This window comes from Streptomyces olivochromogenes (assembly GCF_021538895.1).
In the GTDB taxonomy this organism is placed as follows: domain Bacteria; phylum Actinomycetota; class Actinomycetes; order Streptomycetales; family Streptomycetaceae; genus Streptomyces; species Streptomyces olivochromogenes_A.
In genome coordinates, this window is the sequence record NZ_JADDRL010000027.1 from 1 (window position 1) to 96,372 (window position 96,372).

Annotated in this window: 87 protein-coding genes and 1 pseudogene; 42 read left to right on the top strand and 46 right to left on the bottom strand. The window is 70.5% G+C overall.

What is annotated here, in order from left to right:
• Positions 1 to 83: 83 nt before the first annotated feature.
• A complete protein-coding gene (locus tag IPZ69_RS16020; protein ID WP_235454798.1) occupies positions 84 to 995 on the bottom strand; it encodes an ADP-ribosylglycohydrolase family protein in 912 nt (303 codons plus the stop codon).
• A 108-nt stretch (positions 996 to 1,103) separates the two neighbouring features.
• Between IPZ69_RS16020 and IPZ69_RS16025 the strand changes: the two genes are divergently transcribed.
• Positions 1,104 to 1,838 carry an HAD family hydrolase gene (locus tag IPZ69_RS16025; RefSeq protein WP_235454799.1) on the top strand — a complete coding sequence of 245 codons (735 nt, stop codon included), beginning with the start codon at positions 1,104 to 1,106 and terminating at the stop codon, positions 1,836 to 1,838.
• Positions 1,839 to 2,429: 591 nt separating this feature from the next.
• Here the strand turns inward: IPZ69_RS16025 and IPZ69_RS16030 are convergent.
• Complete coding sequence (locus IPZ69_RS16030; protein ID WP_235454800.1) at positions 2,430 to 2,843, bottom strand: hypothetical protein; 414 nt, start codon at positions 2,841 to 2,843, stop codon at positions 2,430 to 2,432.
• The gene (locus IPZ69_RS16035) at positions 2,840 to 3,985 is read right to left on the bottom strand and encodes a molybdopterin-dependent oxidoreductase (protein WP_235454801.1); all 1,146 of its coding nucleotides are present in this window, start codon (positions 3,983 to 3,985) and stop codon (positions 2,840 to 2,842) included. Before IPZ69_RS16035 ends, IPZ69_RS16030 begins: the two co-directional genes overlap by 4 nt.
• A gap of 424 nt (positions 3,986 to 4,409) precedes the next feature.
• Here IPZ69_RS16035 and IPZ69_RS47785 point away from each other — a divergent pair, with 424 nt between their 5' ends.
• Positions 4,410 to 4,655: a sigma factor-like helix-turn-helix DNA-binding protein gene (locus IPZ69_RS47785; RefSeq protein WP_374293281.1), complete on the top strand. Its 246-nt coding sequence runs from the start codon at positions 4,410 to 4,412 to the stop codon at positions 4,653 to 4,655.
• 455 nt (positions 4,656 to 5,110) lie between these two features.
• On the opposite strand, the gene IPZ69_RS16040 is transcribed toward IPZ69_RS47785, so the two are convergent.
• Positions 5,111 to 5,320, bottom strand: coding sequence for a hypothetical protein (locus IPZ69_RS16040; protein ID WP_235454802.1), 210 nt, complete (start codon positions 5,318 to 5,320; stop codon positions 5,111 to 5,113).
• A 22-nt stretch (positions 5,321 to 5,342) separates the two neighbouring features.
• Between IPZ69_RS16040 and IPZ69_RS47790 the strand changes: the two are divergent.
• The 6 genes and pseudogenes from IPZ69_RS47790 to gcvH form a co-directional block, all read left to right on the top strand.
• Positions 5,343 to 5,564: pseudogene (locus IPZ69_RS47790) on the top strand (peptidoglycan-binding domain-containing protein); the annotation flags it as partial.
• Positions 5,565 to 5,928: 364 nt separating this feature from the next.
• Positions 5,929 to 6,531 carry a hypothetical protein gene (locus IPZ69_RS16045; protein WP_235454803.1) on the top strand — a complete coding sequence of 201 codons (603 nt, stop codon included), beginning with the start codon at positions 5,929 to 5,931 and terminating at the stop codon, positions 6,529 to 6,531.
• Positions 6,532 to 7,073: 542 nt separating this feature from the next.
• Positions 7,074 to 7,643 (top strand): hypothetical protein, encoded by a 570-nt coding sequence (locus IPZ69_RS16050; RefSeq protein ID WP_235454804.1) that lies wholly within the window; start codon positions 7,074 to 7,076, stop codon positions 7,641 to 7,643.
• A gap of 220 nt (positions 7,644 to 7,863) precedes the next feature.
• Positions 7,864 to 8,322, top strand: a complete 459-nt coding sequence (locus tag IPZ69_RS16055; protein ID WP_235454805.1) for a nuclear transport factor 2 family protein — start codon at positions 7,864 to 7,866, stop codon at positions 8,320 to 8,322.
• 73 nt (positions 8,323 to 8,395) lie between these two features.
• Positions 8,396 to 8,980 carry an NADPH-dependent FMN reductase gene (locus IPZ69_RS16060; RefSeq protein WP_235454806.1) on the top strand — a complete coding sequence of 195 codons (585 nt, stop codon included), beginning with the start codon at positions 8,396 to 8,398 and terminating at the stop codon, positions 8,978 to 8,980.
• Between the two features lie 120 nt (positions 8,981 to 9,100).
• Positions 9,101 to 9,493 carry a glycine cleavage system protein GcvH gene (gene gcvH, locus IPZ69_RS16065; RefSeq protein ID WP_235454807.1) on the top strand — a complete coding sequence of 131 codons (393 nt, stop codon included), beginning with the start codon at positions 9,101 to 9,103 and terminating at the stop codon, positions 9,491 to 9,493.
• 278 nt (positions 9,494 to 9,771) lie between these two features.
• Here gcvH and IPZ69_RS16070 read toward each other — a convergent pair whose 3' ends face one another.
• A complete protein-coding gene (locus IPZ69_RS16070; RefSeq protein ID WP_235454808.1) occupies positions 9,772 to 10,767 on the bottom strand; it encodes an Acg family FMN-binding oxidoreductase in 996 nt (331 codons plus the stop codon).
• 347 nt (positions 10,768 to 11,114) lie between these two features.
• Here IPZ69_RS16070 and IPZ69_RS16075 point away from each other — a divergent pair, with 347 nt between their 5' ends.
• The 3 genes from IPZ69_RS16075 to IPZ69_RS16085 all read left to right on the top strand — a co-directional run bounded on the left by IPZ69_RS16075 (position 11,115) and on the right by IPZ69_RS16085 (position 15,708).
• On the top strand, positions 11,115 to 11,513 hold the full coding sequence (locus IPZ69_RS16075; RefSeq protein WP_235454809.1) for a hypothetical protein: 399 nt from the start codon (positions 11,115 to 11,117) through the stop codon (positions 11,511 to 11,513).
• Positions 11,514 to 11,846: 333 nt separating this feature from the next.
• Complete coding sequence (gene adhE / locus IPZ69_RS16080; protein ID WP_235454810.1) at positions 11,847 to 14,573, top strand: bifunctional acetaldehyde-CoA/alcohol dehydrogenase; 2,727 nt, start codon at positions 11,847 to 11,849, stop codon at positions 14,571 to 14,573.
• A gap of 154 nt (positions 14,574 to 14,727) precedes the next feature.
• A complete protein-coding gene (locus tag IPZ69_RS16085) occupies positions 14,728 to 15,708 on the top strand; it encodes a GerMN domain-containing protein (RefSeq protein ID WP_235454811.1) in 981 nt (326 codons plus the stop codon).
• A 30-nt stretch (positions 15,709 to 15,738) separates the two neighbouring features.
• Here IPZ69_RS16085 and IPZ69_RS16090 read toward each other — a convergent pair whose 3' ends face one another.
• Positions 15,739 to 16,641, bottom strand: a complete 903-nt coding sequence (locus IPZ69_RS16090; RefSeq protein WP_235454812.1) for a universal stress protein — start codon at positions 16,639 to 16,641, stop codon at positions 15,739 to 15,741.
• Positions 16,642 to 17,019: 378 nt separating this feature from the next.
• Here IPZ69_RS16090 and IPZ69_RS16095 point away from each other — a divergent pair, with 378 nt between their 5' ends.
• Positions 17,020 to 17,748, top strand: a complete 729-nt coding sequence (locus IPZ69_RS16095) for a CBS domain-containing protein (RefSeq protein WP_235454813.1) — start codon at positions 17,020 to 17,022, stop codon at positions 17,746 to 17,748.
• A 176-nt stretch (positions 17,749 to 17,924) separates the two neighbouring features.
• Complete coding sequence (locus IPZ69_RS16100; protein ID WP_235454814.1) at positions 17,925 to 18,506, top strand: Rv1733c family protein; 582 nt, start codon at positions 17,925 to 17,927, stop codon at positions 18,504 to 18,506.
• A 90-nt stretch (positions 18,507 to 18,596) separates the two neighbouring features.
• On the opposite strand, the gene IPZ69_RS16105 is transcribed toward IPZ69_RS16100, so the two are convergent.
• From IPZ69_RS16105 to gap, 7 genes are all read right to left on the bottom strand, one after another.
• Positions 18,597 to 18,893 (bottom strand): hypothetical protein, encoded by a 297-nt coding sequence (locus IPZ69_RS16105; protein WP_235454815.1) that lies wholly within the window; start codon positions 18,891 to 18,893, stop codon positions 18,597 to 18,599.
• A gap of 296 nt (positions 18,894 to 19,189) precedes the next feature.
• Positions 19,190 to 19,684 (bottom strand): flavodoxin domain-containing protein, encoded by a 495-nt coding sequence (locus tag IPZ69_RS16110; protein ID WP_235454816.1) that lies wholly within the window; start codon positions 19,682 to 19,684, stop codon positions 19,190 to 19,192.
• 16 nt (positions 19,685 to 19,700) lie between these two features.
• Positions 19,701 to 20,432: a CBS domain-containing protein gene (locus IPZ69_RS16115; RefSeq protein ID WP_235454817.1), complete on the bottom strand. Its 732-nt coding sequence runs from the start codon at positions 20,430 to 20,432 to the stop codon at positions 19,701 to 19,703.
• 13 nt (positions 20,433 to 20,445) lie between these two features.
• Positions 20,446 to 23,139: a bifunctional acetate--CoA ligase family protein/GNAT family N-acetyltransferase gene (locus IPZ69_RS16120; RefSeq protein WP_235454818.1), complete on the bottom strand. Its 2,694-nt coding sequence runs from the start codon at positions 23,137 to 23,139 to the stop codon at positions 20,446 to 20,448.
• A gap of 221 nt (positions 23,140 to 23,360) precedes the next feature.
• On the bottom strand, positions 23,361 to 24,383 hold the full coding sequence (locus tag IPZ69_RS16125; protein WP_235454819.1) for a zinc-dependent alcohol dehydrogenase: 1,023 nt from the start codon (positions 24,381 to 24,383) through the stop codon (positions 23,361 to 23,363).
• Positions 24,384 to 24,429: 46 nt separating this feature from the next.
• The gene (locus IPZ69_RS16130; protein WP_235454820.1) at positions 24,430 to 25,302 is read right to left on the bottom strand and encodes a universal stress protein; all 873 of its coding nucleotides are present in this window, start codon (positions 25,300 to 25,302) and stop codon (positions 24,430 to 24,432) included.
• A gap of 58 nt (positions 25,303 to 25,360) precedes the next feature.
• Positions 25,361 to 26,383: a type I glyceraldehyde-3-phosphate dehydrogenase gene (gene gap, locus IPZ69_RS16135; protein WP_235454821.1), complete on the bottom strand. Its 1,023-nt coding sequence runs from the start codon at positions 26,381 to 26,383 to the stop codon at positions 25,361 to 25,363.
• A gap of 284 nt (positions 26,384 to 26,667) precedes the next feature.
• Here gap and ppdK point away from each other — a divergent pair, with 284 nt between their 5' ends.
• On the top strand, positions 26,668 to 29,352 hold the full coding sequence (gene ppdK / locus IPZ69_RS16140) for a pyruvate, phosphate dikinase (protein WP_235454822.1): 2,685 nt from the start codon (positions 26,668 to 26,670) through the stop codon (positions 29,350 to 29,352).
• 70 nt (positions 29,353 to 29,422) lie between these two features.
• Here the strand turns inward: ppdK and pflA are convergent, their stop codons facing one another.
• From pflA to IPZ69_RS16155, 3 genes are all read right to left on the bottom strand, one after another.
• Positions 29,423 to 30,169: a pyruvate formate-lyase-activating protein gene (gene pflA, locus IPZ69_RS16145; protein ID WP_374293286.1), complete on the bottom strand. Its 747-nt coding sequence runs from the start codon at positions 30,167 to 30,169 to the stop codon at positions 29,423 to 29,425.
• Positions 30,160 to 32,418 carry a formate C-acetyltransferase gene (gene pflB / locus IPZ69_RS16150; RefSeq protein WP_235454824.1) on the bottom strand — a complete coding sequence of 753 codons (2,259 nt, stop codon included), beginning with the start codon at positions 32,416 to 32,418 and terminating at the stop codon, positions 30,160 to 30,162. Before pflB ends, pflA begins: the two co-directional genes overlap by 10 nt.
• Positions 32,419 to 32,632: 214 nt before the next feature.
• The gene (locus IPZ69_RS16155; RefSeq protein WP_235454825.1) at positions 32,633 to 33,391 is read right to left on the bottom strand and encodes a DeoR/GlpR family DNA-binding transcription regulator; all 759 of its coding nucleotides are present in this window, start codon (positions 33,389 to 33,391) and stop codon (positions 32,633 to 32,635) included.
• A gap of 49 nt (positions 33,392 to 33,440) precedes the next feature.
• Here IPZ69_RS16155 and IPZ69_RS16160 point away from each other — a divergent pair, with 49 nt between their 5' ends.
• From IPZ69_RS16160 to IPZ69_RS16175, 4 genes are all read left to right on the top strand, one after another.
• On the top strand, positions 33,441 to 33,824 hold the full coding sequence (locus IPZ69_RS16160; RefSeq protein ID WP_235454826.1) for a DUF4406 domain-containing protein: 384 nt from the start codon (positions 33,441 to 33,443) through the stop codon (positions 33,822 to 33,824).
• A complete protein-coding gene (locus tag IPZ69_RS16165; protein ID WP_235454827.1) occupies positions 33,821 to 34,519 on the top strand; it encodes an NUDIX domain-containing protein in 699 nt (232 codons plus the stop codon). Before IPZ69_RS16160 ends, IPZ69_RS16165 begins: the two co-directional genes overlap by 4 nt.
• A 99-nt stretch (positions 34,520 to 34,618) precedes the next feature.
• On the top strand, positions 34,619 to 35,383 hold the full coding sequence (locus IPZ69_RS16170) for a response regulator transcription factor (RefSeq protein WP_235454828.1): 765 nt from the start codon (positions 34,619 to 34,621) through the stop codon (positions 35,381 to 35,383).
• Positions 35,373 to 37,205: a sensor histidine kinase gene (locus IPZ69_RS16175; protein WP_235454829.1), complete on the top strand. Its 1,833-nt coding sequence runs from the start codon at positions 35,373 to 35,375 to the stop codon at positions 37,203 to 37,205. The genes IPZ69_RS16170 and IPZ69_RS16175 overlap by 11 nt, the downstream gene beginning before the upstream one ends.
• Before the next feature lie 34 nt (positions 37,206 to 37,239).
• Here IPZ69_RS16175 and IPZ69_RS16180 read toward each other — a convergent pair whose 3' ends face one another.
• A complete protein-coding gene (locus IPZ69_RS16180; protein ID WP_235454830.1) occupies positions 37,240 to 37,683 on the bottom strand; it encodes a MarR family winged helix-turn-helix transcriptional regulator in 444 nt (147 codons plus the stop codon).
• A 104-nt stretch (positions 37,684 to 37,787) separates the two neighbouring features.
• On the opposite strand from IPZ69_RS16180, the gene IPZ69_RS16185 reads away from it, so the two are divergent.
• Entirely contained in the window at positions 37,788 to 38,180 is a 393-nt protein-coding gene (locus tag IPZ69_RS16185; protein WP_235454831.1) for a nuclear transport factor 2 family protein, read from the top strand.
• A gap of 72 nt (positions 38,181 to 38,252) precedes the next feature.
• On the opposite strand, the gene IPZ69_RS16190 is transcribed toward IPZ69_RS16185, so the two are convergent.
• Genes IPZ69_RS16190 through IPZ69_RS16210 form a run of 5 tightly spaced genes read right to left on the bottom strand, consistent with a single transcriptional unit; the run spans position 38,253 to position 42,598 of the window.
• Positions 38,253 to 38,909 carry a M15 family metallopeptidase gene (locus IPZ69_RS16190; protein ID WP_235454832.1) on the bottom strand — a complete coding sequence of 219 codons (657 nt, stop codon included), beginning with the start codon at positions 38,907 to 38,909 and terminating at the stop codon, positions 38,253 to 38,255.
• A gap of 29 nt (positions 38,910 to 38,938) precedes the next feature.
• Positions 38,939 to 40,186: an ABC transporter permease gene (locus IPZ69_RS16195; protein ID WP_235454833.1), complete on the bottom strand. Its 1,248-nt coding sequence runs from the start codon at positions 40,184 to 40,186 to the stop codon at positions 38,939 to 38,941.
• Entirely contained in the window at positions 40,183 to 40,863 is a 681-nt protein-coding gene (locus IPZ69_RS16200) for an ABC transporter ATP-binding protein (protein WP_235454880.1), read from the bottom strand. The genes IPZ69_RS16195 and IPZ69_RS16200 overlap by 4 nt, the downstream gene beginning before the upstream one ends.
• A 2-nt stretch (positions 40,864 to 40,865) precedes the next feature.
• The gene (locus IPZ69_RS16205) at positions 40,866 to 41,945 is read right to left on the bottom strand and encodes a peptidoglycan-binding protein (RefSeq protein WP_235454834.1); all 1,080 of its coding nucleotides are present in this window, start codon (positions 41,943 to 41,945) and stop codon (positions 40,866 to 40,868) included.
• Entirely contained in the window at positions 41,942 to 42,598 is a 657-nt protein-coding gene (locus IPZ69_RS16210) for a hypothetical protein (protein WP_235454835.1), read from the bottom strand. Before IPZ69_RS16210 ends, IPZ69_RS16205 begins: the two co-directional genes overlap by 4 nt.
• A 133-nt stretch (positions 42,599 to 42,731) precedes the next feature.
• On the opposite strand from IPZ69_RS16210, the gene IPZ69_RS16215 reads away from it, so the two are divergent.
• Genes IPZ69_RS16215 through IPZ69_RS16225 form a run of 3 tightly spaced genes read left to right on the top strand, consistent with a single transcriptional unit; the run spans position 42,732 to position 45,398 of the window.
• Positions 42,732 to 43,421, top strand: coding sequence for a response regulator transcription factor (locus IPZ69_RS16215; RefSeq protein WP_235454836.1), 690 nt, complete (start codon positions 42,732 to 42,734; stop codon positions 43,419 to 43,421).
• A gap of 7 nt (positions 43,422 to 43,428) precedes the next feature.
• Positions 43,429 to 44,859, top strand: a complete 1,431-nt coding sequence (locus IPZ69_RS16220; RefSeq protein ID WP_235454837.1) for an ATP-binding protein — start codon at positions 43,429 to 43,431, stop codon at positions 44,857 to 44,859.
• Positions 44,856 to 45,398: a hypothetical protein gene (locus IPZ69_RS16225; RefSeq protein WP_235454838.1), complete on the top strand. Its 543-nt coding sequence runs from the start codon at positions 44,856 to 44,858 to the stop codon at positions 45,396 to 45,398. Before IPZ69_RS16220 ends, IPZ69_RS16225 begins: the two co-directional genes overlap by 4 nt.
• Before the next feature lie 83 nt (positions 45,399 to 45,481).
• Here IPZ69_RS16225 and IPZ69_RS16230 read toward each other — a convergent pair whose 3' ends face one another.
• A complete protein-coding gene (locus IPZ69_RS16230) occupies positions 45,482 to 46,480 on the bottom strand; it encodes a LacI family DNA-binding transcriptional regulator (RefSeq protein WP_235454839.1) in 999 nt (332 codons plus the stop codon).
• A gap of 249 nt (positions 46,481 to 46,729) precedes the next feature.
• Between IPZ69_RS16230 and IPZ69_RS16235 the strand changes: the two genes are divergently transcribed.
• Positions 46,730 to 48,688 carry a hypothetical protein gene (locus tag IPZ69_RS16235; RefSeq protein ID WP_235454840.1) on the top strand — a complete coding sequence of 653 codons (1,959 nt, stop codon included), beginning with the start codon at positions 46,730 to 46,732 and terminating at the stop codon, positions 48,686 to 48,688.
• Positions 48,689 to 48,779: 91 nt separating this feature from the next.
• Here the strand turns inward: IPZ69_RS16235 and IPZ69_RS16240 are convergent, their stop codons facing one another.
• The 3 genes from IPZ69_RS16240 to IPZ69_RS16250 form a co-directional block, all read right to left on the bottom strand.
• Entirely contained in the window at positions 48,780 to 49,325 is a 546-nt protein-coding gene (locus IPZ69_RS16240) for a hypothetical protein (RefSeq protein ID WP_235454841.1), read from the bottom strand.
• 61 nt (positions 49,326 to 49,386) lie between these two features.
• Positions 49,387 to 50,817 (bottom strand): fibronectin type III domain-containing protein, encoded by a 1,431-nt coding sequence (locus tag IPZ69_RS16245; protein WP_235454842.1) that lies wholly within the window; start codon positions 50,815 to 50,817, stop codon positions 49,387 to 49,389.
• Between the two features lie 833 nt (positions 50,818 to 51,650).
• Positions 51,651 to 52,994 (bottom strand): L-serine ammonia-lyase, encoded by a 1,344-nt coding sequence (locus IPZ69_RS16250; RefSeq protein ID WP_235454843.1) that lies wholly within the window; start codon positions 52,992 to 52,994, stop codon positions 51,651 to 51,653.
• 330 nt (positions 52,995 to 53,324) lie between these two features.
• Here IPZ69_RS16250 and IPZ69_RS16255 point away from each other — a divergent pair, with 330 nt between their 5' ends.
• A complete protein-coding gene (locus IPZ69_RS16255) occupies positions 53,325 to 54,311 on the top strand; it encodes a helix-turn-helix domain-containing protein (protein ID WP_235454844.1) in 987 nt (328 codons plus the stop codon).
• 15 nt (positions 54,312 to 54,326) lie between these two features.
• Here the strand turns inward: IPZ69_RS16255 and IPZ69_RS16260 are convergent, their stop codons facing one another.
• Positions 54,327 to 54,857 carry an ATP-binding protein gene (locus tag IPZ69_RS16260; protein WP_235454845.1) on the bottom strand — a complete coding sequence of 177 codons (531 nt, stop codon included), beginning with the start codon at positions 54,855 to 54,857 and terminating at the stop codon, positions 54,327 to 54,329.
• A 251-nt stretch (positions 54,858 to 55,108) separates the two neighbouring features.
• Here IPZ69_RS16260 and IPZ69_RS16265 point away from each other — a divergent pair, with 251 nt between their 5' ends.
• The 4 genes from IPZ69_RS16265 to IPZ69_RS16280 all read left to right on the top strand — a co-directional run bounded on the left by IPZ69_RS16265 (position 55,109) and on the right by IPZ69_RS16280 (position 59,651).
• Positions 55,109 to 56,317 carry a S8 family peptidase gene (locus IPZ69_RS16265; protein ID WP_235454846.1) on the top strand — a complete coding sequence of 403 codons (1,209 nt, stop codon included), beginning with the start codon at positions 55,109 to 55,111 and terminating at the stop codon, positions 56,315 to 56,317.
• 37 nt (positions 56,318 to 56,354) lie between these two features.
• A complete protein-coding gene (locus IPZ69_RS16270) occupies positions 56,355 to 57,266 on the top strand; it encodes an alkaline phosphatase family protein (protein ID WP_235454847.1) in 912 nt (303 codons plus the stop codon).
• Between the two features lie 94 nt (positions 57,267 to 57,360).
• Complete coding sequence (locus IPZ69_RS16275) at positions 57,361 to 58,635, top strand: MFS transporter (protein WP_235454848.1); 1,275 nt, start codon at positions 57,361 to 57,363, stop codon at positions 58,633 to 58,635.
• Positions 58,632 to 59,651, top strand: coding sequence for a hypothetical protein (locus IPZ69_RS16280; protein WP_235454849.1), 1,020 nt, complete (start codon positions 58,632 to 58,634; stop codon positions 59,649 to 59,651). Before IPZ69_RS16275 ends, IPZ69_RS16280 begins: the two co-directional genes overlap by 4 nt.
• A 59-nt stretch (positions 59,652 to 59,710) precedes the next feature.
• Here the strand turns inward: IPZ69_RS16280 and IPZ69_RS16285 are convergent, their stop codons facing one another.
• The 3 genes from IPZ69_RS16285 to IPZ69_RS16295 form a co-directional block, all read right to left on the bottom strand.
• Positions 59,711 to 60,856 (bottom strand): RNA polymerase sigma factor, encoded by a 1,146-nt coding sequence (locus tag IPZ69_RS16285; RefSeq protein WP_235454881.1) that lies wholly within the window; start codon positions 60,854 to 60,856, stop codon positions 59,711 to 59,713.
• Positions 60,857 to 60,873: 17 nt separating this feature from the next.
• Positions 60,874 to 61,281 (bottom strand): YciI family protein, encoded by a 408-nt coding sequence (locus IPZ69_RS16290; protein WP_235454850.1) that lies wholly within the window; start codon positions 61,279 to 61,281, stop codon positions 60,874 to 60,876.
• Positions 61,282 to 61,435: 154 nt separating this feature from the next.
• Complete coding sequence (locus IPZ69_RS16295) at positions 61,436 to 62,371, bottom strand: LysR family transcriptional regulator (RefSeq protein WP_235454851.1); 936 nt, start codon at positions 62,369 to 62,371, stop codon at positions 61,436 to 61,438.
• A 167-nt stretch (positions 62,372 to 62,538) separates the two neighbouring features.
• Between IPZ69_RS16295 and IPZ69_RS16300 the strand changes: the two genes are divergently transcribed.
• Entirely contained in the window at positions 62,539 to 63,456 is a 918-nt protein-coding gene (locus IPZ69_RS16300; RefSeq protein ID WP_235454852.1) for an EamA family transporter, read from the top strand.
• 200 nt (positions 63,457 to 63,656) lie between these two features.
• Positions 63,657 to 63,896 carry a chaplin gene (locus tag IPZ69_RS16305; protein WP_374293283.1) on the top strand — a complete coding sequence of 80 codons (240 nt, stop codon included), beginning with the start codon at positions 63,657 to 63,659 and terminating at the stop codon, positions 63,894 to 63,896.
• Between the two features lie 84 nt (positions 63,897 to 63,980).
• On the opposite strand, the gene IPZ69_RS16310 is transcribed toward IPZ69_RS16305, so the two are convergent.
• Positions 63,981 to 64,673 carry a histidine phosphatase family protein gene (locus IPZ69_RS16310; protein WP_235454854.1) on the bottom strand — a complete coding sequence of 231 codons (693 nt, stop codon included), beginning with the start codon at positions 64,671 to 64,673 and terminating at the stop codon, positions 63,981 to 63,983.
• Between the two features lie 351 nt (positions 64,674 to 65,024).
• Here IPZ69_RS16310 and IPZ69_RS16315 point away from each other — a divergent pair, with 351 nt between their 5' ends.
• The 3 genes from IPZ69_RS16315 to IPZ69_RS16325 all read left to right on the top strand — a co-directional run bounded on the left by IPZ69_RS16315 (position 65,025) and on the right by IPZ69_RS16325 (position 67,816).
• Positions 65,025 to 65,471 carry a hypothetical protein gene (locus tag IPZ69_RS16315; RefSeq protein WP_235454855.1) on the top strand — a complete coding sequence of 149 codons (447 nt, stop codon included), beginning with the start codon at positions 65,025 to 65,027 and terminating at the stop codon, positions 65,469 to 65,471.
• 102 nt (positions 65,472 to 65,573) lie between these two features.
• Positions 65,574 to 66,497, top strand: coding sequence for a FixH family protein (locus IPZ69_RS16320; RefSeq protein ID WP_235454856.1), 924 nt, complete (start codon positions 65,574 to 65,576; stop codon positions 66,495 to 66,497).
• A gap of 116 nt (positions 66,498 to 66,613) precedes the next feature.
• A complete protein-coding gene (locus IPZ69_RS16325) occupies positions 66,614 to 67,816 on the top strand; it encodes a permease (RefSeq protein WP_235454857.1) in 1,203 nt (400 codons plus the stop codon).
• A gap of 60 nt (positions 67,817 to 67,876) precedes the next feature.
• Here IPZ69_RS16325 and IPZ69_RS16330 read toward each other — a convergent pair whose 3' ends face one another.
• Entirely contained in the window at positions 67,877 to 68,989 is a 1,113-nt protein-coding gene (locus IPZ69_RS16330; RefSeq protein ID WP_235454858.1) for a sensor histidine kinase, read from the bottom strand.
• Positions 68,986 to 69,654, bottom strand: coding sequence for a response regulator (locus IPZ69_RS16335; RefSeq protein ID WP_235454859.1), 669 nt, complete (start codon positions 69,652 to 69,654; stop codon positions 68,986 to 68,988). The genes IPZ69_RS16330 and IPZ69_RS16335 overlap by 4 nt, the downstream gene beginning before the upstream one ends.
• Positions 69,655 to 69,976: 322 nt before the next feature.
• On the opposite strand from IPZ69_RS16335, the gene IPZ69_RS16340 reads away from it, so the two are divergent.
• Entirely contained in the window at positions 69,977 to 70,177 is a 201-nt protein-coding gene (locus IPZ69_RS16340; protein ID WP_235454882.1) for a hypothetical protein, read from the top strand.
• 12 nt (positions 70,178 to 70,189) lie between these two features.
• On the opposite strand, the gene IPZ69_RS16345 is transcribed toward IPZ69_RS16340, so the two are convergent.
• The 9 genes from IPZ69_RS16345 to IPZ69_RS16385 form a co-directional block, all read right to left on the bottom strand.
• Positions 70,190 to 70,720, bottom strand: a complete 531-nt coding sequence (locus tag IPZ69_RS16345; protein WP_235454860.1) for a MarR family winged helix-turn-helix transcriptional regulator — start codon at positions 70,718 to 70,720, stop codon at positions 70,190 to 70,192.
• Between the two features lie 42 nt (positions 70,721 to 70,762).
• Positions 70,763 to 71,257, bottom strand: a complete 495-nt coding sequence (locus IPZ69_RS16350) for a DoxX family protein (RefSeq protein ID WP_235454861.1) — start codon at positions 71,255 to 71,257, stop codon at positions 70,763 to 70,765.
• Between the two features lie 53 nt (positions 71,258 to 71,310).
• Positions 71,311 to 73,200, bottom strand: coding sequence for an amidohydrolase (locus IPZ69_RS16355; RefSeq protein ID WP_235454862.1), 1,890 nt, complete (start codon positions 73,198 to 73,200; stop codon positions 71,311 to 71,313).
• 157 nt (positions 73,201 to 73,357) lie between these two features.
• The gene (locus IPZ69_RS16360; RefSeq protein WP_235454863.1) at positions 73,358 to 74,044 is read right to left on the bottom strand and encodes a YoaK family protein; all 687 of its coding nucleotides are present in this window, start codon (positions 74,042 to 74,044) and stop codon (positions 73,358 to 73,360) included.
• 222 nt (positions 74,045 to 74,266) lie between these two features.
• The gene (locus IPZ69_RS16365) at positions 74,267 to 74,929 is read right to left on the bottom strand and encodes a hydrolase (RefSeq protein WP_235454864.1); all 663 of its coding nucleotides are present in this window, start codon (positions 74,927 to 74,929) and stop codon (positions 74,267 to 74,269) included.
• A gap of 298 nt (positions 74,930 to 75,227) precedes the next feature.
• A complete protein-coding gene (locus tag IPZ69_RS16370) occupies positions 75,228 to 79,043 on the bottom strand; it encodes an nSTAND1 domain-containing NTPase (RefSeq protein WP_235454865.1) in 3,816 nt (1,271 codons plus the stop codon).
• A 190-nt stretch (positions 79,044 to 79,233) separates the two neighbouring features.
• Positions 79,234 to 80,451, bottom strand: coding sequence for a multidrug effflux MFS transporter (locus tag IPZ69_RS16375; RefSeq protein WP_235454866.1), 1,218 nt, complete (start codon positions 80,449 to 80,451; stop codon positions 79,234 to 79,236).
• Between the two features lie 3 nt (positions 80,452 to 80,454).
• Positions 80,455 to 81,099 (bottom strand): NAD(P)-dependent oxidoreductase, encoded by a 645-nt coding sequence (locus IPZ69_RS16380; protein ID WP_235454867.1) that lies wholly within the window; start codon positions 81,097 to 81,099, stop codon positions 80,455 to 80,457.
• 23 nt (positions 81,100 to 81,122) lie between these two features.
• The gene (locus tag IPZ69_RS16385) at positions 81,123 to 81,875 is read right to left on the bottom strand and encodes an MBL fold metallo-hydrolase (RefSeq protein ID WP_235454868.1); all 753 of its coding nucleotides are present in this window, start codon (positions 81,873 to 81,875) and stop codon (positions 81,123 to 81,125) included.
• 80 nt (positions 81,876 to 81,955) lie between these two features.
• On the opposite strand from IPZ69_RS16385, the gene IPZ69_RS16390 reads away from it, so the two are divergent.
• Together IPZ69_RS16390 and IPZ69_RS16395 are read left to right on the top strand one after the other, a co-directional pair.
• Positions 81,956 to 82,585, top strand: a complete 630-nt coding sequence (locus tag IPZ69_RS16390; protein ID WP_235454869.1) for a winged helix-turn-helix transcriptional regulator — start codon at positions 81,956 to 81,958, stop codon at positions 82,583 to 82,585.
• Between the two features lie 198 nt (positions 82,586 to 82,783).
• Entirely contained in the window at positions 82,784 to 83,791 is a 1,008-nt protein-coding gene (locus IPZ69_RS16395) for a recombinase family protein (RefSeq protein ID WP_235454870.1), read from the top strand.
• On the opposite strand, the gene IPZ69_RS16400 is transcribed toward IPZ69_RS16395, so the two are convergent.
• The gene (locus tag IPZ69_RS16400) at positions 83,792 to 84,289 is read right to left on the bottom strand and encodes a DUF998 domain-containing protein (RefSeq protein ID WP_235454871.1); all 498 of its coding nucleotides are present in this window, start codon (positions 84,287 to 84,289) and stop codon (positions 83,792 to 83,794) included. It lies immediately after the preceding gene.
• Positions 84,290 to 84,534: 245 nt separating this feature from the next.
• On the opposite strand from IPZ69_RS16400, the gene IPZ69_RS16410 reads away from it, so the two are divergent.
• Genes IPZ69_RS16410 through IPZ69_RS16420 form a run of 3 tightly spaced genes read left to right on the top strand, consistent with a single transcriptional unit; the run spans position 84,535 to position 86,049 of the window.
• Complete coding sequence (locus tag IPZ69_RS16410) at positions 84,535 to 84,804, top strand: TetR/AcrR family transcriptional regulator C-terminal domain-containing protein (protein WP_235454872.1); 270 nt, start codon at positions 84,535 to 84,537, stop codon at positions 84,802 to 84,804.
• A gap of 47 nt (positions 84,805 to 84,851) precedes the next feature.
• Positions 84,852 to 85,694, top strand: coding sequence for an alpha/beta fold hydrolase (locus IPZ69_RS16415; RefSeq protein ID WP_235454883.1), 843 nt, complete (start codon positions 84,852 to 84,854; stop codon positions 85,692 to 85,694).
• Position 85,695: 1 nt separating this feature from the next.
• Positions 85,696 to 86,049, top strand: coding sequence for a hypothetical protein (locus IPZ69_RS16420; RefSeq protein WP_235454873.1), 354 nt, complete (start codon positions 85,696 to 85,698; stop codon positions 86,047 to 86,049).
• Positions 86,050 to 86,186: 137 nt separating this feature from the next.
• On the opposite strand, the gene IPZ69_RS16425 is transcribed toward IPZ69_RS16420, so the two are convergent.
• Entirely contained in the window at positions 86,187 to 86,798 is a 612-nt protein-coding gene (locus IPZ69_RS16425; RefSeq protein ID WP_235454874.1) for a DUF3455 domain-containing protein, read from the bottom strand.
• 699 nt (positions 86,799 to 87,497) lie between these two features.
• On the opposite strand from IPZ69_RS16425, the gene IPZ69_RS16430 reads away from it, so the two are divergent.
• Together IPZ69_RS16430 and IPZ69_RS16435 are read left to right on the top strand one after the other, a co-directional pair.
• Positions 87,498 to 89,090, top strand: coding sequence for an alpha/beta hydrolase (locus tag IPZ69_RS16430; protein ID WP_235454875.1), 1,593 nt, complete (start codon positions 87,498 to 87,500; stop codon positions 89,088 to 89,090).
• A gap of 190 nt (positions 89,091 to 89,280) precedes the next feature.
• The gene (locus IPZ69_RS16435) at positions 89,281 to 90,633 is read left to right on the top strand and encodes an FAD-dependent oxidoreductase (protein ID WP_235454876.1); all 1,353 of its coding nucleotides are present in this window, start codon (positions 89,281 to 89,283) and stop codon (positions 90,631 to 90,633) included.
• A gap of 13 nt (positions 90,634 to 90,646) precedes the next feature.
• Here IPZ69_RS16435 and IPZ69_RS16440 read toward each other — a convergent pair whose 3' ends face one another.
• Positions 90,647 to 91,921 carry a sensor histidine kinase gene (locus IPZ69_RS16440; RefSeq protein ID WP_235454877.1) on the bottom strand — a complete coding sequence of 425 codons (1,275 nt, stop codon included), beginning with the start codon at positions 91,919 to 91,921 and terminating at the stop codon, positions 90,647 to 90,649.
• A 749-nt stretch (positions 91,922 to 92,670) separates the two neighbouring features.
• On the opposite strand from IPZ69_RS16440, the gene IPZ69_RS16445 reads away from it, so the two are divergent.
• The gene (locus tag IPZ69_RS16445) at positions 92,671 to 95,379 is read left to right on the top strand and encodes an AAA family ATPase (RefSeq protein WP_374293285.1); all 2,709 of its coding nucleotides are present in this window, start codon (positions 92,671 to 92,673) and stop codon (positions 95,377 to 95,379) included.
• Between the two features lie 125 nt (positions 95,380 to 95,504).
• Here IPZ69_RS16445 and IPZ69_RS16450 read toward each other — a convergent pair.
• Positions 95,505 to 96,372 (bottom strand): AMP-binding enzyme (locus tag IPZ69_RS16450; RefSeq protein WP_235454879.1); only part of this gene is annotated, 868 nt, incomplete at its 5' end.

A 96,372-nucleotide genomic window follows, 5' to 3' on the forward strand; every position in this document is an offset into this window, starting at 1 on the left:
AGACATAAGGGATTTGAGGTTCTTACGGAACGCTGACGCCGGTGTTCCTATGGAGACGCCCGAACTCATCCCGACAGGAGTTCTTACTCCGTCACGACCGGCGGCAGCGGTTCACAGGCCGCGTGCCAGGCAGGGGGGAGCGCGGCGACGCCTTTGCGCGCGGCGATCACCCCGCCCGCGATGGCGCAGGTGGTGTCGATGTCGCCGCGCCCGGCGACCGTGACCCACAGGCCCTCGTGCAGGTCGTCGAGGTGCCCCGCCGCGCACCACAGGGCGTACGGGACGGTGTCGGGCCCTGACATCCGGTAGCCGGAGCCCAGGACCTCCGCGGCGTGCCGGACCGAGGTGCGCTCCGGCATCCGGGCCGCGATCCGCACTCCCGACCGGACGTCGCTGTCGGGGAGTCGTTCGGCGACCGCCTGAAGGAAGTCCGACCTGGCCGGGGCGAGCCCGCCCCGGCTGCGGGTGGCCAGCGCCGCGGCGAGGGCGACCGCCGCCGCTCCGGCGAGCGCCTCCGGGTGATGGTGCGAGACCGCGCCCTGGCGGGCGGCCTGCTCGGCGACCGCATCGAGGTCGGCGGAGTGCCAGGCGCCGAGCGGGGCGGCGCGCATGGCTGCGCCGTTGCCCCAGGAGCCTTGGCCGCCGAACTGTCCGGCGACCACCTCCTGCCAGGGCTCGCCCGCGCCGATCCGGCGAAGCACGTCATGCATCGAGGCTCCGTACCCGCGGTGCGTGTCGTCGGCGTAGGCGGCCGCGAAGCGTAGGGCGAGGCGGTCCTGGTCGACGGTGCCGGCACCCTCGGCGAGTTCCCGGACGAGCACGAGCGCCTGGGCGGTGTCGTCACTCCACCGCCACAGCGGTTCCGGGGGCAGCGTCCGCGTCTCAAGGCTTGCCAGACCGTCCCGGCGCAGGATGCCGAACCAACGGTCACCGAAGGCGTCGCCGAACGCGAGCCCGTACAACGAATCCAGCACAGCAGTGGGCACGGTGATCACGGGGACAGTTTCGCAGCGCGACGGCGCTTCTGCGCTCGGTTTTTGGAGCGGACAGGCCTAGCGGTCCCGCCTATACCTGCGCAGAGCACCGCCTGACATGATCCACTGGTGACTGGTGAAACCGCAGAGCCCGACCGCACGAAGTACGTCCTGTTCGATGTCGACGGCACGTTGATCGACGCGGTGAGCAACCAGCGCCGGGTCTGGGCAGCCTGGGCGGAGCGGTACGGGAGGGATGCCGACGAGGTCTACCAAGTGGCTCTGCGGACACGGCCGTTGGAGACGTTCACGCAGGTGGCTGCGGACCAGGATCCGACCGAGTGCCTGGCCACGCTGCACGAGTTGGAGGACGAGGACGTCCGGTCCGGCGTCTACGCGGCTTTCGACGGCGCCTCGGAGCTGCTGCGCGGCCTGCCATCCGGGTCCTGGGCGCTGGTGACCTCGAACTACGAGCACCGGGTGCGCGGCCGCTTCCTACGAACGGGCTTGCCGATGCCGAGCGTGATCGTGGACGCGGCCGCTGTCGAGGAGGGCAAGCCCTCTCCTGTCCCGTATCTGCAGGCCGCTGCACGGCTCGGTGCCGCGCCGGAGGACTGCCTGGTCATCGAGGACGCCCCGTCCGGCGTACAGTCCGGGTTGCGCAGCGGGATGACAGTGTGGGGCGTGAACGCCGCCGTCGCGGTGGAGGGCGTGCATCGTCACTTCGTCAGTCTGCGCGAGGCGGTTCCGCACATCCTGGCCTTCGCGTCCGGCCGTCGTGGGAACGCCGCCGCCACCGTCAGCAAGGCGAAGGCCACGGCGAAGCCCAGCATGGTGAACACGCCCCGGGGCCAGAAGATGTGACTGTCGACGAATGACCAGCAGGCGGCGAGCAGCACCAGCGCACCCGGCAGTATCCGTACCCCGTGCCGCCGCAAGAGCACCACGCACGCGGCGAGAGCGGCGACGGTCAGTCCGTACACCCCCGCCCGCCCGAGCTCGTCGCCGGTCGTGAACAGCAGCCCGGCCGCCCCGTGGACGCCGTGGCCCACCACGGTGCCCGCGGAGATCCCGGCAACCGCGTCGAGCCCGGAGTAGTAGACGGCGTAGCAGAGGCACCCGGCCCAGGCAAGGACCGTCAAGGCCCCCTCGGCGTCGCGGTGCGGTCTGCCCCACAGCGGCACCACCAGGCCCAGGGCGATGAAGGGGAACACGGCCAGCAGGGCTATGTGCAGTCCGGCCCACTGGCCCGCCGTCGCCGCCGTCAGGTGCCGGGGGTGCACCAGACCGGCGACGGCCAGCACCAGCGGAGCGGCTGTCACCATGGCTGTCGTACGAAGAACTCCGAGGTTTCGCATCCGGTCACCGTAGGAGGTCGGTCCGCTGCGCAGCGCCGCTGCCGGCAACGCGTAAGACACCCGTAAGACGGCGGATCGGGATGTGCCCCGGCCTTGCTCACGACGGTGGCCGCCGACCGCGGGCGAATCTCCGCACGGCCATCGCCAGCACCGTCACCATGGCCACAGTCACCAGTGCGATCAACCAGTTGCGCGGATAATCCAGCGGCAGCACCGACGAGTTGGCCCGCGGCCCCGGCCGCAGCAACACCGGCAGCGCCACCACGGTCAACGCACCCGCGACCACCAAGGCCCCTCGCACCGGCCCGCGCAGACCAGCGCGCACACCGCCGCGCACCAGGAGCAGCCCCACCAGCAGCACCAACGGTGCGATCAACGCGTCGTGCAGCACCACTGCCCCGCCCAACCAGACCAGCACGCCGGTCAGGTCACGGACGTCCATCAGCAGGGACACACCGACGCCCATGAGCGCCAGGCCGCCCGCACCCGCGAGGAAGCGCGTCACCTTCATGCCAGCACCTCCAGACGGCCCACCCACTTGGTCTGCAGTACACCGGGACGGTTGGGGGCGATGAGCCGTGCCGGGTAGCCGTGGTCGGGAGCCAGTTCCTCGCCGTTCAGGCGCAGGGCGAGCAGGGTCAGGGGATCTCGGGCGTGCTCGTGTCCCATCTCCGACACCCGGTATCCGCCGCGCAGTTGCAGTGACACCACCCTCACCCGCGCCTGCGCCGGCGCGTCGGCCCGCTCCAGCAGGTCCACGACCCGCACGCCGGTCCAGTGCGCGGACTTGCTCCAGCCCTCCACACAGGCGATGGGCAGATCCACCTCGTGCTGAGGCAGCGCACGCAGTTCTTCCAGCGTCAGGGTGTACGGTCGCGGCCCGGCCACCACCAGGCGGTACTCCTCGTCCGCGATCCGGCCGACCCCGGCGGCCGCGGCGGTCCGGTTGACGGGCAGGGCCTGCGGGCCGTGGTCCGGATGGCGAGGCGCCAGCAGGACCAGGTCCTTCAGAGGAGTGAAGGACTGGCCGACCGTGGTGAGGGTGACGGCACCCACGGCCGCACCCACCGCGGTGAGCAGCGAACGACGTTCCGGGCCGTCCTGCGACGGCAGAGCGAGCGTCCCGGGCGACCGCCGGCTCCAATGCGTACGAATCTCGGGCGCCTTGACCGCGATGTGCAGGAACAGCGCCCCGACCACCAGCCACGCCACCGCGTAGTGCACCGGCACGAACGAGAACGGCCACGGATACCACTGGGCCGTGTTCAGCAGACCGGTCGCCAACTCGAAGCCGGCCCCGGCGACGAGCACCGCGACCGACAACCGCTCCAGCGCGTGCCGCACCGACCGCACTGGCGGCCACTCGAACAGGCGCGGATACACGGTCCACAACTTGGCCAGCAGCAGCGGAATCGCCGCGATGCCGGAGGCGACATGCAGGCCTTGAGAGACCCGATAGCCCCATGCCGGACGGCTGGGAATGTGGTTGGCCAGCCAGTCCGGCGGATGTTGCATGAAGTGACTGATCAGACCGGTGAGGAAGCAGACGGCGAAGGCCGCCCCCAGCCACCGGCCGATCGAGGTCGCCGTGCGGGCGTCATGCAGCCTGCCCTTGAACACCGGCGGAGAGACACGCAGTTTCATGCTCTCCATCCCACTCGGCAGGAGGCCGTTCCGGAACATTTGAAGTCTTACGGAGCGGGGACGTCTGCAGACCGACGCCGTCACCTGCCCACCGCAACGGGCGAGGACGGTTACAGGACAGACCACAACCTCAAGGATTCCTTAAGCAAGCCATAAGCGTGGTCGCCTGACCATACGTTACTAAGGGTTACAGCGCGTCGCCTGAGTAGCATGCTCATGGCTTGATCCCATAAGGACCGGGCCGATACCGCTGCGATTGCCCTCTCCCTTCAAGGAGACCTAAACGTATGTGTGACAACACATTTCACCTTCCAGAGCGGCCGCTTCATCCCCTGACTTCATGCCCGAATGAAATACCGGAACGTCCTGGGACCAACCGATCGAAACGAGCGACAGCGACTGTCACCGGCCCACGACTGCAGCCCGCGGCATGATGATCCACGGCTCTGCCTACCGCAGGCAGGCGACCACGGCGATCACAGAGGCCCTGGCCGGTCTGCCTCCCACGTACCGCGAGGCCATCGTTGAGTCCTACGCGGCTGGACGCACCACCCGCCAGACGGCAGAGGCGCTGGGCCTCCCGCACGACACCGTGAAGTCGCGGATATACCACGGACTACGGCATCTCAGGCAAATACTGCAGGAGCAGGGATGGCCCGATAAGGCGCCGGGCCAGTAACGAACTTGAGAGCAGGCGCAGCCAAGGGCACGCATCGCTAAAGCTGTCGGCGAGACAGCCCGAGCGATGGACGCCTGTCCTGGGCTGTTCAGGAAAGCAATCTTTGGAATGAATCAATCAAGGCCTGCGCACGGTGTCGCTTCAGAGCCATATACACGCTTCGTCCGTCCGGTACTTCAGCACCAAGTGGCGGATGTGCCACAGGCTCGGCTCTTCGACGAGCAGAAGGCCGCGGCCGAGACCACGACCGGTTCGCCGGTCCTGGAAAGGCCGGCGGTGCACCCCCGACCCAAACACGGACACAGGCCCGGGCGCAGGCGGCATCGCCGTCGCCGCGCGGCAAAGTGGAACCGGTCGACCCTGCTGTACTCAGAGGCTCTAGGAGTCGGTCTGCTGGCGGCGGCAGCGTTGACCGCGGCGCTGAGCAGTGGCTGCACGAACGGCCCTCCGGCCACTCAGGGAAGGGCGCCGATTGCGGGTCCCACCGGCATGAGGCAGCCGTCGGCCTCGTCGGCGCCTGCGAACACTCCCTCCATGCCGCCGACCCAACCCGCACCGGTTTCTTCCACACCCAGCAGACAGCCGACGCCGGCATCCACGTCCTCCAGCCAGCCGCTCTCAACCCACTGCCACAACTCCCCTTCCCGTTGCACCCACTCGCTCACCCGAGGCGACACCGGCCCTGACGTCACATGCCTCCAGCAATTCCTGCACGGCCAAGGTTTCACGTACGTCTCCGCCACCGGCCTCTTCGACGACGCAACCCTCCGTGGAGTCACCCAGTACCAGCACGACCGCAGCATCACCGGCGATCCCCGGGGCGTGTTCGGCCCGGCAACCCGCGCATCCTCGGAGACCGCTCAACGCTCAACGGCGCAGGCGGGAGGGTTTGTTGAAGCGCGCTCGTAAGGTAGCTCGGCCACTCGGCCAGCAGCGATAGGCGGCCGCAGGCGGGGCGAGGCGTTCCCGGACAAGGGCATCCACGGCTCGATGCCGAGCATGTCGAACTGGCGGCTAGCAGGCGTGTCGTACGAGCGCTGACAAACGTCAGAGGGCGGGCCTGCCGGGGCACAGCGGTTAGCAACAAGGGCGAGTCCAACAACGGGTTCTCTCACTGGCTGGCTTCGGTGGCCACGACGTGTTGGTCAAAGGCGACCCCGACTGCCTGCGGTCCCGTCACGTGGGGAAGGTGTCGGTCTGCCCGAAGACCGACTGTGCCGTTCCACACGATCTCAATCGCCTGTCGTGCGGCGGACCTGGCAGAGTGTCCGGCATGAGTTCCCGGCCCGCGCGTCCCGAACAGGCCCGTCACCACGACCATGGCACGTGGCTTGTCCGGTTCACCAGTCGGGTGCTCGTGGTCTGCGCGAGGTGCGGTGGCCGTGCGCTCGTTGTGCCGCGGCCCGGTCTCGCATCGCCGAAGTACTTCAGTGAACTGCTCTTCCAGCCCCGCCATCTCAGCTGCGCCGGCTGCGGCGCGGTGGCGGACTGGACTGCCGAGCAGCGGGGCGCCGGCCTGGTCGGCGCCGTGGTCGGCGGCACCGAAGACCCCTTCTTCCGGCGGCCGCTCTGGCTTCAGACCCACTGTGCCGGACGGATCCTGTGGGCCTACGACGACGAGCACGTCGACGCCCTCGCCGCCTACGTGGGCGCCCGGCTGCGTGAGCGGCACGCCTCCCCCACCATGTCGATGTTCGCCCGGCTGCCCGCCTGGATGAAGTCCGCTCGCCACCGCGACCAAGTGCTGGCCGGCCTGTCAACCCTCCGGGCCCTGGCCCGACGCTCGGCCCCGACCGACCGTTCCGACGCGGCCCATGAACGCGGCGACCGCCCGCGGCACCACGGCAGCATCCTCTTCCGCGGCGGCGCCTACTAGGGACGCGTATCGGCGATCATGCGTCAAGTCGGTTGAACCTTCCGCTCTCTCGCAGGCACAGCACACCTGCACCCCCTTCATCCCGCCGGGCGGCATCTGTCTCGGCCAAGCACAGAGGAACTTCTACCGTGGATCCCGACGTCACCGGGGCTTGTTCGCCTCGGACGCTGATCGAGCAGGTCCCGGCATTCGCCGACCATGCCCGCCCTGCCACGCTGCTCCGCCCGTCCGTCGGCACCCCCGGCCCGTACGAGAGCTCCGTCGGCGGCCCGCTTCTGTGGCCGTCCGACGAGACATGGCCCGTGTGCCGGGCTCCTCATCTGGTGCAGAAGCGGGACAAGTTGTCGGAGCGCGACCAGGAGCTTTTGCAGGACATCGACAGCAGGATGAATGCGCGCCGGCAGGCGCGCGGTGGCGCGTACGAAGTCACCGCGGAGGACGCAGAAACCCAGAGGCGCATCATGGACGGCGCCGGCGCTCTCGACATGACTACCTGGGAACGGATCCGGACGGTTTCGGAGCCCCACGCCACGCCGCCACCCATGATTTCGGTGCTTCAGCTGTACTCCCGGGACGTCCCCAACCTCCCCTTTCCCACCGGCACGGACCTGCTCCAGTTGCTGTGGTGCCCCGACGACCATGCCGAGCCGCAGGGCCAGCACCGCTACTGGGGGCCGAATATCGAGGTCAGGTTCCGGTCCGCTGCCGGGGTCACCGAGATCCTGGATCCGCCCCCGCCCCTTCCGCACGAGGTGAAGAACGGCTACGTCCCCCACCCCTGCGTCCTGAACCCCGTCGACGTCATTGACTTGCCCGACCAGGACGAACTCCCCGAGGACCTCGTCGAGACGGCCGAGACCTGGGCGGAAGAACAGGGCGTCGAATACGCCCGTACCCTCGCCACCCTCCCCGGGTGGAAGGCCGGCGGCTGGCCGAGTTGGCACCTCACCGACCTCGTACCGATCGACTGCTCCTGCGGCTCGCGGATGCGCCTGCATCTCACCCTCGACAGCGGCGGCGCCCCGGGACTCAACGTGGGCCGCTTCGGTGAACTCCGCGTGTTCACTTGCCCGTCGGACGACTCCCACCCTGTCCGCCTCAACATTCAGTAGGCCGCCGGTGCCGTACTCCGTTCGTGGGTGTTGTCTGAACACGGCACCTGTGTGGTGCTGACCGCTCCCGACCTCGCGGTGCAAGCCACCAGGGTCCGACGAGACACCGGCCCGGGATGTCAGCCTGTCGCGCCGCCTCACATTCCGGCGGGTTGTCTCGTCGTACTCCTCGGAGGGTCACACGATCCAGGAATGCCCGAGCGACGTATGAAGGAGACCGATGAGCGACTTTGGGACCATCGCCGACCGCATCGAGATCGAGGCACTGCGCGGCGAATTCACCGACGCCGTGATGATGCGTGACTACGACCGCCTCACGTCACTGTTCACCGACGACTGCGTGTGGCGGATCCCCGAAGCCAAGTTGGAGTTCACCAGCCGGGAACAGATCCGCGCCGGGGTCGAGCGGCTGCAGGCGCAGTGGGAGTACTTCGTGCAGACCGCGCACCCGGGCACGATCCGGCTCGACGGGGACACCGCATCCGGCCGTGCCTACATCCAGGAGCTCGGACGCTTCCGCGACGGCACGTCGGGACTGAACTACGCCCTGTACCACGACCGCTACCAACGCACCCCGGACGGCTGGAAGTTCACGGAGCGCAGCTACGAGATCCGCTACCTCGACACCACGCCATTGGCAGGCTCGGGTTCGTCGCCGGACCCTGCGGGGGCGTCCTGACCGTGGAAGCCCCGATCCGCAAAGCGCGGCTTCAGCGCACCAGCACCGGAACAGGAACAGGAACAGGAGAACTATGATCAAGATCGGGATCATACTCGGCAGCACTCGCCCCGGCCGCAAGGGCGAACAGGTCGCCCAATGGGTCCATGAAACTACAGCGCTCCGCAGCGACGCCGAGTTCGAGGTGATCGACCTGCTCGACCACCCGTTGCCACACTTGGACGAGCCGGCACCGGCGATGATGTCATCGGGCCGGTATCAGCACGAGCACACCAGGGCCTGGGCGGACGCCATCGCGTCGTTCGACGGGTTCGTGATGGTCACTCCGGAGTACAACCACGCCCTGCCCGGAGTGCTCAAGAACGCCATCGACCACCTGTACGTGGAGTGGAACAACAAGGCGGTCGGGTTCGTCTCCTACGGCGTCGAGGGCGGCGCCCGCGCGGTCGAGCAGCTGCGGCTGATCTGTGGGGCTCTGCAGATGGCCGATGTGGCGCCGCAGGTCGCACTGTCGCTGCTGACCGACTTCGAGAACTACACCACTTTCAAGCCGGGCGACCAGCACGTCGCCGCCCTCGACACGCTGCTGGACCACGTCGTCGCCTGGAGCACCGCCCTCGCGCCACTGCGCGCCGCTTCCCCGGCCACCGTCGCTTGACTCCCGGAAGGGACTCACCCGTCCGGACGCGGATTCCGCCGCCGCCGCAAGATCTGTAGAAGGCTTTCCACCGGAGGCCGGCAGCACGGCGGTCCTCGTCAGCGACGTACGGAGGCCCTCATGTCAGACATCCCCAGCGACTTCACCTACACCAAGGAACACGAATGGGTGCAGACCACGGGAAACGGCCGGGTGCGCATCGGCATCACGGACCACGCGCAGAAGCAGCTCGGAGACCTCGTCTACGTCGAGCTCCCGAAGGTCGGCGCCAAACTCGAAGCCGGTAACCAGTTCGGCCTCGTGGAGTCCGTCAAGTCCGTATCCGACATCTTCGCTCCCCTGACCGGCACGGTCGCCGCCGTCAATGAGGAGCTGGAGGCGTCCCCGGAACTGGTCAACGAGGATCCGTACGACGAAGGCTGGCTGGTCGAGCTCACCACCACCGACACGGCCGAGTTGAAAGAACTCCTCACCGCCGCTCAGTACAAGGCCTACATCCAGGGAGAAACCTGAACAGCGTGCGGAACAACCGCCCGCTTCCTCCGCCGCTAGGGCCTGTCGTCAAATTCCCGTCTGCCCCGCGACGCCTGGCACTCCCCCAAGCTCTTCGAGCAGGGGGGACCCCCACTCGCCGCACCGGGCGAAAGCCCAAGTACGTCCAGTACGAGGACTTCCGCCCGGCACACCGAGAGCACGCTCCCCCAAGCTCTCGGCTTTCGCTCGAGCAGGGGGGACCCCCATGACGCCGCAGGGCCGCCCTTCGGGCGACGACGGGAATGTGACGACAGGCCCTAGACGATGTCCAGGACCTCACGGACCGGACGCCGAGGCGTGCTGGGCCCCTGGGGGCCGTAGCCCAGGCGCAGCACCATCTGGACGTGCCCGGTGCCCGCCACGGGGTCACGAGCCAGTAGGCGCAGATCCCGGTTCTCCAGGGCGTGGGAGGTCAGGGAGGTGGCGAGTCCGGCAGCGGTGGCCTCCAGGAGAACCCGCTCCATCGCCTGGCCCGCGCGCAGCCAGTCGGCGGGTGCGTCGCCCGGCGTGCTCAGCAGCGCCAGGTGAGGGTTCTTCTCGAAGGCGGTGGCGCCGCGATCGGCCACCGGACGGCGGCCGGCGAAGTCACGCAGTGGGGCTCTGCCGTCCCGCATCCGAGGCCCGAACGCGTACTCGGGGACGCCGTCGGTGGCGATGTCCGCCTCCGGGCCGAGCCGGGTCCAGCGGCGCAGTTCCTCCAGCCCCTCCGGATCCAGGGCGTCGCGGCTCTCCGCGTCGTGGACCAGCTCCAGCACCGTCTCCGTGTGCCAAGGCCCGGGAAACTGCAACTCGGCGCCCTCCTGGCCGGCCGCCGTTCGCAGCGCGGCCTGAACTTCCTCCGGGATGGCTTTCTCCTCGAAGGGGTACCGGCTGGTGTGCCGCTCGTGGATCGCGGCGTGCAGGGGGGCTAGGTCGTCCTCGTGCGGCACGCTCCCCGGCGCTCCGCCCAGCTCGACGCGGGCGAGCAACAGCGGTTCGGCGGGGTCCGGCAGCAGGTGGACCAGCGGGGCGAACCCGGCGTGCGCGGCGGCCACACGCAAGTTGAACAGCGCCGCCCCACAGCCGATGTGCAGCGCCCGGTTTCCGGGGTCGGAACGAGGCATGGCGCGGTCCAGATCCGCGAGCAGGAGGAGGGAGCGCTCACTCGTCACGAAACGGAACCGCCACGGCTGCGCATTGTGCATGGACGGGGCGGCCACGGCCTCCGCGACGAGGTCCCTCGCCGCTTTCTCATCCGCTTGCCGTGTGTTCATCGCGCCCTCCTCACCCACCACGCGGGCCCGGATCGTCTTCCCGGTGGTGTCCGCTCGTCGGCCTCGGGCACCCGCGCGTGCCTCGTGTACAGGCTGCGCATGATTCGGTGCTCGGGGCAAGCAGGCCCAAGGGGGTCCGGCCGCTCCGCACGCGTATGGCCGAGTCGGCCACGGCCGGCCGGGGCTGCCGGTCGCCCGCGGCAGGGCCGCCCGCGCGACGAGCCCGCCGCCGGTGAGCGTGGCGGTGAAGGCCCGATGGCACGCGGGCCATGGGCCGGACAGCCCTGGACCGTGGCCGGTGCCGGCAGAAGTCTGGATCTGCCCAACGATGAGAGGGAGTGGATCGCATGACTGCCAAGGACATCGGCACCCACGTCGGCGCCTCCGGTGGCGTACAGGTGCGGACGGAGGGAGATGTGGGCGCGGACGAACTCGCGTACGTGCAGGCCAAGCTCGACGCCGTGCTCGACCGCCCCGGGACTCGCGCCACCAACGGTGTCATGAGGATCGTCAAGTCGGCTGCGCATCACGCCGAGCGGCCCTGGTCCGCGGAAGCGGAGTTCGTGGTGGCGAACTGGCTTGTGGTCGTACACGCCCGGGAAGCCACGGCGCGCGAACTCGCGGACCGCTTGGCGGACCGGCTGCGCGGCCGGATGAATCGTGCCCAGCACCGCGAGGACGCGGCCCGCAGGTCGGCCACCCCGCCGCCGTGGCGCGGCGGTCGATCCGAGAGCGGTCCGCGATAGAGCGCTCGACGGGTTCGCCTGCGCGCGGTCGAAGTCGCCGGGGAGGCAAGGCCGTCAGGGAGCCCCGGAACAAGGGGGCTCCGGCGACGGGGCGGCGCGGTGTCCTCGGCCCGCCGCCCGGACCGGCCGTCGGCACCCCTGCCGCAACCCGTACCGCACCCCGTACCGCACGCCGTGCCGGTCAGTCCCGGGGAGGGGACCATCGGCACCTGGGAACCCGGACGCGGCCGTACGAGAGTCGGAGCACGAGCGGTAGCGGTCCGCGCGGAGCTGCTCTCGTACGTACGCCGTCGGGGCGACCCCGGCGGCTCTTGTCAACGGAGGCGCACCCCCATGACCAGTGATGACGCCAGGTCCGAGACGAGGGCCGCCGACGGGACACCGGCCGACATCGCCATCGCCGTGGACCAGTTGGTCACCAACGGACTCAAGGCGCTGACCGACTACGAGGCGCTCGATCAGGAGCGGGTCGATCACATCGTCAAGAAGGCGTCGGTCGCCGCCCTGGACCGGCACACCGCGCTCGCGCGGCTCGCGGTGGAGGAGACCGGACGCGGCGTCTTCGAGGACAAGGCCGCCAAGAACATGTTCGCCTGCGAGCACGTCACGCACAGCATGGGCCCGATGAAAACGGTCGGTGTCATCGCCCGCGACGACATCGAGGACATGATCGAGGTGGCCGAGCCGGTCGGTGTGGTCTGCGCCATCACCCCCGTCACCAATCCGACCTCCACCACGATCTTCAAGGCGCTGATGGCCCTGAAGACCCGCAATCCCGTCGTCTTCGCCTTCCACCCCTCCGCCCAGCGGTGCAGCGCGGAGGCGGCCCGCATCGTGCGCGACGCGGCCGTCGCCGCCGGCGCGCCGCAACACTGCGTCCAATGGATCGAGACCCCGTCCGTCGAGGCCACCGGCACCCTGATGCGCCACTCCGGCATCTCGCTGATCCTCGCCACCGGCGGCAACGCGATGGTCAGGGCCGCCTATTCGGCCGGCAAGCCCGCCCTGGGCGTCGGCGCCGGCAATGTTCCCGCCTACGTGCACAAGAGCGCCAAACTGCGCCGGGCCGTCAACGACCTGGTCCTCTCCAAGTCCTTCGACAACGGCATGATCTGCGCCTCCGAACAGGCCGTCATCCTGGACGACGAGATCTACGACGCGGCCCTGGACGAGTTCCGCACCCTGCACGCCCATCTGGCAACCGCCGAGGAGAAGGCCAGGCTCGAAGCCCTCCTGTTCCCGACGGGCAAGGCGGCCGGCGCGGGCTGCGAGCCGAAGGTCAACGCCGCTGCCGTCGGCCGGAGTCCCGCCTGGATCGCCGAGCAGGCCGGCTTCACCGTGCCCGCCGACACGTCGCTCATCCTGGTCGAGACCGAACACGTCGGCCCGGACGAGCCGTTGACGCGTGAGAAGCTCTGCCCGGTGCTGGCCGTGCTGCGCGCGGGCTCGGCGGAGCAGGGCTTCGATCTCGCGGCCGACATGGTCGCCTTCCACGGCCAAGGCCACAGCGCCGTCATCCACACCGAGGATTCCGCATTGGCGGAGGCGTACGGCAGGCGCATGAAGACGGTGCGGATCATCGTCAACTCCCCGTCCTCGCAAGGCGCCATCGGCGGCATCTACAACAGCCTGCTGCCCTCCCTCACCCTGGGCTGCGGATCCTGGGGCAGCACCTCGGTCTCCAACAACGTCTCCGTCGCCCAACTGCTCAACGTCAAAAGGGTCTCCGTGCGCCGCAACAACCTGCAGTGGTTCAAGGTCCCCCCGAAGATCTACTTCGAACCGCAGGCCGTCCGCTACCTCGGCTCCATGCCGGACGTCCACCGCGTCACGATCGTCACCGACGCCACCATGACCCGCCTCGGTTTCGTCGACCGCATCACCCGTATCCTGCAACGGCGTCACGAGCCGGTGACCGTCCAGATCATCGACAACGTCGAACCGGAACCCAGCATCGACTCCGTCCGCCGCGGCGCCCGGCTGATGCTCGACTTCCGCCCGGACACGATCATCGCCCTCGGCGGCGGCTCCCCGATGGACGCCGCCAAGGTGATGTGGCTGCTCTACGAGCAGCAGGCCGAGGGCAAGGACGTCGACTTCGCCGACATGCGGCACAAGTTCTCCGACATCCGCAAACGGGCCTTCCGCTTCCCCGTCCTCGGCAAACTCGCCCGCCTGGTCTGCATCCCCACCACGTCCGGCACCGGCGCCGAAGTCACCCCCTTCGCCGTCATCTCCGACCCCGCCACCGGCAAGAAGTACCCGCTGGCCGACTACGCGCTGACCCCCAGCGTCGCCATCGTCGATCCCCTGCTCACCACCGAACTCCCCCCGGTCCTTGCCGCCGACAGCGGCTTCGACGCGCTCACCCACGCCATCGAGGCATACGTGTCGGTCTACGCCAACGACTTCACCGACAGCCTCGCCCTGCACGCCGTCCGGCTCATCTTCGAGAACATCGAAGCCGCCGTGAACCACCGCGCCGAACGCCCCGACGCACAGGAGAAGATGCACAACGCCGGCACCATCGCGGGCATGGCCTTCGGCAATGCCTTCCTCGGCATCGTGCACGCCATGTCCCACACCCTCGGCGCCACGTTCCACATCGCACACGGGCGTACCAACGCCGTCCTGCTGCCGCACGTGATCCGGTACAACGGCACCACCCCCACCAAACTCACGGGCTGGCCCAAGTACGAGAACTACCGCGCCCCGGAACGCTTCCAGGACATCGCCCGCTCCCTCGCACTGCCCGCCACCACCCCGGCCGAAGGCGTCCAGTCACTCGCCACCGCCGTCGAACGCCTTCGGGACGCCCTGGGTATCGAGCCGTCGTTCCAAGCCCTCGGCATCGACGAGCGCGCCTTCCTCGACGCGCTGCCCCAACAGGCGCTGAACGCCTACGAGGACCAGTGCGCACCCGCCAACCCGCGCACGCCCATGCTCGCGGACATGCAGAACCTCATGCGCGCCGCCTACTACGGAACCGCCCAGGGCCGACCGGACGTGGACGGGAGCCGCACGCGTGACGTGGCGCCCCACACCAGCGAGCGCCGCTGACCGGCCCGGGAGGCGAGCCCTTCGCCGCCTCCACGACGAGCCGACGCCGAACCTGAGCGGCTCACCGCCGCGGTTCGGCCCCGAAACCGATGCCATGCGGCCCCTGGGACGCCGCCGCGGGACGCGCTTCACTGGACGTGTGGAGGAGGTCGTCATGAACAGCAGAAGGTCAGCCCCGTGTCCCCGTCGGCGAGGCCCGGTGATGCTCGTCGCCGCGCTGTCCGTGCCGCTCCTCGCCGCAGGCGCCTGCGGCACGGCCGCCGGTCCGCCACCGGCGGCCTCGGAACGGCCCGGCGCATCCGCGTCCGCCGGATCAGGAGCGTCGGGCGAGCCGTCGAGCGGACCGGCTTCCCCGGGTAACACCACCCCGTCGGCCACCGCACCGCGAGCCCCGGCGACCGGCTCGACGGGAGCCGCGGGGCGGCACATCACGACCGCCGTGTACCTCCTTCACGCGGGCCACATCTCCCCCGCGCCTCGTACCGTGACCGCCCCGGCCACCGCGGCCGGATCCGTCCGCGCCCTGCTGGCCGGCCCCGACCGCTACGAACGGCGGCACGACCGCACCTCGGCCATTCCGCCGGGCACGACCCTGCACTCGGTCGCGGTCCGCGACCAGGTGGCGACCGTCGACCTCTCCGGCCGGTACGACGACGGCGGCGGCACCGTCTCCCTGCGGGCGCGCCTCGCCCAGGTCGTGTTCACGGTGACCCGCTACCCCGGTATTCGCAAGGTCGGCTTCGAGCTGGACGGCAAACCTGTCTCGTCCTTCGGCGCGGCGGGCATCGTCCTCAACGGCCCTGTGGGACGGGCGGACTTCGAGGATGTCGCGCCGGCCGTCCTGGTCGAGTCCCCGCTCATCGGTGGGGGCATCAGCAGCCCCCTACGGGTCCGGGGAAGCGCCGACACCTTCGAAGCCGAGTTCCGGCTGAAGGTGACGGACGTCTCGGGGCGTACGGCCGCCGACGTGCTGGTCCGGGCCTCGTCCGGCACGGGAACGCGTGGGACGTTCGACGTCACGCTCCCGTACAAGGCGGCCCGCACGGGACCGGGTCTGCTCACCGCATACTTCATCTCGCCCGAGAACGGCAGGCCCGTCACCGTCGACACCGTACCGCTGACCGTCAACCGCTGAGCCCGGGGGCGAGGTTCTCCCGCGCCCCCGTCACCCGTGGGGCACTACGGCCACCGGGCAGTCGACGTAATGGATCGCGGCGTGCGTGACGGGCCCGGTGCGCGGCCCGATGGGCCGTTGGGTGAGACGGTGGCCGACGACCAGCAGGCTCGCCCCGCTCGCGGCCCGCACCAGCACGTTCGCGGGTTTGTCCTGCACCACGGTCTCCTTGACGTCCACGCCCGGGTACTTGTCACGCCACACCCGCAGTACGGCCTGGAGGAAGCCGAGCCACTCGTCCGCTCGCCGGGGCTCGTCCACCAGGGCGATGTCACCCTCTCCGGGGCCGAACGGGCCAGGCGCGTGCCAGGCGTGCACGGCCCGCAGCCGGGCATGCCGGAGCCGGGCCGCCTCGAAGGCGAACTCGATGACCTCGTCGCACGGCTCCCCCACGTCGATGCCGAGCACCACGTCCCGGTAGCCGGTACGGATCGAAGCGCCCCCGTCATCCGCCGGGAGACGCTCGTCCGACGCCTCCTCCCCCGCCCGCACCAGGACGACGGGCCGCGACGCCCCCGCGACCACCCCGAGGGCGACCGAACCGACGAGGAACCCGGTGAAGCCACTCAGGCCACGTGATCCCACGACCAGCAGATCGGCCTCGTCGGCCGCCTTCACCAGAGCCCCGATCGCCGGGCCCTCCAACTGGTCGTCGGACAGGTGGAGACCGGGGTACGCGGCACGCACCCGGTCTTCCGCCTCCCGCAGGACACGCGTGGCGAGGTGACGCCGGGCGGCGTTGTCGATCTCGCTTTCCTGACGGCTCGGGCGCGGGTTCCAGGCGTGCAGCAGACGGAGCGGCCGTTCGCGGCGTACGGCCTCGCGGGCCGCCCATTCCGCGGCGGCGAGGCTCTCGGCGGATCCGTCCACGCCGACGACGACAGGCGGAAGCATGATGGCACCTCCAGACGTTGGGGGTCTTCCCGCTTCCACCCTCCTCCTCCGGCCACCGAGCGGGGAGGGGCCGACAGGTCCTGCTCCGGGACCGTTCGGCGGAGCATCTCGGGCTGCACGCAAGGGACTTGACGCGCCGGAGAGGCGTCCCGCGGGCCACTCGGCCCGCTCCCGTGCCCCCTCAGCCCATACACGTTCGACAGCCGGCGCCGGACGCTGAGAACGGAGCCTCCGGAAGGGAGTTCACGATGAGCCCCGTCCAACATGTGCCGCCCCGCGCTCCGTTGGCCGACGGCAGCACCGTCCCGCTCCCGCCACCGGGCTCGTTGCCCGCGCCCGCCGCGCCGGCCGGGCACCACCGCTGAAGGAGACAGAGAAATGAAGCCCACCAGGATCAACGCGCTCATGGTCGAGGACGTCGTCACCGCGGTGCACGGCACGCCCTTCAAGGAGGTGGTGCGCCTGCTCGGCGAACACCGCGTCAGCGGCCTCCCGGTGATCGACGACGACCGCAAGGTCATCGGCGTGATCTCCGAGACCGACCTCATGCTCCACCAGACACGCCCACCCGAGGCCCACGGCTCCTTCGCCACCATGGCACGCCGGCTGAACCGCGCCGTACGGGAACGCGCCGCCAAGAGCCGGGCGCGGACGGCCGGCGGAGTGATGTCCACACCCGCCGTCACCGTGCGCGCCGACGCCACCGTCACCGAGGCCGCACGGCTGATGGCCGAGCACCGCATCGAACGGCTGCCCGTCGTCGACGAGGACCACCGGCTCGTCGGCATCGTCACACGCCACGACCTGCTTCAGGTCTTCCTGCGCGGCGACGAGGACATCCAAAGGGACGTGCAACGGGAGGTCTTCGTCAACACGCTCTGGATCGCGCCGCACACCGTCGAGGCCACCGTCGAGAACGGCGTGGTCACCCTCACCGGCCAGTTGGAACGGCGCAGCGACACAGCCGTAGCGGTCGGCATGACGCGCCGTCTCGACGGCGTCGTGGACGTCGTCGACCACCTGTCCTACCGCCTCGACGACAAGCGGCTGCGGCCCGCCGAGCAGGCCCTGCACGGCGTGGCGGACGACTGGCTGCGCGGGCTGTGAACGAGGGCTCCGGGTTCCACCGGCGGATCACCATGCCTCCCGTTCACCCGGCTCGCCGACCGCGGCCGATTCGACCCCAAGTGGCCTCGCCACGCGGCCCCGTCGGCCCATCCCGCGCGACGCGGGCTCCTGTCACCTTCGGAGTGTGACCACATCGACGAAGGAGGTGCGGACGGATGCGCGGCGGCAGGAGCCTGAGAAGTCCGCTGTGGCGATGGCGGAGCAACCCGCTGCGGCGGCACGACGACATCGTCGAGGCGTGGATCGTACTGGCCGTCTGGCTGACCATCCTGCTGGGCGGCGCCGTAGCGGGCTTCGTGACGGCCCACGCCGCCAGTGAATCCTTCGCCCGGCAGCGCGCCGAGCGACATTCCGTCCGGGCGGTGCTCGTCACCGACGTCCCACGAACCCTCACCGAGACGTGGGGAACGGGCGACCAGGTGCGGGCGACGGTGCGCTGGACGGCACCCGACGGCACATCCCGTACCGCCCGGACCTGGGTGGAGCACGGCGCGATGGCCGGGACAGCGATCGTGGTCTGGCAGGACGACAACGGCCGGCTCACGCCCAGTCCGACGGGTCCCGGCGAGGCGGCCCTTGAGTCGGCTGTGCTGGGTCTCGTGGCCGCGGGCGCCCTCGCCGGCCTCTCGGCCGGCGCCGGAGCGGTCGTCCGCGCACGGCTCGACCGGAGGCGTATGGACGAGTGGGGCCGGGAATGGGACCTGGTCGGCCCGCGGTGGGGCCACAGGACGGGCTGACTCGGCGTCACGCTGGTCAGCGGCGACCCGGTGCTCCGGCGCCCCGTACTTGGAGCCGGACGGACCGTCCACGCGTCCGGCCGCGGCTCGTCAGGTGCGTCCCCCGGACTTGTCGCCCCGCGGAACGGTGGCGCCGCCGCCGGCCCGCACGGCTTCCACCGCCGCCTGGTGCAGCTGCCTGCTGTCCTGCGCGGAGGCGCAGGAGACCGGACTTCCGGCAACGGTGAACCATGTGGAAGTGCCGCTGTACTGGACCGCCACCCGAGCGTGCCTGCCGTCCCAGGTGGTGTGCAGGGTCAGGTCACCGGTCACGGTTCCGCCCTCGTCGGTGCAGACGCCTCCCCGCCCGGCGAACACCCCTGTCGTCGTCCACGATGCTTGGGCCATGACCATCAGCCTTCTTTCCTGCTCGCGCTGCCTCCCATGGTCGCTCGCATCGCCGATCCCTGCCCGGGACGACTTCGGTGCACGGGGCCGAGCGGGGCATGTGTCCCTGCGTGCCGTCCAGCTCTCACGGACAGGCTGCCCGACGGCGCATGGGGATGTGACGGGAGGAGGCCGTCATGTCACTGAGAGTGGTCGAGGCCCCCGTGGGCCGGGGCCGACCACGTCACGGGCGGAAGGCGAAGTCCAGAACATCGTCGCAGGTCACCGGCGCATCGACGGCGACCGCGACCGCGACGTCACGGTGTCAGGGAAGCGGCGACACCGGCGGCCCATGCTGCGATCGCCGTGAAGTCCCGGAAGTCGCCGCCCTTTCCGGAGCGCAGGATCATCCCGGCCATGCGGCCCTCGGCGCCTGCTTCGAGGCATCCTCCGAAGGTGACGTGCTCGCGGGCGCCCAGCCGGGTCATGGCCCGCTCGACACCGGGCACCGGCGGAATGTTCCGCTCGGAGGCCGACGCGTCCAGGGGACCGCTGCTGAAGAACCACACCGGGCGCTCCGCGAGCTCGGCGCGGTGCCTACGGACGAACCGGCGTGCGTCCTTGTGCCAGCGTCCGGCGTACAGGGCGCCGCCGACCACCACGGCGTCGTACGACGCCACACTTCCCACGGACCGGGCCGGCAGCGCGTCGACCCGCAGCCCGTCCTCGCGCAGGACCTCGGCAACCGTTTCGGCGATCCGCGCCGTCGATCCGTTCTTGGTTCCGTAGGTGACCAGCACGCTTACGGTCATGGCGGTTCGCCTCCCTTCACCGTCCGCGCAGCCAGTGGTCGGCCGCGTCTCGCGGCGCCCGTTCCCCGGTGCGCGGGTGTGCGTCGTCCAGGCGGTGGGTGAGCCCGTCCACCACGTCGACCACGCCGTCGATCTGACGGGTCATCGAGAGGGCGATCTCCGTCTCGCTCCTGCGTTCCATGTGCCCGGTGAGCGTGACGACGCCCTCCGTCACGGAGACGTCGACGCTGCGGGGCGGCAGCCGCAGAGCACGTATCAGTACTTCTCCGATGACCTCGTTGCGGAGCTCCTTGTCGGGCCGCAGGAAGACCCGCAGGAGGTCGCGCCGGGTCACGATGCCGACGAGCCGATCCTCCTCGTCGAGGACGGGAAGCCGCTCCACGTGCCGCTGGGCCATGGTGCGGGCGGCCTGGGCAATGGTGTCGTCGGCGTGCACGGTGACGGGCGGCCCGGTCATCAGCTCACCGGCGGTGCGGGCCTTCGCCTTCGCGGCCCGGCGCCGGGCACCCGGGGTCAGTGCGACATGCCCGGCGCGGCGCCGGGCCTCGTACGGGCCGGGACCTGTGGCCTGACGGATCACCAGATCCGTTTCGGAGACGACCCCGACGACCTTGTCGTCCTCGTCGACCACCGGCACTCCGCCGATCCGGTGGTCCGCGAGCAGCTGGGCCACCACCTTGAACGGCATGCCGCGGTCGGCGCGTACGACGTCCATGGTCATCACGGAGCCGATCTTGTCGTGTTTCATGTCCATCCCCTCCTCAGCGGAGTCGGCGCAGGTACGGGTCCTGAGGGCGACGCGGCATCAGGCGCACTCGCGCGTCGAGCACGGTGACACCGCCGGGTGCCGCCAGGACCGGGTTGAAGTCGGCCTCGGCGAGCTGCGGAAGGTCCGCCGCCATCCGCGACAGCCGCAGGAGCAGCTGCTCCAGGTCCTCCAGGTCGACCACGACGTTTCCGTTCGCCCCCAGCAGCAGTGGGGCGCAGCGTGGCGACGTGATCAGTTCATGGACGTCGCGGTCGGTCAGCGGAGCCAGCCGGGCCGCGTGGTCGGCCAGCACCTCCGTGGCCGTACCGCCGAGTCCGAACAGGACGAGCGGGCCGAACACCTCGTCCTGGACCACGCCCGCGAACAGCTCGGTGCCGCGCGCGGCGAGCGGCTGTACGACCACGCCGGTCATCAGCCCCGCGAAACGGGTCTCCAGGTCACGGAACGCGGCCCGCACCTGCGACTGGCCGCGCAGGTCGAGGTGGACCGCGTGCTGCTGAGTCTTGTGCAGGAGCCCCGGCCAGTGGGCCTTCATGACCACGCGGCCGTCGAAGCCACGCAGCCGCTCGGCGGCGAGCACGGCCTCGTCCTCGGTCTCGGCCCAGGCCCACGGGATCTGCGGGATGTCGTAGCAGGCGAGGAGGTCGGCGCAGGTGCGCGGGTCGAGCCAGCCGCCGTCGGGGTGCGCGGCAAGGTGTTCCCGGACAATCGCGCCGGCCCGCTCGGTCTCGATGCCGTCGAGATCGGGGACGGTACCGGCCGGCCGGGCGAGCCAGGCGGCCCGGTCGGTCGCGCGGGCGAGCGCGCGGGCCGCCGCCAGGGGTTCGGCGTAGGAGGGGATCGTCCCTCCGTCGGCGGTGGGCAGCAGGCGTACCGGCAGGTCCTGCTCCAGGCGTACGGCGATCACGGGCCGGGCCCGCCGTCCGGGTGCCGCGGTGAGGGCACGGACCAGGTCGTCGCCGGTGGCCGCGGCGACCGCCGTGGGAACGAGCACCACGACGACGGCGTCGATGCCCGGGCACCGGGTGAGGCGGTCGACGCACTCCGTGAGCTGTTCCTCGGACACCCCGGCGGTGGCGTCGACCGGGTTGCCGACCACCGCGCCGTCCGGCAGGACGCCGAGCAGGTCATCGGCCGTCACGGGGGTGAAGGACGGGAGGGCCAGTCCCGCCTCCGCGCAGGCGTCGGCGGCGAGGACGCCCGCGCCGCCCGCGTTGGTGACGATCGCGACGCGGGACCCTTCCGGCAGCGGCTGGGAGTGGAACAGGGCCGCGGTTTCCAGGAGTTCGCCGATCGAGCGGGTCGCGGTGATGCCCGCCTGGGTGAACAGGGCCTGGCGGGTCATGGTGCGTGACGCGGCGGCCGCGGTGTGCGAGGCGGCCGCCTTGCGGCCCGCGTCCGTGCGGCCCGCGTCGACGGTCAGCACCGGGATACGGCGCGTCACGCGCCGGGCGGTGCGGGAGAAGGCCCGCGGGTTGCCGAAGGACTCCAGGTGCAGCAGCGCGAGGTCGGTACGGCTGTCGCTCTCCCACCACTGGAGCATGTCGTTGCCGCTGACGTCGTACTTGTCACCCAGGGACACGAAGGACGAGACCCCGATGCCCAGCCGGGACAGCCCGTCGAGCAGTGCGATGCCGACCCCGCCGGACTGCACCGCGACACCGGCCGTCCCAGGGCGCGGGTGGTCGGCGGCGAACGTCGCGTCGAGGCGCAGCTCCGGGTCCGTGTTGGAGATGCCGAGGCAGTTGGGGCCGACGAGGCGCATGCCGTAGGTGCGGCAGGCGGCCAGCAGTTCCCGGGCCTGGGAGGCATCGAGTCCGGCGGTTACGACGACGAGCGCGCGCACTCCGGCCCGGCCGCACTCATCGGCGACGCCCGGGACCGCGGCGGCCGGTACGGCCACGATCACGAGGTCGGGGGCCTTGGGCAGGGCGCTGACGGACGGATGGGACGGCACCCCGAGAACCGACGTCACGCTGGGGTTCACCGCGAACAGCCGGCGGGCGAAGCCTCCCGTGCGCAGGTGGTGGAGAACGGCCCGCCCCACCGACCCGGGCCTGCGTCCGGCCCCGACGACGGCGACGCTGTCGGGGCGCAGCAGTGGCTGGAGGCTGGCCACGTCGGCGGCCCGGCCACGGGCCTCGACGGCGGACAGGTAGGTGTCGTCGTCGTCGAGGCGGATGGTGCACTGCACCTCGGGTCCCTCGAAACGGCGGGAGGTGCGCAGGCCGAGGTCGGCGAAGAGACGCAGCACCTCGTTGTTCTCGCCGAGCGCTTCGGCGGTGAAGGTGGTGATGCCCTCCGCCCGCGCGGCCGAGACCAGGTGCTCGACGAGCAGAGTGCCCACGCCCCGGTGGTGCAGTCCGTCGGCGACGGCGATGGAGATCTCCGCGTCGTCCTTCTCCCCGCCGGTGTCGTACTCGGCGAGGCCGACGACCCGGCCGTTCGCCTCGGCCAGCAGGGCCCGGTGGCCGGGGCGGGCCTGGGCGCAGGCCCGGTCGGCGGCCGCCGCGGCCGACCGGCGGCTCGCCACGAAGAACCGCAGGCGGAGGTTCTCCGGCGACATCTCCTCGTAGAGCCGCCGCAGCCGATCACGGTCACCCGGCAGAACCGGACGGATGCACACGGTGCTGCCGTCCGCGAGCAGGGCGTGGACCGAAGGCCGGTGGAGCAGGTCGTCCGTCATCGCAGGTCTCCTCGCTCTTCGACACTTCGATCCTCCGGCGGACCGGAGGGTCTTCCAAGGGCTGTCCGGGGGCGGACGCGGGGCCGGTCTGCCCCGCACGGCGGTTTCGTCGGCCGCGTGGTCCACGGCCCGCAGGGCGGTCTCGTCGGCCGCCGGGTCGACGGCCCGCGGGCTCGGCTCGGTGCCGTCGACGCCGAAGATCAGTCAGTGGTCCGGCCGGCTCACTGCCCCGCGCCGAGGTCGAAGACGATCCGGGCCTTGACCTGGCCGCGCAGCACGGCGTCGATGGACTCGTTGACGGAGTCGAGCGGGCGGGTCTCGTAGACGACCCTGGTGCGGCCCGCCACGTGCAGTTGGAAGACCTCGGCCAGGTCCTGCCGGGTGCCCACGATCGAGCCGATCACGGAGGTGCCGTTGAGGACGGTGTCGAAGATCGGGACCTCGATCGTGCCGTGCGCCGGGAGGGCGACCATGACGAGCTTGCCGCCGCGCCGCAGCCCGGCGTTGACCGCGGCGAAGGCCTGCTCGTCGACCGCGAGCGCGAGGGCGGCGTGCGCGCCGCCGTACCGCTTCAGTGTCTCGCCCACGTCGTGCTTGCGCGCGTCGATGACGATGTCCGCACCGAGTTCGGCGGCGAGTTCGAGCTTCTCGTCGGTGACGTCGATCGCGGCCACCCGCGCTCCGGCGATCTTCGCGTACTGCACGGCCAGATGGCCGAGTCCGCCGACCCCGGAGACGGCGACGAGCTGGGCGGGCCGCACACCGGCGACCTTGAGTGCCTTGTACGTGGTGACGCCGGCGCAGGTCAACGGGGCGGCCTCGACGGCGCTGATGCCCTGCGGCACCGGTTGGGCGAAGTCGGCCCAGGCCAGCATCTTCTCGGCGTATCCGCCGTCGCAGGCGTACCCGGTGTTGATCTGCCGCTCGCACAGCGTCTCCCAGCCGGACAGGCAGTGCTCGCACCGCCCGCACGCCTTGCCCAGCCAGGGCACGGCCACGCGTTGTCCGACGGTCAGGTGGGTGACGCCGTCGCCGAGCCTCTCGACGAGGCCCACGCCCTCGTGGCCGGGCACGAACGGCGGGTTCGGCTTGACGGGCCAGTCGCCGTGGGCCGCGTGGATGTCGGTGTGGCACAGCCCGGAGGCCTCGACCCGGATCCGGACCTGGCCGGGGCCTGGCTCGGGATCGGGGCGGTCCTCGATGGCCAGGGGTTCGCCGAAGGCTCGTACGACCGCTGCCTTCATGATGTCAGCTCCTCGGGTGGGCGGGGCGGGACGGGACGGAGAGGGGTCAGCCGTGGGGGACTACGGCGACGGGAGCGGCGGAGTGGTGCAGGACGGCGTGCGTGACGTGGCCGATGTGGGCGCCGAGCGGGTCGCGGCGCATGCGCCGGCCCACGACCACCAGCGACGCCTCGCGTGAGGCGTCCACCAGGTGGACCGCCGGGCTGCCGTAGCGGGACTCCTCGACGACCTCCACGTCGGGGTGCTTGTGCCGCCAGGGCCGCAGCACCTCGGTCAGGGCGGAGGAGTCGCTCAGGGCCAGTGCTTCCTGCAGTACGGGATTGGCGGGTGTGGCGTAGGCGTAGTACGGCGGCGGGTTCCAGCCGTGGACGACGCGCAGGGACGTGGCTCGACGGGCGGCGGCGTCGAAGGCGTACTCGATCAGCGTGTCGTCCGGGTGCTTCGTGTCGAGCCCGAGCACCACCGGCCGCAACGACGCCGCGGCGGACGGAATCCCCACCGGATCGACCTCGTGCTCGTCATCGGACTGTTCTGGTGCGCGAACGAGGACCACGGGACGCTCCGCGTGCGCGACGACGGAGAGACCGACGGAGCCGACCATGAACCCGGCGATTCCGCTGAGTCCGCGCGAACCCAGGACCAGGAGTTCGGCGGTCTTCGCCGCCTCGGCGAGCACCTCGGCGGGGCGGCCGGCGACATGTTCGCCGGTCACCTCGACGCCGGGGTGGCGCCGGGCGATGCCCTCGGCGGCTTCGCGGGAGATCCTCCCCCGGTCCTGGGCCATGGGCTCCGGTACCGGTTCCCAGACGTGGAGGATCTTCAGCGGCAGGTCGCGCAACTGCGCCTCCCCGGCTGCCCATTCGGCGGCGGCCCGGCTCTCGGACGATCCGTCGAGGCCCACGATGACGGTGCGGAGCATGAACTCAACCTCCTGGAGCAAGGATTCGGATGACAGGGTCGTGTTCGAGGCTCGGCGGTCAGCGCAGCCGGGCCGTGACGTACTCCGTGAGGTCGAGCAGGCGGTTGGTGTAACCCCACTCGTTGTCGTACCAGCCGAAGACCTTGACGAGGTCGCCGTGCGCCTGGGTGAGCGGGGCGTCCAGGACGCAGGAGGCGGGGTCGCCGACGACGTCACGGGAGACGATCGGAGCGTCGGACACCCGCAGGATGCCCCGGAGCGGTCCCTCGGCGGCGTCCCGGAAGGCGGCGTTGACCTCGTCCGCGGTCACCGGTCGGTCCAGCACCACGCTCAGGTCTGTCAGCGAGCCGTCTTCCACGGGCACGCGTACGGCGATGCCGTCCAGGGTGCCGGCCAGCTCGGGCAGGACGAGGCCGACGGCGCGGGCGGCGCCCGTGCTGGTCGGGATGATGTTGACGGCGGCGCTGCGGCCACGGCGCGGGTCCTTGTGCGGGCCGTCGAGGACCACCTGGTCGTTGGTGTAGCCGTGGATCGTGGTCATCAACCCCTTGACGATGCCGAAGTGCTCGCCCAGCACCTTCACCATCGGCGCCACGCAGTTGGTGGTGCAGGAGGCGTTGGAGACCACGTGGTCGGTGTCCGGGTCGTACGTGCCCTCGTTGACGCCCATCACGATCGTGGTGTCGACGTCCTTGCCGGGCACGGACAGCAGCACCTTGCGGGCGCCGGCCTTCAGGTGCGCTCCGGCCTGTTCGCGGGTGCGGAAGCGGCCGGTGGACTCGATGACGACGTCCACGCCGAGGTCGCCCCAGGCGAGCGCGGCCGGGTCGCGTTCGGCGGTGACGGCGATCCGGTGGCCGTCCACGGTCAGGGACACGTCGTCGTGCTCGACGGCGCGGCCGAGGCGGCCGTATGTCGAGTCGTAGGTGAGCAGATGGGCAAGTGCTTCCGGTGAGGCGACGTCGTTGACGGCCACCACCTCGGCCGGTGTGCCGACTGCCGTCTCGGCGCGCTCCAGCACGCACCTCAGGTAGTTGCGACCGATGCGGCCGAAGCCGTTGATGCCCACGCGCACGCTCATGTCCCTTGCCCTCCTCGTCCGTTCGCACCTGGTTGCGCTGCCAGACTGCTGGCCGGCCACGGGCCGGCGCTTGGGCCGTACGGGCGCCGTGGGAGGGACGATCGACCCCGGGTCCGGTCCCGTTCGGAGTCTCGGCGCGCTTCAGGCAGGGCCAGGGCCGAGCGGCCCCGCGGCCGGGACGTCCAGTACCTGCTGTCGGGCGGCCGCTCGTTCAACGCTGGTGGCGTGGCTCGTCGAGCCCGAAATCCTCAGGCACCGGAAGCCGGAAGGAAGAACACATCGTCATGGACCGCTATGTGTACGGGTTCACCGAGGGCGGCCGCGACATGGCCGACCTGCTCGGCGGCAAGGGCGCCAACCTGGCCGAGATGACCCGGATGGGCCTGCCGGTCCCGCCCGGGTTCACCGTGACCACCGAGGCCTGCCGCGCCTACCTCGTCACCGGCACCGAGCCGGACGGGATGTCCCGCGCGGTCGCGGGTCACCTGTCGCTCCTGGAGGCCGGCGCGGGGAGGCTGCTCGGCCGGCCCGACGACCCGCTGCTGCTGTCCGTCCGTTCCGGCGCGCGCTTCTCGATGCCCGGCATGATGGAGACCATCCTGGACATCGGCCTCAACGACGCGTCCGTGAACGGTCTGGCGAAGTCCTCCGGGAACGAGCGCTTCGCGTGGGACTCCTACCGCCGCCTCGTGCAGATGTTCGGCAGCACCGTCATGGGCGTCGACGGCTCACTGTTCGAGAAGATCATGGCCGGCTTCAAGCGGGCCCGCGGCGCGGCGGACGACCTGGGCCTGGACGCGGCCGATCTGGCGGAGCTCGTCGAGGCGTACAAGGAGCTGATCCGGCGGGAGACCGGCGAGAGCTTCCCCCAGTCCGCCGCGGAACAACTGCGGCGTTCGATCCTGGCCGTCTTCGCGTCGTGGAACGGCGAGCGCGCCCGTCTGTACCGCCGCCGGGAGCACATCCCCGAAGACCTGGGCACCGCGGTCAACGTCCAGGCCATGGTCTTCGGCAACCTCGGTCCCGATTCCGGCAGCGGCGTCGCCTTCACCCGCGACCCGGCCACCGGACGGCCCGGGCTGTACGGCGACTACCTGCCGAACGCACAGGGCGAGGACGTCGTCGCCGGTATCCGCAACACCGTGCCCCTGACCGAGCTGGAGCGGCTGGATCCTCGGTCGTACGCCCAACTCCGCGACCACATGCAGACCTTGGAGCGGCACTACCGGGACCTGTGCGACATCGAGTTCACGATCGAACGCGGCCGGCTGTGGATGCTGCAGACCCGGGTCGGCAAGCGCACCGCCGAGGCCGCGTTCGCCATCGCCGCCGAGCTCGCCGACGAGCGACTGATCACCCCCGACGAGGCGTTGGCCCGGGTCAGCGGCGGCGGCCTCGCCCACCTGATGTTCCCCCGGTTCGACACGTCGGCCGTCGGCGAGGCGCTCGCGCACGGCGTCCCGGCCTCGCCCGGCGCGGCCGTGGGCGCCGCGGTGTTCGACTCCGCCGAGGCCGTCCGGCGGGCCGCCACGGGCGAGAAGGTCGTCCTCGTACGACAGGAGACCACCCCCGGCGACCTGCCCGGCATGATCGCCGCACAGGCCGTCCTGACCAGCCACGGCGGCAAGACCAGCCATGCCGCAGTCGTCGCCCGCGGCATGGGCAAGGTCTGTGTCTGCGGTGCCGAAGAGGTCGCCGTGGACACCGAGGCCCGCCGGTTCGTGGTGGGCGACACCCTTGTCGTGGAGGGCACGGTGCTCTCCGTCGACGGCTCCGCCGGCACCGTCCACCTGGGCGCCGCTCCGCTGGTCGACTCCGCCGTGATGCGGTACTTGGAGACCGGCGAGCGGTCGGCCGGGGTGGTCGAGGCCGTGGCCCGCGCCATGGAGAGGGCCGACGACGTACGGCGGATGGAAGTGCGGGCGAACGCCGACACTCCCGAAGACGCCGCCCGGGCCCGCCGGTTCGGCGCGCAGGGCATCGGGCTGTGCCGCACCGAGCACATGTTCCTCGGCGAGCGCCGCAAGTTGGTCGAGGAGATGATCCTGGCCCGGACGCAGGCCGATCGCGAGCGGGCGCTGAGGGTCCTGCTGCCCCTGCAACGGAAGGACTTCACCGGCATCCTGGAGGCGATGGACGGGCTGCCGGTCACCATCAGGCTCATCGACCCGCCGCTGCACGAGTTCCTGCCCGACCGTACGGAACTCGCCGTACGCGTCGCCGCCGCCGAGGCCCGCGGGGACGTCCCGGACGCCCGCGACACCGATCTGCTGAGCGCCGTGAACCGGATGCACGAGGAAAACCCCATGCTGGGCCTGCGCGGGGTCCGTCTGGGCCTGGTGGTACCCGGACTGGTCGCGATGCAGGTGCGTGCCATCGCCGAAGCGGTCGTGGATCGCGTGCGGGCCGGGGGCTCCCCGCGGGCGGAGATCATGGTGCCGCTGGTCGGCGCCGTGGAGGAACTGCGCATCGAGCGGGAGGAAGTGGAACGGGTACTGGCCGAGGTCTCCGAGGAGTCCGGCATTCCCGTGCGCTGCCCCGTCGGGACGATGATCGAACTGCCGCGGGCCGCCCTGACCGCGGGGCGGATCGCCGAGGAGGCGGAGTTCTTCTCCTTCGGCACGAACGATCTCACTCAGACCACCTGGGGCTTCTCCCGTGACGACGTGGAGGCGGAGTTCTTCTCCGCCTACCTCGACAAGGGCATCTTCGCCGCCTCGCCGTTCGAGACGCTGGACCGCGCGGGCGTGGGCCGGCTGATCCGAATCGCCGTCGCCGAAGGCCGCGCGGCACGACCCGGCCTGAAGATCGGCGTCTGCGGCGAACACGGCGGGGACCCGGACTCCGTCCACTTCTTCCACGCCACGGGCCTCGACTACGTCTCCTGCTCGCCCTTCCGTGTCCCGGTCGCACGGCTGGAGGCCGGACGGGCCGCACTCACCGGAACGGCGACGAGCGACAGCAGGTGAGGAGACGGCGCTGCCGTCCCCGCGTGGCTGCCGGGACCACAGGCCCCGGCAGCCACGCCCCGGGCGGGGTTCAGCAGGCGTTCACGCCGCGTGCGCGGAACTGGTCCCGGACCCGCCGGACCAGGTCGGGTGCCGGGCTCGGGGTGTCGCGCAGAGGGAAGGGCAGACCGAGGGCCTCGTACTTCGCCGCGCCGAGCTTGTGGAACGGCAGGATGTCCACGCGGTCGACGGCGGCGAGACCGGCGACGAAGCGGGCGAGACCGTCGACGGCTTCCGGGTCGTCGGTCCACCCGGGCACCAGGACGTAGCGGATCCACATGCGCTTGCCGAGCCGGTCGAGACGGGTGGCGAAGTTCAGGGTGGGTGCGAGCGTGCCGCCGGTCAGCTTGCGGTACGTGTTCGTGTCGAACGACTTGATGTCCAGCAGTACCAGGTCGGTGTCGGCCAGGAGGTCATCGGTGGCACGGGCGCCGAGGAAACCGGAGGTGTCGAGCGCGGTGTGCAGTCCGACCTCCCTGCAGCGGCGCAGGACCGCGCCGGTGAAAGCGGGCTGGAGCAGTGGCTCGCCGCCGGTGATGGTCACCCCTCCCCCGGCCGTGGTGATGAAAGGGCGGTACTTCTCGATCTCCGCCATCACCTCGTCCACGGTGGCCTCCCTGCCGTCGCGCATGTGCCAGGTGTCCGGGTTGGCGCAGTACAGGCAGCGCAGCGGGCAGCCGTTCACGAAGAGGACGAACCGGGTCCCGGGACCGTCCACGCCGGTGGACAGGTCCCAGGAATGGATCCGGCCGGTCGTCGTCGCGGCCTTCACAGCGATCCGTGGAAGGTACGGCTGATCACATCGAGTTGCTGCTCGCGGGTCAGGCGCACGAAGTTGACGGCGTATCCGGAGACCCGGATGGTCAAGTCGGGGTACTTCTCCGGGTGTTCCATGGCGTCTTCGAGGGTGGCCCGGTCGAGGACGTTGACGTTCATGTGGAATCCGCCGGAGGCCATGTAGGCGTCGAGGATGCCGACCAGGTGGCACGGGCGCTCCTCCGGACGGTGTCCCAGTCCCTCGGGCGTGATCGTCGTGGTCAGCGAGATGCCGTCGCGGGCCTGCTCGTACGGCAGTTTCGCGACCGAGAGCGCGGAGGCGGCGACCCCGTGCCGGTCGCGTCCGTTCATGGGGTTCGCGCCGGGGGCGAAGGGCTGTCCGGCTCGCCGGCCGTCGGGGGTGTTGCCGGTGTGCTTGCCGTAGACCACGTTGGAGGTGATGGTCAGCACGGACTGGGTGTGCTCGGCGTTCCGGTAGGTGGGGTGCTTGCGCACCTTGGCCATGAACGACTCGACCAGGCCGACGGCGAGGGCGTCGGCGCGGTCGTCGTTGTTGCCGTAGGCCGGGTAGTCGCCCTCGACGACATAGTCGACGGCGAGGCCGGTCGAGTCCCTGATCACCTTCACCCGCGCGTACTTCACGGCGGACAGGCTGTCGGCCGCGACCGACAGGCCGGCGATGCCGCAGGCCATGAAGCGGTGCACCGGGTGGTCGTGCAGCGCCATCTCGATGCGCTCGTAGGCGTACTTGTCGTGCATGCAGTGGATGACGTTCAGGGCGTCGACGTAGGTCCGTGCCAGCCAGTCCAGCATGCGGTCGTACGCCGTCGACAGCTCCCCGTAGTTCAGGTACTCACCCGTCAGGGCCGCCGTCTCGGGGGCCACCTGCTCGCCGGTCAACTCGTCCCGGCCGCCGTTGATCGCGTACAGCAGCGCCTTGGCGAGGTTGACCCGGGCGCCGAAGAACTGCATCTGGCGGCCCACGGCCATCGCGGAGACGCAGCATGCGATCGCCGTGTCGTCACCGGTGCGCGGCCGCGTCAGCTCGTCGGACTCGTACTGGACGGCGCTGGTGTCGATGGACACACGGGCACAGAACTCCTTGAACCCGACGGGCAATCGGGGCGACCACAGCGCGGTCAGGTTGGGCTCCGGAGCGGGCCCCAGGTTGTAGAGGGTCTGCAGGAAACGGAAAGAGGTCCGGGAGACCAGCGTGCGGCCGTCCAGACCCATGCCGCCGATGGACTCGGTCACCCAGGTGGGGTCACCGGAGAACAGGGCGTCGTACTCGGGAGTGCGCAGGAAGCGTACGATGCGCAGCTTGATGACGAAGTCGTCGATCAGCTCCTGCGCGCGCGTCTCGTCGATGGTTCCCTCGTCCAGGTCGCGCTGGAGGTAGACGTCGAGGAAGGTCGAGGTGCGGCCGAGCGACATCGCGGCGCCGTTCTGCTCCTTCACCGCGGCGAGGTAGCCGAGATAGAGCCACTGGACGGCCTCGTGCGCGGTGGCGGCGGGGCGGGAGACGTCACAGCCGTATGTCGCCGCCATCCGGCCGAGTTCGCCCAACGCCCTGATCTGTTCGGCGAGTTCCTCGCGGTCTCGGATGACGTGCTCGGTGGACGGCTCGGTGTCCAGCAGTGCTCGTTCGGCGCGCTTGGCCTCGATCAGCCGGTCGGTGCCGTACAGCGCCACCCTGCGGTAGTCGCCGATGATCCGGCCCCGGCCGTAGGCGTCGGGCAGCCCGGTGATGATGCCCGCCTTGCGGGCGGCGCGCATCTCGGGCGTGTAGGCGTCGAAGACACCGTCGTTGTGGGTCTTGCGGTAGGTCCCGAAGACCTTCGTCACGAAGGGATCGGGCGTGTAGCCGTACGCGCCGAGGCCGTTCTCGACCATCCGCAGGCCGCCGTTGGGCATGATCGCCCGCTTCAGGGGCGCGTCGGTCTGCAGGCCGACGATCAACTCCCGTTCCCGGTCGATGTATCCGGGGGCGTGCGAGGTGATCGTGGAAGGGGTGGCGACGTCGACATCGAGGATGCCCTTGCGCCGCTCCTCCGGGAACAGCGCGCTCACCCGGTGCCAGACGGCCCGGGTGCGTTCGGTGGGGCCCGCGAGGAAGGACGCGTCGCCCTCGTAGGGCGTGTAGTTGGCCTGGACGAAGTCGCGCACGTCGATCCGCTCGTGCCACCTCGTCCCGACGAATCCCCGCCACGCCTTCGCCGTGAGGCCGCCCACTGTCACCGTTGCGGTCATCGCCGGTAGTCCTCTCCCTGATGCGCCTGGTGGGTCTCTCCCTTCATGCTCGTCTCCGGCGGGCCGCGTCGGCAGTGCCGGGCAGCGCCCCTGCGCCGTGCCGGCAGTCCCCACATGATGGGCCGTTCGGCCCGGCGGGTGTCGCGCGCGTGGGCGAGGCCGGCCGAGGGGTTCGTCTTGGATCTCCGGCGATCCCATGTTCGGCCCCTGGCTGTCAGTCGGCCGCCAGCACCTCCACCCCACGCCCCGCGAGCTGTTCGAGCACCGCGTGGCCGGGGTCGGCGTCGGTGATCAGTCCCGTGATGTCCTCCCAGGGCAGGACGCGGAACCGTGAAGCCGTGCCGATCTTCTCGGACGAGGCGAGGATGTAGGTGTCCGCGGCCCGTGCGGCCAGAGCGCGCTTCATCGCGGCCTCCTCGGCGTCGCCGGTGGTGAGTCCCGCCTCCGGGTGGACGCCCGTGACACCGAGCAGACACAGGTCCGCGGAGACGTTCTGGGCGGCCTCGACCGCGGCCGCGCCGCAGGCGACGGCCGAGTGCTTGAAGATGCGGCCGCCGAGCAGGAAGACCTCGGCCTTCGGATGGTCGAGCAGCGCGGCCGCGATGGTCGGGCTGTGGGTGATCACGGTGCAGGCCAGGTCCGGCGGGAGCAGGTGGGCGACGGCGAGGGCGGTGGTGCCGCCGTCCAGGATCAGGGCGCTGCCCAGTTGTACGAGAGCGGCGGCCGCGGCGGCGACCTTCCGTTTGCCGTCGGGGGTGACGGTCTTGCGGGCGGCGTAGTCCGCCACGGCCGGGGAGACGGGCAGCGCTCCGCCGTAGACGCGGTGGCAGAGCCCCTCGGCGGCGAGGTCGCGAAGGTCGCGCCGCACGCTGTCCTCGGAAATGCCCAGGTCAGCGGCCACGTCCTTGGCCACGATCTTGCCCTCGCGGGCGAGAAGTCCCAGCAGGTGGTCGCGCCGCTCAGCAGCCAGCATTCGCACTCTCTCCTGTTCTTGCACGTTTCTGCATGTATCGTAGCGCGCCATGACCGACAAGCCGATGCTCATCCTCATCGCCGGGCCCTACCGTTCCGGGACCGACGGCGATCCGCGAGCCATGGCCGCGAACCTCGCCCGCCTCGAAGCGGCGGCGTGGCCGGTCTTCGCCGCCGGCCACCTCCCCGCGATCGGGGAGTGGCTCGCCCTGCCCGTCCTGCGCTCGGCCGGCGCGGGGCCGACGGACCCCCTCGCGGACCAGGTCCTCTACCCGACCGCCGACCGCCTGCTCGCCCACTGCGACGCCGTACTGCGACTCCCCGGTGACTCCACCGGAGCCGACCAGGACGTCGCCACCGCCCGCCGTCATGGCCTGCCCGTGTACCACCACCTGGACGAGATCCCGCGCCGCACCCCGCAGGAGACCGCGTGAACTCCCGCCCCGGCATCGACATCCCCGACCACCGCGGCCGCACCGGCCTGGACCGCGTCGGACGCGGACTGGACCGCAACCCCGACGTCGTGGTCCGCGACGTGGAGCTCACCTCCCAGGGCTGGCACGTACTGCGGCGCACCACCTTCGACTACCGGCGCCGCGACGGACGTTGGACCACCCAGCAGCGCGAGACGTACGACCGCGGCAACGGCGCGGTCGTCCTGCCGTACGACGTGGAGCGCGGGCAGGTGCTGCTCATCCGTCAGTTCCGTTACCCGGCCTACGTCAACGACCACCCGGACGGCATGCTCGTCGAGGCCGCGGCCGGGCTGCTCGACGGCGACGACCCGCTCGCCGCCGTCCGGCGGGAGGCCGCCGAGGAACTCGGTGTCACGCTCGGCCCGCTCACGCACGTCCTCGACGCCTACATGAGCCCCGGCTCGGTCACCGAGCGCCTGCACTTCTACGCGGCCCCCTACACTCCGGCCGACCGCACCGGAATCGGCGGCGGACTGGAGGAGGACGGCGAGGACATCGAAGTGCTCGAAGTGCCCTTCGCCGAGGCCCTCGCCATGGTCCGCGACGGACGCGTCACCGACGGCAAGACCATCCTGCTCCTGCAATGGGCCGCCCTGGACGGCCCCTTCGCCCCCACGGCAGTCACTGGCAGAGACCGTCCTGAAACTGACTGACACCGGTTGACCGCGCGCGACCCCACCCCGACTTATGAAGCAATTGTCAGATCGTCGTCAGCGGCTTGTCCCGCGCGAGCCCCGGCTTAGGATCCGACCATGTGCGCCTATGTCCTGGTGGCCGAGGACGACGTAAAGCAGGCGGGGATCATCGGCCGTTATCTGGAACGCGAGGGTCACTCGTCACGGCTCGTCCACGACGGGCGAGCGGCCCTGGACGAGATCCGCCGTCGACCCCCCGACCTGCTGGTCCTCGACATCATGATGCCCGTCGTCGACGGCCTGGACGTATGCCGCATCCTGCGCGGCGAGTCGACCGTCCCGGTACTGGTGCTGACGGCGCGCAACACCGAGGACGACCTGCTCCTCGCGCTCGACCTCGGTGCGGACGACTACCTGACCAAGCCCTACAGCCCGCGCGAACTGATGGCCCGCGTCCGCAGCCTCCTGCGGCGGGCGGAACGCCTGACCCTGCCGCGGGCGCCGGTCCTACGGGTGGGCGACCTCGTCGTGGACCCCGCATGCCACGAGGTGCGCCTCGGCGGCCGGGCGGTGGAGTGCACCGTCGGGGAGTTCGAGATCCTGACCGCGCTCGCCGCGGAACCGGGCCGCGTCTTCACCCGTGGGCAACTGCTCAGCCTCACCCGGGGCTCGGCCCACTTCACGACCGAACGCACGGTGGACGTCCACATCCTGAATCTGCGCAAGAAGCTGGAGCCCGACCCCAGGCGGCCGGCCCTTCTGCTGACCGTGTACGGCGTCGGATACAAGCTCGCGGGCAGCGGCAGCAGCGGCGGCGACAGTCCGTCCGCATACCCGGCCGCGCCGAGCCCCTCCGGCACCCGCGGGCACCATGAAGCCTGACCGCACCGCCGCCGTCCGGCTTCCCCCGCACCGGAGCCTGCTGTTCCGGCTCCTGGTCTCGGCGTTGCTCATCGCGGTGTGCGCGATCACGGCCACCGCCTGGCTCGCCGTCCGCAGCACCGAGGCGGCCCTGCGTCGGCAGCAGGGTCAGGTACTGACCGACGACACCGGCGTCTACCGCAGCCTGATGAAGTACGCCGCCACCCACCGGACCTGGGCAGGGGCCGGGGACCTGGTGGACGACCTCGCGCGCCGTACGCACCGGCGCATCGTGCTGACCACCCGGGACCGGGAGCACCGGCGCATCGCCGACTCCGACCGCGGCGCCGGGCATCCACCGTCACGGGTGTTCGCCGTCCTCGACCCCCTGCGCGTCGACCCGGTCCTCGATCCGGCCGCCGGCCAGGACCCGGGCCGTATCGATCCGCAGGTGCCGGGCCCGTACCGGCTGACCGCGGCGGTGCGCGGCCGGCTGGCGGGCCTGGCGGACAAGGCGGCTCGCTGCCTGGAGGACAGCGGGTACACCTTCCGCCGGGACGTGTCCGCGGCCGGCCGGCCGCGGATCACCTTCACGGATCACGCGTCGCTGCGGCGGAGGATCGAGGGGTACGGAGAACTCCAGAGCAAGGTCGCCGAGGGGTGTGGACTCGACGCACTCAACACGCCGACGAGGAGTGAGCGTGCCGCCCTCGCCGACCTCAACGACCGCTTGCGCACGTGCCTGGAGCGTCAGCGCATTCCTGGGGTCCGCCTCGGTGCCGACTTCCTCCCCGTCAAGCCGTTGCCCCGGCAGGGAGGAACCGTCACGGCGGCGCAGAACTGCGTCGACACGAGCCGACGCGAGCAACTCACCCCGTACGTCGCTCCCGTGGCGCTGCTGTACGTGGGTTCGGACACCCGCTCCCCCGTCCCCGGCTTCGACCTGTCCGCGGGCAACACCTCCCGCATCGTCGCGGTCACCGGATGCGTCCTGCTGCTCACCGCAGGGGTGACGGTCCTGGTCGGTTCCCGTCTGGTGCGGCCGCTACGGGCGCTGACGCGTGCGCTGCACCAGCCGGACGGGACGACGGCGAGGGTGCCGATCACGACCCGCGACGAGATCGGTCAACTGACCGCCGCGTTCAACCAGTTGTCCGAGCACCGCGCCCGCGCGGAGGAACAACGCACCGTCATGGCCGCGGACATCGCCCATGAACTGCGCACTCCGCTGAGCACCATACGCAGCACCCTGGAGGCCACCCAGGACGGCATCCTGGTCCCGGATCAGGACGTGACCTCCTCACTCCTGGAGGAGGCGCTGCTGCTCCAGCACATCATCGACGACCTCCAGGACCTGTCGGCCGCCGACGCCGGGACGTTGGCCCTGTACCCGGAACCCTTGTGGGTGGGCGACGTTCTGCATCAGGTGGCCGGCGCGCACCGCGCACAGGCGGAGACCTCCGGTGTGACGCTCACCGTCGAGGTCGCCGGGGAACTGGAGCTGCATGCCGACCCGGTGCGGTTGCGGCAGATGATCGGCAACCTGGTGTCCAACGCGGTACGTCACACCCGCTCCGGGGATGCCATCACCCTGCGTGCCTGTCGTGACGGGGCAGCGGTGGTGATCGAGGTCGCGGACACCGGCGCCGGGATCGCACCCGGCGACCTCCCGTACCTCTTCGACAGGTTCTGGCGTGCCGACAAGTCACGCAGCAGGCAGACCGGCGGCAGCGGCCTGGGGCTGTCGATCGTACGCAAGCTCGCCGAGGCACACGGGGGCAGCGCGACGGCGGAAAGCGCCCTGGAGGTCGGAACCGTGATGACCCTGCGACTTCCCGCATGACGGCGCCAACGGTTGGCACGTGTCCCGCGGCCCCTCAGGTGAACGGGCCCTCCAGCGTGAAGCGGCGCAGGTTCCGGGCGAACGCCTCGGCCTCGCCCGGCGCCCACGAGGACACGCTCGTCATGATGTGGGCCGCCAGCCGTGTGCGCAGCTCTTCCACCGCGCGTTCACCCTGCTCGGTGAGGACCAGCAGGTGTGCGCGCCGGTCGGTGGGGTCCGGTTCGCGGCGGACGAGACCGGCCGCTTCCAGGCGGGAGGCCCGACGGGTGACGCCCGAGCGGTCGAGGCCGACGTCGGGGGCCAGTTCGGCGGCGCTGCGGGGTCCGATGCGGGCGAGTGCGCTGAGGACGGGGTACGTCAGCTCGTCCACGGCCTCGCCCATGCCCTCGGTCAGCTTCTTGTGCAGCTGCGCGCGGGTGGTGCGCCGCAACAGGATGCCCAGCGCCTCGGCGATCTCGTGTCCTACGTCGTTACTCACACCCCAAGAATAGCGTGCGCTGCGCACGCGTCGAGCGCTACAGTCAAGGTGAAGCGTGCGCAGCGCACGCATTCCGAGATTTCCTGTCCCCGAAGGGAAGTTCCATGAACCGCACCGGCATCGAGGCCGCCCTCACCGACCTGATCTTCAACCGCGACCTCACCGTGGAGGAGGCCGCCGACCGCCACTTCACCCCGGAGTACCGGCAGCGCACCGACGGGCAGTGGGACGACCGCGCCGCGTTCATCAAGCACATCACCCACGTGCGCGGACTCGTCGCGGACGGCCGCGTGGAGGTCCACGACGAGCTGTACGACGGCGGCAAGTACGCCGACCGGCACACCGTGTACATCACGAAGACGGACGGCTCGACCGTGACCATGGAGGTCTACGTCTTCGCCGACCTCGCCCCCGACGGCCGGTTCAGCCGCATAGAGGAGACCACGTTGATGCTGCAGGGCTCCGATGCCGACCGCAGCATCGGCAGCGCCCGGTAGCCCCCTCCCTCGATGCCGGACCACCGACCCGTGAGAACGGCCAGGCCGACGGCCTGGCCTTCTCGGCTGCGGTCAATCGAGTTCCCTTGGGCCGTAGGGGGCGGATTCCGCTCCCGTATTCAGGGCCCAGTAGCGGTCTCCGTGCGACCAGTGCCACCACTCCGTGGGGTAGTTGACCAGTCCGGCAGCGGTGAGCGCCGCGCTCAGGAGGTTCCGGTGAGAGCGGGCCTCGCCGCTGATGTTGTCGGCCTGTGTGTAGCAGGCACCCGCGCTCTCCTCCGGCGTCGCGTTCATGCGGGTGCCCAGGTCGAGTTCACGGCCCTCGTCATCCGCGAGGGTCAGATCAACGGCCGCGCCGGCGCTGTGCGGTGCGATCTCGGGAGGGGACACGTAGCGGCTGGCTGCCGAACGAACCTGCTCAGCGGGCCAGTTCGGGTGATCGGACCGCAGTTGGGCTGCGTATTCGTCGAAGTACCGGCGCTGAAGGGATGGTGGGCGATACCCCTCGACGAACAGCAGCCGCATTCCCTCGGGCAACAGTTCCTGCGCCTTGAAGAGCCGGCCGAGCACTCCTTCCCGCAGGTGCGCGAAGGCTCCGCCGGAGTCCTGCCACTTCCGCTCGTCGACCAGCAGGCGGCCGTCTCGTCGCACATCCACGAGCCGTTCACCGCACTCCTGAACGGGCACGGCCGCGACCTTCGGATCGGACATCAGGACGATCTCAGTCATGACGCGATCATCTCGCGGCCGTGGCGGGTTCAGTTGGCGTTGAGCACGACCGTGGGGTGCAGACGCGCCGCACGGACCGCCGGGTAGAGACCGGCGACGACGCCCATGACGAGCGTGGCCGCCAGGCTCCCACCCAGTGCCCACAGCGGTACGACGGCGATCCAGCCCTGGATCCGGGCGAAGGCGAAGGTCGCCGCCGCACCGAGCAGTGCGCCCGCCGCGCCGCCAAGGACCGACAACAGCAGTGATTCGGTGAGGAACTGGAGCCAGACCGCCCTCTTGGTGGCGCCGAGCGCGCGGCGCAATCCGATCTCCTGGCGGCGTTCCAGCACCGAGATGACCATCGTGTTGGCGACTCCGACGCCGCCGACCAGCAGGGCCACCGCGCCGAGTCCGAGCATCAGCGTGGTGAGCCCCTTGTCGGTGGCGGCCTTCGCGGCGAGTGCGTCGGAAGGGCGGGACACCTTGACCGAGCCCTCGTTGCCGGGGCTGACCGAGCGGGCGAGCACCGCGCGGACGTCCTCGACGGAGGCGTCGGAGGACCGCTCGAAGATCGTCGTGGGATGGCCGTCGAAGCCCAGGTACTTCTCCGCCGCCGGAAACCCGACGAGGGCGACGCGGTCGAGATTGGGGACGAGTTCGACGGGCTTGAGGATGCCGATGACCACGACGTGCTCGTGGTTCATCATGATCGTCTCGCCGGGCGCGGTGATGCCCAGACGCTCGGCCGCGACGGAGCCGAGGACGGTGACCGGCAGCCGCTCTCGCGCGGCGTCGAGCCAAACACCCTGCGCCACACCGGTGTTCAGGGCAGTCAGCAGATCCGGCCGGGCCGCCTGCGTCGTGACGCCGGCCGGCTGCTCCTCGGGAACCACGTCGCTGCGCCGGATACGGGCGTCGACCTGTCCCGTCGCGGTGGCGTGCCGCACCGGGCCGATGCGCTCCACCATGGCGACCGCGCTCTTGGGGAGTTTGACGTCCTGGCCCATCGCGTCCTTGCCCGCCTCCGCGGTCAGCAGGTTCGTGCCGAGCCGGTCGAGCCGCGCCATGAGGTCGGCGCGGCTGGACGTGGAGAGTCCCACCACCGCGACCATGGTCGCGATGCCGATCGCGATGCCGAGGGCCGAGAGCACCACGCGGGCGCGCCGGGCCCGCAGGCCTACGGCGCCGAGGCGCAGCACGTCGGCGGTGGCGAGGCGGGCGGGCCGCAGAGCGTCTCGGCCTCCCGCTCCCGTTCCGTGCCTGTCGGCCGGGGTGGCCGTTTGACGGCCGGTCATGACGCCACCTGCCCCACGAGGGAGTCGTAGACCACCGAGCCGTCCCGGAACCGGACGCTCCGGGGCAGCGAGGCGGCGATGTCGTTGTCGTGGGTGATGACACAGACCGTGGTGCCCGTTGCCCCGAGTTCCTGGATGAGCTCCATGACGATCTTGCCCGACGCGGTGTCGAGGGCGCCTGTCGGCTCGTCGGCGAGCAGCAGGGACGGCTGTCCGACCAGCGCCCTGGCAATGGCCACGCGCTGCTTCTCACCACCCGAGAGCTCGCCCGGACGGTGCTCAAGACGGTGGCCGAGGCGGACGTGTTCCAGTGCGGTACGGGCCCGCGCGCGCCGCTGCCCGAGCGGCACACCGGCGTAGAGGAGCCCGTCCGCGACGTTGTCCACCGCGCTTCTGCCCGCGGCGAGATGGAAGTGCTGGAACACGAACCCGATGTGGCGGGCCCGCAGCGCCGACAGCCGGCTGTCGGACAGCGCGCTCACGTCGTACCCGGCCACCCGGACCGTGCCCGACGTGGGTCTGTCGAGCGTGCCGATCAGGTTGAGCAGAGTCGACTTGCCGGAGCCGGAGGGGCCCACGATGGCGACGAGTTCACCCTCGTCGACCTGGAGGTCGACCCCGCGCAGGGCATGTACGTCGCCGGGATAGGACTTGGTGGCGTCGCGGAGCTCGATCATCCTCATGACGCGGCCACACCCACCTTCATGCCCTCGGCGATGCCACTGCCGCTGACCTCGATACGGCCGTCCGCCGTCATGCCCGTCTCGACGCGGACCATCCGGGTGCGGGCGCCCTCGACGACCTGCAGACCGTAGCCACCGTTCTCACCGCGCAGGGCGACCACGGCCTCGACCGGAACGACCAGCACGTTCTTGTGGCTCTCGCTGACGAAGGTGACGCTCGCCGTGGCCGCGGAATCCTCCGACGACGACGGGGACTTCACGCCGTCGAGGGTGATCTCCACCGTGATCCCGTCCTGGGCCGTCGCGGAGGCGTCCTGCGACGACTCGGGCCGCACCGTGCCCGACACCTTGCCAGCCACCTTCCGGCCGCTCGGCAGGGTGACCTCGACCTTGGTCCCCTTCGACGTCAGGACCGCGTCCCCCTGATCGAGCCGTGCCCGCACGACCGGCTTGGTCGAGGCGACGGTGAGCACCGCCTTGTCGGGACCGATCCGGTCGGCGAGCGCGGCGTCCGCCGACACCACCCGGACCTCGCCCGGCTGGAAGACGATGTCGCCCTGGCCGACCCGGCCGTCCGCGTTCTCGATGCCGAGCGACTTCTGCCAGGCCTTGACGGCGGTCTCGGTCCCCTTGTCGTAGCGGGTGTCGACGTACAGGCTCGCGCCGAAGCCGAGGTCGCGGAGGTCGCGCTCCAACTGCAGTACGTCGGGGCCGCGGTCGCCCGTCTTCATCGCGCGGAACACCGGGGTCGATCCGTACATCAGGACGACGGGCCGGGCGTCGCGCTCGTACAGCCGCTGTCCGGCCCTGACCGTGCGCCCCTCTTCGGCGGCCCGGGTGACCGTGCCCTCGACGGCGGACTTGACCTCCCTGCGCTGGGCGTAGTCGAGCCTGCCGTCGACCGTCTTGCTCTGCACCAGGTCGGTACGGGTGACGGTGGCCGTGGCGGGCGGCAGGCGGTCCTTCGAGGCGTCGGCGTCGGCCCCCGCGTCCCGGCCGCCGGCCACCACCGCGACGCCGGCCACGGCGGCCGCCGCCAGCGCGCCTGCGGCGACGATTCCCGTGCGCCTCTTCACTGCATGCCGTCCAGACCGTCGAGCAGCTTGTCCTTGCACGCCTGCGTGGCCTGCTTGTACGCGGGCGAACGTACGTCGAGCTGCGGTGAGGCCGGGTTCGGGTCACCGCCGGGGATCACATTGCCGCCGGACATGGTGGGGTTGGTGAACTTCGAGACGCCGTTCTCGCGCATGCACTTCGCGTGCGCCAGCATCGACTCGTACTCCTTCTGGACGTCCCGCTTCGGCTCCAGCTTCATCGCCTCGGACATCTCCTTGCCGCAGACGCCGTTCCTGCCGCCCTTGGAGGCCTCTTCGTTCCCGGGCCGCTGCGCGAGCTCGTCGATCTTCGTCCAGTCCAGATAGCCGCTCAGCTTCGGGTCGGGGAAGTCCTTGACGCCGCCCTTGCCGCGCATGCACTGGACGTACGCCATCTGTGCGTCGTAGAAAGCGCCCTTGTCGCCGGTCCCGGACTTCCCGGCGGAGCCTGAGCCGGACGACCCGGAGCCGGACGACCCCGAGCCGGACGACGGGCTGTCGGGGACCGAGGCGATGCCCTCGTCCTTGGCCTCTCCGTCTCCTCCGCAGGCGGTGGACACTGCCAGGACGGGGAGTACGGCGAGGGCGGCGAGGCGCAGCCGGGCGGTGGTGCGGGTTGTGGTGCGTGGGTTCATGCACCCAATCTCGGGCGGTCACATGATGGACTCTGGATGCCCGGATGATGAGCACGTAACAAACGCTCCCGTCCCCCGCCGCTTCCCCGACCAGGGCCGCTGACCTGTGCACGCTCGGCCCATAATCGAGGGCATGCCCCATGTACTGCTCATCGAGGACGACGTGTCCGTGCGCGACGGAATGGAGCTCGTGCTGCGCAGACACCGCTACGAGGTGACCGCGGCCGGGACCGGCGAGGAGGCCCTCGCCGTGCTGGACGGACCCGGCGGCGCATCGGTACGGCTCGTCGTCCTCGACCTCATGCTTCCCGGCATGGACGGTTTCGAGGTGTGCCGACGCATCCGCGCGCGCAGCACGGTGCCGCTGATCATGCTCACGGCGCGCGGGGACGACCAGGACATCGTCACGGGACTCGAAGCGGGCGCCGACGACTACGTGGTCAAGCCCGTCACGGCCCCGGTGCTCGAAGCACGGATCAGAGCGGCACTGCGCCGGGCCGAGCCCGCGACCGGATCCGGGAACACGGAGGACCACGCGGGGCTCGTCATCGACCGGGCGGGACTGACCGTCACCAAACTCGGCAGCCCCGTCGCCCTGCCCCCGATGGAACTGCGGCTGCTCCTGGAGCTGTCCGCCGCCCCTTGCCGCGTCTTCAGCCGCGAGCAACTGCTCGAAACGGTCTGGGACCACGACTACCTGGGCGACTCCAGACTCGTGGACGCCGCGGTCCGACGACTGCGCACCAAGATCGAGGACGTGCCCGCCCGCCCCCGGTACGTGCAGACCGTGCGTGGCTTCGGCTACCGGTTCGGTCCCCTGTGAGGCTCGCATGAGGCGCCCGCGGCTGCGGACGGGCGGACTGCGCATCCGCCTCGTCGTCACCTTCGTCCTCGTCTCCCTGATCAGCGCGGTGACCGCCACCACGCTCGCCTACCGCGAATCCCGCAACGCGGTGCTGAAGCGCACCCAGGACGCGATCCAGACGGACTTCCGCGACCGGGTGGGCGAGGTCGCCGCCGACGTGGACACGCCGCCCGACCGCAACACCCTCAACCGCCTCGCGGCCAATGTCTCGCGGGGGCTCGGCAGTGACCTCGTGGTCGCCCGCTACCACGACCTGGCGGCATCCTCCGACACCACCGCCGACCAGACGCGCATCACCCCCGAACTGCGCGCCGCGGTGCGCACCACCGGCCGGATGAAGTTCCAGCGCGTCGAGTGGCACGGCGAGCCCTATCTGGTCGTCGGTACGCCCGTTGCCTTCGACGACGGCCGCACCTCCGAACTCGACGTCTTCACCGTCTCCTCGCTGCGGGCCGAGGAGGAGGACACCGCCGGACTGCTGGCCACCGTGCGCGCGGGACTCGTCCCGGTCGTCCTTCTGACCGCGGTCCTCGCGCTGCTCTCCGCCCGGACCGTGCTGCGTCCGGTACGGGACCTGGGCCGGGCCACCCGCACACTCGCGGCGGGCGATCTGTCCACCCGGGTCACGGTGAAGGGACGGGACGAACTCGCCGACCTCGCCCGGAGCTTCAACCACACCGCCGACAGCCTTCAGGCCTCCGTCACCAAACTGCGCGAGCAGGAGGAACGGGCCCGCCGCTTCGTCGCCGACGTCTCGCACGAACTGCGCACCCCGCTCGCCGCGATGACGATGGTGGCGACCGTACTGGACGAGGACGCCGACCAGTTGCCCGCGGACTCCGCCATGGCCGCCCGTACCGTCAGCTCCGAGACGGCGCAGCTCTCACGGCTCGTCCAGGACCTCATCGAGATCTCCCGTTTCGACGCCGGTGCCGTCCGGCTCAATCCCTCCGACACCGACCTCGCGGCGGCGATCCGCTCGACGCTGGCACGACGCGGCTGGACCGACCTCGTGCACGCCGACCTCCCGGACGGCGTGCGGGCGAACGTCGACCGGCGCCGCGTGGACGTGGTCGTGGCGAACCTGGTCGGCAACGCGCTGCGGCACGGGGCCCCGCCCGTCGACGTGGTACTGCGCGCCACGGACGACGAGATCACCGTCGAGGTCCGTGACCGCGGCCCCGGCCTGCCGGCCGAGTCCCTGACTCACGTCTTCGAGCGCTTCTACAAGACCGACGCCGCCCGTACCCGGTCCGAGGGCAGCGGCCTCGGCACCGCTATCGCCCTGGAGAACGCCCGCCTGCACGACGGCACCATCGAGGCGGCCAACCGGGCGGGCGGCGGCGCGGTGTTCACCTTGCGGCTGCCCCGCCGACGGACCGAGGAGCGGCCATGAACATCACGAACGGCTTGATACGGGTGCCGAGCAGCCTGCGCGACCGCGTTCCGCGATGGACGGCCAGTGTCCTGCTGCTGATGGCCGCGGTCGCGGGGTGCGGGGTGCAACCGACGGGGGTGGTCGACGCGGGCGAGCCCGCCGCGGGGCTCACCAAGGGCATGCGGATCTACTTCGCCTCCGACACGGGCCTGCGCGGTGTCTCGCGGCCCGACCGCGAGGTGACCGAGCTCGGTTCCGCCGTCAAGCTGCTGGTGGCGGGCCCGAACGCGTCGGAGCAGAAGAGCGGCCTCACCAACCTCGTCGAGCCGACGGGCACGTACACGGCAACCGGCCACGGCAAGCAGGTCACGCTCGACATGCCCGGCACCCTGCTCTCGCCCGACAACCGCCTCCTGAACGGGCAGTTGGTGTGCAGCCTGGCCCGCGCCCAGTCCCTCCTCGAACCGGACATCCGCCCGGACGACGTCCAGGTAACCCTCAAACCGGACGGCCGGCCGCTCGGTCCTTACCGGTGTTCCTACTTCCTCGACAACTGAGGGCGGAGCGGTTCCCGCGTACAGCGCTCGGCCATCGCCACGGGCCGGCCCACGGACCGCCCCGTGGCGTCACACGGACTTCGTCAGTCCTTGCGCACCGGGCCCGTCGAGGCTCGGATCACCAGTTCGGGGTCGAAGAGCAGTTCGCCGTGGGGGACCTCTCGCCCGGCGACCAGTGCCTGCACGCTGCGGCCGACCTCCAGCGCGAGGCGGTCGGCGGGCTGGCGGACCGTGGTCAGGGGCGGGTCGACGAACTCGGTGATCATCGCGCCGTCGTAGCCCACGACCGAGACGTCCTCGGGCACCGACCTGCCCTGCCGCCGCACTCCCCGAATCGCACCGAGGGCCATGTAGTCGCTGGCGGCGACGATCGCGGTGACTCCCAGCTTGAGCAGAGCGGTGGCGGCCGCCTGGCCGCCCTCGACCGTGTAGGACTGGCGGATCACCAGGTCGTCGGCGGCCTCGGTCCCCCGCCGGGCCATGGCATCGACGAAGCCTCGCACGCGCCGGTCGGCGGGATGGTTGCCGACCGGACCCGACGCCATTCCGATGACGCGGTGGCCGAGCCGGTACAGATGGTCGACGGCCAGCTCCGCGGCCAGGGCGTCATCCGTGGAGAACACGGGGGCGGACACCTCGGGGGCGAACTCGCCGTTGATGCCGACGTAGGGGATGCGGCGCGCCCGCAGCAGCTCGTACGTCTCGGTGTCCGCACCCTCAAGGGTGTTCGACACCGAGAGGAAGATGACGGCCGCGATGCCCTTGTCGACGATCGAGGTGATGAACTCGCGCTCCTGGACGCCGCCGGGGAAGGCGGGGCAGAGGACGGCCTTGAGACCGTGCGGGACGAGGGCCGACTCGATTCGTTCGGCGACGTCGGCGAAGAACGGGTTCGAGACGTGCTCGGTCATCACGGCGACCAGCTGGCCTTGGACCGGGCGCTCGTAGCCCAGCTCCGCCATCGCGCTCTCGACCGCGTCCCGTGTCTTCTTCGCGACGCCCTGCCGCCGGTTGATGACGCGGCTGACGGTCGCCTCGCTGACTCCGGCGCGAGCGGCTACCTCGACGATGCCGACCTTCATGCACTCCCCTTCGTCGGGTGGCTCACGCACTTCTCCGGCTCCGCACGATCTTACGACCGGACGGGCCACGGACATCTCTCACGGCGGACCGGCTGACGAGGGGGACGCTAGTCACCCGTCATCGGACTTGCAATGAATCAATGCAAACTTTCTGTCGTGCGGGCAGGCATTTCGTGACCGGTCTATTGAAAGGCTCCATGCCCGTTGCTAGCGTCCACGCACCCATCCCCGCCATGGACTGGAGCCGCCATGAGATCCACCCGCCCCAAACGTGTGGGCCACATAGCCGCCCTCGCCCTGCTCACCCCGCTCACTCCCCTGGCCATGAGCAGCCCCGCCGAGGCGGCGCCCGCGCCGCTGACTGTCACGAACCCCGGCTTCGAGCAGGACCAGGCCGGCTGGACCTTCACGGCCGGTACCGGTGTCGCCACCAACCTGCCGCACAGCGGCAGGAAGCTGATCTATCTGGACGGTGGCACCGGCAAGGAGGTCTCGCAGACGATCACGGCCGGCGCCACGGGTACGTACGACCTCTCGGCCTGGGTCGCCACGGGCGGCGCGGGCGGGAAGTTCACCGTCCGCGTCAACGGCACGACAGCCGGATCGGTGGACCTGCCCAGCCAGTCCGGCTATGCCCGCTACACCGTGAGCCGGGTGCCGCTGAACCCCGGTGACCAACTGCAGATCGCCTTCGAGTCGGGCAGCGGCTGGGTCAACGCCGACGACGTCATGGTCTCGCCCGCGGCTCCGGCGGACCCGGTCGTGACCTCGTCGGACCCCAGGCTGGTCGAGATGTTCGACTGGGCGAAGCGCAAGGCCAACAGCTGGGTGCAACTGCCGGGCACCGAGGGCCCGCTCAACGTCGACGAGCGCAACACCTCGGGTACCGGGACCGGTACGTACGGTCCGTCCTACTGGGCGGGCTATGCCCACCGCAGCGGCTACTACTCACGCGACATGGTCCACCAGCTGGCGGGCGCCGCCGTGCTCGGGCTGGACGCCGAGAACCAGAGCATGCTCAAGGCGTTCGCGGCCTCGTCGACGGCGGAACACAAGTACTTCCCCGTCTGGGCCATGAACTTCGACAACAAGACCTACCTGGCGATCGACTATCACGGCCCGACCGACTTCGTCCGGGAGGTCCCGGCGGGCTTCGAGCTGGTGGAGAAGGCGAACCAGGCCTACCGGTGGACCGGCGACAGCGCGTACGTCCGCGACAGCACGCTGTGGGACTTCTACCGGCACACCACCGACCAGTTCGTCTCGCTCCACGACGGCGACAAGCCGAACGGCGTCGCCGAGGGCACGGGCAAGGGCATCTTCGCCGGCACCGCGAGCTACGACGAGGTCGGGGACGAGCCCCTCAGGGAGGCCGGTGACGCCATCGGTTCGCAGTACCAGGCGTACCTGGCCATGGCCGCCCTCGCGAAGAACCGGGGCGACGAGGACCTCGCCCGTACGTACACCCGCAAGGCGGCCGGTCTGAAGTGCTACTTCAACTCGACCTGGAGCGGCACCGGTTCCGGCGGTGACATGGTCCGCGGATACACCACGGACGGCAGGCCGCTGACGGGCTGGGGCAAGGAGAACAGCTGGTTCATGCCGATGAAGAGGATCATCGAGGCGGGCCCCCGCAACGACGCCTACCTCGACTTCATCGACCAGCAGGCGAGCGGCAGCGGGAAGCCGAGCAACGTCGAGGCCATCTCGTACCTGCCGGACACCTTCTTCGCCAACAACCGCAACGACACGGCGTGGAAGTGGATGCGGTACGTCTACGACCAGCGCAACGTCCGGCACCCGGTGTCGAAGCAGGGACCGAACGGCGACTACCCCGAGGTGTCGTTCACCCTGGTCGGCCAGACGGTCCAGGGCCTGATGGGCGTCGAGCCCGACGCCCCCGACCACGCCCTGTCGACCCAGTCCCGGCTGCCGTCCGGAACCGACTGGACGCAGATCAAGGATCTGAAGATCGGCGACAGCACGTTCACCCTGCGCCACGACGGGCCGACGAAGTCGACGCTCACGCACAGCGCCGGCACCCACGCGTACCAGTGGGAGGCCCGCTTCCTGGGCCGATACGGCTCCGTCGAGGTCAACGGCGCACCGCGCAAGGCTCGGACCAAGGTGGTGGACGGCGTGACCTACACCTATGTCAAGGTCGCGCTGGCTCCCGGCCGTTCGGCGTCGGTCGAGGTGGGCAACTGATTCTCAGCGGTGCCTGGCACGAGAGCGCCCACGCCGCGCGACCAGACTCGCGACGTGGGCGCATGCCCGTGAGCGTCCGTCCGCCGCCGAATCAGCGGCGACGACGACGCCGGTACCCCGCCAGAAGGACGCTGCCGACCAGGACGACCGCGGCGGCGGCGATCCACGTCCACGTTGTCCAGTTGTCGCCCGGCCCGCGCGGCGGCTCCGGGGAGACAACCGACACCTTCGCCCCTTCGCCGGGCTTCGGCGAACTCGTCACCGGTTTGGGGACGGTGACGTTGGCTTCGCCGTAGCCCAGTTCGGGAAAGGCGCTGCGTACCGTGACGCGCCACCGTCCCTCGGACAGGTGCTCCCGCGTGGTGAATCCGCCCGCCACGTGGGGTACTTGCACAAGGCGCCACGGTCCGACGGTGCGGCCGTCGGGCGCCTGCGCCGTGAGCGTACCGACCACTTTGTCGTCCACCGGGTCCTTGTCGTTCTCATAGGTGCCCAGTGCCAGGACCTGCCCGGACCGGTCGAGTGAGACCCGGAACGTGATGGTGTCGTCGTGCGCGGAAGCCGGATGGGCTCCACTCACCACAACGACTCCGGCGAGCAGCGCGGCCGCCGCCGCGGTCGTTCCCTTCAGGCGCATCCCTGGCCTACCTCCTGGCGGAGTGGGTCAAGGGACCGGAGTCCGGTGCGCTCGTCCGCGTTCACTGCACCTCCTTGGTGCGGAACGTCGCAGCGGGTCCCGGTTTGGTGGTGCCCTTCGGGGTGTGGGCGGTGACCGTGACCTTGTAGTCGGTGCCCGGCCACAGCGAGGTCAGGCTCAGCCGGAGCCCCTTCACGTTGCCGAAGGAACGTCCGTTGACCCGGACGGTGTAGAGATCCGCGGTGGGGACGCCGCGCCAGGTCAGCACGGCCGATGTGGTCTTCACCTGCGTGGCATGTGCTGTGGGCCCGGTGGATCCACCGGGGCCGTTGTCCGTGCCCCCGCCCTTCGACAGGAAGGTGTTGTCGGCCACGTTCCAGTGGGTGGCCAGATAACTTCCGGGCTTCGGGGCGGTGTTGTAGTAGTCGTCGTGGTTGCAGTCGAGTCGGGCCTCTTTCGCGCGATCCGGGCACAGCACCTGCATGCGCGGGTGGTAGGGCGCGTCCGAGTAGCACATGACGTCCCACTCGTCCACGCAGTGGCCCGCCTTGGTGCTGTGCGGAGCACTGTCGTTGACGGCGCCCAGATTGTGGCCGAGCTCGTGCGCCGCGACCTGGCCGTTCCAGCAGCCGGCGTCGACCCGTGCGTAGGAAGGGCCGAAGTTGCTGCGGTTGTTGGTGCCCGGCTGTTCGTCCCCGGCCATGGTTCCGATGCCGCAGTACACGTTGGAGTCCGCGAAGAGCAGGTACTTGCGGTCACGCCGGTCGTAGCCCTTGGCGCTCAAGGCCCGGTTCAGCGAGCTGAAGTCCTGCAGCTCCGAGGCCCCGACTTCGACACCGGTCAGTGCCGGTTTGCAGGACGAATCCGAGAGGAAACGGATGTGACGTGTTCCGCCGGTCTCCGCGGCACTGGCGTTGTAGATGGTGTCGATGTCCGCGGCCCAGCGTTGGAAGGAAGCCTGGTACTGGGCGAACCGGTCCTGGCCGGGGGCGTGCACGTAGAGCACCTGAACCCTGTTGCCCGACTTGCCGTCGCCGATGCACGGGATCGACGCGCCGGGCGCGGAGGCGCCGCCGTCTGCACGAAGTTCACGCGCACCGCTTCGAGAAGCGGCTATGGGAGGGGTGTCCTTGCTGATGTCCATGCCCTTGGGCGCCGCGTCCGGGCCATGGCTGCACTGACCGGAATCGTCCAGGTGGTACAGGCCGACGCACGGATCATCCTTCGGTGCCGCCCTCAGTCCCGCATAGACCATGCCTCGGTCGGCATCGCTCTTCGGGGGTTGGCCCAGCGGAGCCGGCTCCTTCGTGGACCGCGTCGGTATGTCTCCGCTGCTGGCCGAGCTGTGGGGTGTGCCCACCGAGCCGGCGCTTCCCGCCATGGCGGCATGGATGCCGACAGCCGCGGCGCCCAGTCCCGCCAGGGTGCTGAGCACCACGAGGAGCGTCCACGGTTTCTTCCTGCCATGTTTTCGTGCGGTCTCTTTGCTCATGATGGCTGTTCCTCCATGTGTCGTGGGAGGCGAGGTGACAGTCGACGCCGTGCCATCGCTTGGACGGACCGGTCAGCGGCGGTCGGCCACGGATCGACCCGCCGCGCGCCCGGTGAGGCCGGGGGCGGTCCAGACGGGCGGGTTCACTGTCCTCGCCGAGTAGCCGGCGGTCGCCGGATGGGGTGAACGACCGGCCGGACATCGCCCGGCAGGCAACGGGGGTTGCCCTAACTACGGGGCGGAGCGGCAAGGAGTCAAGGACCAACGATCGTCGCGGCCATCCTCCGCCGGAATGAGTTCGCCCGAACCTTCGTCAAATTGCGGACGGCAGAGGGCACGGGCCAGTAACCACCCGCAACGCTCAAATACTTCGGGACTCCCGAAGAAGAGTTCGGTGCATCATCGGCGAAACACGACTGCGTCCTGGCTAGAGTCGCGGGACACATATCCCCCCTGGCACAACGGCACACGGCGAGCAGGGGACTATCAACTCCAGCCGGCCGATCCGCCAAAGTCGTGTCTGCCGGACCTCGAATCGAATGGAATTCATCGATGCGGTCTGATGGCCCGGCTGCCGACTCCGCAGCCACGAAAGGAACGCGTGGTGACAGGATCATCGCCCATTGCGGCTTCGTCGTTGTAGTGATGGTGAGCGCGGCGCTAGCCCGGTTCACGGCTCACCTCGCCGGTCTCATCACCGCGGGATCATTTGGCGCCCTGTTCGTGGGGACATTGGCGGTCATGCGGGCACGCGGCCTGTCCCTACGATCGGCAACGCGTCGCGCCTACCTCTTCACCTTCACCTACACCAATTGGTTCTAGGGTCCGGCAGATCAGCACTGGGGAAAGTTGAGAGCGAGGCCGCCGCGGGCGGTCTCCTTGTACTTGGTGCTCATGTCGGCGCCGGTCTCACGCATGGTGCTGATGACGCTGTCCAGCGGGATCAGATGTCGTCCGTCGCCGTGGATGGCCAGGCGCGCCGCGGTGATGGCCTTGGCGCTGGCGATGGCGTTGCGCTCGATGCACGGGATCTGAACGAGTCCGGCTACGGGGTCGCAGGTCATGCCGAGATGATGTTCGAGGGCGATCTCCGCGGCGGTTTCGGCCTGGGCGGGGGTTCCGCCCATGAGTTCGGTCAGGCCCGCGGCGGCCATCGCGGCAGCGGTACCGACCTCTCCCTGGCAGCCCACTTCGGCTCCGGAGATGGACGCATTGCGTTTGACGATGATGCCGATGGCGGCGGCGGTGAGCAGGAAGCGGACGGTGCTGTCGTCGTCGGTGCCGGGCACGAACTGGTGGCAGTAGTGCAGGACGGCCGGGATGATGCCGGCGGCGCCGTTGGTGGGGGCGGTCACGACCCGTCCCCCGGCGGCGTTCTCCTCGTTGACCGCCAAGGCGTAGAGGGCGACCCAGTCCATGGCCGTCAGCGGGTCGGCCGGGTCGGTGTGCTTCTGCAGCCGGTTGTACAGGGCGGGGGCGCGCCGGGGCACGTTCAGCCCACCGGGCAGGATGCCCTCGTTGCCGCAACCGCGCCGCACGCAGTCGCGCATGACCTTCCAGATGTGCAGGAGCCGGTCGCGGACCTCGGATTCCGACCGCCATACGGTCTCGTTGGCCAACATCACGTCGCTGATGGGGCCTTCGCCGGCCAGGGCGAGTAGTTGCTCGGCGTTGGTGAACTGGCAAGGGGGGACGCCAGGTCTGTGGTCGGGGGTCTGGGAAGCATCGTCGAGCAGGAACCCGCCGCCGATCGAGTAGTAGGTCTGACTGTCGAGGACGCTCCCCTTGCTGTCGAAGGCGCTGAGCGTCAGGGCGTTGGGATGGGCCGGCAGGGTCCTGTCCTGGTGGAAGCTGATGTCGAAGGCGGCGGCATACGATCCCGGCAGCCGGATCCGGCGCTCCGCGGCGAACTGCCGGAACCGGTGGTCGGCGCTGGTGACGTCGACCGTTTCCGGCTCCTCGCCCGCAAGTCCGAGCAGGACGGCCTTGTCCGTGCCGTGACCGATGCCGGTGGCGGCCAATGAGCCGTACAACTCGATCCTGATCGCCGCGACTTCGGCCAGCACGCCCCGTTTGTCGAGTCCCCGGACGAAGCGGCGACCGGCGCGCATCGGAGCAACCGTGTGTGAGCTGGAGGGGCCGATACCGATGCTGAAGAGAGCGAACGTACTGATCACGGGAGCTCCATGGGGCTGGGTGACGAAGGGCGCGGCGGCGGGGTGCTTCTGGAAGTACCGGATCATTGGTTTGCGCGATGAATTGCCGACCAGGGTGAGAATGGTGTACTCCCGAAGTTCCCTGTCCGGTGGCACACGGTGGCCACTGACGCATACGGGCATTCGCGTCTCCCTCTCGCTATGGCACCGCCCACATACTCACGGGTCACGTAGCGCTCGACGGACAGGGCGTGCCACGATGCCGAGCACCAACTCGCCGTGGAGGAAAGGGAGTACACGTTTCCCTCCCGGCAGTGGAATGGTCCCCCGTTCTCACTGGGAGGTGCTCCAATGGCCGAAGAGGACCTGCGGACCCATTTGTGTCGCCTTGGTCTGAGCCACCGACAGGCGGACATCTATATGGCTCTGCTTGCCATCGGTCCCTGTAGACAGGAAAGTCTGGCCAGGGACCTGGACGAAGAACAGGAACAGGATCTGGAAGGAGAGTTGGCGCAACTGCGCAAGCTCGGCCTGATCACCGTCTCCGGGACCGACGTCTGCCAACACGTGCCGGTCGAGCCGACCATCGCGCTGGAATACCTGGCGCACGCCCGCACGGCCGAACTCCGTCAGTCGCACCAGGCCGCCGTCAACGCCTATCGCGGCTACCGGCGCTCCGTCAGTCCGCAGGCGACGGAGAACCTGGTCGAGGTCGTCACCGGTCCCTCGATCGCCGAGCACATCTGGAACATCGAGGAAGCCGCCGAAACCCAGGTCCTGCGGTTCGACTCACCGCCGTACCACACCCACGGCAGCGCCAACCCGATCGAGGTCGAGAAGCTCAAGAACGGTGTCGAGTACCGGGTCGTGTACTCCAAGTCGGCTATCGAGAACTCCGCGTACTACAGCATCAACATCCAGCCGTGCATCGCTGCCGGGGAGCATGCCCGTATCCTTCCGACGGTCCCGGTGAAGCTGACCATCTTCGACCAGCGGCTGGCCATCGTGTCGATGTCCTTCGTCGAAGCCGAAGTCAACGACTCGCTGCTCATCGTCCACCCCTCCAGCCTGCTGTCGGCGCTGACGGGGCTGTTCGAGACCTCATGGCGGACGGCGCTGCCCATGCATCTGAACGAGCGCGTGCCCTCGGCGCTCAGCCCGATGCATCGCCGCATCCTGGAGCTCCTGGCCACCGGCGTGACCGACGAGACCATCGCCGAACTGCTGGGCGTGAGCCGCCGCACGCTGTCTCGCCATCTGGAGCAGCTCAACACCCGTGCCGGATCGCTCACCCGCTTCCAAATGGCCCTGCACGCGACCCGCAACGGTTGGATCTGACCGGGGCGGGCGTGGTCACGTCCCGGTCGCCGGCATCCGCAGGAGGAGTCGGGCGCCGGCCGCGGTGAGCGACCAGCGGGCGGAGTCGTTCGCGGCACCGCCGACGCCCGCGTTCACGGCGGGGGCCACGTCGATGTGGGGTGCCTGCTGGGCTGCCTGTTGTTCCACGGGCAGTACCGCCCAGCAGCGTTTGCCCGACGCTACGCGTTCGCTGCCGTGGAGCAGGCACAGCGCGTCGATCAGCGCGAGGCCGCGTCCGCCTGCGTCGTCGGCGTCCGCCACCCTCGGCAGGGGCGCTTCGGTGCTGCCGTCGACGACCTCGATCACCACGAGCCCGCCCTCCAGCTCGATGTCGACGGTCAGTGGCCCGGACGCGTGGCGCACCGCGTTGGTGAGCAACTCCGTTGCCACCAGCTCCAGTTGAGAGCACACCTCGTCGTCGAGCGGGGCGTCCCTCCTCCGTACCGCGGCCGAGATCCGGTGGCGTGCGGCGTGGACCGCCGCGGGGGTTGCCTCAAATGCGAAACGGAACCGATGGCGGGACATGCGCATCTCCTCAGGAGCACGCCTTGTTTGCTTCCCTTGTAGCCGCCCCCGCTCCGCGAGAGTGGCCAGCCGTCGCTCATGGCGTCAGGTGGTCACCGGAGCGAGCGACGTCGTCCGGATGTCACGGATCGCGCTCGCGCCCTTCTTCGCCACTGGCGACACGTCGTCACCACGCGGGCCCAACTGGCGGTACACCAATCGCACTTGGATCCCGGGGGCCTTCCCATCCCCCCTCTCTCCCTGGAGCCTACGTGCGTCCATCTGCCCGAATAGCCGCTCTCTCCGCCCTGGTGGTCACCGCTGCCCTGTCCACACAGGTCTTTCAGGCGGCCGGCGCGAAGACACCGTCCGGCGGCGAAATCCGCACCTCGGCCGACGCCCTCACGGGGCGGTACATCGTCGTCCTCAAGGACACGGCCGCCGCTCCGGTACGGGACACGGCCCTGCGGCTCGCCCGCGACCACAGCGCCAGAATCCGGCACACCTACAGCACCGTGCTGCACGGGTACGCCGCCGAGATGACACCGCAGCAGGCGCGTGCCACGGCCGCCGACCCGCGCGTGGCCTACGTGGAGCAGGACGCGGAGCTGCACGGCTCCGCCACGCAGGACAACCCGCCGTCCTGGGGCCTGGACCGCATCGACCAGCGCAAGCTCCCCCTCGACAAGAGCTACACGTACTCCACGACCGCGAGCAACGTCACGGTCTACCTCGTCGACAGCGGTCTGCGCACCACCCACAAGCAGTTCGAGGGCCGCGCCTCCATCGGCGTGGACGAGGTGGGCGACGGCCGCAACGGACAGGACTGCATGGGCCACGGCACCCATGTGGCCGGAACGGTCGGCGGCAAGGACTACGGCGTCGCCAAGGGCGTCAAGCTCGTCGCCGTTCGCGTCCTGACCTGCAACGACTCCGCGAGCACCTCGGCCATCATCGCCGCCGCCGACTGGATCACCGCACACGCCGTCAAGCCGGCAGTGGTCAACATGAGCATCAACGGCTCACGCAGCAGCAGCGAGGACGACGCGATCAAGAAGTCCATCGCCTCCGGGGTCACCTGGGTCGTCTCCTCCGGCAACAGCGGCAAGGACGCCTGCAACAACTCACCGGGCGACATCACCTCGGCGATCGTGGTCAACAACGCCGACTCCAACGACACCCGGCGCTCCAGCTCCAACTTCGGCCGCTGCACCGACCTGTTCGCCCCCGGCACCGGCATCGTCTCGGCATGGAACAGCGGCGACACGGCCACCCACACGCTGTCCGGCACCTCCATGGCGGCTCCCCACGTCACCGGTGCCGCCGCGCTGTGGCTCTCCGCCCACCCGAACGCCACGCCCGCGGATGTGCAGACGGCGCTGACCAGCAGCGCCACGCCCGACAAGATCCGCGACGCGGGCAGCAACACCCCGAATCGCCTGCTGTACACGGGCAGCACCGCTGCCCGTGCCAGCAGGTAAACCCCACCGCACCGATCCCCACAAGGAGGGTTACACGATGCGTCTTTCCCGCATCGCCCCACTGCTGTGCGCACCCGCGCTGGCTCTCCTCGCCATGCACGTGCTCCCAGTGAAGTCGGCGGAACACGCCCACAACAGCTCGGCGACCAAACCGGTCGCGTCGGCGATCCCGCAGTACGACCACGTGGTCATCGCCATGTTCGAGAACAAGAACTACACGTCGGTCAAGGGCAGTTCCAACGCCCCCTACCTCAACTCACTCGCGTCCCAAGGAACGCTGTTCACCAGCTCCTTCGGCCTGACCCACCCCAGCCAGCCCAACTACATCGGACTGTTCTCCGGCTCCCAGCAGGGGGTCAAGAACGACGACTGTCCCAAGTCGTTCCGGACCGGCAACCTGGGGCAGCAACTGCTGGACGCCCACAAGACCTTCAAGGGCTACTCCGAGGCCCTGCCCAAGGCCGGCTCCACCGACTGCAAGAGCGGCAAGTACCGGCGCAAGCACGCCCCCTGGGCGGACTTCCCCACCGTGAGCGGCTCCGCGTACAACGTGCCGTTCTCCACGTTCCCCAGCGACTTCACGAAGCTGCCGACGGTGTCGTTCGTCATCCCCGACATGTGCAACGACATGCACGACTGCTCGATCGGCACCGGTGACTCCTGGCTCAAGAAGCACATGGACTCGTACGTCCAGTGGGCCAAGAGCCACAACAGCCTGTTCATCGCGACCTTCGACGAGGACAACTTCACCAGCGTCAACCAGATCTACACGGTCATGGCCGGCGCCCATGTGAAGGCGGGCAACCAGTCCAGCACGCAGATCAACCACTACAACGTGCTCCGCACCCTGGAGGACATGTACGGGCTGCCCGCCCTCGGCAACGCCGCGAACAAGTCCCCCATCACCGACGCCTGGGACACCTCCTCGGCCGCCTCCCGCAAGGGCTGACCCGGCCCGACGCGAAAACCGTCGGCGGCCGGAACACGGCACCTGGTTCCGGCCGCCGGCCCCTCCCCACCGCCCCGAGGAAGCGAGCACGGCCGTGTACCTGTCCACCATCGACCGACCGCCCAAAGACCGCTCCGACCGAGGCCGGCGCGCCGGCCTGGCCTCGGTCGGGGCCAACGTCCTGGCACTGGGGACGGTGAGCCTGCTCACCGATGTCTCCGCGGAGATGGTCACGGCCGTCCTCCCGCTCTACCTCGTCCTCACCCTGCACATGAGTCCGGCGGCATACGGCATGGTCGACGGCCTCTACACGGGCGCGACCGCCCTGCTGCGGCTGGTCGGGGGGTTCGTCGCCGACCGCTTCCGCAGGCGCAAGCCCGTGGCGGCGGTCGGCTACGGCGTCTCGGCGCTGGCCAAGCTGGGCCTCGTCGCCGCCGGCTCCTCGGTGCCGGCCCTCGGCGCGGTCATCGTCGCCGACCGCACCGGAAAGGGGCTGCGCACGGCCCCGCGCGACGCGCTCATCACCCTGTCCGTCCCCGAGCCGCTGCTCGGCCGGGCGTTCGGGGTCCACCGCGCCATGGACAGCGCCGGCGCGTTCGCCGGGCCGTTGGCCGCGCTCGGCGTGCTGACGGCCGTCGGAACCATCACGCCGGCCGCCTTCAACGCACTGTTCCTCACCAGCTTCTGCGTGGCCGTCGTCGGCCTGCTGGCGCTCGCGTTCCTGGTCCGGGACCACCGCGAGAAGCGCCCGCCTGCCGCGCCCGTCACCCTGCGCGCCGCGGCGGGGCTGCTGCGCGCGGCCCCCATCCGCAGACTCCTGTACGCCGCCGGGCTCCTGGGGCTGACCTCCATCGGCGACGGCTTCGTGTATCTGCTGCTGATGCAGCGCCACACCGTGACGACCGGCTGGTTCCCGCTCCTGGCCGTGGGGACGAACCTGGTCTACCTGCTGCTCGCCACTCCCCTCGGCGCGCTCGCCGACCGGTTCGGCCGGCACACGGTTCTGCTCTCCGGTTACGGCGCGCTGGTGGCCGTATATCTGCTGCTGGGCAGCCCGTTGGACGGTATGCCGCTGGCCGTCGCGGTGCTGTGCTGCCACGGCGCCTTCTACGCCGCCACCGACGGAGTCCTGATGGCGCTGGCCGGGCCCGTCCTCCCCGCCGACCTGCGCACCACCGGCCTGGCCTGCGTGCAGACCGTCCAGGCCGTGGCCTACTTCGCCTCGTCGGTGGCCTTCGGGGCCGCCTGGGCGAACTGGGGAGGCACCGACGCGGCCCGGGCCGCCGCGGGCGCGGCCGTCCTCGCGGCCGCGGCGACCTCCGTCCTGCTTCCGCGCCCCACGACCCCGAAGGAAACGGTGACGGCATGAGCAAGCGCAACAAGCGGCTCCTCACCGGGTTCATCATCCTGGGCCATCTGATCGCGCTGGCCGCCCTTGCGGCCCTGGCCATCCTGGACGCCCGGGACGCCGGGGCGTCCTCACGGTCGGCGGCGACCGGCACCGTCTCGCTCGCCCCCGGGCCGCGCCTGCTGGCCCGCAGCACGGCGGCGGACAGCCAGGGCCGTCTGGTCGCCGTACCGGCGAACTCCCCGGGCGGGAGCAAGGTGGTGTCGACGCTGTCGTGCAGCAGGCTGTACGCGGCCGGGAGCACGGGACTGTGCCTGCGCCTCGACCCGGGGCTGACGACCTACCAACTCGTGGTCCTCGACCGGAATCTCCATCCCACCCGCGAGATACCCCTGGTCGGAGTGCCCAACCGGGCCAGGGTCTCGCCCAGCGGGCGGATGGTCGCCTGGACGGTGTTCGTGGCCGGCGACTCCTACAACGGAGGGCGGTTCTCCACCCGCGTCGGCATCCTCGACACCCGTACCCAGGAGCTCATCCCCACGTTGGAGGACTGGAAGATCACCGTGTCGGGCCAGCCGTACAAGGCCCGGGACCTCAACTTCTGGGGCGTGACCTTCACCGCCGACGACCGCCGCTTCTACGCGACCATGTCCACCGCCGGCCACCGCTACCTGGTCCTGGGCGACCTGGCCACCCACCGCCTTCGCACCGTCCGGGACAACGTCGAGTGCCCCTCCCTCTCCCCGGACGGCACCCGTATCGCCTTCAAATCCGCCGTCGACGGCGACCCGCACCACGGTTGGCGGCTCTCGGTCCTGAACCTGGCCACCCGCCGGGTCACCCCGCTCGCCGAGACCCGCAGCGTGGACGACCAGGCCGCATGGCTCGACCCGCACACCATCGCCTACTCGCTCCCCCGGGGGCGGGGCCACGCCGACATCTGGAGTGTGCCCGCCGACGGTTCCGGCACCCCGCGCCGGATCATCCCCGACGCGGAGTCGCCCGCCGCGCTCGGCCCCGCGCCGCGGAACGGGTGAGGCCACCGCTCCGGCCACCGGGCCGCGCCGAGTGCCGCGGGAGGTTCGAGCGCGCCCTGTCAGTGAGACCGGCCGGAGTTGAGGCGGGCGGCCTGGCGGGTCAGGTGGTCGCGCTCGGCGAGGTTGGGTGCCTGTCGCGCCGCCTCGGCGTACAGCCGTGCCGCCGTCGCCAGGTCGCCGTCGCGCTCGTGGAGGTACGCCGCCACCGCGGCGTACCGGGGCAGTGAGTCGTCCAGTGCGGCGAGCGCCGCCAGGCCCGCGCGGGGTCCGTCGGCCTCGCCCACGGCGACCGCGCGATTGAGGCGGACGACCGGGCTGTCGGTCAGGCCCGCGAGTTCGTCGTACCACTCGACGATCTGCACCCAGTCGGTCTCCTCAGCGGTGAGCGCGTCGGCGTGCAGCGCCGCGATGGCGGCCTGCGCCTGGAACTGGCCCAGCCGGTCGCGGGACAGGGCCGACTGCAGGATCTCGACACCCTCGGCGATCACCTTGGTGTCCCACCGGCCACGGTCCTGCTCGGCGAGCGGTACCAGGCTGCCGTCGGGCGCGGTCCGAGCGGCGCGCCGGGCGTGATGGAGCAGCATGAGCGCGAGCAGCCCGGCCACTTCCGGGTGGTCGATCGCGGCCGCGAGCTGCCGGGTGAGCCGGATGGCCTCGGCGGCGAGGTCGACGTCGCCGGAGTAGCCCTCGTTGAAGACCAGGTAGAGGACGCGCAGCACGGTGGCGACATCGCCGGGCTGGTCGAACCGCACGCCCGAGACGGTGCGCTTGGCCCGGCTGATGCGCTGCGCCATGGTCGCCTCGGGCACCAGGTAGGCCTGGGCGATCTGGCGGGTGGTCAGCCCGCCGACGGCGCGCAGCGTGAGCGCGACCGCGGACGACGCTGTCAGTGACGGGTGGGCGCACAGGAAGTAGAGCCGGAGCGTGTCGTCCGCCGAGGGCGTCGGCCCGGCGGCCGGTTCCTGGTCGAGGAGGTCCTCGCGCCGGCGGCGGGCGGTGTCCGACCGCGTCGCGTCCAGGAACCGGCGCCAGGCCACGGTGACCAGCCAGCCCTTCGGGTCCCGCGGCTGGTCGGCCGGCCATACGCGGACCGCTTCGACCAGCGCGTCCTGCACGGCGTCCTCGGCCGCCGCGAAGTCTGCTCCGCGGCGGACGAGGATTCCGAGCACGCTCGGTGTGAGGCTCCGCAGCAGAGCCTCGTTCAGCTGGGTCACCTGAGAGGTCACTCCGTGATGGTGGGCGGCGCGGCCAGGAACGGGCGCACCTCAAGCCACTCGTGGATCGGCTTCCCGCCCGCCCCGGGGGCGGCCGACAGTTCCCCGGCGAGCTCGACGGCGCGCTCGTAGGTGTCGACGTCGATCACCATCCAGCCGGCGATGAGGTCCTTGGTCTCGGCGAAGGGGCCGTCGGTGACCGGCGGGCGGCCCTCGCCGTCGTACCGGACCCACGCACCCTCGGGGGCGAGCGCCTGGCCGTCGACGAACTCGCCGGTCTTCTCCAGCCGGGCCGCGAAGTCGTGCATGTACTGCATGTGCGCCGAGATCTCCTCCGGCGTCCACTGGTCCATGCACACGTCGTTGACCGGAGCCGGGGCGCCTCGGTAGTGCTTGAGAAGCAGGTACTTGGCCATCGTGGTTCTCCTCGGTGCTGGTGCGACCCATTGTCGTCGCGTTCACAGCGGGGACGGAGCCGTCCACGGGATCTCGACATCGCCGGCCAAGATTTTTTTCGGGTTTTCGAGGATCGTCCCCGAAGCATGGTTCGGCACGGCCTCACGCGATGGATCACATGACGGCGTCGCGTTCCTGATGACTCGGCCGTTCCGCCTCGGGCCAGTGCTCCCGCAGGGTGCGGACGGTCTCCGCGATCGCGGGGCGCCGGGCGGCACCCGTGCGCCACAGGGCGTACAGCCGCCGTACCGGGGCCGGATCGAGCGCCACTTCCACCACCCCGGCGGGCAGCGGGCCGCGCCCCAGGCGTGGGATGAGACAGATGCCGAGACCGGCGGCCACGAGCGCCACCAGGGTCGGGTTCTCGTCCGCCTGGTGGACGATCTCCGGTTCGTGCCCGGCGATCCGCAGGGTCCGCACGAGCCATTCGTGGCACACCCGGCCCGGCGGCTGGCACACCCACCGCTCACCGCCGAGGTCCTCGCGCCGCACCGCGTCCAGCCGCGCGAACGGATGCCCGCGCGGCACCAGCAGCGTGCACTGGTCGTCCCCGATCACCGCCTGTTCCACCCCGGGTGGCAGTGCCAAGGGGGCGATGTCCCAGTCGTGCACCACGCTCAGGTCGATCGCGCCCTTGGCGACCATGCCGATGGACAGATGCGGGTCGACCTCGCTGAGCCGCGCGTCCAATGCCGGATGCCGTACGGCCAGGTCGGCGAGGACCCCTGGCAGCAGCCCGCGCGCCGCCGAGGCGAAGGCGGCGACGGTGAGCCGGCCGGCCGGTATCCCGCGCCGCTGCTCCAGTTCGGTCTCCGCCCGCTCCACGATGGCCAGCAGTTCCTGTGCCGCGGCGACGAGTGGATGCGCCTCGGCGGTCAGCCGGACGCCGCGCCCGTCGCGTTCGAGCAGCACGGTTCGGGTCTCCCGCTCCAGCTTGGCGATCTGCTGGGACACCGCGGACGGCGTGTAGCCGAGTGCCGCGGCGGCGGCACCGACGCTGCCGTGCACGGAGACGGCGTGCAGGGCGCGCAGGCGTTGGAGGTCGAGCATGGGAGCCTCCCGTCGAAGGCAGGGCGCCTGATGTCAGGGGCAGGGCACCTGACATCAGGGGCAGGGCACCTGATGTCAGGGGAAGGGCAACTGATTAGCGTTGCTTCATCCAACCATGTAGCAATCATCGCTGGTGCTTCATGGTCCCCGCGGGTGATCCTCGACGCATGCGCCCCGCACACCTGGCCCTCGCCGCCCTCGTCGCCGCCGTCTGGGGCGTCAACTTCACCGTCATCGAGATCGGCCTCGACCATTTCCCGCCCCTGCTGTTCTCCGCCCTGCGCTTCCTCGCGGCCGCGGTTCCCGCCGTGTTCCTGGTCGGCCGCCCCAAGGTCGCCTGGAAGTGGATCGTGGGGGTCGGGCTGGTCCTGGGCGTGGCCAAGTTCGGGCTGCTGTTCGTGGCGATGGACAACGGGATGCCGGCCGGTCTGTCCTCCCTGGTCCTGCAGATACAGGCGGTGTTCACGGCCCTGTTCGCTTTCGCCGCCCTGGGGGAACGTCCCTCGCGGATGGGCGTGTTGGGCATGGGGGTGGCCCTGGCCGGGATCGCGGTCGCCGCGGTGGACGAGGGCGCGTCCGGTCCGCTCGGCGCGTTCGCGCTGTGCGTCGCGGCCGCGGCGTGCTGGGGCGCGTCCAACGTCCTGACCCGCAAGGCGGCCCCGCCGGACGCGCTGAACTTCATGGTCTGGGTGAGCACGATCCCGGTACTCCCGCTGCTGGCCCTGTCGCTGCTGACGGAGGGCCCCTCGCGCGACCTTGCGGCGCTGCGCACCCTCGACTGGCAGGGCTCGGGCACGGTCCTCTACGTCGCCTGGATCACGACCGTCTTCGGCTTCGGCGCCTGGGGTTGGCTGCTGCGACGCCACCCGGCGTCCACGGTGGCCCCCTTCTCCCTCCTGGTCCCGGTCTTCGGGATGTCGTCGGCAGCCTTCTTCCTGGGCGAGCCGGTCAGCGGGCTGCGCTGGTGCGCGGCGGTCCTGCTGGTCGGCGGCGTGGCCCTGACCTCGCTCGCACCCCGGCGCCCGGCAGCCACGATCCACCCGGTGAACGCGCCGGCGGGGAACGCGGTCGTCGGTCGATCGTGAGGGCACGGCCGTGGTGGACGCCCTGCTTCGAAGGCCATCAGGGCGGACGGCCGCAAGGAGCGGCACTTATACCTGGACGTCTCACACATCACCGACACGAGCGGAATTCGGCGCAATCGGGTCAACAACGCGCGGTTCCGGGCCGTTCTGGCCGATGTGCTGAACAAGTCCCAGCAACACGAATCACCGGAGGCAGAATCATGCGGATGCGTTCCATCGCTGCGGCAGCCGCTCTGGCGGGCACTGTGACACTCTTCGGCGCCACAGCCGCCCAGGCCGACCCCGATCCGACCGTCGGCACGGCGATCGGCAGCCCTGGCGTCCTTTCTGGAAATGTCATCCAGATCCCGGTGGACGTCCCGATCAACCTGTGCGGCAACAGCGTCAACATCATCGCCCTGCTGAACCCCACGCTCGGCAACGCCTGCGTCAACAACTGACACGGGCTTTCCTGCGGATTCCTGCACCCAGGTATCCACCGCGACCGGCCGGGGCACGCCCCGGCCGGTCGCGGCGTTGGACATTCAGCCCGATTCCCATCCCGCGTTCCGACGGCCCACACACCGTGGAGCGGGTGTGGTTCCCTCCGTCCAGCTGGGCCGGCGCGGGCGGACGAGCGTCGCCGAGCGCGAGAGGAACCAGCGCTGGCCCTCCTGGGGAGTGACGGTGCCGGGCCGGACGTCCCAGCAGCCGCCTTCCCCGGTGAAGGAGAGCGCCGACAGGGGCGGCACGGCGATATGCCAGAAGGCTCTCGCCGGTACGGCCAGAGCGTGGATGAGCGCGGCCCGGACGACAGCCGCCTCGGTGATCGCCACCGCGTGGCCCGTGTCGGGCGCCAGACCGCTCAGCCAGTCCGCTGTCCGGCGGCAGAGCTGTCGTACGGACTCGCCGTCGTGCGGTGCGGCATCCGGATCCGTGAGCCAGGCGGTGAACCCGTCGGGCTCGGTCGCGACGATGTCGTCGACGGTGCGGCCGCACCATGTGCCGAGGTCGAGATCGCGCAGCGCAGGCTCGGGCAGTGCCATCAGGCCGATGGCGTCCGCGGTCTGCGAGCAGCGGATCGAGGGGGCCCGGACGGCGAGCACCTGGGGAGGGAGGGCCGCTCCCGCGGCGCGTGCCATACACAGGCTGTGTTCACTCAGGGGAGCGTCGCCGAGGAGCGGATCCAGGGTGGCGTCGCCGCCGGGCGCACACAGAAACGTCAGGCGGATCGTCATACGACCGACCTCCTCCTTGGCACCGCTGACTCCGGATGGTCCGAGACCACGGGGCGGACGCTGTTCAACCCTCTGCCGAAGCCGAGCGTGGGGCCGGTCAAGCGCCCCCGGCATTGGTTGAAACGACCACCACCACCTCCACCGCGTGGCTCATGACGTCCAGAGTCAGCGAAAGCCTCCCGCCGCCATATCCGTCAGGTGTCCGGAGCCACCCCGCCGACCGGCCGACGCGGTACGGCCACCCGGCCAGGCCGACCCATGGGGCCGACCGTGCACCGAGAACGCGCATCGGATACCCTCCCGGGGTATGGTCGCCCAGTGGGCGGGCACTGAGTGAGAAGGGGCAGCACCGTGGAGAGCACCAGGACAGGCAGGCGCGGCATCGCCCGGCTGTCGGCGGTGTGCGCGGTGCTGTTCGGCCTGTTCCTCATGCATGGCGCTCCCGCCACGGCCGCGGAGGGCTGCCACGGCGCCGCACCCCTGATGGCGGCCGCGCCGATGACCGGCGGCCACGATCCCACCGGGGTCACCACCGGCGCGTCGGCCGCGCACGCCTTCGGCCCCACCGTCCCGGCCGCCGACACCTCCGGGACGGCCGGGACGCTGTGTGTCTCGACCCCGGCCCACGAGCGGAGCCCCCTGCCCGCCCCCGGCCTGCTCACCGTAGCGGGGGCGGGAGCGGCCGCCCTGTGGGCGCTGAGCCGACTGCGGGCAGCGGCGGCCGACGCGACGGGCCGGCGCGGGCCACCGGCCTGCGGACGAGATCTCCTGCTTCAGGTGTGCGTCGCGCGGACGTGACAGGACGCGCCGGATCCAGGCCCAGACCGGAACCGGCATCGTGCCCTGTTCGTCTCCGCGCACCACTGGTGTGGTGCGCCCACCCGGAAAGACACCAGGTCGATGACCTCCACTTCCCGCACCTCCCCCACCCGCTTCACCGCGCGCGGCCGCACCCTCGCGACAGCCGGCGTCACCACCGTCCTCGCCCTGACGCTGGCCGCCTGCGCCTCCTCCGGCGACTCCTCGGGCATGCCGGGAATGGGCCACGGCGCCAAGGCCTCCGCATCGCACGCGATGGACTCCATGCCCGGCATGGCCCACATGGCCGACGGCAACGGGCTGTCGGACACACAGGACGGCTACCGGCTGACCTCCAAGGACGTCACCCTGCCGTCGGGCGAGCAGGCCGCCTACCGCTTCACGGTCACGGGGCCGGACGGCAGGCCGGTCACCGACTTCGCCGTCGACCAGACCAAGCGGATGCACTTCTACGCCATCCGCTCCGATCTGACCGGCTTCCAGCACATCCACCCCACCCGGACCGCGGACGGCACCTGGAGTGCCGACCTGGCCTCGCTCCGCCCGGGCTCCTGGCGGATGTTCACCTCCTTCACGCCCGCCACCGGGGCCGGCAAGGGCAAGGACTTCGTGCTGTCACGCACCCTCACCGTGCCCGGCGACGCCCGGAAGACCTCGCTGCCGGCCCCCGCCGACAGCACACGGGTCGACGGGTACACCGTCACCCTCAAGGGCGAGCTCATGGCGGGGATGGCGCACCCGCTGACCGCCTCGGTCGCCAAGGACGGCAAGCCCGTCACCGACCTGGAGCCCTACCTGGACACCTACGCGCACCTGACGGCTTTCCATGAAGGCGACGCCGCGTTCGCCCATCTCCACCCCACCACCGAGGTGACCGTCGATCACGGTGGCCCGAACCTGAACTTCCAGGCCGAACTGCCCAGCTCCGGCAACTGGCGGCTGTTCCTGCAGTTCCGGACCGGCGGCAAGCTCCACACCGCCGCCCTGACCCTGCGCGTCGGCTGATCCCGGGCGGGGCGCCGCCCCCAGCGGCGGCGCCCCGCACCCCGGCCGACCGGACGGCTCCCCGACACGGGCGTGTCCCCGGCCGTACGCCGCACCGCGCGGGTAAGGCTTCACAGATGCACGCCGTACTGCACGCACTGTCGATCACCGCGTCCATGACCTGGGAGATCACCTGGGCCCTGATCCTGGGTTTCATCCTGTCCGCCGTCGTCCAGGCCGTGGTCCGCAAGTCCACCGTCGTGTCCCTGCTCGGTGACGACCGGCCCCGCACCCTCGCCGTCTCGGCGGGCCTGGGCGTGGCGTCCTCCTCCTGCTCCTACGCCGCGGTGGCGCTGGCCCGCTCGCTGTTCCGCAAGGGTGCGAACTTCACCGCCGCGATGGCCTTCGAGATCGCCTCCACCAACCTCGTCGTCGAGCTCGGCGTCATCCTGGCGCTGTTGATGGGCTGGCAGTTCACCGCCGCCGAGTTCGTCGGCGGCCCCGTCATGATCATCATGCTGGCCGTCCTGTTCCGGCTGTTCCTGCGCGAGAAGCTCCTGCGCCAGGCGCGCGAACAGGCGCAACAGGGCCGTGCCGGCTCGATGGAGGGCCATGCCGCGATGGACATGTCCGTGCGACGCGAAGGCTCCTTCGCCCGGCGGCTGTTCTCCCGGGAGGGCTTCACCTCCGTCAGCCACGTGTTCGTCATGGAATGGGCGGCGATCCTGCGCGACCTGGTCGCCGGCCTGCTCATCGCCGGCGCCATCGCCGCCTGGGTCCCGGACTCGTTCTGGGGTGCCTTCTTCTTCGAGGGGCACCCGCTCGCCGCGAAGCTGTGGGGGCCCCTCATCGGCCCGCTGGTGGCGATCGCCTCGTTCGTGTGCTCCATCGGGAACGTGCCGCTGGCGGTGGTGCTGTGGAAGGGGGGCATCAGCTTCGGCGGCGTGGTCGCCTTCATCTTCGCCGACCTGCTGATCCTGCCGATCCTGAACATCTACCGGAAGTACTACGGCGCGAGGATGGCCGCCTTCCTCCTCGGCACCTTCTACGTCGCGATGGTCATCGCGGGTTACACCGTGGAGTTCGTCTTCGGCGCTCTCGGTCTGATCCCCGACCAGGCCGCCGCCGAGCTCCCCATGGAAGGCGTTCGATGGAACTACACCACCTGGCTCAACATCGCCTTCCTCACCCTCGCCGCCGTGCTCCTGGTGCGGTTCCTGCGGACCGGAGGGCCGGCCATGCTGCGCATGATGGGCGGCTCACCCGACACGGGCCGGAGCGACGGCGACCGAGCGCCGCGCGGGCAACACGCGGGGGACGCCCAGGGCACGGACGGCTGAGGCCCGGTACGTGGGGTCGTGCCGGCGGAGGCGCCGACCGACTCCGTTCACCGGTTCAGTTCACCGATTCCGTCCGACGGGCAGTTCCAGGCACAGCTCGTAGCCCCCTTGGGCCGTGGGGCCGGAGGTGACGGTGCCGCCGAGGAGCTCGGCCCGTTGGGCCAGACCGACCAGGCCGTGGTGGGCGCTCGGCAGGGCGAATGCCTGTCGGGTCGGGGCGGTGTTGGTGATGGTGGTGTAGACGGCGTCACCGCGGTGGTTGATGCGGACCGTCGCGGTGGCGCCGGGAGCGTGTTTACGGACGTTGGTGAGCGCCTCCTGGACGGTGCGGTAGACGGCACGCTGGACCGTGGGCGGAAGCTCGTCGGGGAGGTCGGTCTCCAGCTTCGCCTCGATGCCGCTGGCGTCGACCAGGCGCCGCAGGTCGGCGAGGGACGGCTGGGGGGTGAGCTCCGTGGGGCTGCTGCCGGAGGCCCGCAGCACATTGACCATGTGCCGCAGTTCGTCCAGGGTCTGCACGCTGAGGCGGCGGATCGTCGCCGCGGCCTGCCGCGTTTCGGCGTCCTGGCTGCCCACCTGCAGCACTCCGGCCTGTACGGCGATGAGACTGACCTGGTGGGAGACCACGTCGTGCATCTCCCGGGCGAGCTGGGCGCGCTCCTTCGCCAGAACGCTCTGGGCGGTGAGCAGCCGCTCGTGCTCGCGGGCCTCGGAGATGTCGGCGAGCCGCAGGGAGAGTTCGCGCCGGGCCTGGACGAGTTGCCCGAGGAAGACGGGAGCAGCCGCGACGGCCAGGGTGTAGCTGAGGTGGAACAGGTTGTTCGTCTGGCCCAACTCGGCCGCGTCCATGGACGACCACGGCCAGGGCATGAAGTCGCTGACCGCGTAGATCAGGGCGCAGCCTGCCAGCAGGAAGCGGTGGCGGCTGAGGAAGGAGAGCGTGTAGAGCGCGGCCATGGGGGCGACCACCGCGTCGGTGACCAGGGCGGTGGGGAGCGTGAGGAGAAAGGTCGTCAGGGGCAGTCGCCGACGCAGCATGAGGGCAAGGGCGCCGACCAGCGCGCAGGTGGCGGCCGGTTGGTCCTCGATCGAAACGTGCGCCCAGGCGTCCGCCAGCGCGGCCGCGACGAGGCCGACGTCGACCAGCAGATCCGGATGCTGTCGGAGCCTCACCGGGCCCCCTCGTCCTGCTGTGCGGTGAGCAGGCCCGCGCGTTCGGCGACCAGAACCGCCTGGACTCGGCTGCTGACCTGCAGTTTGCCGAGCACGTTGGTGACATGGCCTTTCACGGTGCCGGTGCTGAGGTGCAGCCGTTCGCCGATGTCGTTGTTGGCGAGCCCTTCGGCCATGAGGACGAGCACGGCACGCTCACGCTCGGTCAGCCGGGCGGCGAGACGGACGGCACCGGGCTCACGCCCACCGTTGTCGAGGAAGCCGTCCACCACCCTGCGGGTGACCTTGGACGACAGGACGGTCCCGCCCTCGGCGAGCATGCGCACCAGGTGGGGAAGCTGTTCGGGGTCGGTGTCCTTGAGCAGGAACCCGGCGGCGCCCGAGCGCAGGGCCGTCGCCACGTATTCATCGGTGTCGAACGTGGTGAGCACGGCGACCACCGGAGCCTGCGCCATGCGCCGGAGCTCGGCCAGGATGGTGAGCCCGTCCACGTCCGGCATCCGGATGTCGAGCAGGACGACGTCCGGCTGCAGCTCCCGCACCGTGCGGACGGCCTGGCCGCCCGGTACCGCCGCGACGACCTCGATGTCGTCCGCCGCATTGAGGATGTGCGTGAAACCCGTACGGATCAAGGCTTCGTCATCGACCACCAGTACCCGGATCACGTGCGCTCCGCTCGTCGCATACCCCCGCGTGATGCCTACCCCCTCGGGAGCCTTCGCCGGCCGACGGACACGGAGATCCCGCCGGTTGGCGGCGTGCGTGTCCGGGCCGCGAGCCGCCCTTCGGGCTGTCGTGGGCGGCCGTTGCGGTGACGTTGGACCGTCCCGTGAGCCAGGCGGCCGTCGTAGGGGGTAGGGCGTCCTGGCAGAGAAGGATCCGGAGCGTACGAGGTGATCGCGCGTGTATGTAGCTGTACGGCGGTATGCCGGGGTGACCGATACGGTCGAGGCAGGGCGTTTGGTCAAGGAGGGGTTCGTGCCCCTCATGCGCCAGATCCCCGGCTTCGTGGCGTACTACTGGGTCGATGCCGGGGACGGCGTCATGGTCTCGACCAGCGTCTTCGAGGACCGGGCCGGCGCCGAGGCGTCGGTCGCGAGGGCCACGGACTTCGTACGGGAGCAACTGGCGTCCTTGCTGCCCAATCCTCCGGAGGTCATGGCAGGAGAGGTCGTGGCTTCCGCGTAGACCGACGCGGCGTCACTTGTCGAGTTCCTCACCGGCGTCCCGCAGCTTGCGCATGGCGGTGGTGAGTCTGCCGAACCCGCCGCGTCCGAGGGGGGTGAGGACTCGGGCGCGCAGTACCTGCGTCACCGTCCCGGAGATGGCGCGGGCCGTGTCCTTGCCCTGGTCGGTCAGTTCGAGGTAGGTGAGGCGCCGGTCGTCCTCGCAGGCCGTACGCCGGGTCAGACCTGCGGTGCAGAGCCGATCCGCGACCTTGGTGAACCCACCGCTCGACATACGTGCCTCTTGTGCCAGGCGTGTCATCGGCATCCGGTGGTCGGGGGCGGTGAGCAGGCGCACCAGGGTGCCGGCGGCACCCTGGCCGAGGTTGTGGCGCTCGGCCAGTTCGCTCACGAGGGCCTCCTGTGTGGCGCGGAAGCCCTCCATGACGAGCATCCACCCGTCGAGCAGTTCACGATCGACGCTCTGGTCGGCACCCCTGCCGTCACCGCCGCCGGCGGTGGGCGTTGGCTCCGCGCCCTTGCGGCCCCTCGTTTCGCGCTCCATGGCAGTCTTAACGCCCGGGCGGCGCGAATGTTCCTGGTCGCCTCAGTGCCGAGGGCCCGGCCGTCCGAGGAGGAGGCGGGTCATCAGCCCGCTGCCGACGCCGAGGGCGGCGGCTGCGGCCGTCCATCCCGGGGCCCAGGGAAGCAGGCCGATGGCCTGATCGACCGACCAGCGGCCGGGTCCGGTGAGCGTCAGAACGCCCGGCAGGACCATCAGGACGAGGGGGTACTCGTAGCCGTTGTCCTGCACCCAGAGGCCGTTGCGCCACTTCACCGTAACCGCGACCGTCATGACTCCGCCGGCGATGGCGGCCGCCAAGGGGGTGAGCGCTCCGGCGCAGAGCAGCAGCCCCGCGGCGATCTGGCCGCCTCCGGCGGCGGCCGCGGTGAGCCGGCCGCCGCGGAACCCGTCCGCTTCGAACTCCGCCGCCCCGCCCGCGATCCCATGTCCTCCGAGACGGTGGCTGACCTTCTGGATCCCATGCCCGACGAACAGCAGGCCGACGACCAGCCGCAGGATGAGCAGTCCGGTGTTCATCACATTCTCCTCGTGCGCGGGTGGGTGGTGCTGTAGCGGTGAACTGCCGTGCGTTACAGCACGAAGCAGGTGTCGAAGATCTCGGTCGGTGCCTCGGGGGCGAAGCCGCGCCGGGCGCGCCAGTGCCGGTGCTGTTCGGACTCGGCGACTGCCTGGCCGAGCAGTTCGGCCTGTCGCGCGCCCGAGATGCTGGGCTTGACGGTGGCCTGGTAGCCCCCGTAGTGGGCGACCGGGCTCCATGCCGGGCTGATCGCGGGTATCGCCTCGTCCAGGCCCTCGTACTCGGCGGCGGCGTAGACGATGCGGCCGCCGGTGACGGTGAGGAGGGACTCGATGTGCGGGATGTCCTGTTCGGGGACGGTGAAGAAGTCGTCGGACAGGACGGCGAGGTCGCCGTAGAAGCCGGGCTTGAGGACGCCCTTGACGTCCTGCTCTCCGGTGAGTTGGGCGCCGGCCCGGGTGTACATGGTCAGTGCGGTCTCGCGGCCGACGCGGTTCTCCGGCGGGTAGATCGTCAGGTCACCGATGGTCCGGCCGGAGACCAACCAATGCAGCGCGACCCACGGGTTGTAGGAAGACACCCGGGTGGCGTCCGTACCGGCGCCGACGGTCAAACCGCGCTCCAGCATGGCGCGCACCGGCGGTGCCTCTGCCGCGGCCCCGGCGCCGTAGCGGCGTACGAATGCCTCGCCCTGGAAGGACATCCGGTTCTGGACCGACATGGCGCCGCCGAGCGCGGCGACGCGGTCCAGGCTCTCGCCCGAGGCGGTCTCCGCATGGTCGAACAGCCAACGGTGGCCGGCCGGGAAGAGGCCCTCGGCGGCGAGCTTCTCGAAGACCGCGAGGTCGCGGCGGATCGTCTCGTCGTAGGTGGCGTGCAGGCGGAAGCCCCAGCCGTTCTCCATCAGCAGCCGTACGGCCGCCTCGAAGTCCCCCTCGTAGCCGGCGGCCAGTTCGGGCCGGGGCTCGGTGAAGTTCTCGAAGTCGGCTGCCGACCAGGTCAGGTTCTCCCCGGCGCCGTTGAGCCGGAGCCATTCGTCGCCGTCCCCGGGCCGGACCATGCCGATCCAGCGCTTGAGGTCGTCGATCTCCTGTCCCGCCGTCTGCGGGAAAAGGTGGTAGGCGATGCGCAGAGACAGCTGGCCTGCCTGGGCGAGGTCGACGACGGTGCCGTAGTTGTCGGGGAAGTTCTGGAAGCCCCCGGCCGCGTCGATGGCCGAGGTGAGGCCGAACCTGTTCAGCTCGCGAAGGAAGTGCCGGGTGGAGGTCTTCAGGTCCTCGCCCTGCAGGGTGGGGGCCGCGGCGAGGGTGGAGTACAGGATCAGCGCGCTGGGGGCGGCCAGGAGCATGCCGGTCGGCTCGCCGTCGCGGCCGCGCACGATCTGCCCGCCCCTGGGGTCGGGGGTGGCCTTGGTGTAGCCGGCCGCCTTCAGCGCCGCGCGGTTCATCAGGGCGGACTGGTACAGGTGCAGCACGAACACCGGCGTGTCCGGCGCGGCCGCGTTCAGTTCGGCCAGGGTCGGCAGGCGCTTCTCGGCGAACTGGTCCGCCGACCAACCGCCGACCACCTTGACCCACTGCCCCTTGGGAGTACGGGCGGCCTGCTCGCGCAGCATCGCCAGCGCCTGGCGCAGCGTGGGTACGCCGTCCCAGCGCAGTTCCAGGACGTAGTTCAAGCCGCCGCGGATCACGTGCAGATGAGAGTCGTTCAGGCCGGGGATGACCCGGCGGCCGAGCGCGTCGACCACCCGGGTCCGCGCGCTGACCAGCGGGGCGACGTCCTTGTCGTCGCCGACCACGGTGACCTTGCCGTCCTTGATGGCGACGGCGGTGGCCTGCGGGTGCACCGGGTCGCCGGTGTAGATCTTGGCGTTGCGGACCACGAGGTCGGCGACGTGGTCGTCGCTGACAGCGGGAAGGCCGGCCACGGGCATGGTGGCCATGGCGATCATCTCCAATGGGGGTGCTCAGAACTCCCATGGGCAGGGAGTACTCAGAAGCCGTGAGTGTGGGGGGGAGCGGCTGCTGGGGCCGCAGTGGGGGGATGAGCGATGGAGGACGGGAAGAGGGATGGGGATGGGGATGCGACCGGGGCTTGCGTCAGCCGGCGGATGAGCCGCGCGGCACGGCCAGGGCGGCGGCAGCGGTACCGCAGGTGCTGGCCAGCAGAGGCCAGCCGAGCCCGGTGTGCTGTACGAACAGGGCTCCGGCGAACGCGCCGGCCAGCATGGCCAGTACCGAGGCCAGTCGGCGCCCGGCACGCGGATTGGTACCGCCCGCGAGAGTCGAGTCGGATGCCAGTCCGGTCAACGTGAGTGTCAGCACCGTCGTGGTCACATCCGGCACGGCGAGCTTGCGGACCGTCCCGTTGCGCAGGCCCATGGCCAGGGCGATCAGGGCGATGAGCACATGGACCGCCTGGCTCGCGGCGAAGGCGACGGCGGTGGCCGCGGTCAGCAGCACCACTTCCAGCAGGAGGATCCGGCGCAGCCGGTACGACGACGTACGACGGCTCAGTACGGCCCCCAGTCGGCCGGCGATCCCCGCTCCGAGCAGGAAGGCGGCCAGCGAGACCAGCGAGCCGAGCACCGAGAAGCCGGGGACGCCGGCGGCGGCGAAGCCGATGATGACGACGTTGCCGGTCATGTTCGCGGTGAAGACATGCCCCAGCCCCAGATAGCTGATCGCGTCGATGAGGCCGCTCACGGCCGTCACGGTCATCAGGGCCGGCAGCAGCGGCTCACGACCGCCCGGCGCGCCGGGCGCGGAGGAATGAGGGTGGTTCACTGTCGTTTCCTTGGGTCACGGCACGTATCCGGTCCTGAATCACGGCACGTGTCCGGTCCGTGGATCACGGCCCGTATCCGGCTCAAATTGCGCGCCTGCGGACGTGGGCCTTGCCCTGAGTCGCCTGGTCGGCCACCGGGCCGACCAGGCGCTGCCTCGCCGCCCACGACAGCGGGCCGGCGCCGGCCCCGGGAGTGGTGCCCTCGGGCCGGCGCCCGGCGATCAGCCCGCAGCGTGGGCGCCGATGACGGACTGGGCGTAGACGACACCGAGACCGTAGGCGCCGCCGTGCTCCTTGACGATCTCCATGACGGGCAGGTACGTCTCGGCACGGGCCCAGTCGCGCTGCAGCTCAAGCAGCACCTGGATCCAGGTCACCGGCACCGCGCCGGCCCTGCCCATCCGCTCGATGGCGTGCTCGTGGGCCTGCGGAGTGACACCGCCGGAGGCGTCGGCGACGACGTACACCTCGTAGCCCTGTCCGAGCGCGGACAGCACGGGAAGAACGAGGCACACCTCGGTCCACAGACCCGAGATGACGATCTTCCGGCGGCCGGTGGCCTTGATCGCCTCGACGACCGCGCTGTCCTCCCAGGCGTTCATCGTGGTGCGGTCGATGATCTCCTCGCCCGGGAAGACCTCGGCCAGCTGCGGCAGGAGCGGGCCGGAGAACGACTCGGCGGCCACGGTGGTCAGCACCACGGGGACGCTGAACGCCTTGGCGGCCTTCGCCAGGCCCACGGTGGCATTGATGATCGCGGTGCGGTCGCCACTGCCGGTGCCGAAGAACATCTGCGGCTGGTGGTCGACGAACAGCATCACGGCGTTGTCGGGAGTCAGCAGGTCCGGGCTGGGAGCGGCCTTGACGTTGGCGATGTTGAACATGACGGTTTCCTCTGTTTCTGCTGGTACAGGCAGGGACCCACGCCTGGCGTGCCTGGCGGCGGGCCGACCGAACAGCCGGCCGAGCAGTCCCTGCATTCGGTTCTTGGATGCCGACATCACGGCCTCCTTGGGTGTCGCGCCGGGGCGGTTGGTCCGTCCCCGGGCAGGACGCTCACACCAACCAATCTCGCAAAGAAGAAGTTTCCAGGCAAGAGGTTGAATGATGAACTACAAGAGAGGTGTATCACCCACGCATCTGCTCCGACACCTGCCGAGCCAGGCTCACCGACCGTCTCGTTCAGCAGGAGCCGGCGTACCGCACGTCGCGGACGTACCTCTGCCACTCGGCGTACGACAGACCGGATCCGACCCGTCGGCACACCTCGGTGGCCAACCGCGGGGCATCAATGCTGTACGTGATCACCGGTACGTGCCGGGCGGAGACGTACAGGGTGCGATCGTCCTCACTGAAGGCCAGCGCCATGACCTCGCCCCCGGGGTCGGCGAAGGCGGACCCGATCGGACGCCGGGCGGCGACGTCCCACAGCCGTACGGTGCCAGCCTCCGTCCCCACCGCGAGCGTGCCGCCGTCGTGGGAGAACGCCAGCGCCGACACGACACCCGCCAAGTCGGCGTCGGCGGTGACCGCGTCGGCCGAGTCGGGCGGGAACTCCGCGAGCCACTGCCGAACTTGGCCGTCCCAGAGGGTCACCCAACCAGAATCGTCGCCTGCCGCAAGATAGCCGCCGTCGTGGCTGAAGGCCACGAGGCTGGGCAACCCCTGGGTGAGGACACGGTGGGTGACCTTCCCGGAAGACGGAACGACCACGTGGCCCTCCGAAGTCGCCAGCAGGCGGCCGTCGTCCGTGACGGCCAGGCTGTCTCCCCAGACACCGGGCATCCGGCTGGATCTCGCTCGTCGTCGTACGTCCCACATCTCAGTCCGCTCTTGGGACAGCGACACCAGCATCCTGCGGCCACCGTCTTCGAGAGCGATCGCGTCGATCGCGTCTGCCTCCTCTCCCGTGCGCGGGAACCGCAAGGTGGCCGACCGCTCCGGGCGGCGTGCGTCGACCACACTGACCCACGGTGGCGTCTCGGATGTGAAGTTCGTGCTGGAGTAGGCGCAGGTCCGGTTATCCGAGGCGAACGCCACAAGGTCGGTGCAGTCCGGCTCGTCGTCGCCCATCGCGCACGGAGCGGTGGGCAGGCGGTCGGTCACCACCCTTCCGGTCGGTACGTCCATCAGACGCATCCGGTGCCGTCCTCCGGCCCGCCGGGTCAGCGCCAGCAGACGGCCGTCGGGGCTGAAGCCGGCGCTCGTGGTGACGTCCCGCTGCCAGGCCGGATCAAGGGCGTGCCCGAGCGCGACGGACCACACCGTGGCGCTGGAACTGCCCGTCTCATAGCGAAGCTTCCCTTCCCCCAGGTCAATCCGGATGGGGCCGAGCTCCTGGCCGTCAGCCCATGGAATCCGGAACACCGGGGTCGTCGGATCGTCCACCCGCCACAGCAGAATCGCGCTGTCGTCCGCGGTGGCGACGAACCGCCCGTCCCGGCTGAACTCCGCCTGGGTCAGGTCGCGGTGCTTGATGCGGGGCAGTTCCCGTCCCGACGCCACGTCCCAGGTTCGCAACCCATTGCTGGAGGCGACGGTCACCCTGCGGCTGTCGGGTGTGAAGGCGATGGCGCCCGTGCGGCACTCCTCCTTGTGAAACGCCGTCCTCCAGGCACCTTTCAATCGACGGTTGCTCGCCACGTCCCAGACCTCAAGCTGCTTCTCGGGGCACATGGCGAGGAGACGGTCGTCAGGGCTGACCGCGTCCAGGCCGGCCGCGCCGGCGAAATGGAGGTCATCGGTACCCGGACCAGCGACGAATCTACTCGGTGCATCACTCGGACCCAGGCCGCGCCTGAACAGCAGACGCCGGTGCCGCAGGTCCCACAGGCGCACCGCGGAACCAGACCCGTCGTCCAGGGTGGCGATCACCAGCGTGCGACCGCTGGGGCCGAACCAGCCCGTGCCCTCGCCCTTCTCGGGCAGGTGCCCGGTCTTCCTGCCCCTGACCAGGTCCCAGATCTGGACCCCGGAGCCGGTGAAGCCGACCGCCAGGCTGCGCCCGTCCCTGGAGACGTCCGACCATGAGGCGTCGGACAGGCCCGGAATCCTTGATGAGGACAGCCGCCGATGGCTCCGTACGTCCCACCGAGTGGCCCGTTCTCCGGAGAGGGAGACCGTGACGCGGCCGTCGCTGTCGAGGTGCACGTTAGGACCGGACTCCTGGTCAGGGATCCGGAACGCGTCCTGCTCCTTCTGAGCCATGGAGGCCAGCAAGGCCGATCGGGTCTCGGGCAGGTCGGCGATCTTCCACGCCGCGAGGCTGAGCCGCATCGCTGTGGCGGGCTGGGACGAACGCAGGCTTTCCGCGACCGCCGCGACCCGGCGGGCTTCCGCCTCGACTCGCCGACGCTCACCGGCCCGGTTCTGCTGCCAGGCGACCAGGCCGGCCAGCAGAGCCAGGGCCACCACGCAGGACAGGGTGACTACGAAGGTACGCAGCCGCTTTGCGGTGCGCGCAGCCGACTGCCGCTCCCGTGCGCGGGTTGCGAGGCCGGCGGACAGGAAGGCCCATTCCAACTGGGTGAGATGAGCGCGCCGCTCCGGTGCCGCGAACGCTTCCTCGGCGCCGGCCAGCCGGGTGCCCCGGTAGAGGGCGCCGGGATCGCGGTCGAGGTCCTGCCAGGCACATGCGGCCTCGGTCAACTGGCGGTGGGCGCGTATGCGGTCGCGTTCGGCGTCGATCCAGCCGCTCAGCCTGGGCCACGCACTGATCACAGCCTCGTGGGCGAGATCCACCGTGTCGTCGTCCAGGGTGATGAGCCGGGCGTGTGCCAACCGCTCCAGGACCACATGGACATCGTCCTGTGCGGTGTCCGGGGCGCCGCTGACGAATTCGCCGCGGTCGGTGGGGCGACGGGTGTCGGACGTTCCGTTGCCGGGGGTGATCAGTCGCAGCAGCATGTGCCGGGCGAGCTCGGCCTGGACGGGGGTGAACTTGCCGAAGGTCTCTTCGGCGGTGCGGGCGATGGCACCGTGCAGGCCGCCGGCCGCTTCGTACGCCGCTTCGGTCAGGGCACGGCCGTCGCGACGGTGCCAGGTCTCCAACAGGGCGTGGGACAGCAGTGGCAGCGCACCGGGCTCGCCGGAGACCTCCTCGATCAGCCGTGCCGTCAAAGAGCGTTCGACGATCAGGCCGTCGGCCTGGGCCGGTCCGACGATCGCTTCGCGCAGTTCGGCACGGCTCATCGGACCGGTCAGCAGGGTGGCGTCCTGCAAGGAGGCGGTCAATTCCGGGTGTTCGGCGCAGCGGCCCAGGAAGTCCGCGCGCACCGCGAGGATCACGCGCAGCCGGCCGGCGGGGTCGGCGGCGGTGAGGAGGCGCCGGATGAACTCGTCGCGTTCGGCGGGGTCGCCGCACAGGGTGTAGAGCTCTTCGAACTGGTCCACGATCAGGCAGGTGTCACCGTCCGCGTCCTTGGGAATCAGCCGCGGACCGTGCGTGCGCATCGGGTGGCCGCCGGGGGCGAGGACGCGCAGCGCAGCGGGCCGCAGGGCGGGGTCGTCGGTGTGCTGAAGACGGGGGATGAGGCCGGCGCGCAGCAGGGAGGACTTGCCGCTGCCGGACGGGCCGAAAACCGCGGTGAACCGGCGGGACGACGCCAGCGTGAACAAGCGGTCGGTGAGCTTCTCGCGGCCGAAGTACAGGGCAGCGTCGGCGGGTTCGAAGCGGGCCAGTCCCCGGTAGGGCGGCTCGGCGTCCTCGTCCTCGGCACGTGGCTCGGCCGCCACTTTCCCGGCCGCCTCATGCCAGCGCGCCTCCCACTCCGCCGGATTCCCGCCGCAGGCGCCGACGTAGGCGAGTACCACCGACAGTGTCGGCAGCCGCTCCCCCGCAGCCGCCTGCGACAGCGTGCTCGCCCCTTGCCCCGTGTGCTTGGCCATCACCCGGTAGGTGGGACTGCCGGCCTCCACCCGCAGCTTGCGTAACTCGGCCGCGAACCGCTGCGCCGGCCCGGCGTTTGGATCGAGCGGACTCTCCGGACGCCCCGCCACCGGCACCGACCCCTGTTTCTTTCCACGCTCTTTCGGCCGCTTCCCCCGTGGACGCGACCCAAGGCCGGACAAGGTACGGAGCCGGTGGCGGGAGGGCAAACCGAGGGTGCTGTGTTTGGTCACCACCACACGCCCTGCCCAGCGAGCCGGTCACAGCCCCGGCCTGACGGGCTCGCCGGGCCGGGGCCCGTCAGGGCCTGACGGGCAGCCTCGGGCAGCCCGGGACGGGCGTGGAAGGGCCGGGCTGGGTGAGGACGCCGAGTGTGAGCAGAGCGAGCGCCGGCAGCACGGCGACGATGATTCCCATCGGCAAGGCGTCGGTGGCGCCACCCGCGCCGGCCAGCGGAGCAAGTGCCCCGCCGATCATGAACTGGCTGAAGCCGAGCAGAGCGGCGGCCGACCCGGCGTGTCCGCCGTGGTCGGCCAGGGCCTGGGCCGCGGCGTTCGGCATGACCAGGCCCACGCTGGAGACCAGGACGAACAGGCCGATCAGGAGCACGGGCAGGGGTGCACGTGTCAGCACCGCGCCCAGGACCGTGGTGCCACCGGCTGTCGCGCCCAGCAGACCGGCGAGCAGCAGCACGCGGGCGCCGGCCCGGGCCACCAGCCGGCCGCTGATCTGGGCGGCCGCAATGAGTCCGGCGGCGTTGACGGCGAACACGGCGCTGTACTGCTGCGGTGACAGGCCGTGGATTTCTTGCAGGACGAACGGCGAGCCGGAGATGTAGGCGAACATCGCCGCGAAGACCAGGCCGTTGGCCAGGACGTACCCGGTGAAGACCCGGTCGCTGAGCAGCTGCCCGACGACAGCCAGCAGCGGCTGGCGTGACGCGGAGGACCGGGTCTCCGGCAGTCCTACGGCGGAGGCCGCCAGCATCACGGCGCCGAGTACGGCCAGGCCCACGAAGATCCCCGGCCAGGCCGTGACGCGCAGTAGCTGGCCGCCGAGGACCGGCGCGAACACCGGCGCCAGGCCGGTGATCAAGGTCAGCGCGGAGAAGAGACGTGCGGTGCGGGTTCCGGAGGTGCGGTCGCGGACCATGGCGTTGGCGATGACGATGCCGAACGCCCCGCCGATGCCCTGGACCAGGCGTAGGCCGATGAGTGTCCGGACGTCGGGTGCCACCGCGCAGAGCGCGCTGGCGATCGTGTAGAGGGCGAGGCCCGCCAGCAACGGACGCCGCCGGCCGTAGGTGTCGCTCAGCGGCCCGGCGATCAGCTGCCCGATGGCCAGCCCGGCCAGGCAGGCGGTGATGGTGAGCTGGGTGGCCGCGGCGCTGGCGCGCAGGTCGCCGGCGAGGTCCGGCAGTCCGGGCAGGTAGCCGTCGATGGACAGTGGTCCCAGGGCCACGAGCGCTGCGAGCAGGACGATGAATCGGGTTTGCCGGCCGGCGGCGTCGTTGCTCATGGCTCAGTACGCCACGGTGATGCGGCGGCGGATCGCGGTGCCGCTCTCGATCGTGTCGGCCAGGGCGATCGCGTAGTCGGCGTACGAGATGCGGCTGTTGCCGTCGTCGTCGGTGAGCAGGGTGTCCCCGGCGCTGCGGTAGGCCCCGGTCCGCTCGCCCGCTCCGATGACTGCGGCGGGCGACACGTACGTCCAGTCGAGGTCGTGCACGCCGCGGTAGAGGTCGAGCGCTTCGGACTGGGCCTCGGCGTTGGCCTTCCACAGCGCGGGGAAGTCCGGGTCGTCCATGACCCGGCCGCCGGTCGGCGTGCGTAGGCTACCGGCACCGCCGATGGTGACCAGGCGGGTGACACCGGCTCGGCGGAGTCCGTCGATCAGCGCACGGGCGGCACCGAGGATCGTGGCGCGGTCGTTCTCCTGGCCGATCCGGGGGCCGACGGCCGACAGTACGGCGTCGTGGGAGGCGGCGAGGTCGGCGACCGCAGCGGCGTCTGTGACGTCACCGGCGGTCACGGTCAGGGCCTTGTGCTTGAGTCCGTCGATGTGGCCGGCTCGGGTGACCGCGGTGACGGTGTGGCCGCGACGCAGTAGCTCCTCGGTGGTGGGCCGGCCGATGTTGCCGCTGGCACCGAACAGGACGATCTTCATGTGTTGCTCCTTGTTTCTGATGGTCAGAGGACGGGCTGGCCGTCGGCGACGATGGCCGCGGTGATGCCGCGCTCGTCGGCGGCGTGCTGGAACCGCTGCTCGATGTCGGGTTGTTCGGTGTAGAACGGCGGGTTGTGGAACAGGCCGTAGTGCATGGCGCAGACGGTGCCGGCGCCGAGTGCGACGGCGGCCTCGACGCCCTGCTCGGGGGTCATGGTCGCCGGGACGTTGGCCGCGTAGCCCTCGAAGTGGGCGATGACGCCGTTGACCGGGACGAACGCGACGTCGAACGGGCCGTGGTCGCGGGCGATCTGCCACCAGCTGCCGTGCCACTGGGTGTCGCCGCAGTGGATGATCCGCCGGCCGGTGCCTTCGACGACCCAGGCGACCTGGTCACAGTCGTTGCCGCGCCAGTCCAGCGAGGTCACCGGGGTGACGGTCAGCTCTCCGATGCGGCGTGACTGGCCCAGGTCCTGGGCGACGGGGGTGATGCCCACCTCGTGCAGCGCCGCCGCGCTCGGGGTGTGGCAGCCGATCGTGCCGGTGGCCGCGATCCGGGCGATCAGGTCGTGGTCGTAGTGGTCGGGGTGCAGGTGGGTGATGAGGGCGTGGGTGCCGGGCGGGGTATCGACCGGGTCGACCGGCCGGTGCGGCGGCCCCATCACCGGCGCCAGCGGAGCGACGTTCTCGAGCGGGTCGATCAGCAGGCGGGTGTCGCCGAGACGGATCTCGACGCCGGCCCAGGCCAGCCGACGTACGGAAAGGGTGGGGGTCATGGCAGCGACGCTAGACCGACGTTGTTGAGAAAGTCAACAAGAGAGTTTTGAATCTCAACACCACGATGTAGGGTGGTGGCATGCGCACCTACGGGCAGTACTGCGGCATCGCGAAAACACTGGACACCGTCGGCGACCGATGGACCCTGCTGATCGTCCGCGAACTGCTCGCCCTGGGTCCTTGCCGGCACACCGACCTGCGCAACGGGCTGCCCGGGATCGCCAGCAACCTGCTGGTCGACCGGCTCCGCGAACTCGAGGAAGCCGGCCTGATCCACCGCGAGGCCGCCCCACCGCCGGTGGCCACCACCCTGTTCTCCCTCACCGAGCGTGGCCGCGAGCTCGAGCCGGTGCTGCAGGAACTGAGCCGGTGGGGCGTGCCGCTGTTGCGTGAGCCGGGCAGCAACGACACCTTCCGCACCCACTGGCTGGACATGCCCGCCCGAGCACTGACCGACCACCGCCCCGACCAGCCGGCAATCGCCCTGCAACTGCACGCAGACGGCAACGAAGACCTGGTCATCGAAGTCAAGGACGGCTCGGTGCACACACACGCCGGCCGGGTCGACCACCCCACCGCGTCACTGACCGGACCGCCGCACCTGCTGGCCGCGACCCTGCTCGGCGACCTCGATCTGAGCGCCGCAGTACAGCAAGGCCTGCGGCTCAGCGGCGAACGCGAGGCAGTACTGCGCATCCTGCCCCGCTGATCGACCGGCCGCTCGCGGGCCTGCGATCTCAAGCTCTACCGGGTCTGGGCCGGTCTCAAAAACGGTCCTTTGCCCGAGCAAGATCGGAAACGGGTCGCCAGACCGCCGCCGGGCCCGGTTCCGTTCTCAGAACCCGTTCTCACCCGAAAGCGGCACGGACCCCCTTCTGAGACTTGCATTGTGCGAAGATCGCCGCCCATGACGGACCCTCAGCAGCCCTCCCCGACCGACCGGTCGGAAGCGGACGACGTGGAACAGCACGCGTGTCCGAAGTGCGATGCCCAGCCCGGATCGCCCTGCCGCTCGCGCGGCGGCGCCGTCGCCTCCGCCTACCACACCCGCCGCTTCACCATGGTGCCCCGGCTGAAGAAGGCGCTGAGGGTGCCAACCCCGACCGACCGCGGGCCGGGCCGGCCGTGGCGGCCGGGCACCCCGCCCCCCGCGCCGATCGACCCGGACCTGCCGGGCGCGGACATCCGCATCGGCTACGCCCGCTGCTCGACCCTCGGCCAGGAACTCGACTCCCAGCTCGACGCGCTCGCGGGACACGGCATCCCCCGGGAAAAGATCTTCAGCGAAAAGATCAGCACCCGCGTCCGGGTCCGGCCCCGGTTCGAGGAGGCGCTGCGGACCGCGCGGGAGGTCAAGGCGCACGCCCCGCACTGTCGGGTCATCTTCACCGTGTACGAGATGAAGCGCCTCGGCCGCGACGCCGCCGAACTCACCGCGCTGGCCGACCACCTCACCGCCCACGGCCTCATCCTGGAGATGCTCGCCGGACCCCTGCCCGGCATCTACGACCCCACCGGCCCGGGCAAGCTGCTGTTCGCGTTCTTCGCGGCGATGGCGGAGACCGAGCGGGAGAACATCCGCGAGTCGACCCTGGAAGGGCTCGACACCGCAGCCCGCAAGGGCAAGCACGGCGGCCGGCCCCCCGTCATCACCGACGACATGCTCCACACCGTGCTCCGGCGCCGCGCGAGGGGAGAGTCCGTTGAGCAGATCCAGCCCGACCTGATCATCCCCACCGGCAAGCGCAAGGGGCACCACCCCTCGGTCGCCAGCATCTACCGGGCGTTGACCGAGCACGCCAAACGCGAGGCGTACCCCGAAGCCGTCGAGCAAGCCCGCGCCGACTTCGCCGCCGACCGGACTGGCGCGGTCCCCGAGCCCCGCCCCGCCACCTCTGACCGAGCGTCACTCTAATCACAGAGAGCTACTTGTCACTTCACGGCAGCTTCGGGAGGACAGGGCCGTCGTGGCCGGAGCCCGAGGGGCGCCCGCCGGGAAACCGGCTCCGGGGTCGGCGGCGAAGACAGCGGCGAGGAGGAACGAGGCGCCGAAGACGCCAATCAGCCGAGGCGCCCAGGTGCCGCCGGGCGCACCGCGAAACACCTGCCGTATTCCGACCGCACCCGCTATGGCCAGGGCGCCGGTGAGCAGGAACACCGTGACCTGGATCCAGCCGAGCGAGCCCAGGCTGAGCTGGCTGATCGCGTTGCGGGTGAAGTCGAAGCCGTCCCGGGTCAGTCCCTGGACCAGACCCGCGCCGAGGAAGAGCGGGCCTGCCGCGATGCCACCAGCCAGCAGGTAAAAACTAGACTGTCCAGTACTGAGGAACAGAGGAGGCGTGGCGGCCAGCGAGCAGGGCCGGTCGGCCCGCAAACACCAGGCGATCATGGAGGCCGCGACCCAGGTGTTCATGGAGAAGGGCTACTCCGGCACCAGCATGGACGACATCGCCAAACTCGCCGCGGTGTCCAAGCAGACCGTCCTACAAGCACTTCGCGGACAAGGAGAAGCTGTTCGCGGAGATCGTCCTGGCCACCACCGACCGCGTCGAGACCGTGATCGACCTGGTCGCCGACCTCCCCGCCGACGCCGTCTCCCTGGACTAGCACCTGAACCAGCTCGCCCGCCAGTTCCTGGGCGCCCTCACCCAGCCCCAAGTGCTCCAACTGCGGCGCCTGATCATCGCCAACGCCGACGCTTTCCCCGAGCTGGGCGCAGCCTGGTACGAGCAGGGCTTCGAGCGGGTCCTGGACACCCTGGCGGCCACCTTCCAGCGCATGGCCGACTACGGGCTGCTGCGCATGGACGATCCCGGACTGCTGCTGTGGATCCCGGTGAACAAGGCGATGTTCACCGGCTCGTCCCCGCACACCGACGCCGACCTCGACCACTACGCCACCGTCGGCGTCCGCGCCGCCTACCGCTGACCATCACCCGCGAACGACCCGACCCGACCGACCCTGAGAGGGGCCGCATGCCCTGGTCCGAACGCACCGTGGAACGCGACGGCGTCCGCCTCTCCTGCCGCGACTGGGGCGGTTCGGGGCCGCCCGTCGCCCTGTTGCACGGATTGGCCGGACACGTCGGCGAATGGGACGACCTCGCCCGGGCCTTGAGCCCCCGTCACCGTGTCGTCGCCGTCGACCAGCGCGGCCACGGCGCCAGCGAGCGGCATCCGCACGATACGAGCCGCGCCGCTCACGTCGCCGACGTGGTGGCCGTACTCGAACAACTCGGCCTGCGCCGGCCCGTCCTGATGGGCCAGTCACTGGGCGGCCACACCGCACTGCTCACCGCCGCCACGCACCCCGACCTGTGCCGGGCACTCGTCCTCGTCGAGGCGGGCCCAGGCGGCCCGAACCCGGAGGCTCCGGCCGAGATCGGCGCGCTGCTCGACGCATGGCCGACGCCGTTCCCCTCGCTCCGGGCCGCCGCCGAGTTCTTTGGCGGCGGAGCGGTCGGCGAGAGCTGGGCCGGCGGACTGGAGGGACGGGAGGACGGGTGGTGGCCGCGTTTCGACCGTGAGGTGATGGTCGCCTCACTGGCCGAGAACGCCCGGCGTTCCTTCTGGGAGGAGTGGGCGAGCATCAGCTGCCCGACCCTGGCCGTCTGGGGTCAGCGGGGCATCATCCCCCCGCAGGAGATCGACGACATGTTCCAACACCGGGCCGACATAAGGGCAGTGAGTGTCCCTGGGGCGGGACACGACGTGCACCTGGAACATCCCGACGCGCTGCTTCAGGCACTCGGCAGCTTCCTCAGCTTCCTCGGAGGGGTCGCGGATGATCCGGCCACCAGTGGCGTCCGTGGTAACTGACATGTGGCCGACCGACAAGCTGACCGCATTGCGCCTGGGACGGCGGCTGGCTGCGGAGGTCCCGGCGTCGCGATCCGATCGGCGGGCGTTCGTGAATATCACCCCGCAGCGGGACGCGCTCGACGCTCAGGCCGGACAGGAGGGCTGGGTCCGCAGCAATGCCGTTCGCGGCTTCCGCCTGGAGCACTGGGAGTACGACGCCGACCGCCTCGACGGCTTTGACTACGACATCGGAGCGGTGCGGGTGCGTGCCGCCTCGGCAAAAGACGAGGCTGCGCTGGAGAACGTTCTCGCCCTCTGGGGGATACGGCCCGATTGCTTCGACTACCCGTGGACCAGCGACGATCCCAGGTAATACGCGGGGTTACCGATTTCGCCACCGATTGCCGATTCTCAACTCCCGTTTCCACAACTCGTCGCCCCTCGCAGTTCGGTTGAGCTGCGAGGGGCGACGCTGTGCGCCTTACCTCTTTGGATCAGGCGTCCGTATGGTCAGGCGGCTTGGCTGCGTCCCCGAGGCGCCGCCGGAGTCGGTGTCTGTCGACACACGCTGACGAATTCGTAGTCGGCCCGGTACGGCACCTCCGTGGTGGGGGTCTTCACGGGGTCGCAGGGGCCGGTCGGTGCGGCCCCGCCGCTGGTGTTCAGGCGGCGGATCCTCACCACTTCGGCCAGCTTGCCGGTGGTCCGGCCGGACTGCGTGGCCGTCAGCTCCAGTTCCGGGATGTTGCCCGGACCCCGCGGCGTCTTGCTGGTGACCGTGCCGGTCACGGCGCTTCCGTCCCGGGCGACCCACTGCGGCGGTCCGGAGTTCGGGTTGACGAACGAGTGCTGGATGCCGCCCTGGAGGGTGGCACGGACACCGCGCTGGGTGAAGGCGAAGGTGCCGTCGGTCTGTTGGGTGCAGGCGTAGATCTGCACGCCGGAGATCACGGAGGCGCGGAAGGTGCGTTCGACGGGCGCCGGGGAGCCGTCGGCCGCCACGCCCGTCTGGGACGCGAAGCCGGCACCGGTCGCCGCGGCGAAGCCGCCGGTGACCAGGCCGGCGCCGGCGATGAGCCAGACGAGCTTCTTCTTCCGTGTCGCGGTTCGCTTGCGGGACATACTGATCCTTATCTCGATCGTCACGAATGCAGAGTGGTGATTTCGAGTCCTCGAAAGCATGAACTGCATGCTTTTCGGGCGGAATTGCCGAGCTTTTCCAGCCGACACTTTCTCCGCATTCCGCGGTGGATGTCAACCTGGTCGAGGCTTCCCGCGGGGACCGACCGGAAGATCGATCTGCTGGGCGATCTCGTGTACGTGCCGTCCGGGCCAGGTACTCAACTCCCACTGGGCCTCTTTTGTCTCCACACCGAGAGAAGGTGGTGGTCGGACGCGTGCGACTTCGGTGCCGCGCGACGAAGAATTGCAGGTCAAGGACGTAACGAGGAGTGATTCGGGGTTTCCTGGACAGCCTACCGAAATCTTTTCCCGAACTACCGAGATGCCTTACCGAAACCATAGGGCGTACCGGTTCATGGAACTCGTACAACAATGCACTGCATTCGCTCAGGCGGCGCCGCGGCCGGCGACGGATCGACTCCCACGGTGCGCACCGGCGCCGTTCGGTGCGGACCATCCGCGTTCGCCCGCTACCCCTGCACGCGACCGAACACTTAGCAACCTTCGGTGGAAGCTGCCGACGACACCTAGTTCGATATGAGGAGCCCTCAGCCGGCCGTGCGGGTGCCACCGGTACTGACGCCGCCGCTCGGGATGGGCTCCACCGTCCGCGATCCACCAAAGGCACATCCACACCTCATGAAGCTCCGCGCTCCGTCCCCCTCCGCTCCTCTCCCCCGCTCGCGACCCGCATGGCAGCGGCGCCTCTCCTGCGCCGCCCTCGGTTTGCTGGTCCTCGCCGTGCCCGGGTGCAGCGGCGCACAAGACGGTGCCGCTGCCGCGAAGCCGGCCCCGCCGCCGAAGTCCCTGACGGGCCAGCAGTTGCGGTGGCACACGTGTCCCGACCCCGCGCCCGCCCAGGGCCCTGGGCGGGCACCTGGGGCGCAATGGGAGTGCGCCACGCTCCAGACGCCCCTCGACTGGGCCCACCCGCAGGGCCGGAAGATCGGTCTGGCTCTGGTGCGTACCAAGGCCCTCGACCACGACAGGCGCCTCGGTTCGCTGATCTTCAACTTCGGGGGCCCCGGCGCTTCCGGGGTCAGCCTCATGCCGTCCGTCGCGGAGGAGTTCGACCGACTGCACCACAGCTACGACCTGGTCGGCTTCGATCCCCGCGGTGTCGGCGCAAGCCAAGGCATCAAGTGTCTCAACGGGGCTGAACTCGACCACTACTTCGCCCGGGACACCACACCGGACACGACCGAGGAGCGGGCGTACAACACGGCCCAGAGGAAGCGGTACGCGGCGGCATGCCAGAGGAACTCCGCGGACGTCCTGCCCCACGTGGACACCGAGAGCTCCGCGCGTGACATCGATCTGATGCGTGAGGTGCTCGGTGACAGGAAGACCTCGTACTTCGGCATCTCCTACGGCACGCTGCTGGGGGCGGAGTACGCCCATCTCTTCCCCGACAAGGTCGGTCGCATCGTCCTCGACGGAGCGGTGGACCCCGCTCTCGGGCGGATCGCGGCAGATCTGCAGCAGACCAAGGGCTTCCAACTCGCGCTGAATCACTGGATGAAGAGGTGTTCGACGAGCAAGGACTGCCCGACGGGCCAGTCGGTCGCCGCCGGCAACCGCGTGCTCGCGAGCTGGCTGCGCGCACTGGACGCGGGGGGCCTGCCGACGTCGAGCGGCCGGAAGCTGACGGCGGATCAGGCGACGCTTGGCATCGCCACGGCCCTGTACAGCGAGCAGTTGTGGGGAATCCTGACCAAGGGGCTGGACCAGGCCATCCGGCTCGGCCGCGGCGACATTCTGCTCGCCCTGTCCGACCTGTACAACGAGCGTGACAAGCAGGGGCGTTACAGCACCCGCCAGGCGGCGAATTCCGCTGTCACCTGTTCCGACACCGCTGAACGTGTCAGCGACGAGCGGATCACCGAGCTCCTGCCGAAGTTCCGCGCCGCCTCCCCGGTGTTCGGCGAGTACGTCGCGTGGACGATGGGGGCCTGCACCGACTGGCCGGTGCGCGGCACGTCCGAACGGCTGAACGTACGGGCGTCCGGTGCCGATCCGGTGCTCGTGGTCGGGGCCACGGGCGATCCCGCCACCCCCTTCGCCAACGCGCAGCGTCTGGCACGAGCCCTGGGCAAGGACGTCGGGGTGGAGATCGGTGTGCGGGGTGAGGGCCACGGTGCCTATGCGACCGGCAACGCCTGCGTGACCCGGCTGGTGGACGACTACCTGCTGCGGGACATCGTTCCCTCACGCGGAACCTTCTGCGAATAGGCGGCGGGGCCGAACAGGCCGCCGGGGAGGGCCCGTGACCGGTGCCCTCCCCGCAGACAACCCGATGGAAAGTGAGGGCGTCGTCCCGGCGGGACGGCGCCCTCGTACGCCGTCGTACACCCTCGTACGACTCGTTCGATGGAGAAGTGTGGTGCCAACCGGCAGTTCAACGACGCGACCGCGACATGTCGTGGTCGTCGGCGCAGGCCCGGCGGGGCTGCTGAGCGCGTATGTGCTCGCGTCGTACGCCGACAACGTGACGGTCGTGGAGCGTGACCGGCTCCCGCGGGACGCCGTGTCCCGTCCCGGTGTGCCGCACGACCGACATCCCCACGTGCTGCTCAAGGCGGGCAGGGACGCTCTGGAGTCGCTGCTGCCCGGAATAACGCGGGAGTTGCGGGCGGCGGGCGCTCCCTGCCTGGGCCTGCCGTCGGACCTGCTGCAGTGGCAGGACGGCGGCTGGTGGTCCCGGCTGCCTGCCACGACGGACATCCACACCGGCTCACGTGCACAACTGGAGTCGCTCATCCGCACCCGGGTGCTCGCCCATCCCTCGATCCATGTCGTGGAGGGCGAGGTCACCGGTCTGCTGGGCGACGACGACCGGCTCTACGGCGTCACGCTGCGCCGGTCCGGCGTACCCGGCGTGCCTCGCACGAACCGGTCGCGCGTCGAGGCGGATCTCGTCGTCGATGCCTCGGGAAGGTCCTCGAAGGCGGCCGGGTGGCTGCGCGGGGTCGGCGTGGAGCCCGCGGGCGAGGAGCTTGTGGACACCGGGCTCGCCTATGCCTCACGTCTGTACAGCAGTCCTCTCGGTACGGGCCCGGGCGGTGCCCCGGCCTGCTATCTGATCCCCGGTCCCCAGCAGCCCACGGGTGCGCTCGTCCTGCCGCTGGAGCACGGCGAGCATCTGGTGGCCCTGACGGGCGTGCGGGGCCACGAGCCTCCTGTGGACCCCGCCGGTTTCGAGGAGTTCGCCCGGCGGCTTCCTCATCCGCTGGTCCATGAGTGGCTCCGCTCGGCTGAACCGTGTTCATCGGTGTTCGGCTTCCGGCACACCGCGAACCTGCGCCGCCGCTACGAGAACTCCCGGATGCCGGCCGGATTCCTGGCCGTCGGCGACGCGCTGTGCACCTTCAACCCGGTGTACGGGCAGGGAGTGACGGCGGCGGCGCTCGCGGCCGTCGCCCTGCGCGACACGCTGTGGGACACCGACGGTGCCCTCGACCATCGACGGATCCAGCGGGCTCTGGCCAAGGTGTACGAGCAGCCCTGGACGATCTCGGCCGGCGCGGACAAGCAAATGCCGGGAGCCGTCGGGAACGCGGCGACCCGGAACGCGGCGGAGCGGTGTCTGGGCAGGTACCTGCGACGGATCCAGCGGCACGCGGCGCACGATCCGGAGGTCGGCCACGCGTTTCGCTCCGTGCTGTCCCTGTCCGAGCCGCTGCATTCCCTCCTGGCACCCTCGATGCTCCTGGCCGCCCTGCGGCCCGAGCCCGCGCTCGTGACCCAACCGCCCACGGCAGTACGGCAGCCGTGAGCGGACGGCGGCGTCAGGGGTGGCCGGCGCCGGAGAGGCGCCGCAGCGGAATGAGCGCCTGCACCAGAAAGCCTCCCTGCGGTGTGCTCGTGGTCGTCACCTCTCCCCCCAGGCTCCGCGCCCGCTCGCGCATGCCCCTGAGGCCCAGCCCCCCGCTGCCGGTGGCCGACGGGTGGCCGTCCGTCCGCTCGGCGCGGCCGTTGCGCACCGTCAGCTTCAGGACCTCGCCCTCCGCGGTCGCCGCGACATCGACCTCGGCGCCGGGCGCGTGGCGGCCGGCATTGGACAGCGCCTCCTGCACGATGCGGTAGAGACCCTGGCGAAGGGACGGATCGCACTCCGCGATCCGTGGGTCCACGCGCCAGGACACGCGCATCCCGGCTTCCTGGGCGGTGCCCAGGAGCCGGGCCAGGTCCGGTTCGAAAGGTTCCTCCCCCGCCCGGCTCAGTGCCGGGCGCGGTCCCGTGGCATCGGCGCGCAGCACCTGCAGCAGGTCCCGTAGCTCCTGCATCGCGCGGCGGCCCAGTTCGCCGATGAGCTGCGCGGTCTGTCCGGTGGCGGGCTCGCGGCCGGCGGTGACCTCCAGGACCCCGGCCCTCAGAATGATCAACCCGACGTAGTGGGTGACGGAATCGTGCATCTCGCGGGCGATCCGGGACCGTTCGGTCAGTACGGCGTTCTGGGCGACGAGCTCCTGCTCGCGCTGCAGCCGTGCCGCGTGCGTACGGAGGCTGGCGATGCGCTGCCGGTGCTCCCGCACGGTGACCGCCACCAACACGGGAACGATGACGAAGGGCATCATCTGCCGTACCACGACCTCCTCGAATCCGCGGACGACCGTCAAGGGCAGGCCGATGCGGGGGTCGTAGCACACCTCGATGAAGTCGCGGAGTTGGGAGGCGCACACGGCTACGGCAGCGGCCACGGCCCACGGGTAGCGGCGCTGGGAGATCAGTGTGTAGAAGGCGATGGGGACGGTCATGACGGATCCGGTGACGAAGCTGGCCGTCGCGGCGGCCAGCGCCAGGAGGACCGGCCATCTGCGCCGTGTCAGGATCGCCGCTCCGGCCACGACGTCGGCGCTCACCCAGGAGATGAAGAGCCAGTCCATGCCCGGCCGTGCGCCGGGCACGTCCGGGCCCGTGTCAACCACGAAGTAGACCACCAAGGCATAGCCGACGGCCAGGGCCGACAGGGTCGCGTCCGTGGTTGTGGTCTTCCGCGGGGCGCGGCCGGTTACGCGCCCGGTGGCGTGTCGCGGTCGCTTGGTCGCGGCAGGAAGTGTCATGTGGTCGTCCCGAAGGGCGCGTCATCGGCCCACGATCGTGTCCTGCCGTTGGGCGGGCTCATGGCGTTCGGATGGGCAGCTGCGGGGCTGCGGCCCGCGCCGGGCGCGGTGACGGGTCCCCGCTTCGTGTTCGGCCGTCTCGCGGATGTCGGCACTGTGCCGGATCCCGGCCGCCGTGGGCAATGGACAGAGCGTCGCAGCGCTGGGCTGTATGTGCACACCATGTCGATTCGACGCTCCGTCAGGCCCGGCTCCGACAACGCTCGTTCGGCGTCGACGTGTACAGAATTCGAAGGGCTGTCATGATGCATACGCACTCGATGGAGTCACCGCCTGAAACTGTGCGTGACCATACAGGCGCCAATGAATGCACCTATGGCCGGAATAGCGAAGGACAGCAGGGTTTCGGAGCCGTACACGCCTCCCATGACCAACCCGGTGAATATCACCAACCCCGCAAGAGTCCACCCTCCGGCGCAATATGCGGTGGCATTTTTCTCGTCCACCTGTAGCTCCCCCGTATGTCCTTCACCAGCACCTGAGCCAGCGGACAGCAGTCACGGTGACAGTCAGTGCAGGAGCGAAATCCCTCTGTATCGGGCCGCCGCTGCGGCAGGTGGATTTCACCACGGAAGCGGGGCCGTGGACACCTCCGGCCCACCGAAGCATCGCAACACTTCGGTTCCACGACACTCCGGCGGACCAGGTCCGTACCGATGGCGTCGATGGACCCTCCATAATGAACAACCGTGTTGACAGGAAGACAGCAAGAACTCACGGCCCTGGATGAACTCATATCCTTGCCCGCCCACGGCAATAAGGTGCTTGTGCGGGGTGACAGAGGGTTCGGAAAAACGGCGCTCCTTCGCGCTTTCGCCGAAGGAGCGGCGGATCGCGGGGTGCGGGTACTGCGTGCGGCAGGTGACCCCGCGGACCGTGAGTTCGACCTGATCCGTCGCATGTTCGCCTCCTGGGACGGCTCCTCCGTCCTCACGGACGCGGAGGAGCTGGTGCGGGCGGAGGAGCGTTTGTGCTCCTCCGGCGAGGGCCCGGCCGTCCTCGTGATCGACGACCTCCACCTCGGTGACAGTGCCTCGTTGCGCCGGCTGGGCCGTCTCCTGCTGCGCCCGCCGGGGTCACGGCCCGCGGTCATCGCCGCACTGGTGCCGAACGCCGGCGCCGCCCCGGGCCGCGAAGTGATCGGCGAGCTGCTCCCCCGCTTCGACCATCAGCTGACCCTGCCCCCGTTCGGCGCGGACGAGGTGCGCTTCATGGCGGCGCGGGAGCTGGGTACCGATCCGGAGCCCGCCTTCGTTCGTGCCTGCTGGGAGGCCACCGCGGGCATCCCTTCCGTCGTGCAGGGCGTCCTGGGCTCGGTGCGGGCCTCCGGAATCGCCCCCGACGGTTTCACGGCTGCCCGGATCGCGGAACACGTACCCCGGGAACTGGGACGGGCCGTGCTGGCCGACATCGCCACGCACGGCGAGGAGGCCCGCAGCACCGTTCTCGCCGTCGCGGTCCTGTCCGACCAGCCCACCTTGCCCCTCCTCGCCCGGGTGACCGCCCTCGACGAGAGCGCCGTCGAGGACGCGGTGCACACACTGGACCGCCTCGGCATCCTGGTGCACACCCCGCACGGGCCGCGCTTCCCCGCCCCCGCGTTGGCCACCGCGGTCGCCAACGAGGTACCGCCCAGCACGCGGCGGGAGCTGCACACCCGGGCCGCTCGCTTCCTGCTGGACACCGGCGCGCCCTGGGACTCGCTCACCCCGCATCTGCTGCACGGTTGCCAGGGAGAGCAGTGGGTCACCGACGCACTGCTGCGGGCCGCCGAAGAGGTCAAGGGACACGACAGCGACAGCAGCATCGCCTGCCTGCGACGGGCGCTGCGCGAGCCGCTGCAGGACGACGTCCGCGCGTCGATCCTCGTCTCGCTCGGGGAAGCCGAGCTGGAACGGTGTGCCCGCACGGCCGTCCGCAGCCTTCGCTGCAGTCTCCAGCTGAGGCTCCCGCCCCAGGCCCACGCACGGGCCGCCCGGTCGCTCGCCGCGACCCTCTTCGCCCTCAACCGGTGGCCCGAGGGCATCGAGGTACTCCGCGACACCATCGATCACCTCCGGCCTCTCGATCCCGACCACGCCTTGCGGGCCGAAGTCGACCTGCTCTACGCCCAGATCATGCAAGGCTCATTCGAGACGCCGGTGCTGGACCGTCTCCAGGAGCTCAGCACCTCACCAGCCCCGGGAGGCGCTTCGGAGCAGGCCCTGGAAGCCCTGCTCGCGCTGCGGGAAATCATGACCGGCGGCACGGCCCGGCTCGCCGTCGCCCACGCACAGCGGGCCCTGGCGCACGGCGTGACACCGAGGGACGACCAGTCCTACGTGTACACCAGCGCGGTGCTGGCCCTGGCAGTGGCCGGCCGTCCGGAAGTCGCCCTCTCCCGCGTCGAGGCCAGCATGGAGCGGCAGCGGGGCAAGGGCTCCGGACTCGCACGGGGATACGTGCACACGCTCAGGGCAGGAGCGCACTACCGCCTCGGCAACGTGGACGACTGCCTCCGTGACGCCCGCGCGGCGGGGGAGGCACTGCGCAGCGTGGGCGCGCACACGCAGGCGAACCACGGCGTGGCGATGGCGGCCGATGCCCTGGTCAAGCAGGGACATGCCGACGAGGCCGACCAACTGCTGGAGCAAAAGGGCCTCAACGGCGCTCTGTCACCACTCTGGGCGAACGACTTCACGACCCTGGTGCGCGGCAGGGTACGACGCGCGCAGGGGCGGCTCCGTCAGGCGCTCGCCGACTTCCTGGACAGCGGGGAACGATCCTGCGCCCGTGACATGGGAAGCCCGGCCATCCTGCCGTGGCGCTCGGAAGCCGCGTTGACACACGCCCTGCTGGACGAGCACGAGCAGGCACGTCGACTCGCCGACGAGGAACTCCGGCTGGCTCGCGCCTGGGGGGTGCCCGAGACAATCGGATCCGCTCTGCGCGCGGCGGGAGTCATCGCCGGCGGCGACGAAGGCACACGGCTGCTCGGTGAGGCGGTGGCGCTCCTGGAGACGACGAACTGCCGGCACGCCTACGCACAGGCCCTCCTGGACTGCGGCATGTCGCTCGTCCGGCAAGGGGCGCCGGACGCGGCCCGTACCCACCTGCAGCAGGCCCTGAAGGTCGCCCAGCGGTGCGGGGCGACTGCCATCGTCCGGGAGGCCGAGGAGGAACTGCTCGACAGCGGCTACCGTCCCGCACCCCAGGGCGCGAAGGGCGCCCAGGGCGCGGCGGCGCTGACCCAGGCCGAGCGGCGCGTGGCCCTGCTGGCCGCGCAGGGCCGGACGAACAGAGCGATCGCCGAGGAGCTGTTCGTGGAACTACGCACCGTGGAACTGCACTTGAGCCGCACCTACCGGAAGCTGGGCATCACCGGTCGCGCGGGACTGGCCGACGCCCTCGGCGCCTGAGCACCAAAAAGGCGGTGCCGGACGGCGATGAACGCCGTCCGGCACCGTCGTGCCTCCGGGGCGTGCCAGTCATCACGCCCGGGAGGCCGTCCGCGCCGCCGAAGCGGCCGGCTGCCGGCCCCTGCTCAGTCCTCGCTGGGTGCCGCGGGGAGCTTGGCCTTGATGAGGTCCATGACCGTGGAGTCGGTCAGCGTGGTCACATCGCCGAGCTGACGGTTCTCCGCGACGTCGCGCAGCAGGCGGCGCATGATCTTGCCGGAGCGGGTCTTGGGCAGCTCCGCGACCGGCAGGATCCGCTTCGGCTTGGCGATCGGACCGAGGGTGGCACCGACATGGTTGCGCAGATCCCCGACGAGCTGGTCGTCCTCGGACACGGTGCCGCGCAGGATCACGAACGCGACGATGGCCTGTCCGGTGGTCTCGTCGGCGGCGCCGACGACGGCGGCTTCGGCGACGGAGGGGTGGGAGACGAGTGCGGACTCGACCTCGGTGGTGGAGATGTTGTGGCCGGAGACGAGCATGACGTCGTCGACGCGGCCCAGGAGCCAGATGTCGCCGTCGTCGTCCTTCTTGGCACCGTCACCGGCGAAGTACTTGCCCTCGAAACGCGACCAGTACGTGTCGAGGAAGCGCTGGTCGTCGCCCCAGATGGTGCGCAGCATGGAGGGCCACGGCTCGGTCAGGACCAGGTAACCGCCGCCGCCGTTGGCAACCTCGTTCGCCTCGTCGTCGACCACGGTCGCGGAGATGCCGGGCAGCGGGGTCTGCGCGGAACCGGGCTTGGTCTCGGTCACGCCCGGCAGCGGCGAGATCATCATCGCGCCGGTCTCGGTCTGCCACCAGGTGTCCACGATCGGCGTCCTGTCGGCGCCGATGTGCTTGCGGTACCAGATCCACGCCTCGGGGTTGATCGGCTCGCCCACCGACCCGAGCACGCGCAGGCTGCTGAGGTCGAACTTGGCGGGGATGTCGTCGCCCCACTTCATGAACGTA

Excerpts from the sequence above, each read along its gene's own strand:
- IPZ69_RS16030 (WP_235454800.1), bottom strand. The coding sequence starts at position 2,843 with ATGAAGGTGACGCGCTTCCTCGCGGGTGCGGGCGGCCTGGCGCTCATG.
- IPZ69_RS16035 (WP_235454801.1), bottom strand. The coding sequence starts at position 3,985 with ATGGAGAGCATGAAACTGCGTGTCTCTCCGCCGGTGTTCAAGGGCAGG.
- IPZ69_RS47785 (WP_374293281.1), top strand. The coding sequence starts at position 4,410 with ATGATCCACGGCTCTGCCTACCGCAGGCAGGCGACCACGGCGATCACA.
- IPZ69_RS16045 (WP_235454803.1), top strand. The coding sequence starts at position 5,929 with ATGAGTTCCCGGCCCGCGCGTCCCGAACAGGCCCGTCACCACGACCAT.
- IPZ69_RS16050 (WP_235454804.1), top strand. The coding sequence starts at position 7,074 with ATGATTTCGGTGCTTCAGCTGTACTCCCGGGACGTCCCCAACCTCCCC.
- IPZ69_RS16055 (WP_235454805.1), top strand. The coding sequence starts at position 7,864 with ATGAGCGACTTTGGGACCATCGCCGACCGCATCGAGATCGAGGCACTG.
- IPZ69_RS16060 (WP_235454806.1), top strand. The coding sequence starts at position 8,396 with ATGATCAAGATCGGGATCATACTCGGCAGCACTCGCCCCGGCCGCAAG.
- gcvH (WP_235454807.1), top strand. The coding sequence starts at position 9,101 with ATGTCAGACATCCCCAGCGACTTCACCTACACCAAGGAACACGAATGG.
- IPZ69_RS16070 (WP_235454808.1), bottom strand. The coding sequence starts at position 10,767 with ATGAACACACGGCAAGCGGATGAGAAAGCGGCGAGGGACCTCGTCGCG.
- IPZ69_RS16075 (WP_235454809.1), top strand. The coding sequence starts at position 11,115 with ATGACTGCCAAGGACATCGGCACCCACGTCGGCGCCTCCGGTGGCGTA.
- adhE (WP_235454810.1), top strand. The coding sequence starts at position 11,847 with ATGACCAGTGATGACGCCAGGTCCGAGACGAGGGCCGCCGACGGGACA.
- IPZ69_RS16085 (WP_235454811.1), top strand. The coding sequence starts at position 14,728 with ATGAACAGCAGAAGGTCAGCCCCGTGTCCCCGTCGGCGAGGCCCGGTG.
- IPZ69_RS16090 (WP_235454812.1), bottom strand. The coding sequence starts at position 16,641 with ATGCTTCCGCCTGTCGTCGTCGGCGTGGACGGATCCGCCGAGAGCCTC.
- IPZ69_RS16095 (WP_235454813.1), top strand. The coding sequence starts at position 17,020 with ATGAAGCCCACCAGGATCAACGCGCTCATGGTCGAGGACGTCGTCACC.
- IPZ69_RS16100 (WP_235454814.1), top strand. The coding sequence starts at position 17,925 with ATGCGCGGCGGCAGGAGCCTGAGAAGTCCGCTGTGGCGATGGCGGAGC.
- IPZ69_RS16105 (WP_235454815.1), bottom strand. The coding sequence starts at position 18,893 with ATGGCCCAAGCATCGTGGACGACGACAGGGGTGTTCGCCGGGCGGGGA.
- IPZ69_RS16110 (WP_235454816.1), bottom strand. The coding sequence starts at position 19,684 with ATGACCGTAAGCGTGCTGGTCACCTACGGAACCAAGAACGGATCGACG.
- IPZ69_RS16115 (WP_235454817.1), bottom strand. The coding sequence starts at position 20,432 with ATGAAACACGACAAGATCGGCTCCGTGATGACCATGGACGTCGTACGC.
- IPZ69_RS16120 (WP_235454818.1), bottom strand. The coding sequence starts at position 23,139 with ATGACGGACGACCTGCTCCACCGGCCTTCGGTCCACGCCCTGCTCGCG.
- IPZ69_RS16125 (WP_235454819.1), bottom strand. The coding sequence starts at position 24,383 with ATGAAGGCAGCGGTCGTACGAGCCTTCGGCGAACCCCTGGCCATCGAG.
- IPZ69_RS16130 (WP_235454820.1), bottom strand. The coding sequence starts at position 25,302 with ATGCTCCGCACCGTCATCGTGGGCCTCGACGGATCGTCCGAGAGCCGG.
- gap (WP_235454821.1), bottom strand. The coding sequence starts at position 26,383 with ATGAGCGTGCGCGTGGGCATCAACGGCTTCGGCCGCATCGGTCGCAAC.
- ppdK (WP_235454822.1), top strand. The coding sequence starts at position 26,668 with ATGGACCGCTATGTGTACGGGTTCACCGAGGGCGGCCGCGACATGGCC.
- pflB (WP_235454824.1), bottom strand. The coding sequence starts at position 32,418 with ATGACCGCAACGGTGACAGTGGGCGGCCTCACGGCGAAGGCGTGGCGG.
- IPZ69_RS16155 (WP_235454825.1), bottom strand. The coding sequence starts at position 33,391 with ATGCTGGCTGCTGAGCGGCGCGACCACCTGCTGGGACTTCTCGCCCGC.
- IPZ69_RS16160 (WP_235454826.1), top strand. The coding sequence starts at position 33,441 with ATGACCGACAAGCCGATGCTCATCCTCATCGCCGGGCCCTACCGTTCC.
- IPZ69_RS16170 (WP_235454828.1), top strand. The coding sequence starts at position 34,619 with ATGTGCGCCTATGTCCTGGTGGCCGAGGACGACGTAAAGCAGGCGGGG.
- IPZ69_RS16175 (WP_235454829.1), top strand. The coding sequence starts at position 35,373 with ATGAAGCCTGACCGCACCGCCGCCGTCCGGCTTCCCCCGCACCGGAGC.
- IPZ69_RS16185 (WP_235454831.1), top strand. The coding sequence starts at position 37,788 with ATGAACCGCACCGGCATCGAGGCCGCCCTCACCGACCTGATCTTCAAC.
- IPZ69_RS16190 (WP_235454832.1), bottom strand. The coding sequence starts at position 38,909 with ATGACTGAGATCGTCCTGATGTCCGATCCGAAGGTCGCGGCCGTGCCC.
- IPZ69_RS16195 (WP_235454833.1), bottom strand. The coding sequence starts at position 40,186 with ATGACCGGCCGTCAAACGGCCACCCCGGCCGACAGGCACGGAACGGGA.
- IPZ69_RS16200 (WP_235454880.1), bottom strand. The coding sequence starts at position 40,863 with ATGATCGAGCTCCGCGACGCCACCAAGTCCTATCCCGGCGACGTACAT.
- IPZ69_RS16210 (WP_235454835.1), bottom strand. The coding sequence starts at position 42,598 with ATGAACCCACGCACCACAACCCGCACCACCGCCCGGCTGCGCCTCGCC.
- IPZ69_RS16215 (WP_235454836.1), top strand. The coding sequence starts at position 42,732 with ATGCCCCATGTACTGCTCATCGAGGACGACGTGTCCGTGCGCGACGGA.
- IPZ69_RS16220 (WP_235454837.1), top strand. The coding sequence starts at position 43,429 with ATGAGGCGCCCGCGGCTGCGGACGGGCGGACTGCGCATCCGCCTCGTC.
- IPZ69_RS16225 (WP_235454838.1), top strand. The coding sequence starts at position 44,856 with ATGAACATCACGAACGGCTTGATACGGGTGCCGAGCAGCCTGCGCGAC.
- IPZ69_RS16230 (WP_235454839.1), bottom strand. The coding sequence starts at position 46,480 with ATGAAGGTCGGCATCGTCGAGGTAGCCGCTCGCGCCGGAGTCAGCGAG.
- IPZ69_RS16235 (WP_235454840.1), top strand. The coding sequence starts at position 46,730 with ATGAGATCCACCCGCCCCAAACGTGTGGGCCACATAGCCGCCCTCGCC.
- IPZ69_RS16240 (WP_235454841.1), bottom strand. The coding sequence starts at position 49,325 with ATGCGCCTGAAGGGAACGACCGCGGCGGCGGCCGCGCTGCTCGCCGGA.
- IPZ69_RS16245 (WP_235454842.1), bottom strand. The coding sequence starts at position 50,817 with ATGAGCAAAGAGACCGCACGAAAACATGGCAGGAAGAAACCGTGGACG.
- IPZ69_RS16255 (WP_235454844.1), top strand. The coding sequence starts at position 53,325 with ATGGCCGAAGAGGACCTGCGGACCCATTTGTGTCGCCTTGGTCTGAGC.
- IPZ69_RS16260 (WP_235454845.1), bottom strand. The coding sequence starts at position 54,857 with ATGTCCCGCCATCGGTTCCGTTTCGCATTTGAGGCAACCCCCGCGGCG.
- IPZ69_RS16270 (WP_235454847.1), top strand. The coding sequence starts at position 56,355 with ATGCGTCTTTCCCGCATCGCCCCACTGCTGTGCGCACCCGCGCTGGCT.
- IPZ69_RS16280 (WP_235454849.1), top strand. The coding sequence starts at position 58,632 with ATGAGCAAGCGCAACAAGCGGCTCCTCACCGGGTTCATCATCCTGGGC.
- IPZ69_RS16290 (WP_235454850.1), bottom strand. The coding sequence starts at position 61,281 with ATGGCCAAGTACCTGCTTCTCAAGCACTACCGAGGCGCCCCGGCTCCG.
- IPZ69_RS16295 (WP_235454851.1), bottom strand. The coding sequence starts at position 62,371 with ATGCTCGACCTCCAACGCCTGCGCGCCCTGCACGCCGTCTCCGTGCAC.
- IPZ69_RS16300 (WP_235454852.1), top strand. The coding sequence starts at position 62,539 with ATGCGCCCCGCACACCTGGCCCTCGCCGCCCTCGTCGCCGCCGTCTGG.
- IPZ69_RS16305 (WP_374293283.1), top strand. The coding sequence starts at position 63,657 with ATGCGGATGCGTTCCATCGCTGCGGCAGCCGCTCTGGCGGGCACTGTG.
- IPZ69_RS16310 (WP_235454854.1), bottom strand. The coding sequence starts at position 64,673 with ATGACGATCCGCCTGACGTTTCTGTGTGCGCCCGGCGGCGACGCCACC.
- IPZ69_RS16320 (WP_235454856.1), top strand. The coding sequence starts at position 65,574 with ATGACCTCCACTTCCCGCACCTCCCCCACCCGCTTCACCGCGCGCGGC.
- IPZ69_RS16325 (WP_235454857.1), top strand. The coding sequence starts at position 66,614 with ATGCACGCCGTACTGCACGCACTGTCGATCACCGCGTCCATGACCTGG.
- IPZ69_RS16340 (WP_235454882.1), top strand. The coding sequence starts at position 69,977 with ATGCGCCAGATCCCCGGCTTCGTGGCGTACTACTGGGTCGATGCCGGG.
- IPZ69_RS16345 (WP_235454860.1), bottom strand. The coding sequence starts at position 70,720 with ATGGAGCGCGAAACGAGGGGCCGCAAGGGCGCGGAGCCAACGCCCACC.
- IPZ69_RS16350 (WP_235454861.1), bottom strand. The coding sequence starts at position 71,257 with ATGAACACCGGACTGCTCATCCTGCGGCTGGTCGTCGGCCTGCTGTTC.
- IPZ69_RS16355 (WP_235454862.1), bottom strand. The coding sequence starts at position 73,200 with ATGGCCACCATGCCCGTGGCCGGCCTTCCCGCTGTCAGCGACGACCAC.
- IPZ69_RS16365 (WP_235454864.1), bottom strand. The coding sequence starts at position 74,929 with ATGTTCAACATCGCCAACGTCAAGGCCGCTCCCAGCCCGGACCTGCTG.
- IPZ69_RS16375 (WP_235454866.1), bottom strand. The coding sequence starts at position 80,451 with ATGAGCAACGACGCCGCCGGCCGGCAAACCCGATTCATCGTCCTGCTC.
- IPZ69_RS16380 (WP_235454867.1), bottom strand. The coding sequence starts at position 81,099 with ATGAAGATCGTCCTGTTCGGTGCCAGCGGCAACATCGGCCGGCCCACC.
- IPZ69_RS16385 (WP_235454868.1), bottom strand. The coding sequence starts at position 81,875 with ATGACCCCCACCCTTTCCGTACGTCGGCTGGCCTGGGCCGGCGTCGAG.
- IPZ69_RS16390 (WP_235454869.1), top strand. The coding sequence starts at position 81,956 with ATGCGCACCTACGGGCAGTACTGCGGCATCGCGAAAACACTGGACACC.
- IPZ69_RS16395 (WP_235454870.1), top strand. The coding sequence starts at position 82,784 with ATGACGGACCCTCAGCAGCCCTCCCCGACCGACCGGTCGGAAGCGGAC.
- IPZ69_RS16400 (WP_235454871.1), bottom strand. The coding sequence starts at position 84,289 with ATGAACACCTGGGTCGCGGCCTCCATGATCGCCTGGTGTTTGCGGGCC.
- IPZ69_RS16415 (WP_235454883.1), top strand. The coding sequence starts at position 84,852 with ATGCCCTGGTCCGAACGCACCGTGGAACGCGACGGCGTCCGCCTCTCC.
- IPZ69_RS16420 (WP_235454873.1), top strand. The coding sequence starts at position 85,696 with ATGTGGCCGACCGACAAGCTGACCGCATTGCGCCTGGGACGGCGGCTG.
- IPZ69_RS16425 (WP_235454874.1), bottom strand. The coding sequence starts at position 86,798 with ATGTCCCGCAAGCGAACCGCGACACGGAAGAAGAAGCTCGTCTGGCTC.
- IPZ69_RS16430 (WP_235454875.1), top strand. The coding sequence starts at position 87,498 with ATGAAGCTCCGCGCTCCGTCCCCCTCCGCTCCTCTCCCCCGCTCGCGA.
- IPZ69_RS16440 (WP_235454877.1), bottom strand. The coding sequence starts at position 91,921 with ATGACACTTCCTGCCGCGACCAAGCGACCGCGACACGCCACCGGGCGC.